Genomic DNA, 115,343 nt, shown 5'->3' on the forward strand with positions numbered 1-115,343 from the left:
TCGCCCAGACCTTGTTGTTCGCACTCGGCCAGGGCCTGCTCGTAGGTTTTGCCGCGCATCAAGGCTTCGCGCTGTGCCAGGCAGTTCGCCAGCAGCAGATTATGGTGCTCGGCCTGATTGTGGTCCGCCTGTTGGCACACAATAAAGTCCACAGGAGCGCCATCGCTGCCCTGGTGTAGCCACTGATAGAAGGTGTGTTGTGCGTCTGTTCCAGCCAGGCCCCAGACGGCTGCGCCGGTAGCGATTCCAACCGGCTCACCGCTGGTGGTGACGGACTTGCCCAACGACTCCATATCCAGTTGCTGAATGTAGGGCACCAGATTGCCCAGGCGGAAGTCGTAGGGGGAAATGTTCAGTGAGCCATAACCCAGCACACTGCGGTTGACCACGCCAGCCAGTGCCATTTGCACGGGCACGTTGGAGGCGATGGGGGCTTCCTGAAAATGCTGGTCCATGGCTGCAGCGCCTGACAACATCCCGGCCACCACATCACTGCTAACCGCTAAAGCCGTGGTTAAGCTGACTGCCGACCACAGGGAGAAGCGGCCACCTACCCAATCCCAGAATTGGAAGACATTTTTTTGTGGAATCCCCCAGTTGGAGGCCGTTTCAGGGCGGGCGGTGACCGCAACGATTTGTTCGTAGGGGTTGGCAACGCCAGCGGCCTGCAGCCATTCCAGGGCCCGCTGTCCGTTCTTGAGAGTCTCGGTCGTGGTGAAGGATTTGGAGGCGATCACGATCAGGGTGTCGTGAGGGTCCATACCCGACAGTGCATGCTCCAGCGCATGGCCGTCGATATTGGCTAGAAAGCGTACGTTGCGCCAGCTGTGGCGATAGCCAAAGGCCGCCAGGGACAGGCGCACGCCCCAGTCGCTGCCACCAATACCAATATGGATTATGTTGCGCCAGCGGCGCTCGGAGTCGGCTACGCGCACGAATTCGTTCATGCGCTCGCGTTCCTTGGCGACTTCCGCCATGGGGGCGGGGGCGCGCAGGGCGCTGTGCCAGGCCGCGCGTTGTTCGGTGCCGTTGACGATGCCGCCGTTTAGCAACTGTTTGCGTGCCGTGTTGAAATGGCGGGCTGCTAAAAGAGCGGCTCCGGCTGCCTGAAGTTCCGGCGAATGCCGCTGTCCACTCAAGTCCACTTGCAAGCCTGCGGCTTTCAGGCAATGCAGGTCCAACGCGTATCGATCAGACTGGTGTGCTGCCTCGCAAAACCCGGTCCATTCTGGCAGACCGGGTAAAGGGGCGGCAGAGGGAAGGATTTCAGCGTTCAGGGGCATGGGGTTTTGGCCTGCAGTAGACGAAACCGCCATTGTACGAGGCTTTATCGGGCTTGAGCGTCTGCCGGTAAGCGGGTTTGTCTTGGTGTTTACGAGTGCATCCGTACTAGCTGATCACCATCGTAGGGCAGCACCCATGCCTGCAAACCAGGATCGCCAGCCAGTACCCGCGCAATCTCTGGCGGTGACATCCAGGAGAAAGCCGTGGACAGAGCGTCGGCTATCGTGGCGTTCCCAGCCACGACAGAGACACTGCGATACAAAGGACGGGCCTGACCATTGGCGGGGTTGAACAGATGGGTGACGGAGCCATCCCGGCTAAGTGCTGTGCCTGCTCCTGACGAGGTGCTGACTGCCTGATTGTGTACATCCAGATTCAACAAACTGGCTGGTTCTGCTTGATCGCCTGCCAGACCGACGCGCCAGGGACGATTTCCCGGAGCCGTGCCCAGGCTGCGTATCTCGCCCATATCGACCAAAGCGTGCTCCAGGCCCGCCTGTTTCAGCTGTTCAGTGATGCGATCGGTGATGTAGCCCTGAGCAATCCCGTTCAGGGTCAGGGCCATGCCGGGGTGTTGTAGCAGGACTGTGTCACCTTGAATGTGGATGGCTTGATAGCCGACTTGCTGCAGCGTTTGGCTAATCTCGGCGGCATCAGGGATGGAAGCTTTAGCGCTGCGTTGGGCTGCCTGGCTATACAGCTCCCAGAGCACCTGCACGGTTGGATCAAAGGCCCCGTTCGTTAATTCACTCAGGCGTTGTGACTCCAGCAGCAGCCGCGTCAGATCGCCGGGGGCTTGCTTCAGATATCCATCGCGATTCAGGCGGCGCAAGGCGCTGTCTTGTTCATACAGACTGAATATTCGCTCCAGCCGTCGCACTTCGGACAGGGCCTGATCGATCAGGGTTTGTGCGAAAACCGGGTCGGGATGGTGAATATGCAGTTGTGCGTCCGCACCTAAAGCCACCCCTTGCCAGGAGCTGAGCGGGGTAGTGGCTGCTTGCATCGCTTTGACGGCCCAGGGCACGCAAGTCAGGGCGCTGGTCGCGGCCACGATACCGATAAAACGACGGCGGGAAACAGGAGTAGAAGTCATGGCAAATACCTGGGATCAGGAAGATAAGCGTTTCAAGGCAGCGTGACCGCACCAAAGATGTAGTTCTCCGGCATCTCGGCAAAGCGAACCACTTGGCCGCCATGCTGTTGCTGGAAGTCCTTGGCGGCCTGCTCCTGGCTAAAGGGCAGGGCATCGATGGTGCCCATGCCACCGGTGTAGCGGCTGTAGATCAGATACCAGGCATCTTGTGCCGGTATCCAGGCTTGGTCGGGGAACAGGCCGTCCTGATTGCGTTGGGCCATGTCTTGCACATAGGTGGCGGCAATGGCCTTGGATTCTTCAGGCAACATGGTGTAGGCAAAGACCTCGCGTATGGTAGTGAACCAGAGCGGCGCTTCGCGTTCGCGCAGAAGGATTTGTCCTTTGGGGCCTTGATGCTCGAACAGGTACATGCCGCAGTAGTGGCCTACAGCGGTTTGTGGGATCTGGACGACGGGAGGCGGCGGGGCTTGCACCTGTTCTGGTTGTCCGCAGGCAGCCAGTATCAGACCCAGGCACAGCAACAGAAGAGTGCGCAGTTTTTTCATAGTGCTTTTCTTTTGAATACCAGGCTTGCCAGACCAAAAGGCACGGCGATCCACAGCAGCAGAACGCTCATCAACACACTGGCGGGCAGACGAGCCTGTTCGCTTAAACCGGCCATACCAGCAAACATGGCGACATTCTCGTAGCCGGTCAGATTCAGCAGGCGGTACACGTCGGTGGGGTTGAACAGCAGGATGATGTTCAGCCAGGAAGCGGTGATCATGGCACCTTGGTCAGCGACCAGAATACCCAGCAGAGCCATGTCATAAATCACCACGAAAAACAGCCAGATACCGATGGCCAGTCCGGCCGCAGTGGCACGTTCTCTGACCAGGGTGCTGATGAAATAGCCCATGGACAGGAAGCTGGCGCCGAGCAGAACGCTGGCACCCATCATGGCCAGAAAGGGCGTCCAGACGCTGAAGTCCAGGCCGCCATGTGCCACTTGCAAGGTGACGCCTGCCAGGCCGTAGCCCACCACCGTGGACAGGCTCAGGATCAGGGCATGGCCCAGGAATTTACCGACCAGAACCTGCCAGCGATGGACGGGGTAGCTCAGCAGCAAGGACATGGTGCCGCGCTCGATCTCGCCCACAATGGCGTCGTAGGACAGCAGCATGGCGATCAGCGGGATCAGAAAAATAGACAGGCTGGACAGGCTGACAACCGTGACTGTCAACGGATCTACCTTGACGCTGCCCGTGGGGGCGCTGCCCAGAAAGCCCAGAGACAAAGCCAGTGCGGCCAGCAAGAGGGTGACCGCCAGTACCCAACGATTGCGCAATCCGTCGCGCACTTCCTTTTGGATGATGATCAGGACAGGGTTCATGGCTTAGTAATCCTCGCGCTTCAAAAAATGCGCATACAACTCGTCCAGACCGGGGGATTCCAGCTCCAGGTCGGTTAATCCTTGAATGGCATGCGCTTCGCGCAGAATCTGGATTTTTTCGGCTTCGGTGCAATGACGTTCCAGGCGATTTGCACCGATGGCATTCCAGTGCTGTGGAACAGAATCGGGGATCTGCTCCACGGTCAGGCGGATACGTACCGGCAAGCCAGCGTGTTGGCGCAATTCGGACAAGGTGCCATCAGCAATCTTGCGTCCTTGTTGCATCACGATGATGCGGTCTGCCAGACGTTCCATCTCCGCCAGAGCGTGGGTACTGAGCAGGATGGTGGCCCCGGCATCGCGCAGTTCTTGGACGATTTCGTAGAACAGCAGTCGGGAAGCGGGGTCCAGGCCAGTAGTCGGCTCGTCCAGCAAGAGCACGCGGGGTTGGCCCAGCAGGGTCTGGGCCAGGGCCAGACGTTGGCGCATGCCTTTGGAGTAAGTGCCGACACGCTTGTGGGCGGCTTGGGCAATACCTACGCGGGCCAGCAGGGCTTGATTGTCTTTAAGTGGCAGCCCTTTTAGTCGAGCATAAAAGGCCAGCGTTTCCGTGCCTGTCAGTGCCGGGTGGAGGGCGACCGTTTCGGGCAAATAGCCGATGTGGGCGCGCAGGCGGGCAGCCTGGGGCGAACCGGCGTCATGATCCAGTAAAGATACCTTGCCTTCATCGGCGCGGATCAGGCCCAGAATCAGCTTGATGACAGTACTTTTGCCTGCGCCATTGTGGCCAGCCAGTACCGTGCATTGACCAGGGTAAAGCTCGAAGTTCACCGCGTTGGCGGCACGCTGCTGGCCATACAGCTTGCTGACATTGGCCAGCGCGACAGGGGCCGTGCAGTTATTGGATGGAGTCATGATTGGCCTTGTAGCGCTCCCAGACGGGATTGTCGGGCGCACGCATCAGCGGTGCGCTATCGATGATGCCGCCGGGCAAAATGGCAGGGAATTGGGTTTGCGCCCAGCGCACAATGGAAACGGCGGGGCTGTTCAAGAGCACGCGGGCCGAAGGGGCTCGCCACACCAGCTGTTCAATCAGGCCATTGGGGCGATAAGCGGTGTCACCAATGCCGTCACCGTTCAGGTCAAAGGCGCTGTGATCGCTCCAGTAATTGCCCCGGTCCTTGCTGGACCACTCCAGGTAGCGGGTACCCACATACTTCACCTGATTCTGGTTCTGGATGAAGGCGTTTTCCGTGATCTCATTGCCCTCGGAACCGGCGGTGTAGTGCACCCCGATCTGTGTGTTCTGAATCAGGTTGCCGGAGATCTTGTTGAAGTTGGCGTTGTAGAGAAAGACGCCTTTTTCGGCACCGTCCACGATATTGTCAGTAATGGTCGATTGCTGAGCGGCATTGAGCATCAAGCCTTGATGCGTGCTGTTGATGCTGATGTTTTCACGTACTGTCAGGAACTGCGAAAACATCAGGGCATAGGCAATGTCATTGCCTATGGAAACATTGCTGCTGACCTCGCTGTTATTGGTGTACATGTAGTGCACCGCATAGCGCAGCTGGGTAAAGCGGTTGTGGCTGAAAACATTGTCGCGGCTGGTATTGGAAAAAATCCCGTCGCGACCCCAGGAAATATCGTTGTACAAGATGCGTGAGCCGGGGGAGTTCCACAGCGTGACGCCATTGCCGCGCTCATTCAGACGCAGCTCTTTATTGCCCACTATGGTGTTGTGTTGCACCAGCGCGTTATGGGGCCCCCAGACATATACCCCCACCAGATTGTCGAGGATGTCGTTGTTTTCAATCAGGGCGTTATGGGCGGGTTTATCCAGGAATATGCCTGCATCCATGTCGGGCAGGCTCAAGCCGGAATTACGCACGGTAATCTGACGTATCTGCACATCTTCCGCCTGCACCCACACCGTGCGACCTTCACGTTCGCCCATCAACACGGCTTGCCGGTCGTTGGGGCCTTGAAGTGTCAAGGGCTTGTTCACGATGATATTGCCCTGATACGTGCCGGGAGCCAGCATCAGGATGTCACCGGCTTGGGCGGCATCGATAGCGGCTTGCAGCGATGTATCGGCAGGCACTTCAATGGTGGCCGCTTGCGCAGCCAGACCACTGGCCGTAAGGGCCAGGACCGTAAGCGGCTTGAAGGCCAGCCTCAGCACCAGGGTTGGGCTGAGGCATCGTGCACGGATAGGGAGCAGGCAGAAAGGCTTCATGTCACCGTCAGGCTTTGGGTTTCACGTTCATCTGACCGGACATTTCCATGTGCAGTGCGTGGCAGAACCACTGGCAGTAGTACCAATGCACACCGGGGCGGGAGGCCGTGAAGGTGACCGAGCTGGTTTGCTGCGGTCCAATTTCCATGGCCACGCCGTAGCCGGACAAGGTAAAGCCGTGGGTCAAGTCCTCGATCATTTCCATATTGGTGACGACGACGGTGACCTCATCGCCCTGATTGACCTCGAAGCTGGGCACGGAGAACACGGGTGCCACGGCGGTCATGTAGACCCGCACCTTGTTGCCATCCCGAATGACTTTGGACGCACCCTCCAGGGTGACGCCGTCTTTTTCAGCCATTTTCCGTGCGCCGTCCCACCATGGGTCGTCACGAGTCCAGACGCGCTTGGGGCGCACTTTGTCAGCAGCAACCAGCAGCATGTCGTGTGGTTCGGCAAAGCTTGGGCCATCGTGAACCAGCTTCATGACGTCGCCCGAAATGTCGATCAGTTGATCGTTTTCTGGCTTGAGCGGGCCTACGTTCAGGAAGCGGTCTTTGGAGAACTTGTTCAGCGAGACCAGCCATTTACCATCGGCCTCTTTGGTCTCGCCCATGGTGGTGTGGTTGTGGCCGGGCTGGTAGTGCACGTCCAGTTTCTGGATGATGGGGTCTACGTCCTTGCCCTGGTAAGCCTCAATGGCTTTGGCCATATTCCACTTCACGATCTGGCTGTCGATAAACAGCGTGGTGTAGGCATTGCCGCGGCCGTCATAGGCCGTGTGCAGTGGGCCAAGACCCAGTTGAGGCTCTGCCACTACGCAGTCGCGCGGTTTGATCTTGTCTGCGAACAAGTCGTCCAGGCGGCGCACGTCAATCATGGTGACGGTGGGCGAGAGCTTGCCGTTAAACACCACGTGGATGCCATCGGGGCTGGCATTGCAACCGTGCGGGGAGTTGGGCACAGGAATGTAGCGGGTATAGCGCGAACCTTTGCGGCCATCCAGCACTTTGACGCCCTGCATCTCTTTGAAGTCGCCTTTCTTGACGCCGTCTTCAATGGCCTTCAGGTTGAACACCACCGCCCAGTCCTGCTCGTTGGCGCTCATCTCGCCGACGTCCAGCCCCTTTTCAGAGTTGTAGCAGGTGGAGAAGGCGTACTTGCCCTGGTAGTCGGCGTCGCAGTTGTCCAGGTTGCCATCCACGATCACCTGCCAGGCAATTTCCATGGTGTCGCCATCAATGGCGGTAAAGACAGAGAAGTAGTTCTCTTTGGGGTTGCCGAAGATGGTGCCGTTATTGGGCAGGGGAACGATGTGTTCGCCGTTGCAGAACACATAGCCGGTGCGGGGATAACGTTGGGGGCGCAGGCCGTGGATGCCGTCGGCATTGGGGATCTCGATGATCTTGTCGCATTTCATGACATCGCAGCGCACGCGAGCTACGCGGTTATTAGCCTTGTCATTGATGTAGATGAAGCGCCCGTCGTAAGTCCCGTCGGTAAAGGACATATGGGGGTGGTGAGCATCGCCGTTAGGCAGGATGCCGCCCAAGGAGTCAGCAAAGGCCAGGGTTTCAGGCGTCAGGTTGGCGCGCATGATCTGGCGGCTTTCGTTGGTAATGCCCCAGCCCGTCGCGCTGCAAATGTTGAAAATCGGGATGCGCATTAGCTCGCGCATGGAGGGTAGACCCATGATGCGGATCTCGCCGGACTGACCGCCGGAGTTGAAGGCGTAGTACTGGTCCAGTTCACCCGGCTCAATGTGGGCATTTTGCCCGTCCGGTGCTTTTTTCGTATCGGCCAGGGCATTGCCAATATGGGTGGCGCTGACGACTGCGGCACCTGACAAGGCGGCGGTGCCCAGAAAGGCGCGGCGACTCAAGCCGTGTTTATCCTGTGTGTTCTCGGACATGGTGTGATCTTCCTTTTGTGTGATGACGTGACCGACTTGGCGCTGGGGCGCGCCCAGCCGTCTCACGGCGTGGCTGGCGTGGAATCGGTACTGTCTACGCTGCGTGGACGCACGGTAGGGCGGGCAGCAGCATCGTCTTGCAGCGAGCTGGCAACGGCAACGGGGGCCGGTTTATCTCGCTTGCGCTTGGCGATCTTTTGAATCAGGTGCGGGCATTTTTTCTCGTGGTGATACAGCATCTGGCAGTTCAGGCACTGGATGCACTCGTTGGGGTTGATCGGGCCTTCTGGCTCGATGGCTTGGACGGGGCAGTCGGTTGCACAGCGCTGACAGGGGTTGCCACACATGGGGTAGCGACGCAGCCAGTCAAAGATGCGCAAGCGGGCGGGGATAGCCAGGGCAGCGCCCAGGGCACAGAGGTAGCGGCAGTAAAAGCGCTCGATGAACAGGCTGGCAATCAGCAGCAAGACGGCAAAGATGGTGAAGGGCCAGTCGCGGATGAATTTCAGGATAATGGCGGTCTTGAAGGGTTCGACTTCGGCCATCTTTTCCGCCACGGCCATGTCGTACAGGGCAAAGCCAAACAGCAGAATGAAGATCACGTATTTGATGGACACCAGGCGCTTATGGGCGCTGTAGGCTACCTTGATTTGCGGAATGCGCAGGAAGCGGGCCAGTTTGTTGGCCAGCTCTTGCAGCGCCCCAAAGGGACAGAGCCAGCCACAGAAGGCACCCCGGTTCCAGAAGATCAGGGAGATGGCGGTGGCGATCCACAGAATGAAGACCAGCGGATCCATCAGGAAGTACTCCCAGCGGAAATCGGTGCGCAGTGCGTGGGAGAAAGTCAGTACGTTCACCACGGACAACTGGGCCGAGGCGTACCAGCCAATCCAGACCAGGGAGAACAGCAGAAAGCCGATGCGAAAGCGCTGGTAGAACACTTCGTGCTTGGTTAGCGTGTCCTGAAAGAAGAAGACTCCACCCAAGGTCAGCAAGGACAGCAGCAGCACGGCAATCTGCACTTTCTTGCCCGCCCAGATTTGCTTGTACAAAGGCTCGCTGGCGGTTTCCAGGTCATCGTGCGCTGCGGTATCGGGGGCCGCTGCAACTGCTGCTGGAGGGGGCACTGTCAAATAGGCGTCAGGAAGCTGGTAATTCAGGTTCAGCGTGACAAAGGCTTTGTCCTTGACGCTTAGCACACGCTGGACCAGCAGTTGGAGCCGCCAGGGCTGGACCGGATCAAAGGTAGCAGTAGCCGGAATTTTGAACAGGGCGGCTTCTTTGAAGTCAGGGGCATTGGCAGCTTTCACGCCGGGCAGACGCTGGTGGTCGAGATCGGTGAAGTGAAAGCTGTCCAGATCCTGGACGATCTCGATACGGTCAAAAATCCCGCCGCGTACATAGCCTGACCCTTTGAAGGAGTACAACCCGTTCCCGACGACCAGCATGGCTTGCTGACCGGGTTTCAGCTCTTGCTGCAGGTACGTGTAGTCAGATTCGCCCAGCAAGCTTTTTCCAATGCTGGGCACGCTGACCAGGGCGGCGTACAGATCAATAAAAGTGTCTTGTGGGTCGCCTTCCTGCGGATGGGCGGCGGCTTCCGTGCGACCACTGTCGATGAAAGCCTGGTTGATGTCGGCCACACTGACGTGCAGGCGTTGGATAGCACCGCTTTGGAGCAACTCATCCCAACTGGCAATGGTTTGATTGCTGCTGTCTATGTTGCGTTTGACTGCCGCCGGTGCTGTGGCGGGGGCGGCAGGCTGGCCTATGCCTTCTTGCCGGGCCACCAGTTGCGAAGAGCGCATGATGCTGTCACCGACCACCATCAAGGTCACGGTGGCGCCACTGATAATGTCGACAGGTGGTGGTGCGCCGGGTTTGGGACGGTTCTTGATGTAGTTCTGACCCACATAGCCCTGAATGAAGGCCTCTACCCGTGATTCGGGGATGCCGATCAAGACAATGGGTTCATGATGTTCCAGCAGTTTGGCAGCGACAATGCTGCCATCCATGCTCATGGCGACCAGGGTGTCGATGGGGAAGCTGGAGTAACCACGGGTGTTGACGATGTCGGTGGTGACGTACACATATCCCAGTTGTTCTTGATCTTTAAAGACTTTGGCGACGGGTAGCGTGCCGGCTGGCTCGCTGGTGTGGGTGGCGGTGGGAAAGATCTCGTTAAGGGCAATGTCCGGCAAGAAATGGGCAATGCGTGAACTGGAGTGTGCCGGAGGACTGCTCAGACAGGCTGCCAGTACAAAAAGCAGGAGCCAGATAATACGGAACTGAACATGCCGGGCAACGCGATTGAGGGACGTCATTTCTTACCACCTGCAACAAGATTCTTGCGAGATGGTAGGGGTTACCCTTTGTTTACTCTTTGTGTCAGAGCAAGGACAGATTCTGACAAGAGTGGATGTGGGTCGGCGTCAGCCGGTCCTTGATCTGTGAGGAATGATGGCAGGCTTTGCTGGCCGGGCTTTAGATGAGGTTCAGCCTTGCTGACGCAAATAATTCAGGACCGCGTCGGCATCACCCTGAAAAATGATCCGTTCCGCTTTTTGTTCGCGTTGATAGGCGTACATGGGGTCGTAGTATTGCGTCAGCAAACCACCGATCCAGTCCCGGTGACCCTCCAGCGCGCCGCTGCGCTCCTGCTCCTGCAAGGCATCGTCCATGATGGCGGCCAGTTGCTGGTAGCGTTGATGGCCCAGGCGCTTGGTAATGCGGGCCAGGCTTTGACGCAGTTGTTCGGCAAAGAGTGCAAAGCCTGTTTGCGGCTCGTATTGGGCTGTGTATTCCGCGTGCAGGTTCTGGACGTAATCGCGCACGATGCGCGTAATGCGGTTTTCCAGGCTATCTTCCAGCCAGATGATGGACCACTGCTGCATCCCCCGGTACAGGCCCAGTGGCAGGCTGCAACGGCCTATGGTTTGGCTTTCATCTTCCAGGACGAAGCGCTGGTGCCCTTGGTCCGTTTTTTTGAGCATGGCGATCGATAGCCTGTGCTCGAAGTCGATCTGGCTGGGTTGGCTGGTGGCGTGTTTGCCAAAGCTGGAACCACGATGATGTGCGTAGCCTTCCAGGTCCAGACTGTTATCAAGCTGCTGCAGGACATCGGTTTTGCCCGTGCCTGTCATGCCGCCCAGAACCTGAAAATGGGCGTTGCCGACGGTTTGTTCCAGGTTATTCAGCAAAAAGCCACGCATAGCCTTGTAGCCGCCCACTACGCGGGGATAGGGAATGCCTGCCTCTTCGCGCAGCCAGGTTTGTGTGATCTGGCTGCGCAGGCCACCTCGAAAGCAATACAGGTAGCCGTCGGGATGGTCTTGCGTAAATTGTGCCCAGGCCTGCAGGCGAGCTTGCTTGAGCTGGCCACTGACCAGCTTGTTACCCAAGGCAATGGCGGCATCCTGGCCATGTTGCTTGTAGCAGATCCCCACCAGGTGACGCTCCTCGTCGTTCATCAGTGGCAGGTTCAATGCGCCGGGAAAGGCGCCTTTACTGAATTCGATGGGAGCGCGAGCGTCCATCAAAGGCACATCGTTCAGGAACAGCTCGCGGTAGTGGTGGGTATCAGGACGCATCAAGCGATTTCGACGGCGTGGGTTTTGGCGGGGATGAATTCCCCGATGGCTTCCAGGGTCAGGCCCAGTTCTTGTGCTGTTGCCAGAAACTCGGCAGTGGCAGCAGGCTCTACGGCGATCAGCAAACCGCCGCTGGTTTGTGGGTCGCACAGAATGTTGATCTGATCCTGGCTGATAGGAGCGATGCGATGGCCGTAGCTGTCGAAGTTGCGTTGCGTGCCGCCGGGCACACAGCCTTCTTGCAGGTAGTATTCAATGCCGGGCAACAGGGGCACACGATCCAGATTCAGACGGGCGGTCAGGCCGCTGCCATCTGCCATTTCGATCAGGTGGCCCAGCAGACCAAAGCCAGTCACATCGGTCATGGCTTTAACACCGGGCAGTTGTGCAAAGCGGTTGCCGGGCTTGTTGAGCGTGCACATCCAGTCGCGGGCCAGGTTTTGATCTTCAGGACGAAGCTTGGCTTTTTTCTCGGCCGTGGTCAGCACGCCAATACCCAAAGGCTTGGTCAGATAGAGCTGGCAGCCTTCGGTTGCGGTGTCGTTGCGTTTTAACTGGCCTTTATCAACTACGCCAGTTACAGCCAGACCAAAAATAGGCTCGGGGGCATCAATGGAGTGACCACCGGCCAGGGTGATGCCAGCGGCATCGCAAGCCGCACGCCCACCACGCACGACCTCGCGGGCGACTTCAGGGGACAGGACATTGATGGGCCAGCCCAAAATGGCGATGGCCATGATCGGTTTACCACCCATGGCGTAGATATCGCTGATGGCGTTGGTCGCAGCAATGCGCCCAAAGTCATACGGATCGTCCACGATGGGCATGAAAAAGTCGGTGGTCGAGACGACGCCTGTTTCCTCATTCAAACCGTACACAGCCGCATCATCACGTGATGTATTGCCTACCCACAGGTTCGGGTCCACATTCTGGGCTCCGCTTCCCGCCAGGATTATGTCCAATACTTTGGGGGAAATCTTGCAGCCGCAACCGGCTCCATGACTGTATTGGGTCAGACGAATGGGAGTATCCATGAGCGCGTACCAAGAAAGAGGTTGAAGATGAAATGATACTAAATTGCCCCTATGCCCTGCAGGCTTTTGCTACGGAAAGGGCAGAGGTCGAACGCGCTGGGCCAACTGGTCGGCGGCCACCCACTGTGCAAATTGCTCGCCCAGTCGCTGGCTTTGTTCGACGGAGTTTTGCCAGGCAATACGCCGGTCTGCGTCGGGTAAACGCTTGTAGTCGGAGCGATCGGGGATTTTGCGGTCTTTTAGACGCCGATAGAAACGTTCGGTCGGGCACAGCAAAATCAGATTGTCCAGGTTGTGACGGCGGCGAGCCTTTTGCCAACGGGGCAGGTATTTGTCGAACCAGCTGGCGCTGATCTTTTGAGTGAAATGCGGAAACAAGGTCAAGCCTGGGCTATCCAGATCCAGAGCGCAGAAGTTGTAGTCGACTAGGCCTCCATCCCGGTATAGACCGGCAGGCCAGTTATGGGCGGCATTCACACCGTCAATCACGAGTGGAATAGCGGTGCTGGCGGCCAGGGTCTCGAACAGATTGTGCTGATCCAGTGCGGCGTAGCGAGCCAGGTCTTGATGTCTGCCGTGAATGGGCAGGGGGCTACGAGTGTCGTGCACGATGACCCGCTCAAAGAACCAGTGGGGGATAGCAGGGTGCACATAATTGCCGACCATGCAGCTGAGCAGGGCTGCGCCAAGCTGTTTGGGGTTGCGGGAACCCGCCCAGCCCTTGCTGCGTGCCACGGTAATGGCGAAGCGATAGCGTGGATGGTTCAGGATCGCAGCCTGTGAGTCGGCGTCCCCCAGCAAGGTTTTCAGCATGGTCTGGGTCGACCGGGTAATGTCCGCTACCGTGGATTTGGGCAGAAAGGGGCTGTGTATATAAAGCTGCGCAAAGTCCGCAAAGGCTTTGTGCGGATCGCTCTGGGCCGCACAGGCAAAGCGCCAGGAAGCGATGGAACTGCCAAATAGCCATAGCGGCTCATCATGTGTGTTGAGCCAGTCGCCAAACAAATACTGATCCAGCCCGGTTAGCGCCAAAGCCTTGGGTCCACCCGCACTGCCAATCAGCGTGCTGATGTCCTTGGCATGCAAGCCATTGCTTTGAATATGACGATAAGCACGAGGCCCGGCGTAGATCGCGAGATCAGACTCGGTGGACGACAAGATCAGCTCCCGAATGTGGTGATTCTGTAGCCAGAAAGCTGGCTAACCAGGCTTTAGTCTAGCGCTGTTGGAGTGAGGTCGGGAGGGCTCTCTTGGATTGAGGTGGGATAAGATACCGCCCGTGCTGCTCCAGGCGGGGCAGCACGGGCGGGCATAGCGATCAAGCATCCGGACTCCTGCTGGAGTCCGAAGTAAAGCGTGGAGTATTAGAAGCTGGCAGTCAACGTTGCGTAGTATTGGCGACCAGGTTCGTTATAGGTGTTGGCACCTTGGCCGCTACCCGAGTCTTCACGGTACAAGCGTTTGTCGAACAGGTTGTTCACGCCCAGACGGATGTTCGTGGACTTGGTGACCTGGTAAGCGCCGCTCAGACCGAAGATGGCATATGAACCACGTTCACGCAGGCCATCGCCTTTCACTTCCGAGTTATTGGACAGGTTGTGCGAGCGTGGCTTTTGCTTGCCATACAGTGTGGCAGTAGCCAGCAAGGACAGCTTGTCGTTGACGCGCCAGTCCAGCGTGCTGTTCAGGGTGTAGCGGGGGATGACAGTCAAAGGCTGGTTCGTTTCCTTGGACTTGTTGGTGATCATGTAAGTCAGGTTGTTGCTCAGGCTCAGCGTGTCACCGTTCTCGCCCAGAATCGGGATAGTCAGGTTGCCTTCCAGACCACGGATCACTGCCTTGCCGGAGTTCACCCACTGGAATGGGCGGACCAGGGAGCCGCCAATGTACACCGCATCCGGAATGGTCTGGTCGCCCATATCGGCCACAATCTTGTTGCTGTAGTCGTTCTGGAAGTAAGTCAGACCTGCTGCCCAGCCCGCGTTGTCGTAAGCCAGACCAATTTCCTTGTTGATACTGCGTTCGGGCGACAGATTGTCGTTACCGAAGATGTAGCAAGGACCGCTTACGCGTTGACCAGTTACCGGGTCGTACGGGCAACCGTTGCCGCGTGTTTGATACAGGTAGTTGGGGTTGGATTGATACAGGTTAGGTGCTTTGAAAGCGCGGGCGATACCGCCTTTCAGGGTGATGCTGTCGGTGATGAAGTAGGAGGCGTTCAGGCTGGGGCTCCAGTTGTCACCGAACTTGCTGTGATGGTCGAACCGCACTCCTGGTGTCACGGTCAAGGCGTCGGTCAGCTCGATATTGCCTTCCACATAGGCGGCTGTTGTACGGGCCTTGCTTTTGGAATCCGTGTTTTTGTTGATGGTTTGGCCAGAGCGAGTGGCGTAGTCATCATCCAGGCTTTGATCGCGGTGCTCGAACCCGACCGTCATCAAGACGTGCTTGCTGGCGATCTGCAAAGGTGTGTTGTATTCGCCCGAGATATTGAGCGAACGCAGCTCGGAAACCGAGCCGGCACCGGGGTTGGAGATGCTGCCCTCAACGGCACCGGCCAGGCCCTCATTCAAACGTGAGTTGGTCGTGCCTTCATATGCAAAGGTCAGGCGGGAGCGGCGGCCCTGGCCGTAGTCACCATAGTGGCTGAGCGAGCCGGCGCGACGATACATGATGTTCGTTTCAGCCCCATCTTCGGCAAGTGATGCAATGGTTTGCGTGCTGCGGCTAAACAGACGCTCTCCCGAGTAGATATTGCCTTGGCGGCTGAATGAGCCTTCCAGCTCCATACGGTGGTCCCGGTTGATATCCAGGCGCAGCAAGCCGTTAACGTCTTTATTGCGTACCCCCTCGCGGCCCGCTGGTGGCACGGTGGTCTCGTTCACCTCCATGCCGGAAGCCTGGGCGTTCAACGCGGGTTTGTCGGCATCTGTCTTGGCGATATTGCCGTAGACGCGGAAAGACAGCTTGTCGGCAATGGGACCGGACAAGTTAAAGCCGGTACGACGTGTGGAGCCGTAGTCGCTGTCCTCAGGAATCAGACCGTAGGCGGTTACCGAGCCGGAGAAAGTATCGGTAGGCGCTTTTGTGATGATGTTCACGACACCACCGGCAGCACCAGAGCCATAGCGAGCAGCAGCCGGGCCACGCAGCACTTCAATGCGTTCGATGGCGTTGACGGGCACCCAGTTGCTGTCACCACGGGTATTACGTTCACCGTCGCGCCCCATGCGAATGGAGTCGCGCGAGCTGACAGGTTTGCCGTCAATCAGGATCAGGGTGTTTTCAGGGCCCATGCCGCGCAAGTCGATCTGGCGGCTATTGCCGTAGGAACCGGATGGGCTGTTACCGGTCAGGTTCACGCCGGGCATGGTGCGGATCAGTTCGGACAGGTCGTTGGCGGGAGGGCGTTTTTCAATATCCTTGGCAGTAATTGTGGACACGCCAGGAGCCTGTTTGACGGCTTCTTCTGCCGAAGGCAAGACACGAATTTCTTCCAGCGAGGTGACCCCACCACGGACGTTGGAAGTTTGTGCCTGTGCACTGAAACTGGCTGCCAAAGCCGTGGCGAGCAGGCCCAATGCAAAGATCGGGCGGCGAGCCGGAGGCGCCAATAAATTCATAATCACTTTCCTAGTAAATGATAAACAGAATGAGAATTGTTCGCGATCAGGATTGTGTTTAAAAATGTGACGGCTGTCGAGAAAGCTGACGGATTTGTGGTGTGTAAAACACGGTCAAAGTAAAGGGGAATTATTTTTCTGAATTGACACTTAGCTTCCTGCCAAGAAAACATGGGTGTTTTTTGGCATTTCCATGTCCTGGTCGGTGTGGTCCCCAGACAGCGCGTTTTGAGGCTGTTGCTTGATGAAAGATCACACGCATTTAAAGGAATTCTTGTGACAAGTACTCTAAACCTCTCCAAGCCCACTTTGATCGCCCGCGCCCAGGAGCAGATGCAGGCTCAGTTTCAGGTTCCGAAACGTAGTGTTAGAGAAAAGCTGGCTCTGACCTGTCGCATCCTGTTTGATGGTGGTCATGATTCGGGCTTGGCGGGGCAGATTACGGCGCGGGGCGAGCAGGAAGGTACGTATTTCACCCAGCAGTTAGGGCTAGGGTTTGATGAAATCAGCGTGTCCAATATCTTGCTGGTGGATGAAGATCTGACGGTTCTGGAAGGTCAGGGCATGCCCAACCCTGCCAACCGTTTTCATTCCTGGGTGTATCGTGCGCGTCCTGATGTCAATTGCATTATTCATACCCATCCTCTGCATGTCGCGTCCTTATCCATGCTGGGCGTGCCCCTGGAGGTGTCCCATATGGATAACTGCACGCTGTACGAGGATTGCGCTTTTCTGAAGGACTGGCCTGGTGTGCCTGTAGGCAATGAGGAAGGGCAGATTATTTCCCGGGCCCTGGGTGATAAGCGGGCGATCTTGCTGGCGCATCATGGCATGTTGATTGCGGCCAGCTCTGTTGAGGAGGCCTGTGTGCTTGCCCTGCAGTTCGAGCGTGCCGCGCGGATGCAGTTGCTGGCCATGTCAGCCGGAAAGATCAAACCCATATTGCCGGAGTTGGGGCGCGAGGCACACGACTGGATTTTGCGCCCTCGCCGGTCCGAGATCGGGTTTGAATATTACGTGCGCAAGGCGTTGAAGCATCATGTCGATGCGCTCGAGTAAAAAGATGGGGGCTGTTTGGGGGCGAGTCAGCTTGGAGCAGTGCTTTGGCCCAAAGGTCGGTGGCGGAAAGCAGCAGGAGTCGAACCTACCTGGGAACGTCTGACGCCCCCAACCGGGTTTGAAGCCCGGCCGTGCCACCGGGCACGGATGCTTTCCTTCAAGAGGCCCTATCATACGTTAGGGCCGATGACGCTTCAACGATCAGGGCCTTGCCTGCTCTGGTTCCCGCATGAAGCTCCGGGCTCAGTCCGCCGCTGCCCAGGCTTCACCTCGTAATACATGGCGATCACGCACACGTCGTGTATAGCCGACGCGATCAAAGAACTCCAGAATCTGAATGGCCCGTTTGCGGCCCAGTCCCGTTGCGTCCCGGAACTGCGCGGCGCTGACGCCTTGGCCGCTGTGCAGCTCCTTGACGATATTGGCTAGCACCGCGATCTGGCGGCGGTGATAGAACAGGTCATGCACGATCTGAAACAGCTCCCCCTGGCGTACCAGTCGGCGCAGTACGTTGCGGGTCTGGTCTTCCGGGGCTTCGGTTTCTTTGGCCAGATCGCGTGTCCACGGAGGGTCGAAGCGGCCTGCCTCGATCAGGGGCAGCAGGGCGGTGGCTAAAGCTTGGTCTTCGGCGCTCAGGGTGACGCGGTGGCCTGGCGTATGCAGCCAGGCTCCTTGTCGGGCCAGGCGCTGTTCTGCCAGCAGATATTCGGTCAGGAGCTGCCAGATTGCGTCGGGCATGGTGGGGACGGCCATACGTCGCAAGCGGCTGTTGGACAGGCCCGGCTCGTCCGGATTGCGCTCGTGGAACTGCAGCATCACGCTTTCTATGTGCTGACACAGCGCTTCCAGGCGTGCATCGCTCAACAAGATAGGCTGACTTTGTGGGCGAGATCCGGTGTGCCAGCGGGCATTGGCGGGGGCGCTCAAGCCTTGTTGAGATCCTCCCGACAGACGCAGCAGTGTTGCTTCGTCCAGACCGTAAGGCGCTTGGGCCAGCAGGCCCTCCAATGGTCCGCCACGCGTCCATTGCGCCAAGGCATGCAGCCAGGCCAGGCGCGTTGCGGAGCGTCGTTTGCGGTCCGGTGCATTCGGGTCCAGCACAATCCCGCCGCCGACTGTTTCGCTGGCCTGGGCATTGCGCAAAATAAAGCGCTCGCCCGTCATGGTGCAGATCGGGCGGTCAAAGACCAGCTGGACCTTGCCGGTCTGGCCGGGCTGCAAGGACTCGCCATCCAAAGGCACGGCATGGGCCGTCAGGTGAGCAGCCCCCATGTGGACATGCCAGGGCGACCAGGTACGTAGGGCGGGAATATCTTTGTCCAGCAGGCTCAGTTCCACATCGATACGTGTGGAGGGGATGAAGCAGCGGGCGTCGGCCAGCCAGTCGCCACGCTCGATATCCTGTACATCAATTCCGCCCAGGTTCAGGGCACAACGCTGGCCGGTACGAGCCTGGCGCGAGGCCTGATTCTGGGCGTGAATGCTGCGTACTCGTACGGGTGTACCGCGTGGCATCAGGCGCAAGTCTATAGCCGGGCCGTCCAGGTCCAGCACGCCATCGTGCACTGTGCCGGTCACGACGGTGCCGTGACCTTGCAAGGTGAAGACGCGGTCAATGGCCAGGCGGAAATAGCCTTGGCCATCCTGCTTGGTGGCTTGCATGGCCTGTGCATGCAGATGCTGGCGCAGTGCTTCCAGGCCGGGTTTGTCGGCGGACAGGGCATCAACAACGAAGATGGGGGCATTGTCCAGAAAGCTTCCTTGGACAAGTGCTTGCAGCTCGGCTTTGACGGATTCAATTCTGGCAGCATCAGCGCGATCCGCCTTGCTCAGGACGATGGCTCCCGCCTGCAAACCCAGCAATTGCAGTACGGCCAGATGCTCGCGGGTTTGCGGCATGACGCCGTCATCTGCGGCCACGATCAGCAGGCCAAAATCAATGCCGGTCGCACCCGCGACCATGGTGTGCACCAGACGTTCGTGACCGGGCACATCAATAAAGCCCAGGATCTGTCCGTCGGGCAAAGGCGTATAGGCATAGCCCAGCTGGATGGAGATGCCGCGCTTTTTTTCCTCTTCCAGACGATCGGTATCCACGCCGGTCAAGGCGCGGATCAAGGTGGTTTTGCCGTGATCGATATGTCCTGCGGTGCCAACAATCATGCTTGCTCGGGAATCAGTTGTGCGCTGAAGGCGGCCTCAAAGGGCTCTTCCAGGCAGCGCAAGTCCAGCCAAAAGGCATCTTGCGCAATGCGCCCGATGACGGGCTGGGGCAAAGTGCGCAGGCGTTTTTCCAGTTGAGTCAGATGGCGGCCCGGACGGCCTGTGCCTTGGTAGGCAAAGCGCAGTCCAAAGCTGGGCAGTACGTCTTCGGGCAACGCACCGCTGCCGATCTGGCTCAGCATGGCAGTGGGTTCGACTGCAAATTGTGTCCCCACCCATTGCTGCAAGACAGGGGCCAAACGTAGTGCTTGGGCACGCATTTCAGCTGAAGGTCGAGTCAGCAGACGCAAGGTGGTCAGGTGCTCGGGCAGGCGCTCTGGCGAACGGTACAAGGCCAGCACAGGTTCCAGTGCGGCCAAGGTGATTTTGCCCACGCGCAGAGCACGTTTGAGCGGGTTTTTCTTGATCTTGGCGATCAGGTCTGCACGGCCTACGATCAGACCGGCTTGGGGGCCACCCAGCAGCTTGTCGCCGCTGAAGGTCACGATATTGGCACCGGCTTCGATGGTCTCGCGCACGGTGGGCTCAGGCGGCAGGCCCCATTGGCTCAGGTCCACCAAGGTGCCGCTGCCCAGATCCACGCTGGTGGGCAGGCCGTGTTTTTTGGCTATCTGTGCAACTTCTTCGACCGAAACGCTTTTGGTGAAGCCTTTGACAGCGTAGTTGCTGCAATGCACCTTCATCAACATGGCGCTGCGCTCGTTGATGGCGTTTTCGTAGTCAGCCGCGTGGGTACGGTTGGTGGTGCCTACCTCATGCAGACGAGCACCGGCACGCTTCATGATGTCGGGAATACGAAAGGCCCCGCCAATTTCAACCAGCTCGCCGCGTGACACCACGGTCTCACGGCGGGGGCTCAGGGTGCTGAGCATCAGCAGCACGGCAGCCGCATTATTGTTCACGACTGTGGCGGCTTCAGCGCCGGTCAGTTCGCAGAGTAAGGGGTTGATCAAGTCATCGCGGTCGCCTCGGCCACCGGTTTCCAGATCAAATTCCAGATTGGCGGGCGAGCGCATGGCCTGGACAACAGCCTGTATGGCTTCATCCGGCAGCATCGCACGCCCAAGATTGGTGTGCAGTACGGTGCCGGTCAGGTTAAAGACCGGGCGTAGCTGCAAGCGGGATTCTTCCTGCAGTTGTGCTTGCAGTGCTTTGGCAAGCTGAGCGGGCTCCAGGTCCTGAGGGCTTAGTGCTCCCTTCAACACGGCCTCCCGCAGTGCCTGCAAATGGGCACGAGTGCGTTGACTCAGGCGTGTGTGACCGAACTGGCTTAGCAAGGGCTCGAACTCTGGCGAGCGCAGCAAGCGATCCAGGGAAGGGATGTGGGCGGGGGAGAGTTCAGGCGTAGGGCTCATCATTCAAAGGCAGGCGTTTGAGTCTATGGGCAGGGTCCGTCAGCTACGCCTTGTGCTCGGGGCAGCAAGGCGTAGGGGAATCTTAGCTTAAGACTGGTGCCAAAGAAGTGGATTGCCGCTGGCGCGGGAATAGCCTTCTTCACCCATCAGAACGTCCAAAGCCAGACTGGCCAGGTCGTCCGCTACCGGGTCAATGCCCAGCTGCTTTTCCTGATAGAAGATTTTGCGGTAGGTATGGCAGTTGTCGCAGGACTCGGCCTTGATGCCTTCCGGGCCATCTTCAATGGCGTGATACGCCACGCTTTTGGTGCTTTCGCAATGCGAGCAGGTGACACGCACCAGATGCCATTCCACGCTGCAGCGCGGGCAGCACATGTAGCGGCAGCCATCTTCACGACCACCCACACGCACCACGCTGGATACAGGCAGGCTGCCGCAGGACGGGCATACGCCAAAGGGGCTGGTTACAGACAGTTGGCCTTCGGTCAGCGAGCAGGCCAGATGCGTCCAGTAAACCTGCAAGGCGGCCATGACAAAAGGTGCCGCGGCACCGTCTTGCTCAGGCAATTGCTCGGCCAGAATCGCGTCAGCCAGATCTTCCAGTTTTTGTGGGTCAGACTCGGCTTTCTTTAGCAGGCTCTGACAGACTTCGTGGGCGGCTGCAGGCACGTTCGAAGCGTTGATCATGTGATTGAGCAGGCTGCTCAAAATGCTGAGCCACTGTGGATCGCGTTTCCAGCCCGATGCCAGCAAGGGTGGCATACCGTGTCTTTGTGCTGTTTCCAGCACCTCGGCGGGCAGTTCGGCCGGGGGCAGGGCATTGAGTTGTTTGTGCTGTCCATCAACCAGATGTGCCAGCAAGAGCAGGTAGGCACCAACGGGATTGCCGTCAGCCAATTGGCGCAGACGTGCTGCCCGGTCAGCAAAGACGCTGGCTCGCACAGGCAGGCGCAGTCGGGGGATGGAGGTGTGGTCCAGACTTTCGATTTCGCCGCGCGGAAGGATGCGTTGCAAGACAGACTCCTGAAAACAAGGCTGCCATGCCCGAAATGGTGCATGGCAGCCGGGTTGCTTATGTACCAGAGCCCCGCTTATTCGGCAGGACGGCTGGGACCTTTTTCCATTTCTTCACGGAACCAGGCGCGGTGGTGCTTCCAGGCCCAGGCACGGGTGACCGTTCCTTGAGTCATGGCCTTGACCGAACCCTTTACCCAGATACCGGCGTAGATGTGTACGATAATCGCACAAATCATCAGCAAGGCGCAGACCGCGTGCAGCACGGAGGCCAGACGGATAGCCCAGATGGGGAAGAAGGCGGAAAAGTATTCGCGCCACATCACCACACCGGTTGCCAGCAGGCCGATCATGAAGATCACCAAAGCAAAAAACAGGATTTTTTGCCCGGCGTTATAGCGGCCTACTTCGGGAATGCGCTCGTCCTTGGCATTGAGCACGTCCTTGAAGTGACGCAGCCAGGCCGCGTCACCCTTGGAGAACATATTGTGCCGTACCATGCGGGCCGCAAACAGGAAAAAGCACACAAACATCACCACACCAATGAACGGGTGCAGAATGCGTGTCCACGGACCGCCGCCAAACAGGTTGGTCAGCCAGAACATTGACGGATGAAACAGCGCCAGCCCGGACAAGGCCAGGAGCACAAAGCTCATGGCAATGATCCAGTGATTAATGCGCTGACTGGTGGTGTAGCGCTGAATCAAGCCCTTGCGGTTGTGATCAGTCATGGTGAGCCTCCTGGATCTTGCGTGCGTCCTCGTCGGCGCGGCGCTCGTCTTCCTCGTCGGTCTCGTTAGGACCGGTTCGGATGTAGTGGAAGAAACCAATCAGGGCGGTCAGTGCCATGGCAGCAACCCCCAGCGGCTTGGCCACTCCCTTCCAGAGCGAGACCATCGGACTGATTTGCGGGTCCTTGGGCAGATCGCTGTACAGCTCGGGCTTGTCGGCGTGATGCAGCACGTACATGACGTGGGTGCCACCCACTCCAGCCGGGTCGTACAAACCTGCGTTTTCAAAGCCGCGCGATTTCAGGTCTTCGATACGCTCTGCAGCGTGGTGCTGCATGTCTTCTTTGGTACCGAACACAATCGCGCCGGTAGGACAGGTCTTGGCACAGGCCGGTTCCTGTCCGACCGCCACACGGTCCGAACACAAGGTGCACTTGTAGGCTTTCTTGTCCTTTTCCGAAATGCGGGGCACATCGAAAGGACAGCCGGTAACGCAGTAGCCGCAGCCAATGCAGTTTTCCTCGTGAAAATCCACAATGCCGTTGGTGTACTGCACGATGGCGCCTGGCGAGGGACAGGCCTTCAGGCAGCCCGGATCCTCGCAGTGCATGCAGCCGTCTTTGCGAATCAGCCATTCCAGATCGCCAGCGGGGTTTTCATACTCCGCAAAACGCATGATGGTCCAGGACTTGTCGGTCAGGTCGGCCGGGTTGTCATACACCCCGACGTTGTGACCGATTTCGTCGCGCGTATCGTTCCATTCCATGCAGGCGACCTGACAGGCCTTACAGCCAATGCACTTACTGGTGTCGATCAGCTTGGCCACTTCCCCGCCCACGGGCTCGCGCACGCTGGGCGATGGGGTGGTGGTTGCGGAGCGCCGTTTGATATCAAGTGATTGCAAGGCCATGGCTTACTCCTTAACCTTTTCAAGTTGAACCAGGAAGGCCTTGGTCTCTGGCGTTTGCGAGTTGCCATCGCCTACCGGCGGGGTCAGCGCATTGATCAGGAAACCAGGTCGGGCCAGACCCACAAAACCCCAGTGCAGCGGGATACCCACTTGGTGGACAACTTTGCCATCCACGTTCAGGGCCTTGATGCGCTTGGTCACCACCGCCACGGCCTTGATATAGCCACGGTTGGAGGACACCTTGACGCGATCACCTTGCACAATGCCCACTTCCTTGGCCAGCTCCTCGCCAATTTCCACAAACTGTTCGGGCTGCACGATGGCGTTCAGCTTCACGTGCTTGGTCCAGTAGTGGAAGTGCTCGGTCAGGCGGTAGGTGGTGCCCACATAGGGGAACTTGTCTACCGTACCCATGGCTGCCAGGTCGTCCTTGAAGATACGGGCTGCCGGGTTGGTCATGGCACGTGGTTCGTCAGGACTGAGCGGGTTGTAGCTCAAGGGGCTTTCAAAGGGCTCGTAGTGCTCGGGGAAGGGGCCTTCTGCCATGCCTTTACGGGCAAAGAAGCGGGCGACACCTTCAGGGTTCATGATGAACGGGCCCATGCCATCAGCCGGATTTTCATCGGCCTTGTAGTCAGGGATATCCGCACCACCCCAGCGCTTGCCATCCCAGTGAACCAGGCTGCGACGTGGGTCAAAGGGTTTGCCGGTCAGGTCACAGGAAGCACGGTTGTAGAGCACGCGGCGGTTTGCTGGCCAGGCCCAGGCCCAGTTCAGCGTCTGGCCGATTCCGGTTGGATCGCTATTGTCGCGGCGAGCCATCAGGTTGCCTTGCTGCGTCCAGGCACCGGCATAGATCCAGCAACCGCTTAGCGTGGTGCCGTCGTCGCGCAATTCGGCAAAGCCATCCAGCTGCTCGCCTGCCTTACGCGTGATCTTCGTCGGATCCTTGGGATCATGCAGATCCACCAGTGCGCGGCCCGAGTATTCCTTGGCCAGTTCAGCGGCGGTTGGATCATCCGGGTTGGAGTAGGGCCAGGACAGGTTCAGGATCGGATCAGGGAAGGCACCGCCTTCTTTCTGGTACAGCGAGCGAATACGCGTGAACAGTGTACTCATGATCTCAATGTCGCTCTTGGCCTCGCCCGGAGGGTTGGCGGCCTTCCAGTGCCATTGCAACCAGCGGCCCGAGTTCACCAGTGCGCCTTCTTCCTCGGCGAAACAGGTGGTGGGCAGACGGAAGACTTCGGTCTGGATGGAAGCGGAATCGACATCATTGTGCTCGCCATAGTTCTTCCAGAACTCTGACGTTTCCGTAACCAGCGGGTCCATGATGACCATGTACTTGAGCTTGGAGAAACCACGCAGCAGCTTGGCCTTGTATGGTGCCGCCGCCAGGGGGTTGAAGCCCTGACAGATGTAGCCCGTCATCTTGCCTTCGTCCATCAGCTCGAACACTTGCAGCATGTCGTAGAGCTTGTCCAGCTTGGGCAGATAGTCGTAGGCCCAGTTGTTCTCGGCCTGGGCGGCATCACCAAACCAGGCTTTCATCAGGCTGACGTGGAACTTCTTGTAGTTGCGCCAGTAGCTTAGCTGGTTGGGGCGTAGCGGCTGTTGGGCACGTGCGCCGATGTAGCCGTCAAACTCTTTCTCGGCCTGGTTGGGCAAAGTCAGATAGCCGGGCAGCAGGTTGGACATCAAACCCAGGTCAGTCAGACCCTGAATGTTGGAGTGTCCGCGCAGCGCGTTCATGCCACCGCCGGCAATACCAATATTGCCCAGCAGCAGCTGGACCATGGCGCCGGTACGGATGATCTGCGAACCAATACTGTGTTGCGTCCAGCCCAGCGCATACAGGATGGTGCCCGCGCGACCCGGTTCAGCGGTCGAGGCCAGCATTTCACAGACTTTCAGGAACTTGTCCTTGGGCGTGCCACAGACGCGTTCCACCATCTCGGGCGTGTAGCGCTCGTAGTGCTTGCGCAGCAGTTGGTAGACCGAGCGTGGGTGTTGCAAGGTGGGGTCCGTCTTGACGTAGCCGTCCTCGCCCAGCTCGTAGTCCCAGGAGGACTTGTCGTAGCTGCGTTTTTCTTCGTTGTAGCCCGAATACAGCCCCTGCTCGAAGTCAAAGTCTTCGCGCACGATAAAGGGCATATCGGTGTAGTTGCGCACGTATTCGTGCTGGATCTTGTCGTTATCCAGCAGGTATTTGATGACGCCACCCAGGAAGGTGATGTCACTACCGGTACGTATAGGCGCGTAAAAGTCCGCTACGGATGCCGAACGCGTAAAGCGTGGATCCACAACGATCAGTTTTGCATTGTTGTGTGCTTTGGCCTCGGTCACCCATTTGAAACCACAGGGGTGCGCCTCGGCTGCGTTGCCGCCCATAATCAGCACAATATCCGCGTTCTTGATGTCGACCCAATGGTTCGTCATCGCTCCACGGCCAAACGTCGGGGCAAGACCTGCCACCGTCGGGCCGTGTCAGACACGTGCTTGGTTATCGAACGCCAGTACACCCATGCTGCGGATGACTTTATGGGTGACATAGCCCACTTCGTTACTACTTGCCGAAGCAGCCAGCATGCCGGTGGTCAGCCAACGGTTGACGGCGGTGCCGTCTTCAGCGGTGGTCTGGAAGTTGGCGTCGCGGTCTTCTTTCATCAGCTTGGCAATACGCGTGAAAGCGTCTTCCCAGGAGATGCGTTCCCACTTGTCTGAGCCAGCGGCACGGTATTCAGGGTATTTGAGTCGGTTGGGGCTCTTGATGAAATCCACCAAGCCTGCGCCCTTGGGACAGAGTGTGCCGCGGTTCACGGGGTGGTCGGCATCGCCTTCAATGTGAACCACGCTGGGTTCGGCATTCATGGCGCCGTCACCACGGGAGTACAGCAGCACCCCACAGGCTACGGAACAGTAAGGACAGGTATTGCGCGTCTCTGTCATGCGGGTCAGTTTGTACTGCCTGACTTCCGCCATGGCGGGGGTGGGCGCAGCGCCCAGCAAGACCATGCTGGAACTGGCCAGCGAGGCCCCCGTCACTTTGAAGAACTGACGCCGATTCATGTTCACCATGCGGCTCTCCAATAGGATTGTGTTTTCGTGTTTGAAATCGTCAGGGGAGGCGCCTTGTGAGCTCTGCCCCTGTTTTATAGTTGAACAGTATAAGCGTTGAACTTATGGGCTACTGCCAAGAGGGCGTGTCTAATTGATCAAGGACAATCTTGATTCTATTGAGGTTTTCACGCCGGAGCCGCAAGTGTAGTCGGTGATGCGGGTATTCACCTACTATTTGCAAGGGATTTTTTCAATTTAGCGGGCTTGTTTGAAGAATTCGATCTGAAAGCTGCCGGGCAGTTCGAACTCCACGTGATGCAGAACTTGGGGCTCAATCGCCACACATTGTCCGGCTGTCAGCACCACTTCAGTAAAAGGCTCCTGATCCAGAGCAAAGCGCAGCACGCCGGTTTGAACACGCAGCAGGCCCCAGGTGCCAACTTTGGTGTTGTGGGCACGGCGCAAGGCCTCGGGCAAATTGTCCGGCGTGAAAACAGGGGATTGGCTGTAGCGCTCCAGCCCTTCAGGCAGGGTGTCAGGCAGGCGCGTTTGATTGCTTTGCGCCTGATAGGTCTGCCAAAGTTTGGCGGCAATGCGGTCTGCCATAGCGTCTGCCTTTTGTTGCAGGGTGGGTTTGCCCAGCGTGGCCGTGGTTTGGTGGAAAATTTCCAGCCAACGCTCGAACAAGGGCCAGGATAACTCGGGCAGGGCGGCATGGCGTGCAATCGGGGCCCCTTTGAAGCGGCGTGTGCCCAGCAAAATGGCCGACCAGAAATCGCACAGCATATCCAGATGCTCGTCCCAGTCCTGCACATTGTGTTCAAAAATCGGGCCTAGCTGCGCATCTTGCCGAACCTGGGCGTAGAACTGGGTCACCAATTGGCGAATGTCGGCTTCGGTGTAAGTGGCCTGCGGCGGCAAGTGTGTCATGAGTATCAAGCAGAGAAGCTAAAAGTCGGCATTCTCGGTTTGCTTGAAAAGTACTCAAATGACAAAAGTCATGAGTGTGTCGATCGCTTAAAAAGAGCGTTGGGCTGGACTGGCCAAGCGGCGCAGGTGGGCCTGGTCATGTACCTGCCAATCGCTGCGCTTGCCACTGACGTAACCACGCGCCTGCCAGTCGGTGAACAATCGGCTCAAGGTCTCTGCCCGTATACCCAGATGGGCGGCCAGTTGCCGTTGGTTCAAGGGTAACTGGATTTTTTCCCCTTGGCGGGCTTGCAGATTGAGCAAGTAGTTCGCCAAACGCTCGGCGGCCGAGCTGGCTGAAATCCAGTCCACTTTATTGACTTGTGCATACAAGGCGCTGCTCAGGCCCGCCATCATGTTCATGGCCAGTTCGGGCCAGCGGCGGCAGGCTTCTTGCAGGCTGCTGCGCGAGAGTTTGTAGACGCGCACGGTTCCCTTGGCGCGAGCGCACATGGGGTAGCGACCATGCGGCATGAACATGGCGGCTTCCGCCACCAATTGGCCGGGCTCGAAAACATTGAAAACACGTTCGTCGCCATTTTGGCTGTAGCGCAGGATTTCTACCTGACCAGTGTCTACCAGCAAGCAATAGCGGGCCTCGTCGCCTTCATTGAACAGAATCTGCCCAGAACTGGCGTTTTGAGCCAAAGCGTCACGGCACAAATGCTGGATGACCTCGATGGGCAAACCTCGCAGGAGACGGTGGCGAGCCAGCAATTCAAACAAAGCTGGACACGAGCCGGGCATGTTGACTTTTGTCATTGGGGAGCTGGGATGAAGATGGGAGAATTCCCATTTGATAATAGTTCTCATTATACAAATCTTCATGCCATATATCTATCAAGGGTTCTGCCGCTGGGCTGCTCCCCAGGCAAAAAGTGTCCGTTCAGACAGAGGGCAGCAGGCTATAGCCAGCCATGCGCGTGGACTTCCCTTAAATCAGGCTACCCCCACGGCAATTGATGCTGGCTTATCAGGTAAGCGTGCTGCCATGCCCCGTCTGGATGAGCTTGATCTAAAAAACGGGGCACAGGTTCACGTTTTTGGTGGGGTTAAGGAGCGGGTTCGTGCTCGGTTTGCCTCTACGACGCTGGGTAACTCCAAAAGAGATGGCCGTGGGATGTTCGTTCGCAAGGTCTTGAGCCGTGTTTTGCCTGGCTTGCTCCTGGCCTCGCTGGTAGCAGGTGCCCAGGCCGCTCCCCGTTACGAGTCTCTGACTCTGGCCGGCCCAGGCGCGGTGGTGTCCTATCCCTTGATGCATATGGCGCGGACCCAGGCCTTGAGCCAATACACGGACAAGCTGGAGTTTCGTCTGTGGCAGAACCCGGATCAGTTGCGTGTTCTGCTGGCTAAAAAGGAAGTGGATTACAGTGCTGCACCCAGCAATTTGTCTGCCTTGATGTTCAACAAGGGGCAGGCCGTCAAACAGCTGAATATTTCGGTCTGGGGGATTCTGTGGCTGGTCAGCCGTGATCCCGCCGTCAAGAGCTTTAGCGATCTGGCCGGTAAGGAACTGCTGGTGCCATTTCAGCGCGATCTGCCTGCTGTCTTGCTGGATACCTTGCTGGCCAAGCAAGCCCAAGGGGGTAAGGAAACTGTACGCTTGCGTCGTACGCGCGATGCTCAGGACGCCATTGCCTTGATGCTGACCGGCCAGGGCGATCAAGCCTTGCTAGTTGAACCCACTGCTTCCTTGCTCTTGTGGCAGGCGGAGCAGAAGAAGGTGGAGCTGCATCGCGGTCAAAGTCTGGAGCAAGCCTGGGCGCAGGCTTTTCCTTTGCAACAGGCGCTGCCGCAAGCCGGCGTCATGGCTAACGTCACTGTGGCCCACGATACCGAGCTGAATCAGGCCGTGGAACGGGCTTATGCCGAGTCGGCCCGCTGGTGCAGCCAGCAGCCGCAAGAGTGCGCCCAAATGGTTCATGGCTATTTGCCTCAGTTCCCGGTTCCGGCAATTCAAACCGCGATTGAAAAGACTCGTCTGGATAGTCGTCCAGCCAGTGAAATCCGCCCTCAACTGGAAGCGCTGTATCAATTGCTGGCGGATCAGCATCCCCAAGCCTTGGGTGGTGGTCTGCCTGCTGCCGGGTTTTATGGACCATGAAAAGCAAGTCGAATTTAACGGCTCGTAGCTCTCGTGCATGGGGCGTAGCGGGTGTGCTGCTGATTCTGCTGTGCTGGCAGATCAGCGCCATGTTTCTGGGGCCCTTGCTGATGGCTTCGCCCATGGAAACTGCCCGCGCGATTCCGCGTTTGATGATGTCCGGCCATTTTCTGAATGACGCCGGAGCCAGTCTGCTGCGCGTGGCAATTGGCGTCAGCGTGGGTTGCTCCATTGGTTTCACGCTAGGCATTTTGGCGGCACACAGCCCGCGTCTGCGTGGCTTGCTGGAGCCTTTGCGTTGGCTATTGATGGCGATTCCGCCTGTGGTGGTCGTTGTGCTGGCCATGCTTTGGTTTGGCCTGGGTTCGAGCATGGTGATTTTCATGACGGTGCTGATGATGGTGCCGGGCATGTACGTGAACACCGTCAAAGGGATGTTGCAGGTGGACCGCGATCTGATCGAGATGAGCCACGTGTACCGCTTTGGCTGGTGGCGCCGTCTGCGTCACCTGTATCTGCCTTCTCTGACGGCTCCTTTGACTGCCGCTTTGCTGATCGCTTGCTGCGGTGGGGTTCGTCTGGTGGTGATGGCCGAAGTGCTGGGTGCAGAAAGTGGCGCAGGCTATGCCTTGGCCAACGCACGTAGCACCTTTGACAGCACCGAGCTGTACGCCTGGGTTGTGCTGATTCTGGGCTTGGTCGCCGCGATTGAATTTGTTCTGCTGCAACCCTTGCAGCGTCGTCTGGGACAGTGGCGGGAGGACAGTCATGCTTGAGCTCAGCCATGTCCAGGTCCTGTTCGGGCAAAAGCCGGTTTTGCAGGATTTAAGTTTCACCTTGCAGGCCGGGCAGCGCCTGGGCGTTCTGGGGCCTAGTGGCGAAGGGAAAAGTACCTTGCTGCGTTTGGTTGCGGGCCTGATCAAGCCTGATTCCGGCCAGGTCTGGAACGAATTTCGTCACCCCGTGCTGGTGTTTCAGCAGCCCCGTTTGCTGCCTTGGCGCAGCGTGCTGGACAACGTGCAGATTCCGCTGCGTGCGCAAGGCTTGTCGGCTGCGCAAGCTAAAGAACGTGCCATGTACTGGCTGGGACAGGTGGAGCTGGCCGATATTGCCCAGTCCTGGCCCGGTGAACTATCCGGTGGCATGGCACAGCGGGTGGCACTGGCCCGCGCCTTTGCCTTGCAACCGGATCTTTTGCTGCTGGATGAACCCTTCAGTGCTCTGGACCCGGCGCTGCGCCATAGCCTGGCTCAAGTCTGCCTGCGCTGCCTGGAAGAAACCGGAGCAGCGCTGCTGTACGTCAGTCATCAACCCCGTGAATTGATGCGGGTCGCTGATTCCTGCCTGCTGCTGCAAAAGGGGCAAGGCCAGTTGTTTGAACCGGTAGCCCCGGCGGATACCGCTGCCCGCGAGCGTCTGGCCGATTCCTTGTACGCCCAACTTTTGTCTCAGGAGGCTTTGACGCCATGACTGCCTATCCCGTGATCCTGCTGTTCCATCTGTTTGCCGCTCTGTTTTTCATCGGCACGGTGTTTTTTGAAGTCCTGATGCTGGAAGGCATACGCAAGCACGTGCCGCGAGAGGCCATGCGCACCTTGGAGATTGCCATTGGTGACCGCGCCCGCCGCATCATGCCCTGGGTTCTGCTGGTTCTGTACAGCGCCGGGATAGGTTTGGCCTGGCATCACCGCGCTGCGCTTGCCCATCCTTTCGATAACACTTTGGGCCTGTTTTTGACCATCAAGATTCTGTTGGCGCTTAGCGTCTTTGGTCATTTTCTGACGGCCATGACTTTGCGGCGCACCGGGCGCATGAAGTCCATCCATTTCAAGCGCATTCATCTAAGCGTGTTCTGTCACATGGTCGGGATCGTGATCCTGGCCAAGACCATGTTTTATCTGCACTGGTAATTTCACTTTCTATCGAGAATACGATGTCACACGTTCCTGTATTGCGTCGGCTGACGGTCAGCCTGGCGCTGGGAGGGCTGTGGTCGGGTGCCGCCTGGGCCGACCCGTCTACCTCCACCTTGTCTCCCATTGTCATCAAGGCGCCTGTCGGGCAAAGCGTGCTGCAGGCCGACCTGCGACAAGAAAAGGCCCGTCTGGATGCCGTGCCCGGCGGTACCAATTTGATTCAGCCGCAGGAAGAGCTGCGTCTGGTGACCTTGCGCGATGCCCTGGATTATCAACCCGGTCTGGTGGTGCAGGATTTCTTTGGCGGGATTGATCAGCCACGGCTCAATATTCGGGGTTCGGGCATTCAAAGCAATCCGGTTAATCGAGGTGTATTGCTGCTACAGGATGGCCTGCCTTTGAACGAGGCGGACGGCTCTTTTGTGATTGGTTTTCTGGAACCGCGCAACAGTTCCTTGATCAGCGTGCGGCGTGGTGCAAATGCCTTGTCCCCCAGTGCAACCACCTTGGGGGGCGAGCTGGACTTCCGTTCGATGAATGGCACGCAGGGCGATGCCATCAGCGTGGAAGGCGGCAGCTTCGGGCGTTTGGGCTTGTATGCGGCCAAGGGTTTTCAGACGGACGAGTTTGATGGGCGATTGGCCGTCAGCCACGACAAGGCCGATGGCTATCGCCATCACTCGGATTCCGAGCGCACGAATGTGCAGGGCAATATCGGTTTCAAGCGCGGGCAGTTCGAGAATCGCACCTACCTGTCTTATGTGGATTTGAAGTTTGATATTCCCAATGTGGTCCCACGCGAACGTCTCTACAGCGATCCGCGCAGTGTGATGGGGGACTATGGCACGCCGCAGGATATGGCGGCCAATGTCTATAAGCGTGATCCGAATCGCAAGGCCACTCAATTCCGTTTGGCTAACCGTAGTTATTGGGGTACCGAGGATTTCAACCAGACCGTGGGCCTGTACTGGCAGACGGTGGACGATACTTTTACGAATCCGCAGGTGTCTTCGCCCACCAAGGGGAATACCTATGGCGCACAGTGGCAGTTGGCTGGTCGTGAAGGCAGCCTGGATTATCGCCTTGCCCTGGACTGGGCGCGCAGTGATATGGATCGTGAACTGTATGCGGTGAACCCGGCCAATGGCAGCCGTGCCTTGTTCTTTGGGGACTATCGCTTGCGTGCTGAAAACCGCAATGCGCTTCTGGGCTTGAGCTGGAATGTCGCGCCGCAGTGGACAGTGGTGGGGGATGTGAAGTACAGCCAGGCTGTGCGCGATGCGCGCAATCGTCTGGGTGGTGAAACCATGAATCAGAAGTGGTCCTATGCCAGTCCGAAACTGGGTGTGGTGTGGTCGCCGTCCGAAGATTTGCGGGTGTTTGCCAATGTCAGCCGCAGTCATGAAGCGCCGACCTATTGGGAGATCATCAGTGCGGAGGTAACGCAGCCCATGAATGTGCGTTCGGCCGTCACGGGGCTGACGGAATTGAATGTGCAAAAGGCGACGACTTTTGAGCTGGGCGGTGCCGGGCGTTTGGGTAGTGGCGAGTCGGCTGTGGATTGGTCTTTGGCCGTGTATCGCAGCAATGTGAAAGATGAGTTGATGGCTGTCAGTGATGCAACCGGGGCTTCATCGGTGACATTTAACTATGCTGATCGGACGCGGCACCAGGGCATGGAGGCTGGTTTGAGCGGTTCCTTGCCGGCTCCGGCTGCAGGGCGCTGGGACTATCGTCTGTCCTATACCTACAGTGATTTCCGCTTCCGAGGGGGCGAGTATGAAGGCAATCGTATTGCCGGGGTGCCCAAGCATTTGCTGGGTGCAGAACTGATGTATCGACGTGGTGGCTGGCGGTTTGGGCCGAACGTGCGCTGGCTGGCTTCGGATACGCCGACCAACCATCAGAATGTGGAAGGCACGCATCAAAATGCCTATGCTATTTGGGGTTTCAAGGTCGCTTATCAGCATGACAAGCATTGGAGTGCTTATCTGATGGCGGATAACATTTTTGATAAGACTTACGCCAGCAGCTATGTGATTCGACGCTCGGCGTCGGAGGCGATGCCCACTTATCTGGCGGGCAATGGCAGGAGTTTTTTTGGTGGGGTGAAATATAACTTCTGATTGTTTTTGATGCCTCGGTTCTTGGGCTTGAGGTTTTTGCATCAGGATTAAGTAGGGATTGCCTCAGTGGAGACGCCCCTCTGGCCTGCGCCGGGGCCTTGGGGCTTGAGCACTTGCCGGTGCTACGCACCGGTTCCCTTGTCAAGAGATCAGGCAGGGCGCACCCAGAACTCACCCGGTACTTGGTCCCCCGGACCAAGTACAAGCGTCGGGTTCAAACAGCTGGGTGCTTGAACCCCTGCCTGATCTCTCGCCTGCGGCAAGCACTCTGAATCGCCCCAAGGCCCCGGCGCAGGCCAGAGGGGCTCACAGGGAATTCTTGCCTTAAGGCTTTCCGACTACAGGGGCGTGACTTGGGTTTTCATTGCACGGTGCCTTGGATAGGCCACGGGTTTATGACGCTGTGTCTGGGTGGATTAAGGCCCGCTTGTATCTGAATTGGTGTTGTTGTTGTTGTTGTTGTTGTTGTTGTTGTTGTTGTTGTTGTTGTTGTTGTTGTTGTTGTTGTTGTGTAGTGCTGTGGAAGAGTGCCTCTGACGTGTTCAGAGGCTTTTTTTTGGTCTGTTTGGATGTGTGTCTTGATCAGGATCAGCCGATAGGGCGGTCAGGGTGCACTTTCAGAATTATCTGACAGACCGGGGTGGAATGGGTCGGTAAGTTCAGGGTTCACCGTTCTCTTACATCCTTAGGTTTGTCAGCCATGATGAATACATACTTGTTGACCACTGAAGATATTGATCCTCGCACTTTGCCCGAGCAGGCCGTGCTGTATGCCCATCTGTTGACACGAGATGCCATGAATGATGAGTGCGTGCGCAAGTTGATGGCCGCACCGCGTTTTGTGCGTTCGGACAAGGGTATTCCGTATGTGGTGCTCAAGGATATGCGAACGCATCGCTGGACCCTGATTCGTGCCTGGCGCGAGTATCTGGAGATCAAGCGCGAGCGTTTGGCCAGTCGTTTGGGAATCAGTGTGGCGGAATACAACGTGATCGAGAAAGGTCTTGTTCCATTGAGCCTGACGATGTTGGCTCTGTTGGCGCAGGGAATGGGTCTGGACGAGACGCAGTTGCAGATGTCTCCGTATCAGCCCGTGCTGGAACCTTTGGCTTTGAGCTAGTGCCAAGGGATTAAAAAGAAAGCGACGACAGGAAAGGGCAGGTGCAGGCAGCAGCTTGTGCCAGGCTCAAAAGCAGTTCCGGCCCCATCACGTTTATCGCGCGATGGGGCCGGTTTTTTGGTGCAGGATTTGGCTGGTTTTACTCGGCCGAGTCTTCGGTTTGCAGTTTCACTACCTGCTTGGCTCGGGTGTCTACATGCAGGGAGAAGATGTCGGGGCGCGAGTAGTGGCCGTAAACATCAAAGTCCAGGTTGGCCTGTTTGAGCAGGTCCATATCCAGTTCGGCGTACAGCTCGGTTTCTTCGTCAAACACCGGGCCGGCCAGCACTTCGCCGGTGGGGCTGACGATCATGCTGCCGCCGTGCATCACGTAGCTGTCCGGAGCAAATTCGCCGGGCAGGGCAAATTCTTTCTGGAAGGACTCGGGGTAGTTGTTCAGGCGGATGGCCTGGCAGGCGGACAGCACAAACACACGGCCTTCGACGGCGATGTGAATCATGGACGAGGCCCAGGTAGGGCGGTCGTCTGCCGTGGGAGCGCAGTACAGTTCGGTGCCTTGGGCATACATGGTCTGACGCAGGGTGGGCATGTAGTTCTCCCAGCAGATCACGTTGCCGATTCGGCCCATGGGGGTGTCGACAGTACCCATGGTGGAACCATCGCCAAAGCCCCAGACCAGACGTTCCTGGCCGGTGGGCATCAGTTTGCGGTGGATGCCCACCACGCCTTTGCCCGGAGCCAGTGTCAGAGCGCTGCAGTACAGGGTGCGGCCCATTTTTTCGATTACGCCCATCACGGTGTAGACACCGGTTTGGGTAACGGCATCGGCCAGTGCTTCCAGTTCAGGGCCCCCCAGGGTGACAGCGCCTTCCACATACATCTGGTACAGGGCACGGCCTTCAGGACGGCGGTTGCCGATGACGCTGCCAAAGCTGATGCCTTTGGGATACCCGCCCAGAAAGGCTTCGGGAAAGACAGCCAGGGTGGCGCCATTGGCAGCCACACGCTGCAAGATGGCGGCGGCTTTTTCTACACTGCTGGCAGAGTCAAACGGGATGGATGCCGCTTGTATAACTGCAACTTTGCTCATAACTAGGTCTCCTTTAAAGGTCAGCCTGCGGACAAGTCCACGTTTTTGGTTTCAGGCAGGCGGGTATACAGGATCAGGAAGCACACCAGGGATACGGCAGCCAGGTACCAGGCCGGTACGTTGGGGTTGCCTGTGTACTGGATCAGGGCGGCAGCAATGAAGGGGCCAGGGCCAGCCAGCAGTGCCGACGAGACGTTGTGACCCAGTGCGGCGCCGGTCGAGCGAATCGAGGCGGGGAACACTTCCACCAGCAGCACCACGTTCATGACGGCAGAGATGGCTACCAGGAAAGCCATGATGATCAGGCCCAGCAGGATCAGCGCGGGTTTGCCGGAGTTCATCATGATGAAGATCGGGTAGGCCATGATGGTCAGACCCGCAGCGGCAAACAGCGCCAGTTTGCGACGACCGTAGTGGTCCGAGAAGCGGCCAACCAGCGGGTGCAAGATGCAATACACCACCAACGAGGCACTGCACAGCCACAGGGCCGAGGTTTTGCTCATTCCCAGGATGGAAACCAGGTGGTTATTGGCGTAGGTGATGAAGTAGTACAGCGACACCAGGAACAGGGCGGAGAACGCAAAGGACAGAACAAAGGCGTTGAACTTGTCCTTGGACGAGACGCGCTCCAGTGTGTTGTTGGCTTTCTTTTCCTGCAGCTCGTGGTAGACGGGGGTGTCGTTCAGTTTGCGACGGATAAAGACCGCAATGAAAGTCATCACAATCGACAGCACGAAGGGCACACGCCAGCCCCAGCTGTAGACCTGGGCTTCGGTCAGCGTGGCGTTGATGGCGGCAGCGGTGGCGGTACCCAACAGGAAGGCGATGCCGGCGGTGAAGGTCACCACGCTGGCGGCGGTGGCACGACGGTTGGAGGGGGCGCTTTCCACCAGGAAAATACCGGCAGCGGACCACTCGCCACCCACCATCATGCCTTGCAGGAAGCGCAGCACAACCAGCAAGATAGGAGCCGTAATGCCGATGGTGTCATAGCCAGGCAGCAGGCCAATCAGAGTGGTGAACACGCCCATGCCAAAGACGGTAATCATCAGCACGGTCTTGCGGCCAAAGCGGTCGCCTATGGGGCCCAGAATCAGGGCGCCAAAGGGGCGCGAGACAAAACCCACGGCAAATACGGCCAGGGACGAGAGCAGGGAAACGCCAGCGGCGTCGGATGGAAAATAGATGCTGCCGATAATGGCTGCAAAGTAGCCATAAATCGCGAAGTCAAACCATTCCATGAAGTTGCCAATACCAACGGCAACAACTTGTTTTTTACTTAAGCCCGGCTGGCCTGGGGGGGCCGATTTGGCATGTGCAGGGGCGACGGTAGCAGTGCCCATAAAGATCTCCTCGAGCAGGGCAGGTGAATACCCGACCCTTATTGTGGTTGTGGCTGATTTTTAGTCTAATCAAGCCAAATAATTATTCAAACTAATTAGAAAAATGGCTTCCATTAATATCGCTAATATCAGGCGGATGGATCTGAACCTGCTGCTGGTGTTCCAGTGCTTGATGAACGAGCGCAGCGTGACCAAGGCCGCCAATGCCCTATTTCTGACCCAGGGCGCGGTCAGCGCGTCCTTGCGCAAGTTGCGGGTGGTATTCAATGACGAGCTGTTTACCCGTGGTTCGCACGGAATGACGCCTACGCATCGGGCCTTGGAGATTGCCCCGCAGATATCCGAGGCCCTGAAAAGCATCTCGGCGCTGGTCACATCCGAGCAGGAGTTCGACCCAGCTCGCTCCAGCCGGGTTTTTCGCATCGCTTTGTCCGACGATCTGGAAAATATGCTGGCCAAACGCATGATTCGCATGGCTGACGAGCAGGGCTGGACGATCAGTTTTTCCTTCTACCAAACCAATAGCTATTTGTGGCCGCAAAGCATGGTGGAGCATGGGGCGGATCTGGCGATTTGCTCCAGCCCCAAATTTCTGAGCACCATGCACAAGTCGCAAGTGCTGTTTTCCGCTTCCTATATCTGCATTTACGATAAGCAGTCCATTGCGTTTTCAACCCCCATCAGCAAGCAGGAGTATCTGCATGCTCATCATGGGCGGGTGTCCTTTGACGGCTTGCGCGGCTTTGTCGATGAACTCTTTGATGCCGAGCGACTGCAGCGCAAGGTCAAGGCCTCGTTCACGCATTTTTCCGGGGCAATCAACGCCATTATTGGCAGCCCTTTGGTGCTGACCATGCCCGATTACGCCGCCCGTTCCTTTGTGGAATGCAATAGTCGATTAGCCGTCTCGCCGGTGCCGTTGCGGGTGCCATCTTTTGTGGTGTCCATGATTTGGGACATCAACAAGGAACATGATGAAGAAAGCCGCTGGTTGCGGCGTTTTGTGCTGGAGCTGACCGAGTCTGTCAGCCAGTGACGTGCTGCTGATACGATCCGGCGGCGTACTATTGCCCCTGTTCTGTTTTCTTTTCTACTACCCGCCATGCGAATTTTATTGATTGAAGACGAGCCCGATTTGGCCCTGTGGCTGACACGCAGCATGCAAAAGAAAGGGTTTGCAGTCGAGTGGTCCAACGACGGGATGGTGGCCTACCATCGTTTGCAGATCGAGGAATTTGATGCACTCGTCCTGGATCTGGGCTTGCCGGGCATGGACGGACGTGCCTTGCTGGCACGTCTGCGTTCGGAGGATAACCGGACTCCCGTGTTGATTTTGACGGCTCGCGACTCCTTGCAGGAGCGAGTGGAAGCCCTGGAGTGTGGGGCGGATGATTTTTTACCCAAACCTTTTCGTATTGAAGAGCTGGTGGCGCGCGTTAATGCCCTGATTCGTCGTAGCCGGGGCAAGGACAAACCGCGTATGGCGTGTGGCAGCCTGGTCTATGACTTGTCCACACAGCGCTTTACGCTGGATTCGGCGCTTCTGTCCGTGTCACCGCGTGAGGCCGAGGTACTGCGTATTCTGGTGCAGCGTAGCGGAGAACCTGTGAACAAGCAGTTCATCCTGGATCGGCTCAATGACAAGGATGAGGATGAAATCAATATCGAAGCTATCGAGGTATTGGTGCATCGCTTGCGCAAGAAACTGCAGTCCTCGGATGTCCATATCGTCACTTTGCGCGGCGTAGGTTATTGCCTGGAGCCTGTGGGCGATGATGAGCCTTAGCGTATTGCCTTATCGGGGGCAAATATGGCCTTAAGCAGTCTGCGTCGTACTTTGTTGTTCATGCTGATTCCTGCGGCTTTGCTGACCTCGGGCGTGTCCCTGTTTGTTTCCAGCATGACTCTGAAGGATCAGGTCAACGCCGCGTTTGACCGGGCTTTGGCCGGTGCCTTGAAGTCCATGTCGTCCAATGTCTTGACCATTAGTGGCGGGCTGGCGATGGAGCAGTCTTACTACATGATGGAGTTCATGGAGTACACCATCAGCAGTCAGGTGTATTTCAGGGTGGCTACTGAAGATGGTTTATCGGAAATTGGCTTTACCGGTATGCCGCTGCCCGTGCGGCGTCTGCTCAGTAATCAACCCGTTTTCTATGACGCTGAATATCTGGGAGAGCCCTTGCGCATCGCGGCGGTGGCGCTGGAGTCGGATGGGCGCCTGCAGACTTATCAAGACAGCCGAATTCTGATTCAGGCTGGTGAAAACCTGAGCGAGCGCCATGCTTTCATACGCAAAGTCATTATCCAGAATCTGATTCAGGACGTGGCGGTGCTCAGCCTTTTCATTATTCTGATTCTGGTTGGCACCTTGCTGGCGCTACGCCCTTTGCGCAAGTTGAGCGCCGAGGTACGGCATCGTTCCCCCGATAATCTGGAACCGATCAGCGAGGCCAGCCTGCCGCGAGAGGTCCGGCCTTTGGTACAGACCATCAATTTGCATATGGATCGTTATGCACGCAAATCACGCGAGCAACAGCAGTTTCTGGACGATGCCTCGCACCAGTTGAAAACCCCCTTGGCTGTTTTGCTGACCCAGGTGGATTTTGCCCTGTCTCTGGCCAAGACCGATGAAATGAAGGAGGTGCTGGAGGCAATTCAATTACGCTTGAACAACACGGCTCAGATGACGCATCAAATGGTGGCCTTGTCCAGGGTTCGCGATGCTGCTGACCAGCTACGCACCCGCGCGGCCTTGGGCACAGTCGACTTGTGCCAGCAAGCCGGGCTGGTGGTGGATGAGCTCTGGAGCCTGGCGAGGTCCAAGCGTCAGGACCTGGGCCTGGACGCGCCCTCCACCCCTGTTCGGGTAGCCGGGGAGGCTTGGCTCTTGCAACAGGCTTTAAGCAATATGGTCAGCAATGCCATCAAGTACTGCCCACGTGCTGCATGCATTACGGTAACGGTGCGCAAGGAAGGGCCGGTGTGCAGCATTCAGGTTGAAGACGATGGTCCGGGTATGAGTGCTGATGATATGGCCAAGGCGGGCCATCGTTTCAGGCGTGGCGAGGCGGGGAAGGCCTTGCAGGGCTCCGGTTTGGGGCTGGCGATCGTACAGGCTATTGCACAGATTCATGGCGCCCGCATGAGCTTGCGGACAGGCCCGCAGCAGCGTGGTTTGATTGTGCGTTTGGAGTTTGATTCGCTTGAACACTGATTGGATTGTTCAGGGTATACCCTTGAAAATCGTGTTTTTTGGCGAAATTGAAAGGTAGGCGAAAGCTTCGCTCCGGTAAGGTCGCACCCATTACAACGACTAAGATCCTCCTGGAGGCGAATCAATGACTATCCACATGAAACTACGGGTGCTACTGGCCAGCAGTATTCTGGGCTTGAGCAGCCTGAGTGGCGTACAGGCCCAGCAACCCTCCAAGCCTGAGTGTATTGCTCCAGCACAGCCAGGCGGCGGGTTTGACCTGACCTGTCGTGTAGCCGTGAACGGTTTTCTGGAAACCAAGCTGCTGGAAAATCCCATGCGCACCGTCTATATGCCCGGCGGTGTAGGGGCGGTGGCCTATAACCATATCGTGGCGCAGCGCCCGGGCGACGGCAATGCGATTGCTGCTTTCTCGGGTGGCTCCCTGCTGAATCTGGCACAGGGCAAGTTTGGCAAATATTCGGTAGAGGACGTGCGCTGGCTGGCGTCGATTGGCAGTGATTACGGCGTGGCTATTGTGCGTGCGGACTCACCCTATCAGGACCTGAAATCCCTGATGGAGGCCTTCAAGGCCGACCCGACCAAGATTGTTCTGGGAGCGGGTGGTTCCGTGGGTGGGCAGGACTGGATGAAGGCTGCGTTGACGGCCCGTGCCGCAGATGTGGATTTCCGCAAAATGCGCTTTGTTGCCTTTGAGGGCGGTGGCGAGGCGATGACGGCCCTGCGCGGTGGTCATATTCAGGCCTATATGGGTGATGCAGCCGAAGCTCACACCATGCTGGAGGGTGGAGCGCCTATTCGTGTTCTGGCTGTCTTTAACGATAAGCGACTGGACGGTGCGCTGGCCGAGATTCCCACGGCCAAAGAGCAGGGCTTTGATATCGAGTGGCCTATTATTCGCGGCTTTTATGTGGGCCCCAAAGTCTCTGACGAGCAATATCAGTGGTGGGTTCAGGCGTTCGAGCAACTGATGAAAACGCCCGAGTTTGCTCGCATGCAAACCCAGCAGGGCCTGTTCCCCTTCAATATGAGCGGCCAGGAACTGGATGCTTACGTAAAACAACAAGTACTTCAGTATCGAGAATTGGCTGACTCGTTTGGCCTGATCAAGAAGTAAGTTTTTACGGTACTCCCGGCCGGTTTGCGCCGGGAGTGCCGCCTGTCTGCCCCGTCGTCCATGGCGGGTGAATCCGGAGATTCCAATCATGACGCTGAATGATCGCGTACTAGGCGTGGGCGCGCTGGTGCTCGCTGCCTTGATCACCGCTTTTGGCTACGACCTAGAGCCCCCATTTTCCTATGAACCTGTTGGGCCCAAGGCCTTTCCCTTATTGCTGGCCTTGATCATTGCTTTATGCGGGCTGCGCCTGATTATCAAAGGTGGTGGGACTGTGCCTGCCAACCCCAGTGGAGCCAATGGCCGCATCTTGATGATGGTGGCCTACCTGGCGGCTTATGCCTGGCTGTTTCAGTGGCTGGGTTTCATCATTGCCACCACGCTGATGGCTACCTTGGTAGGCCGTTTGTTTGGCGGTAGCTGGAAGCAGGCCCTGATTGGCGGGCTGGCGATGGGAGTGGGGCTGTTTCTGCTATTTGATTTGGGCTTGGATGTGGTTCTGCCCTACGGCATCCTGGGAGAGTGGTTATGAGCTCGATTCTTGATTATTTGAGCGTAGGCTTTGGCGTTGCTTTTTCTGCCCAGAATCTGCTGGTCGCCGCGATTGGCGCTTTTATCGGCACCATTGTGGGCGTGTTGCCTGGGCTGGGGCCGATTAATGGTGTAGCCATGCTGGTGCCGATTGCCTTTGCCATGAAGCTGCCTCCGGAGTCTGCTCTGATCCTGCTGGCCGCTGTGTATGTGGGTGCGGAGTATGGTGGTCGTATTACCTCCATTCTGATCAATGTGCCCGGTGAAGCGGCAGCGGTCATGACGACGCTGGACGGTTATCCGCTGGCGCGCAAAGGTTTGGCCAGTGTGGCCTTGTCCCTGTCGGCTTTTTCCTCGTTCATCGGGTCCACCATTGCCATCTGCGGTATTGTGCTGCTGGCTCCCATGCTGGCGGGCTGGGCGGTTGCCTTTGGCCCGGCCGAGTATTTTGTGCTGATGGTGTTTGCCTTTTGTGCGCTGACCAGTTTGTTGGGGGATGAGCCAGTCAAAGGTATCCTGGCCGCTATGCTGGGCCTGTTCATTTCTACGGTGGGAGTGGACGCCAACTCGGGGGTATATCGGTACAGCTTTGATATTCCGAACCTGGCAGACGGCATTGATTTTGTTGTTGTCGTAATTGGTTTGTTTGCTGTGGCAGAGATGTTGCAGATGCTGGAAAACCTGTTGGGTGGCGTGTCGATCGAAGTACCTAAAAGCAAGCGCAAGCTCTTTAACCTGAAAGAGCTGGGCATGACCTGGTGGAGCACCGTGCGTGGTGGCGTGATGGGTTTTTTTATCGGTATCCTGCCCGGTGCCGGGGCCAGTGTGGCCTCTGCGGTGGCCTACGCCAATGAGAAAAAATATATCGAAGGCAAAGATCCCAATGCCATGTTTGGCCAGGGCGATATGCGTGGCCTGGCTGCGCCAGAGGCGGCCAATAACAGTGCTGCAACCGGCTCCTTTATTCCCATGCTGACACTGGGCGTGCCAGGTTCTGGAACAACGGCGGTCATGATGGGGGCCCTGACGCTGTACAACATCACGCCAGGGCCGGTGCTGTTTGAGTCTCAGCCACAGATTGTGTGGGGCTTGATTGCTTCCTTGATGGTCGCCAACGTCATGCTGTTCTTGATGAACGTGCCCATGGTGCGGGTCTTTGCCTCCATGCTGGCTATTCCTCCGCGCCTGTTGGTGCCTGGTATTTTGGCGATCAGCTATATCGGGGTCTATGCCATCAATGGCACGAGCTTTGATCTGCTGCTGGTCGTTGGTATCGGCCTTCTGGGCTACTTCCTGCGCAAGATGAACGTGCCCATGGCACCGATGGTGCTGGGAGTGGTTCTGGGCAATATGATGGAGCAGAATCTGCGTCGCGCGCTGTCCATCACGAACGGTGAAATCGGTATTCTGTTCGAGAGCAAAGTTTCAATTGCCTTGTGGATCGCGGCCGTTTTGGTTAGTGTAGGTCCGATCGTGCTGCGTCGTATTGCAGGACGCAAGCAACTGCACGACGAGACATAAATAGGGGGACCCCACCGCTTCGGTGGGGCTTTTATCGGGAGAAAGCGCCAGGCTGCGGCCTGGCCTTGTTGTTTTTGTTATGGCTATCTGGTTTCGAATTGCCCTGGGTTTTGGGGTGGCCCTGCTTGGTGCCCTGGTGGCCAGTTGGCTAAGTATGCCTTTGCCCTGGATGTTGGGTGCCCTGATCTTGACGGCAGCTACCAAAATGGCAGGCAGTCCGGGGGCCTGCATGCCGCTGGCGCGCAACGCAGGTCAATGGGTTATTGGAACATCCTTGGGGCTGTATTTCACTCCGGCCATGGTGCATCTGATTGGCAGTAATGCTCTGTTTATCGTGATGGGCATGGTGTTTGCGCTGGTCTTGTGCTGCATAGGTACATTCATGCTGACTCGTTATGCCGGTACGGATCTGCGTACTGCCTGGTTTGCCAGTGCAGTAGGAGGAGCCAGCGAGATGACGGGGCTGGCGGAGCGTTATGGCGCACGTCCGGATCTGGTCGCCTCTGCACATGGTTTGCGGGTGCTGATGGTCGTAGTGATTATTCCCTTCGCGTTCGAGGCTTTGGGCTTTTCGGGGGAGCAGGCGGGAGCTGTCGTACGGCCTGATTTTTTGAACCTTCCTGGTCTGGCTCTGCTGGTGCTGTTAAGCAGTGTGGCCGGCTTCCTCTTTCAAATCTTGCGTTTGCCCAACCCTTGGGTGCTAGGCCCTTTGTTGGTGGTGGCCATTCTTACGTATAACGACATTATTTTGTCGGGCCTGCCGATACAAATTTCCAACTTGGGGCAGCTGTGCATTGGCTGGGCTCTGGGCGACAAGTTCGAGCCGGACTTTTTCCGTCGTGCTCCCAGGTATCTGGGGGTCGCTGCCATCAGTAACCTGATCAATCTGTGCTTGGCGTTTGCCTTTGCCTATGGCCTGTATCGGCTTTCCGATATTGCCTATCCCACGTTGGTGCTTGGCGTTAGCCCAGGCGGCATTGCAGAGATGGCGATTACCGCCAAAGTGCTGCAATTGGGAGCGCCGATGGTGACTTCCTTTCAGGTGGCGCGCATGGTTTGCGTGTTGGTGTTGACCGGACCTTTATATACCCGTCTTGCCCGCTACTTAAAACTGAGTTGAGGGCTGTTCGTATCAGCCTGATGAAAAAAGCCCGGTGTCTGACCGGGCTTTTTTTTGCATCAAGAAAGGGTGGCTTGCGACAGAGGGTTAGCGGCTTGGCGTGACTTTGCCATGCTCGCCGATCTCGGTCAGGCGCTCGCCCATCAGGGTGGCTTTCAGCATTTTTCCGGCTTGTGCCAGCTTGCCTTCGCGCACGCTCCAGTACTCCGCACTATCAATATGCACGCACACCAGCGCCAGATCGGGGTCGGTAATACCCTCGGCAAACCAGGCTTCAGTCATGGTGTTCCAGAAGCGTTCTTTCTGGTTCATGGAGTCGACCACGCGGGCCATACCGGACACCGACACATAGGTGTCGCTTTTAGGATCGGCATAGCTGACGTTCACATGCGGATTGGCGCTCAGATTACTGACCGGGTCACTGCTGCGCGACATGAAGAACCATAGCTTGTCATGCTCATAGTCCTCTTGGGTCGAACCCATTTTTGCCTTCTGGGTTGTCATGGGCCAGGCATGGAGTTCGCCATTGGCCGCATGGGTGACGAACATCGCAAAGCGGATGTCCTTGATAATCTCTTGCAGATGTTCAAAGGAAGATTCAATTGTTTCGTTCATGGCATCTCCTTGAGAAGGTTGAAGAGTTAACACTGCTTACTTAATCACCCCGCAAGCAAAGCGTCCGCCACCGCCGCCCAGGGGCGCGGGGTGGTCGGAGTGGTTGTCACCGCCTTCGTGAATCATCAGGGAGCGGCCCTTGATCTGATCCAAGGACTTCAGGCGTGGGGCCAGAACGGGTGTGCTGGCGGTACCGTCAGCCTGTACATACAGGGCGGGCAGGTCGCCCAAGTGGCCGTTGCCCCATGGGAAGCCGTGCTTGCCGGTTTTTGCAGGATCCAGGTGGCCGCCCGCTGCTCCGGCAGGCGTTACCTTGCCGTCTTTTTCGCTGGGGGCGCAGCTGGCGTTCTCATGCACATGGAAGCCATGTACACCGGGTTTCAGGTTTTTCAGGTCTGGCGTGAAAACCAAACCATGCTCTGTCTGACGGACGCTAACCTGGCCGATCTGTTCCCCAGCACCGCTTTCGGTAGCCATATTCATGGGGATGATGACATCGGCCAGCGAGGGGGCGGATAAAGCAAGGGTGGCGCCTGCGGTGGCCAAGACCATTGCGCATCGCGCTTTGAAGGAAGAAAAACGCATAAGGCTGATTCCTTTGCTGAAATAAAACAGAAGGTTAGATCAGCCTAGCATTGCAGCCGCGCCATGCAGTTAAGAGACGTTTCTCTTTGTCAGTAAAGTCGGCCTGAGAAAGTGCCTGAAAGCGGTGGACCAAGCAAGGGTTTAGTCGGTCCGACAAGGGTAGTCCCGGCCTATCGTCTTTTCCAGAAAACGAGTTACTGCCTTGATGCGGGGCAAGTATTGCAAGTCCCGATGCACTGTCATCCAGATGGTGCGACGTACGGTAACTTGTTCATCCAGCAGCTTGATCATGCCCAGTCGTTCCGGTTTGGCAAAAGAGGGCAGCATGACGATACCTGCACCGGCTGCGGCGGCAAACATCTGGGCAATCATGCTGGAGGACTGAAAAGCCAGCTTGGGCCGGGAGATGATTTCATTAAGCCAGCGCACGGTATCCAGCTGGATCAGGTCGTCCACATAAGAGGCAAATTGGTGATCCAGCAGGTCGTCCAGATCACAGGGATGGCCGTGACGGGTCAGGTACTCGGGAGACGCGTACAGATGTAGCGGAAAGGAGCCCAGGGGCACCACATCAATGGACTTGCCTGCCATGGGAAAAAAGCTCAGGAATACATCCGCTTCGCGCCGGTTGACGTGCATTTGCTGGGTCGTCGTGACTAGCTCAATGGCGATTTTGGGGTGTAGCGATGAAAAGCCCTGAAACTCTGCCGCCAGATATAAGGAGGCAATGCCTTCCATGGAGCCGACCCGCACTGTGCCGGAGGGCTCTTTAGGGCGATCCCCCAATTGTTCTGCCAGAGCCACGGCACTGGCTTCCATGGACTCCACATACTCCAGCAAGCCTTGCCCGCCTGCGGTCAGATGCAGACCCTGGTTACTGCGCTCGAAGATGGGCGCGTTAATCGTTTCTTCCAGTCGGCTGATATGACGGCTCAGGGTGGACGGGTCTACCTTCAAACGTCTGGCGGCCGCACCCAGGGTGCCGCAGCGCGCCACTTCCAGGAAAATTTTCAGATCATGCCAATTGGGATCAATAGGAGACATGGCTACAACCCTGGACAAGAATATTTGCAAGGCGGGTACCAAATAATGGACGAAACCCGTGCGTATTTTTAAGTCTACTGCGAGCTATCACGGTATAGATCAAGCTTTCAGGGAGTTGCAAATTTGCAATGTACCTTGTGTTGCGGACGGCCTTGTTTGGAAAGAGAAATAGAGGCTGCCATGTACCCCCGAGGCAACGGAAGTACATGGCAGGTACTGCTAGCAGGGTGGGTCAGACGATGGCCTTATTCCTCCATCGTTTCCGAACTGGCTACCTGACCGTCCTGCACGGGCTCACTGCTACGTGATTGTTTACCGCTTGCGCTGTTTGGTCCTCGGAAAGTAGCGGGCGTGATGCGTCGACGATCAATGGACAGATCAAACACATCGAAGCGGTTGTAGTAGCCCACAATGTCGTGGAACTGCTTGGGTTCCACGCAGGCGTTCAAATCAAAAGTGGCATAGGCAATCCCTTCTTCATTTTGCAGAAAGTCGCCTACGGATGCGCCGGTGGGGTCCAGGAACTGGGTTGCCGCGCGCGGGGTGTTTTCCAGCACTTCGCGCGCCTGGGCATCCCCGCCTTCGGTCAGGGCATCAAGCATGGCCTGGTCCATGAAACCGGCATTCAGAATGCCGAAGACTTTGGACTCAAAAGAGTGGCCGCCTGCTCGTATTTTGTTGGCTGCCACATTGTCAAAGTTCTGGCCGGATTTGGGCATGCGGGTCGGCCAGATAGCCGGCCAGGCGGAGATGTGAATCTGCTCGCCCTGGGCCGCCAGTGAGTAGCGGGCCAGCGGGTTGGTGTTCTCCCCGCAGATCAGGGCACCGATGCGGCCAATGCGGGTTTGGCACACGCGCAGACCATGGCCATCGCCCGGAGCCCAGACCATTTTTTCGTAGAAGGTGGGCACCAGTTTACGGTGGTGATTCAGGATGGAACCATCATCGCCAATGATCACATTGGAATTCCAGATGCAGCCTACGCTGGCCTCGGTGCTTTCGCTAAAACCCAGGGACACAAAGATGCCATTGCGCTTGGCAGCGGCACGAATCTGGGCGATTTCCGGGCCATCAATATGGATGCTGTTGGCTGCCATTTTCTTGAACCAGTCGTGGTTGTAAATGGGCGCCCACAGCGCGGCCCAGACTGGAAAACCGGGGATGAAGGCTTCGGGAAAGGTGATCAGCTCGGCACCGTGGCGGGCGGCCTCGTCAATAATGGCAACGGCCTTGCGTACCGAGGCGGACGCGTCCATGTAAACAGAGGCAATATGTGCCGCGGCAACTTGAGTGATTGGAAGTGACATGGTGTGTTTCTCTCTACGTTTAGTGAACCGTGGCCTTGGCCACACCTAATCCGGTTTCCCGGCGAACCGACATCTCTACCCACCTGGATTCCGACAGGGCGCTGCGGGTGAACAGCGAGAACAGAATCACCAGTAAAAAGCCCAGTGGAATGGAGATAATTCCGGGATTGCGCAAGCTGATCAGGGGCTTGGACAGGCCCACCACGCTGCTTGCATCGGCAGGAATGGCATCTGCCGTGGCCTGGGCTGCGTTGCGTTCAGTGACCAGCTTGTCGCGCAGGGCAGGGTCGCTTGCCGTGTTCAGCTTTTGATTGACGGTGGTGACAGTGGCCAGTGCCGCTTCTTTTTGCAGCAGCGGGTAGCTCATGTTGGGCGATACCAGCACCAGCCCGATGGACAGGATCGTTCCGCCTACTACACCCGCCACCACACCGGCGGTATTGCAGCGTTTCCAGTACAAGGTGCAGACCAGCGCTGGCAGGTTGGCCGATGCGGCAACGGCATAGCCCAGGCCCACCAGATGCGCCACGTTCTGTCCCTTGGCCGCAATACCGGCAGCGATGGAAATCACCGCCATCAGCAAGGTGGCGATACGCGCTGCAATGACCTGTTCGCGCTCGGTGCCTGCACCGTTGCGAATTGCGCCGATATACACGTCATGGGCCAGCGAGGAAGCCGCGGCCAGTGTCAGGCCGGCCACCACCGCCACAATCGTGGCAAAGGACACGGCAGCCACCACGGCCAGCATGAAGTTGCCCATCATGCTCTCCGGCCCCCCACCCAACAGTTGCGCCAGCATGGGCGCGGCCAGATTGCCGCCCTTGTCCAGGCCCAGAATCGCGCTGGGGCTGACATTCAGTGCGGCAGAAAAGCCGATCACCACAATGAACAGATGGCACAGGCCGATGGCAAACATGGCGTACAGTGCCGATTTGCGGGCGGCTTGCGCATGTGGCACAGTGAAAAAGCGCATCAGGATATGTGGCATTGCGGCGGTTCCCAGCACCAGTGCCATACCCAGCGAAATCTGTTCGACCGGGTTTTTCAGATACAGGCCCGGTTCCAGAAAGCGCTGTCCGGCTTCGGCCACACCCAGCGAAGATTGCCCCAGGAAATTGATCACATGATTCTGGATGGCGGGGCTGGAAATGACCGAGCCAAAAAACGCTTCCACGTTAAAGCCGTAGGGCGCCCAGGACAGAATCACCAGCACGAAGCAGAAACTGATCAGCAGACCAGCCTTGAGCACTTGCACTGAGGTAGTGGCACGCATGCCACCAAATAACACGTAAATCAGCATCATCAGGCCGACGATGCCAACAGAAACCTCATAGGGAATCCCGATCAGCGCCCGGATAATCACGGCACCGCCCACAATCTGCGGGACCATGTAAAACAGCGCGACCAGAATGCTGGACCCGGCCACAACCAGCTTGGTGGCACGGAAGTTGTTTCGATAGGACAGCACATCGCCCAGCGTGTAGCGACCCAGATTCCGGCAAGGTTCGGCCACCAGAATCAGCACTGGAATGAAGGATACGAAAAAGCCCACCAGATAGCTGATACCGTCCAGACCATATATCGCGATCAGCCCGGAAACGCCCAAAAACGCGGCGGCTGAGAGGTAATCCCCGGCAATGGCCAGTCCATTAAAACGGGCGCTGATACCGCCGCCCGCCGTGTAGAAGTCGCTGGCAGTGGCGTTGCGGCGTGCCGCCAGAAAGGTGATGCCCAGCGTGAACAAGAACAAGAAGGCGAATACTGAAAACGTCAGCACCCTGTTGCCTTCATTAACCAAGGTGCTTTCCTGTGCGAGCGCAGCTTCGCTGACAGCCATCAAGGCTGTCGCAAATACTATTTTTTTCATGATGAGCCCCTTAAACGGTCGCGGAGCGCATTGAGAACTGCTGGGATTCTTCTTGTGTTAACTGCTGCACCATCTTGTCCAGGTGACGCAACTGGACGGCATAGCGCCAGGCCACGGCACCCCCCACCAGATACTGGGCGATCAGATACCAGAGCCCGAAATTGGTGGAGTTGCTCAGTTTCAGACGAAAAAGCTCGGGGCTAAGACTGGAAAGAATGGGAACCAGAAAAAAGAAGGCCATGCTGACAAACAACAACCGCAGCACCACGCCTCTTCGCTTGCGTACCAGATCCTGGAATTGAGGCTTTGCGTACAGCGCCTCATAAACCTGGGCAGAGATATCCGCCATGTTTGTCTCCTTTTTTGATTGGATTTGTATTTGCCATTCTTAAGAAGAAGGGCGCGATAGGAAAGCGCCAATGTTGCAAACCCTCTTGCAAATTTGCAGGATGAGGTGGGATGCCACACCGCAGGGACTTTTCTATATCTAAATGAGAATTATTGTTAATATGCTCGCTTCATTCGACATCCGTCTCTTGTATTTGCCATGTCCCGCCGCCCCACGTCCAAGAAAGGCTGGCTCGCTCATTACAGCGGGCTGATCGGCTCGTGGGCCAAGCGCAGCTCTTTGCCGCAGGACGCGGAAGATGCCGCGCAGGACTCCATTGAAGGCTTGCTGCGCGGCGAACATGCTGCGGCACTGAATCAAAAAGCCTATCTGTATCGCAGTGCGCAAAATCAGCTGATCAGTGAAATCCGCCGCCAGTCGCGTCATGACGTGGTGCCCTTGCATGATTTGCGCGAGGATGAGCACCCGGTTGATCCGGGCCCGGAAAGTGATCTGCGCATGGAGCAGCTCAGCCAGGCGTTGCGAGATGCCTTGCAGGAGCTGCCCTTGAAGTGCCAGCAAGTGTTTTTGTGGAACAAAATAGAGGGCTACACGCAAAAGGAAATTGCAGAGCAGCTGGGTCTAACGTCCAGCTCGGTGGAAAAATACATGAAGCGGGCATTGCGGCATCTTCAGAAAAAGTTACAAAACTATGCCCCTCATTGATTCCGGATTTCCTTATGCATAAACGTCTTATCAGTGAAGGGCACGGTTTTGTGCCCTGTGTCCCTGGCGACGCGAGCCATGCCTAAAAACGACAATCCCACCCCCTCTTATCTGCCCCAAGAGCAAGCGCTGGACTGGTTTTCCAGAGAGCAGCTCGGTGAGCTGACGCCGCAGGAGCAGCGTGAGCGGGATGCGTGGTTGGCGCAGGATCCGGCCAATGAGCGGGAGTACCGTTCCTTGCAGCAGGTCTGGCAGGTGGCGGACCATCTGCCCATGGACGAGATGCGGGAGATCATGAATCGTCCGGCGCAAGAGGTGCCTGACTTCGCGCGTCGACGCTGGGTGATGGGTACAGGGGTGACGCTTGCAACGGTGGCCGCCGGGGCCTGGTTCAGTCGTTCGATGTGGGCCGAAACGCCTGTGTTTACCCAGCGCCTGTTGACCGCACGCGGCGAGCGCAAGCGGCTGGAGTTGCCGGATGGTTCGCGTCTGGATTTGAATACGGACACGGAGGTGAACATCGCGTTTTACGCGTCGCGCCGAAACGTGGAGCTGCTGCGGGGCGAGGCCCTGTTTGCGGTGCAGTCCGACAAGAATCGCCCCTTTTCCGTAGACGCGGGTCAGGCGCAGGTGCTGGTTACTGGGACGCAGTTCAATGTGCGTCGAGAGGCGGAGAGTGTCGCCGTGGCTGTGCGCGAGGGCTCGGTGCAGCTTTCCACAGGCCCGTGGTGGCGCCGGGACCGGGCGATGTTATCGGCTGGGCAGGTATCCAGCGCGGTAAACAACAAGGTGATGCCTTTAGCTCAGGAGCGTGTGGAAGCGATTATGGCCTGGCAAGAGGGGCGCATCGTGTTCCGTGATGTGCCTTTGACGACGGTGGCACAGGAGCTGAGCCGCTATCTGGAACACCCCTTGCGGGTGACAGACTCACAGATCACCAAGTTGCGCATTTCGGGCACATTGAGTATTGAGGAACCAGCAGCGGCGCTGGATATCCTGCCGGACATCGCGCCAGTACGGGTGGTGCGACAAGCGGATGGCAGCGCTTTGTTGATGGCGCGTTAAGGTTACGGCTCGTTTTGCGTTTGGCAGCAAGCAATAAGCCACGAACCGTGAAGTGCGAATGGTGAACAGCGATTCGAAGACGAACGATGCTGTGCTGTCGAGTTCCGTTGCCAAGCAAGTCGTGCACCACTATTGATACATCTTGTATCAAAAAGAGCAGTGAGAATCATTCCGGAAAATTTTTCGCTACGGCGTCTTACTTATGGGGGCCTGCTTTCCAGATCGGAAACAGGCTAGCCCATAGCCTTGGCCAAGGGCGTCTGCGCACCATGCGCGTACTTATTTTTTGGAACTCTGTTCATGCTGGACACGCAAGCAATACCCGCCGCCGCGCGTCGGGGTACGACATCGATTGGTCTTAACGCCCTCGCACTTTCCCTTTTTCTGGCTATTGGTCTGTACGCACCCCATGCCTGGGCGCAGGAAACGCCGGTGGCGATCAGCATTGCCGCACAACCCTTGGAGGCCGCGCTGGAAAAGCTAGGTGCACAGGCCGGGTTGCAGATTTTCTATCTGCCTGACGCGGTTAAAGGGATTGCGGCTCCCCCTGTGTCCGGCAGTCTCACGGCAGATCAGGCCTTAAGTCGCTTGCTGGCAGGCACGGGTCTGGAATTTCGACGTAAGGGCAAGAATGTGTCCCTGACCCGCCCGGTGCAGGGCGAGACGACGCAGCTGGCTCCGGTTCGTGTGGTGGGGCGTGATCTGTCTACTGAAGGCTCGGGCTCCTATGCCGTTCAGGCGACCACGGCGGCAACAGGTTTGCGTCTGTCACCACGCGAGACCCCGCAGTCCGTCAGTGTGATTACACGCCAGCAGATGGAAGATATGAATTTGACCACGCTGGGCGAGAGCTTTAAGACCGTCACGGGGATTGCAACGTCCATGTCGGATATTGACCGCACCGATATTCATTCGCGTGGTTTCTATATCGACACTTACCAATACGATGGGGTGTCTATTGCCACACAGAATGATTTCTTCGGAACTTCCAACTTTGATCCCATTCTGTACGACCGCATCGAGGTAGTGCGTGGTGCTACCGGCTTGATGACGGGGGCGGGCAATCCTGGGGCTTCGGTGAATATCGTGCGCAAACGCGCGACCAGCGATGTGTTTACCGGCACCGCCTCTGTTGGCATAGGCTCTTGGGATCATCACCGGGGCACGATTGATCTATCTACGCCCTTGAACAAGGACGGTACCGTGCGCGCCCGCGTGGCAGGGATGATGGAGGAGCGCGACTCGTATATCGACCGTTACCACACGCGCAATCGTGCCTGGTTAGCGACTGCGGAAGCGGATCTGACGCCTGACACGACTGTGCGGGTTGGAGTAGAGCATCAGGCCAAACGTCCGACGGGCGTGACCTGGGGCGGTCTGCCTACGCTGGATAACAAGGGCGGGGATCTGGATTGGCGTCGCTCTTTCAGTGTCGGTGCAGATTGGACACGCTGGGATACGACCAGCAATACCTTCTACGCAGGCATAGACCATCGCTTTTCCAATGGCTGGTCCTTGAAAGCCAATGTCAGCCGTCTGGAGAGCGAGTACGACTCCAAGCTGGTGTATTTGATGGGCCACCCTGATCCTGTCACCGGCTTGGGCATGACGTCCTTGCTGAACAACTCGCATCAGGAGTTCGATCAGAACAGCGCCTCGCTGGAACTGAGCGGGCCATTTAATGCCTTCGGCCAGGAGCATGAGGCTTTTGTGGGAGTGATGGGCAGCAAGTCCAACTACCGTTATGGCAACCACGCTCTGCAAGGCAATACGCCAGTGGGTAATGTCTTTGAATGGGACGGCTCCTATCCCGAGCCGGTATGGGGGAGTTTTCAGCCGTTGGGCGAACAGGAAACGCGCCAGAATGCGGTCTATGGCGCTCTGCGCCTGTCCTTGAGCGATTCCCTGAAGCTGATTGTGGGTGGTCGACAAACCAATTGGAAGCGCGAGTCCGGCAATGACACCATGAACCATCATGTATTCACGCCGTACGCTGGCCTGCTGTACGACTTCAACGATAACTTCACGGCTTATCTCAGCTACACGGATATCTTTCAGCCCCAGACCTATCGTGATGCCAGTGGCGGCTTTCTGGACCCGGTGCAGGGCAAGAGTTATGAGCTGGGTCTGAAATCCGAGCACTTTGATGGCAAGCTCAACACTTCGCTGGCATTGTTTCGTATCGAGCAGGACAATGTGGCCGAAAAAGACGGTGACAGGACTGTACCTGGCTCCAGCGATTTTGCTTATCGGGGGGCCAAGGGCGTGACCAGCGAGGGTTTCGAGCTACAGGCATCGGGTGAAATTCAACCTGGCTGGCAGGTGTCCGCAGGCTTTGCACGTAATCTGGTGCGCAATGCTGAGGGTGGTCCTTTTAAAACTTCTGAACCGCAGAACCTGATGCACTTGCAAACTTCCTATATCGTGCCGGGTACCGAAGGGAAGTTGACGGTAGGCGGCGGTGTGCAATGGCGCAGTCATGTTTATGTGGATAGAACTGTGGCGCCAAATCTTAGCGCACGACGCGAGCAAGGTTCCATTTTGCTGGCCAACTTGATGGCGCATTACCGCTTCTCGCCTAGCTTGTCGGCCCAGTTGAACGTGAATAATCTGTTCGACAAAAAGTATGTAGACCTGACGGAAGACTCTCAGGGCTTTTACGGTGCACCGCAGAAGATCATGCTGACGATGAAGTACCAGTTCTAAAACAAAAGCCCTGGTCTGATGCCAGGGCTTGATATTGCGAAGCAGAGGTTTGTGGAATCAGTCCTCTGCTTCCACCTCTTCCACGGACAGCAGTTCCTGATGGTCGAAGTACAGATGGGAGCTGATTACGGGCGAGGACTCGTCGGCCTGTGCACTTAGTTCCAGACAATCGCCGGACAGATAAAGATCAGTCAGCAGAGCGGGTTTGCCATTCATCCAGATTTTCCCGCTGACATCCTGATACCGCTGCTTGAGCTGCAAGCGGTAGTCCGTCCCGTCCAGACCTTCCCATTCCCATTCGCCTGCCACCTGCGCGGGCACAATCCATTTGTAGATTTTGATGCCGCCTACATGCAGGATCTCGTCGGCTTCCCAGTCTCCCATATCAAAGGCGTGCGACACAATGCGCGCACCGGGTCGCAGCTCCTGCAACAAGCGTGGGCGCAGGATGGCATTGATGGTGTCCATCAAGTACAGCGTCACGATGGTGGCCTGGCTGAAGTCTGCGGTAAACAGATCCTCTTCCACAAAGTCCACCAGATACTCCACGCCGGCATGGCCGGCTTGCTCCATGGCATCGGCAACGCGCAGCGGGTCCAGTTCGACGCCTATGCTGGTGCAGTGGTATTTTTTGGCGGCCGCAATAACAATGCGCCCATCGCCACAGCCCAGGTCATACAAGACGTCCTTGCGCCCGGTTTGAGCCAGTTGCAGCATGGTGTCGATGACGCGGTCGTCGCTGGGGACGAAGGGTACGTCCAGAAAAATGTCAGGTTCCACGATGGAATGGTCGTCAAGGTCTTTAATCAGGTCTTTGAACAATAGCGGTCCTTATCAATGGTGTTGGGCGAAAATTCGTTTAAATTCGGCTATCTATAGTTTAAACCACAGCAAAATAAGCCAAAATTCGCTTTTTGTGTCGATATGGACGATCATCAGTCTATGTCAGACTTATATGGCTCGACCTCATCCACGCCCGCCAAGTTAAAAACCCGTCTCCAGCATATACGAATCTCGCCCAGAGAATCGTTACGTATTCGTTCCTTGGCCGATCACATGCAATATGCTGACCCGTTGGGACATGCACAGTCTCTGGGCATAGGCCCGGCTGTCTGGCCCTTGTTCGGCCTGGTGTGGCCGTCCAGCATCCAGCTGGCGCGCAAATTGAAAAATCGCCCCATTCGGGCGGATGAAAGCATTCTGGAACTGGGCTGCGGATTGGGCCTGACCAGTCTGGTGATGCATAAACGTGGCGCGCAAATCCACGCCAGCGATTGCCATCCCATGGTGCCGCATTTCCTGAAGCTGAATCAGGCTTTGAATGGCTTGTCCGATCTGCCGTATGTCCATGCACAGTGGGGGGAGCAATCCTGCCCTGATTTGCTGGCTTCTTTGGGGCTGAAACCCGCCCGGCAGCGTTATGACCTGATCGTGGGCAGTGACCTGTTGTATGAAGGGAATACGCCCGCCCAATTAGCCCAACTGGTAGACCAGCGTGCGAAGAAGCAGGCCGAAGTCTGGGTGGTAGACCCGGACCGGGGGCATCGCAACAAATTTACTCAGGAAATGTCGCGCTACGGTTTTGAGCTGGTACGACAGGTCTGCTTGCGCGATCGCCCCATTTTGATGCCCGAAGGCAAGGAGGTGTCTTACAAGGGGCGTTGTTTGCAGTATCAGCGCAGTTAGAAAAAACACATCATCTCAGGCTTTTTTACCTGAGGGGCTGGAGTCAGTCAGCGCTAGCAGAAGCCCCACACAAATCGGACAGGGGACCGATTTGTGTGGGGCTTTTTTATATTCAAACAGGTTTGCTTGGGGCCGGCTGCTTTCTCAGGGATTAGGCGGCGCAAAAGGCGAGGGCGCTGATGGCCGTGGTGGTCGTTGCGGATAAGCCGAGGTCCCGAAGTTCGAGCCCATGCGATTGCTGCTTGTTGCCGGATTGACCAAACCCATCGCATTCGGGCCTTTCTGGATGATGGCTTCAGACCCTATTCCTGGCGCCCCGGGTGTTGTGCCTGCTTTGGGCTGCATTTGCTGGCTCAAGCAATCGTAGGACAGGGCCACCTGTCCATCCACTACTACACTGACACAGCCGGGAGACACATCGGACGGGGGCCTTTTTGCGCCTTCAGTCTGCGCGTTTTCCTGGGCCATGCTGCCTGCCTGAACCAAAAACAATAAGAAGAAAAGGAGAGGGCGCATAGGGCGGTGCCAATAAAAAGAAGTCACACCATAACGGCGTTCGGGTTCCACACACCCTAGCGCAAGCCTTCACTTTTCTGGGTGAAGTTTTCATGACAAAGGCGGCGTATTTTGCCGCTGTCATGGGGGCAGGCACATCGCGCCGTTGGGGACGAGTCCGCCTGTTTGGCCCCCGCCGCCCAGAAAGAATTATGAAGTTTTTGTTACAAACGAAAGTTTTCGATTTCTGCTGCGTCTAGATGTCAACGAGTCGCGCGGCGTGTCGTCCCAGCAGGGACACACCGACACAGCGCTCATCAGATTGAGGATCGGAAGCATCGTGATGCCAGCAGAAATTTCAGGGCGCAACGTCCGTTTGTCCGGGTGGAGGGGCCACCCCTTTTGTGCTGCGCCAGTGATGGCGCTGGCTTTGTTGCTGCCTCAGAGTGCCTTTGCGCAGGCTCAGGGCAAGGTCAACATCAATGAATACATTGTGCGTGGCAATACCGTGCTGGATGCCCGCAGCATTGAAAAAGCGGTCTACCCCTTTTTAGGCCCCGAGCGCAGCCTTGAGGATATTGAAAAAGCGCGCGACGCCTTGCAGGAAGTCTATAACGCGCAGGGCTATCAGTCGGTTTACGTGGACCTGCCCGAGCAGGCCGTGGCTGATGGCGTGGTGTTTTTCCAGGTCACGGAAACCAAGGTAGGCCGTGTGCGCGTGGTCGGTGCTGAACACTATTCGCCGCTGGCCATCCGTGACGGCGTGCCGTCCTTGCAAGAAGGTCAGGTGCCGGATTTCAGCAAGGCGCAGGCGGAACTGGCGGGGCTTAATCGCGGCGCCAGTCGCCAGGTTATGCCCATGGTGAAAGAGGGGCGTGTGCCCGGCACCATGGACGTGGATCTGCGCGTTGACGACAAAAGCCCCTGGAGTGCCAGTGTGGGCTTGAACAATGATTACAGCGCCGACACCAGCAAGTTGCGCGGCATGGTCACTCTTGGCCACGACAATCTTTGGCAAAGCGGCCATACCTTCTCCCTGACCTACTTCACAGCTCCGCGTGATATGCAGGATGCCAAGGTCTGGTCGGCGGCCTACACCATGCCTTTGTCCCCGCGCTGGAGCCTGGCGTTCTCTGGCTACAAGTCTGACAGCGACGTCTCGACTGTTGGCGGTACCAATGTGCTGGGCAAGGGCCAGTCTTACGGCATTCATGCCACCTATACCTTCCCGCAGTCCGGCTCCTGGTATCACACCGCCTCGATCGGCATGGACTACAAGGATTTTGAAGAACAAACCCGCTTTGGGGAGACCAGCGACCGCGTGCCGCTGACCTATCTGCCCTTCACGCTGGCCTATAACGGCTACCGCTACACCGAAGATTCGCAATCCAGTGTCGGCCTGACCTTGACGGGCGCCAGCCGTAGCCTGTTTGGCCTGAACAGCGAATGGGAAGAGTTCGACTACAAGCGCTGGATGGCCAGCCCCAGTTTCATGGTGTTCAAGGGCGATCTGAACCACACCGAAACTTTTGCCAAAGACTGGCAGGCCTATGGCCGAGTGGGCTTTCAGATTGGTTCAGGCGCTCTGGTTTCCAACGAACAATTTTCGGCCGGTGGCGCGACCAGCGTGCGCGGTTATCTGGCCGCTGAGCGCAGTGCAGACGATGGCTGGATGGCCAGCGTCGAACTGCGCACCCCCTCGCTGGCCCGCTGGATTGGCCCCTCGGTTAACGAGTGGCGCTTCTACGCCTTCAGCGACGTTGCACGTTTGCGCTTGCGTGACCCCTTGCCTGAGCAGGAGTCCAGCTTTCATCTGGCCAGTGTGGGCATCGGTACGCGTCTGCAAATGTTTGACTGGCTGTCCCTGCATGCCGACTGGGCTTATCCCCTGACCCAAGGCGTCAACACCGAACGACACGATCCGCGTGTGCACTTCAGCCTGCGCGCCTCCTTCTGACCCCCTTAGCCAGAACAATCTGCCTGATTTTGTTCCCGGAGTAATTCGATCATGAAACGCCTTCTTCTTTTGATGCTCGCCATGATGGTGGGCTGGCTACCCGCCGTGGCGCAGGCCTGGTGGCAGCCTGATTGGCAGTACCGCAAGCAAATCTCTGTTGATACTACGCCTGAAGGCGCGGCCATCAGCGAAAACGTAGGCCGCACCCCCTTGCTGGTGCGTCTGCATACTGGCAATTTTTCCTTTGATGGCACCAATGAAAATGGCTCGGACCTGCGCTTTGTGTCCGGTGATGATCAGACCGTGCTGAACCACCAGATCGAGAGCTTTGACCCCTTGATGGGCATGGCGCTGATCTGGGTGGATATTCCTGAGGTGATGGCCAGCCAGAAGCAGGATATCTGGATGTACTACGGCAACGAGAAAGCCCCGGTGGCTTCCAACGGCCAGATTACCTTCGATCCCAACTACACCCTGGTCTACCACTTTGATGGCGCCGCTGGTGCACCTTCGCGTGACAGTACGGCGTACACCAACCACGCTCAAACAGCCCCAGCGGGCGTGATTGACGGCGTGTCCGGACGTGCCGCCCAGTTTGTGGGTACAGCGCCCTTGATGCTGCCTGCCAGTCCTTCCCTGGCCGTGCCAGCAGCCGGTGCTTTTTCTTTCAGCGCCTGGGTGCGTGCAGATCAGCCCCAAGGCCAGCAATTGGTCTATGCCCGTCGTGATGGTGCCAACAGCTTTCTGATCGGTCTGGACCAGGGCGTGCCCTTTGTTGAGATCAATGGCCAACGCAGTCCTGCCGGTGCCCCCTTGTCGCCCAGCACCTGGCAGCACCTGGCCGTGACAGCCGATGGCAGCCAAGTGATTCTGTACGTCCAGGGCCGTGCCACGGCTTCCCTGAATGCCAGCCTGCCACCACTGAACACGGTTGCCGCTTTGGGTGGTGATGTCCCCGGAACCTTGCTGGCCGCGCCTGCTCCTGTGGCGGCTGAAGTAGTTGGCGCTGACGGTGCCACGCCCGGTGCAACTGCCTCTGCCGGTGCCGAGGCCACAGCGCCTGTCACCGCTCCAGTAGCTAACTATGCGCCCTTTGTTGGTGCGATTGACGAGCTGCGCTTGTCCAAGGTTGCCCGACCTGCTGCCCTGATTTACGCCGATGCACTGGCACAAGGAGCCGAGTCTCGCCTGATTGCGTACGGTGCGGATGAAGAGCAGTCCGGCTTCGGTTTCGGTGCTCTGGGCTTTCTGCTGAAAGCCGTCCCGATGGACGCCTGGATTGTGATCGCCGTGCTGGTATTCATGATGTTCCAGTCCTGGGTCATCATGTACCGCAAGAGCCGTCAGGTGGGCCGTGTGCAAGAAGCCAACCGTCAGTTCCGTGCTGCATTTGGTGAGTCCGGCGGCAAGCTGGATGCGGTACAGACCGACGCCAAGGCTGAACAGAACTTTGCTCATTCCTCTTTGTGGCGCCTGTACCGCATGGGGGTGAAAGAGCTCCACAACCGTCAGGCCCAAGGCATGAAGGCCTTGTCTCCCAACACCATCGAAGCCATCCGCGCTTCCATGGACGGTGTTCGTACACAAGAAAATCAGGCACTGGGTGCACGTCTGGGCATTTTGTCCAACGCGATTGCCGGTGGCCCTTATATCGGTCTGCTTGGCACGGTGCTGGGGATCATGGTGGTGTTCCTGGGAACTGCGATGGCAGGTGATGTGAACATCAATGCAATTGCTCCCGGTATGGCTGCTGCCTTGCTGGCGACTGCAATGGGTCTGTTCGTCGCGATTCCGGCCCTGTTTGGCTACAACCGCCTGATTGGCCGCAATAAAGACGTCAGCGCGGATATGCGTGTGTTTGTGGACGAGTTTGTGACTCGCCTGGCTGAAATCCATGGCCAGAACAGCGCGCCCGGCAAAACCAAACACGACAAGCACGAGGCGGCATTGGCTCAAGGCGCTGACCTTGATCTGGCCCACGCCCAGGCTGCTGGCTCGGCATAAGGAACGGACATGGCAGCCCTACGAGACGACGACGATGACGGCGCAGCTGTTGACGGCATCAACATTACTCCGCTGGTCGATGTGCTGATGGTGGTGCTGGTCATGTTCATCCTGACCGCCACCGCACAAATTTCCGGCATTCAGGTGAATTTGCCCAAGGCCAGTTCCACCGTGTCCCTGGTTCAACCCAAAACCAAAGCCATCTCCGTGAACGAAGCGGGCCAGGTGTTTCTGGATGCCTATCCGGTGACCCTGCCCGAGCTGGAAGACCGCTTGCGTACCGAGAAGGCCCTGAACCCGGATTTCCCGGTCATTGTGCGCGGCGACAGCATTGTGCAGTACCAGAAAGTGGTGGAAGTGCTGGATGTATTGCGGCGCTTGGAACTGTCCCAGGTCGGTCTGGTGACCGGCAAACCTCAGTAAGTTAATTGGTGTTCTAACGATGTTGCCAAACTCATCCAAACCGCAAGCCAACCAACGCGCACGCTGGCGTCGGCTGGCCATCAGGGTGCTGGTTGTGGTGCTGGTGGCGCTGCTGGGCTGGTGGGTCTGGAAATGGGCCAACGACATGGCAGGGATCAAGCGCCAGGTGCCCAAAGAGCCCATGTTGATTCCTTTGCCGCCACCGCCTCCTCCGCCGCCCGAACCCGAGCCGCCACCGGAGCCTGAAGAGCCCAAAGAAGAGGAAGTGGTCGAGCCGGAGCCTGAACCCGAGCCTACGCCGGTTGAAGAGCCCCAACCGCAGGATGAAGCGCCACCTACGCCATCGGACGATTTGTCAGACCCGATGCAGATGGACAGCGACGCCCAGGCCGGTACTGACAGTTTCAACATCAGTGCCGGACAGGGACGAGGCATGGGCGGCAGTGGCGGTGGCCGTGCAGGCAATGCCACCTATAGCCAGTACCTGGCCTATGCGCTGCAAAAAATCCTGCGTGAGGACAGCCGCACCCGCAACTTGGTCTACCGCGTTCAGGTGCAGTTGTGGTTGACCGAAGACGGGTCCATTACCCGTGTCGCCCTGGCGCAGTCCTCGGGCGATACCGAGATTGATGAGGCCTTGGTAGCTGCCTTGCGTGAAGTCGGGCGCTTGAGCGAGCGGCCACCGGCGTCGGTAAGCATGCCTATCCGAGCCCAGGTAACGGGTCGTAGGCCCAGTTGATTGTCTGCCTTTTTTGACCGAATGATTTGGAGTGCGCTTTTCATGAAAACCCATCCTAGTCGGCTGGCTTGCGCGGTGGCGCTGGCCTTGACCTGCACCGCTGGCCCTGTGCTGGCTCAGGCGCCATCCCAGAACGCCACCGTTAACCTGATTCGTCTGCTGGTGCAGCAAGGCGTCTTGCCCCAGGCTCAGGCCGATGCCCTGGTGGCTCAGGCCGAGGCGGAAGCGGCCCAGGCTCGTAAAGCCGATATTGGTGCAGCAGGTGCCGCCCAGGCCCGGCCAGGTGATGTGCGTGTCACGTACATCCCGGAGACGGTGCGTGAGCAGATCCGCGAAGAAGTGAAGAATGAAGTGATGTCGCAAGCCAAGGCCGAGAACTGGGCCCAGCCCAACACCTTCCCGGACTGGGTGTCGCGCATCACGGTTGAAGGCGATGTACGCGTGCGTAACGAGTCGCGCCTGATGGATGGCGCGAACAGTAACGAGTTGATCAACTTTGCGAAGTGGAACGACAACGGCCCCATTCCTACCGTGGTCGAAAACAAGCCCTATGGTTTGAAGATTCCTTATCTGAACAGTCGCCAGGATCGCCGCAACCTGTGGCGTATCCGTGCTCGTCTGGGTGTGAAAGCGACGCTGTCCGAGCGTTGGGGGGCTGGTATCCGCCTGGCCACGGGCAGCGATGACAATCCGGTGTCCACTTCCGATACGCTGGGCAACGGCATGGGCAAGAAGCACCTGTGGCTGGATCAGGCCTACTTGTCTTACCGTCCTACCGATTGGGCCACCATTGTGGCGGGTCGCGCCTCCAGTCCCTTTGATTCCACGGATCTGCTGTGGTCGTCTGACTTGAATGTCGATGGGATTTCTGCTGCCTTCAAGCACGCGATGTCGGATCGTCCAGTGACCGTCTTTGGCAATCTGGGTGCCTATGCGCTGGAATACGCCAACACGCCATGGGATCGCAACAGTCTGTCCGAAGGCTCCAGCGAAAACAAATGGCTGCTGGGTGCGCAGATCGGTGCTGAATGGAAGATCAACCAGCGCAACAATCTGCGCGGCAGCGTAGCGTACTACCACTTTGACAATATCGCCGGCCAGCGCTCCAGCGCGTGTACTTTGTACTCGTCCAGCGATGTGTGTGACACAGACTGGTCGCGTCCGGCCTTCATGCAAAAGGGCAATACCGTCTTCCTCTTGCGTGACATCCGTCAGTGGTCGGCAGACCCCAAGAACTGGAACGAATGGCAATACGTGGGCCTGGCCTCCAAGTTCAACTTGCTGGACGTGAACATGCGCTGGGATACCGAAGTCATGAATGGCTTGAACCTGCGTTTGGCCGGTAATTACGTGCGCAACCTGGCTTACGACAGCAACAAGATGGCGGATCGTGCCGGTGGTCTGCACAACATCGCCTCCAACGGCACATATGACGCCTCCGGCAACCCGACCGGCATCGAAAGCGGTGGCAATGCCTGGATGGTTCAAGCGACCTTGGGCAGTAGCCTGGGCTTGAAGGACAAGGGCGATTGGCTGGCTTTTGCGGGCTACAAGTACATCGAACCGGATGCCATGCCTGATGGCTATAACGACTCTTCCTTCCACTTGGGTGGCACCAATGCACGTGGCTACTTCCTGGGTGCAGGTTATGCCTTCGAGAAGAACGTAACCGGCCATCTGCGCTGGAGCAGCTCCAAGGAAGTCTATGGCGCACCGCTGTCTATCGACATCATCCAGCTTGAACTTAACGCCAGGTTCTAAGCCATGAAGATATTGAACTCATCCTGGAAGCCGTGTGTGCAGCCAAGTGGGCGCAAGCCTTTTCTCATGACGCTGGGCGCGCTGCTGCTGGCGGGCCTGGGCCAATGGGCTGGCCCAGCCATGGCACAAAAATCGGATATGGAGGAGCGGCTGCGCACGCAGTTGCGCTCCAGCACGCAGCAATTGCAGCAGTTGCAAAGCCAGCAAGCGCAGTTGACGGCCGCTAAGACGGCTGCAGAAACCGAACGTGATGCGGCCCGCAAGGAGGTCGAGCAACTGAAGGCCCGTTTGGACAAGGCCAGCAAGCAGGCGCAAAGCTTGCAAGACGAGCAGGAGGGCATCAAGACCTCTGCGCGTCAGCAAGTGGCGGCAGCGCAATCGCAATTAGGCCGTGCGCGTAACGAGTTTGAAACCTTGCAGGTGCAAGCTCGTGCCACTGAAACGCAGCGTGCCAGCCTGGCGTCCAGTCTGGCCCAGCGCGAAGAGGAACTGGGACTGTGCACGGCAAAAAACAAGGAATTGTATGCAGCCGGGAAAGAAATCCTGGCGGCGTATGAGCAGTTCAGCACGGGCGACTTGCTCAAGATCCGACAACCGCTGGCCGGCTCTGCACGCGTGAAGTTCGACGAGCACGCGCAGGCGCTGGGCGACAAGCTTTATGACGGCTTGTACACGCCCGGTGCCACGTCGTCGGAACAGCCGCCTGTCGCGCCCTGAGCCTTATTGATTGATACCCACAAGGAATATGTATGACTGACTCCCAAACCATCCAATCCGTCTCCTTGAAGCAATTGCAGGAGTTGTTGCAACAGATGGGCTATCGCGTGACCGAGTCCGAGCAGGCTGGGAATCGCCAGCTCTTGTCGGCTTCGCAAGGCATTGGTTTTGCGCTGCGCCTGGGTAATCCTGCGCATGAGGCGGACCAGGCACTGGATTACACCTTGAGCTGCGCTTTGCGCGTTCAAGGCGAGATGCCTGCCGGTATCGAATCGGCCTGGAATATTGGCAAGCGTTTTGCTCGCCTAGCGGTACAAGGCGAGTTTCTGGTGCTGGAAATGGACGTTATCGTGGCCGGTGGCGTTGCACCAAGCTACCTGCAAGCTACCGCTGAATTGTGGGACCGCTTGTTGCAGGAATTCCTGCTGTTTTTGCGTCAGCATGCGGCGGCGAATAATGAAGCCCAGAGTGCCGACAAGGGTGAAGCGGTTGCTGTTCAGCCAGAAGTAGCCCAAGAGACTACTGCGCCTGTCGACGCTGAACAAACTGAAGCGGCACAAGCTTGAACCAGGTGAGCACGATGACACACCCCAAATTTCTGCTGCAAAGTGTGCTGGCTCTGAGCCTGTCGGCCCTGTTGGTGGGTTGTGGGAAAAATGGCGATGCTCAAGCCCAGCAGCCGCAAGCTGCCGGGCAACAAAGCAGCGCTCCGGCATCGACGGCAAAAAGCAGTGCTGCGACGCCTGCGGTCGCCACGCTGGGACAGGTGGTGGTCAGCCAGGACGAGTTACAGCAGTTCCTGCAGGTTTTGCCCGCAGCACAGCGTGAAGCCATGCGTAATGATCGCGTGGTGCTGGAACAGTGGCTGCGCAGCCGCCTGGCCGAGAAAGCCGTGGTAGAGCAGGCCAAGGCTCAGGAATGGGACAAGAAGCCCGAGATACGCAGTGCCATTGAAGAAGCGCAGAATCAGGTGATCCTGCGCAGCTATCTGCAATCCGTGTCTGAACCTGCAGCGGATTACCCGTCCGAGCAGGATCTGCAAACGGCTTATCAGGCCAATCAGGATCAGTTCCAGTTGCCGGCCATGTATCGCTTGAGCCAGATCTTTTTAAGCGTGCCGGACAAGGACGAACAGGCTTTGGCGCAAGCGAAGAAACGGGCCGATGCCTGGGTCAAGCAAATGCGCGAAGGCAAGGCGGATTTTGCGGCGCTGGCCAAAGAGCATTCGGACGAGAAAATCAGTGCCGAGCGGGGTGGCGACAATGGCTTTTTACCGATTAGCCAGTTGGTGCCAGCCATGCGTGCCACGGTTGCCAAGCTGGAACCGGGCCAGCTGAGTGATCCGATTGTGCAGGCCGATGGTGTGCATATTCTGCAGTTGACTGATCTGCGCCCGGCTAGCGTGCGTTCGTTGGAGGAAGTGAAGCCGGCGCTACGTGATGCCTTGCGTCGTCAGCGACAGCAGGAAGCAACGCAGGCCTATGTGGCCGGCATGCTGGATGCCGATACGGTAAGCGTGGATGGCAAGGTGTTGAGTCAGTTGTTGCAGCAGACCCCATAGTCTTGAACCCTGGGGGTGATGCTGGCTGTTTGTACCGGGCAAAATGTTGCAGGCAGCAGGCAGCAGGCAGCAGGCAGCAGGCAGCAGGCAGCAGGCAGCAGGCAGCAGGCCCAGGGGCAGGGCGGGTGAAGGAGAATGGCATGCGATTGTGGCGGATCAGCAGTACGCATTGGGAAAAGCAGCATGAAGCCACGCCGTGGTTCAGTGCCAAAACTTCTTCCATCGCCATCTACCATGCTTCCCCTCTGGCGGCGGTGTGCGCCTATTTACTGCGTCACTGCCTGCCTCATCCAGACCTGATCCCCAGCCACCAGACCCTGCACTCAGTCGGTGTCAGCCAGAATTTGATACGCCGTGCGCAGGTCTCGCGCCACTGGCATTTCAACCTGAAAGAAACGCGCGACCTGACCTTGCGCTGGCGCTTGCTGGCCGACCGGCCTGTGCTGTGTGTGCCCGCCTTGAACGGGGCGAATCAATATTTGATTGATACCCGCTCGCCGCTGTTTTCCCTGATTCATCTTTATCGCCAGGATGCTCAGGCGCTGGAGCGCAGCCTGGAACAGATGCGTGAACACCTGCAGGGCGCTACGCCCTGGCTGGTGCTGCGCTAAGGTGGCTTGGCACGTAAAGCGGGCGGGAACTGTCACTATGTTGTCATTGGGGACTTCTACAATCGCCTCGCCTCACCCCTTTTCGTTTCACTGTCCGACGCCGCGGCTAGACCTATTAACGTGCGCATGACCATGACTCAGGTGGCGATCAGTGTGGCGGTGTTACTCGGCGCTTTCTTGTTATTTGCCTGTGCAAGTCTCGCAGTTGCCCGGTCTGATGCTGACACCCTGCTAAATTCTTCCGAACGTTTGTCTTTCGACATTCAGGCTCAGCCTTTGGCTCAGGCCTTGAAAGCGTATGGTCAACGTTCTGATCTCTCTGTGCTGCTGGACGGTGCCGATCCGCAGCGACCCATGCCAGCCGTGCGCGGCGAAATGACGCGCAAGCAAGCCTTGTCCTCCTTGCTGCATGGTTCGGGCTTGCAAGCCTATTACGTGGATAACCGCTCGATTGTGATCCGCTTGCCCGATAGCAGGCCGGGCAAAGTGGCCACCGGCCAGCGCCCCTTGAATCTGAATCACATCTCGGGCGTGCGTGATGGTGCCCATGATTACAGTGCCTATGTCACCCGAGTACAGCAGACTGTGCGTAATGCCTTGTGCCGATCGCCCCAGACCCGCCCTGGCGCGTACCGGCTGGCCATGCAGCTGTGGCTGAACCCACAGGGGCAGGTGGAACGCGTGCACCTGTTGGGCTCGACCGGGCAGGCCAGCCGCGATCAGGCGATCAGTCAGGTGCTGGACTCACTGGCAATGGGCGTGGCCCCGGATGCCAGTCTGCCGCAACCCTTGGTCCTGTTGCTGGCCCCCGTTTCGGGACATGTGCGTGACGACTGCCCTGTGCAGGCCGGGAAGTAGATCATGTCCGAAGCTCTGCGTAGTCGTTTGCGCCAAAGTCTGATCGCCCGTTACACGCATTTGCGCCAGCGGCTGGAGCGCACGATAGGTTCGCGTGAAGATGCGGCGGATGCCTTGCAGGAAACCTGGATACGGATAGGGGGAGTAGGCAACGGGGTATCGGTGAACAATGACGAAGCCTACTTGCTGCGCATGGCCACCCATATCGCCATTGATTCCTACAAACAGCGCAACAGCTTGCTGACTGCCATGGATCTGGACGCCTTGAGCCATATTGCCGATGACACCTACGATACCCAGCGTTGTGCCTGGGCGCGCATCACGACGGCGCAATTGCTGGCTGTGCTGCAGGACATGCCGATTCGTCAGCGCACGATTTTGATGGCTTCGCGGGTAGATGGTCTGACCTATGCCCAGATCGCCAAACAGTACAATATTTCGGTTTCCCTGGTGAACAAGGAAATGATGCGCGCGCTGGACTATTTGCGACTGCGTTGCGCGGAACAATTCAATGATGCTGTGGGTGTCAGCGTCTCCGACAGCCTTACCGACGCTTAAGTTTTGCCCCATGAGTCCTTCTTCCTCCTTCCCGTCTGACGCCGTGCGTACCCAAGCCAATCAATGGTGGGTGCGGCTGCATTCGGGCAGTGCCCGGCAGTCCGATGCGCAGAGCTTTCAGCAATGGCTGGAGCAAAGTCCCGAACATCGCGTGGCCTGGCAGGAGCTGACGGTAACGATGGACACGGTAACGCCGGGTTTGCAGGCCGCCAGAGACTTGTTGCCGGAATGGAAAGCTCCCGCTGCCTCACCCGTATTTACGGCCCGGCGCGCCTTCATGGGGGGAGCTTTTGCAGCCTGGGCCCTGGCGGTGGTGGGAGTAGTACATCCGCCCTGGGGCTTGTGGCCATCGTTCACGGAATTGACATCGGATTTTCGAACAGGGGTGGGCGAACAGCGCGAGATTCAACTCGGGCAGGCCGTTGCCATTCAGATGAACACGCAAACTTGCATCAACCGTCGTGATACGGCCCAAGGGGCAGGCATTGAGCTTGTTGAAGGCGAAGTCGAAATCCGTGTGCTGGATGGAGCGACCAGCCACCTCCACGTCCAGGCTGGGCCAGGACGTATGCAAGCACAACAGGCGCAGTTCAATGTGCGCTACACCGGCAAGAGCGTGACGGTGACGTGCCTGCAAGGGCAGGTGGTGGTGCAAGCCAATCAAACCGTCACGTTGCAGGCAGGCCAGCAAACGGTTTACGACTATGAACGCATCCATGCGGTGCAGCGTCCCAATCTGGATCAGGTCAGTTCCTGGCGGCGTGGCTATCTGGCTTTTGAAGGCCAGCCCCTGGCCGATGTGGTTGAAGAATTGAACCGCTATCGGCCCGGCAAGATCGTGGTTTATAGCGACAACTTGAAGAGCCGCCCGGTGTATTTGAGCCTATCCATCAGCGATATGGATTTGGCCTTGGACATGCTGCGTGCCATGTCCGGCATACGGGTGCAGGAGTTGGCGGGCGGCATCGCTCTGGTAAGGCAGGCGTAATTACATAAAGTAACAAAATAGGCATGATTGATTTCTCGCCAGAACCAGTCTTGTAGATATGGATACGAAATCCCTCCAGTCTTAAGCCGGGAAACTCAAGCAATGTCGCCACGCCTACGCAGTTTGTCTTCCAAGTCATCTGATCCTAGAAACCCTGTCGATAGAGCTTCTCGCGACAAGTCCCGAAACCGCCTGACGCCGGTGGCCCGAGCCATAGCGACTTTGCTGGTCACAGGTGGTTTAAGTGCGCAGGCTTATGCGCAAACCCAGCCCGTATCAGGCGCATGGTTCGCGTCGCGGGGGGCGGTAGAGCGCAATGTCTCCGGCGCACAAGGTGGGATGGTTGATCCCGGCAATGGCCTTTTGAATTCGGCAGCACGCCAACATGCCGAAGCACGTCAGCAATTGGCCCGTTCGGTCGAGAACCTGGGTCGTACCGCCAGTGCTATTGCTGCTCAGCAAGCTGCACAAAAAGCCGCGCGCGAGGCTGCTGCCAAAGAAGCCGGTGTGCCGGACGGTTATGCGCAAGGCGGGGTGTGGGATCGTGATGCTGCAGGCAATCTGCACGTCTGGACCGGCGCAGAGCGTCCGGTGCACACACAAGACAATGGTCAGCACACCGTTGCCATCAAGCAGACTGAAAGCAAAGCCGTACTGAACTGGGAAAGCTTTAACGTTGGCCGCAACACCACGGTGCAGTTCCAGCAGAAAGCATCCGATGCGGTGTTGAACCGTGTTGTAGGCGCAGATACCGCCCCGAGCCAGATTCAAGGCGCCATCAAGGGCGATGGCACCGTGATGGTGGTGAACCAGAACGGGGTGGTGTTCAGCGGCACGTCTCAAGTGAACGTGCGCAATCTGGTGACAGCCGCCGCCAAGATCACGGACCAGCAATTCAAGGAAGGTTTGTATGGCAAGGACGCCAACACGGCGTCCTTCACTAATGCGCAAGGCAAGATCGAGATACACGCCGGTGCACGTATCGGCACACACGCATCCGAGACCGTAAACCAGGGCGGGGGCTATGTGCTCTTGCTGGGGCAGGAGGTGCACAATGCAGGCAGTATCTCGACCCCGGGCGGGCAGGCTGCCTTGGCCGCAGGCGAGAACTTCATCATTCGCAAGGGGATGGGGACAGAGGAAAACGTCAATTCCACCACCCGTGGCAACACGGTGGTAGCTCAGGCAGGTGCCTCCGACAAAACGGGCCTGGTTCGCAATACGGGCGTGATTCAAGCCGCAACGGGCGACATCACCTTGGCCGGGCGCACGATCAGCCAGGACGGCGTGCTGGTGGCCAGTACCTCGGTTCACAACCGAGGCACGATTCATCTGCAGAACAACAAGACGGATGGCCTGTCCAGCGTGACCTTGGGCAAGGATAGCGTCACAGCCATTGTGCTGGATGAAAGCGCTGCTACCGCCCTGGATGTACAACGCGAAGCCCTGATCAAGGAATCGGACAAGGAAGGCGACGGCCTGCGTCATCGCCGTGATCAGTCGCTGGTACAGATTGCCAGCGGTGGCGATGTGGTTTTCGACGCCGACAGCCTGACGCTGGCGACGGGTGGTCAGGTCTTTGTGGACGCGGCCAGGAACAGCGAGGTACGTCAGGACGCCGTGATTGATGTGTCCGGCCATGTGGGTGTTCGCGTGGCGATGGAAGCCAACAACCTGATGATCAACATTCAGGGTAATGAGCAGCGCGATGCTCCGGTCAACCGCGAGGGCGACAATCTGCGCAGCAGCGATGTCTGGCTGGATCGCCGCAACCTGGTGTTTGTTCCTGCTGGCACCAATGGCTATGAAAAGGACCGTTGGTACACCGCGGGCGGGCTGCTGGAAGTGGGTGGTTATCTGGGCGTCGCCAGCCATAGTATTGGCGAGTGGGCCGCCCAGGGCGGCACCGTGCAGTTCAGCGGTGCCAGCGTGGTGACGCGTCCCGGCTCCTTGATCAACTTGTCGGGCGGCACGCTGGATGTACAAAGCGGTTATCTGCGCCAAAGCTGGCTGCGGGGTGTGGATGGCCGTCTATACACGGTCGATAGTGCACCGGGCGATTTGCTCTACACCGGCTTGTACAAAGGTTACGAGCAGACCAGCGCGCGCTGGGGTCAAACCCGCAGCTTCTATAACCCGATTCTGGCTCCTACCCAGCGTTACGAAGAAGGCTATACGGTAGGACGTGATGCGGGCCGCCTGGTTATTTCGACCAAGGCGGCGGACCTGCAAGGGCATATCGAATCCGAGGTTTACCAGGGCCCGCGCCAGATTCAGGCACCGGCTCCCAAGCTGGATGGCTATCAGCAGTCACAAACGGCTGTAGCGCGTCGGGCCGAGCTGATTCTGGGTGGTTGGACACCGGTTTATGACAAGGACACGCAGAATCTACGTTATAGCCCCAGTGCAGTGGTTGAGCAGATTGTGATTGGCAAGGCTCAGGCGCAAGAGGGGGGTGAGCTGTCCGACGCGACGTCCGGCTCTTCTCGCATCAGCCTGGATTCCGATTGGTTGACGCAAATGGGTCTGGGGGCTCTACGTGCCTATGCCAGCCAAAGTGTGGAAGTCAATGACGCGCTGGAGCTTGCGCTGGGGGGCGAGATCGCGCTGCATGCCAATCAAGTCGATGTGAAGGCTGACCTGACGGCGCGCGGTGGCCGTATTGTGCTGGGTGATCTGGTGGATAAATGGACCAGCGCCAGTTTGGGCTGGCAATCCAGCAAGATTGCCGATGTGGCAGCCGGCGCTATCGCTGCCACACGAATTGACTCAGGTGTCACCCTGGATACCAGAGGCTTCTGGAGCAATCAGGAGCTGGATAGCCGCGCGATGCGCTATCTGCCGTGGCGTAATGGTGGTGAAATCATTTTGCGCAGCAGCGGTGATGTGACTGTGGCCGAACACGCGCTGCTGGACGTCTCCTCGGCGGCGGCCTATATGGCCGATGGCTCGGTGCTAGGTGGCAAGGGCGGCAATATCACCTTGGCAGCTGATGCGTATATGTCCGCCGTATCCGGCATAGGTGGACGACTGGTCTTCGAGGGTGAAATCCGTGGTCATGGTGTGGCTGGAGGCGGCACCTTGCGCTTGCAGACCGGGGAGACTGTCGTGTTGGGTGGCACGGTGCAGGGCAGTGATGGTGTCCTGCAAGCGGGCCAAAGCTCTTTGGCCGATTTGCTGACGACCGAGGCCTTTACCATTGCTGCCGGTGCGATTTTGCCGGTGGATTTCCACTACACGCGTACCCATGCCGCTGCTGGCGAGGTGATTGGTGGGGCGCCCAAGGTTGAGCAGGCCAATCAGTCCAGCTGGATTCATTTGACGACCCCCTGGACCTTGCCCAAGCCAAGCAACGAGAACTCCAGTTATTCGGTTTGGCTGTCCAATGGCCAGCAGTTGCGGGTAGACGGTTATAGCTGGAGCGTGGCGCCAACCTTGCCAGCGGGAACGGTGATCATGGAGATCATGAATCCCGCCAGCTTCCCGACCAACTATGTGGTGCCGGCAGATATCCTGCCTGATGGCATCGCCATTGCGCCATCACCCGGCGTTTACAAAGCTGGCACGGTCGCTCATGCCGATTTGAGCTATAGCGCAGGCACCTTGCTGCGTGCCGGAACGCGCTTGACGCAGGATGTGGCCGTGGGGTCCATGCTGCATTTGGACAGCAGCCTGTTCCAGAAAGGGTTTGCGAATTACGACGTGATAGGCGGCTACGGCGTGGCCGTGGCAGAAGGGGCCAATCTGGCGCTGAACATGCCCGTCATGCAGCTGGATCTGCCCGCTGCACGTCAACTGGCCAACGGTGGGGATCTGAATCAGCTTGCCTCCCTGTGGTTGCCACCCGAGTTCAGCGAATCGCCCGAAAAAGGCTCGATCAGCCAGCGCGGCGGTGCCGATCTGAGCTTGACGGCAGGTTTTGAGTACAAGCAGCAAGATGTGGACCCCAGTGGCCCCACCTTGTCCGTGGGCAAGGCGGCGCATATTAGCGTAGATGATGGTCGCAATATTGTCTTGCAAGGCAGCGGTCAGATTACGGTGGATGGCTCTTTGCGAGCCTCGGGCGGCAAGATCGGTATCTATGGTCTGAGTGCTGGTAGCGAGGACGTGCGCCACCTCAAAGGACACGACGGTTCGATCTGGTTGGGCAGCAATGCCATGCTGGATGTGTCGGGCAAAGCCATGACGGCGGTCGATGCCCAGGGTCAACGCTATGGCAAAGTGCTCAATGGTGGCCGTATCGAAATTGGCAGCAAGTACCAGCAGGCTGCAACGCAGGTCAAGGCTATCGACAGCTTTGTCATTGTGCGCGAAGGCGCGCGCCTGCTGGCATCCGGAGCCGCAGCGACTTTGGACATGCCTGGTCAGGGCGCGCAAACTATTGCTTCCAATGGCGGTGTGATTCATCTGGCCAGCTTCAACGGGCTCTATCTGGATGGCGATATGCAGGCCTGGGCCGGTGGTGTCAATGCGGCGGGCGGAACTTTGTCGGTCGCCCTGGAGTCGCCGAACTATGAAATGTCAGGTGGGCCGGGTGATCGCGTGCTGGCACACCGTGAAATGACCTTGGTGCAAGAGCAGCAACTGGAGAATCTGCCGCTTGATCTGCAAGCTGGTCGTGCTGATGCGGGTCTGGTCTACGGCCATGCTCGTGTGGGTGTGGACCGCATTCAGGCGGGGGGCTTTGATAATCTGGCCCTGCTGTCCAACGGCATTTTGTCGATTGAAAACGGTGTGGATTTGCAGATGGGCCAAAGCCTGCATCTGGCCACCCCCAAGATTGCCTTGGCCCCTGGCTCTATGCCCGGTGCTACGGTCAAGCTGGCCGCGCCTCATGTCCGTTTGGCAGGGGCAACGCATCCCACCCGCGACAAGTATGTGACGCCGCTGATTCAGGCTCTGAACAGTAATGAAGGCCGATTGCCCGAGCTGCTGCCAGACTCCTATCTGCGTATCGATGCCAATGTGCTGGACATTGCCAACCAGATCGCCTTCGGTGCGTTGGGCCGGTCCTTGCAAAGTGGCAAGGCCGAGGTATCGCGTGCCGGCTTTGATACGGTGGACCTGCGCGCGCAGAACGATCTTCGTTTCTTGAAGCATACGGTCGGTGATCGTACACAGCTGCTGACCGAAGGGGATCTGGTGCTGGCGGCTGGCCGCATCTATCCGGGAACTGGCGTGACGGCGGAGGTGATTTCGGGCCGTTATATCCAGCGCGATCAGTGGAATAACCCGCTGACACAGTATGACCCGCAGCGCAGCTTGCGTATCGAGCGCATTGGCAGTGGCCCTGTCGCCCAGCCTTATTCTGCCTTGGGTGTCTTGCGCCTGATGTCGGGCAATATTGATCAGGGCGGTGTGTTGCTGGCTCCCTTGGGGCAGTTGGAGTTGGGGGTGGGTGTAGGTGGTGCCTCGCAAGCCCCAACCTCCATGGTGATGCGCCCTGGCAGTATTACCTCGGTCAGTGCCGCGGGTTTGATCATGCCCTACGGCGGGACGGTGGATGGGCTGACCTATAACTATGCAGGTAGCGATGCGCCTTATGTGGGCCTGGGCGGTCTGCTGGGTAATCTCAGCCTGAAAGCCACCAGCGTGGACGTGCAAGAAGGTGCCTTGCTGGATCTGTCGGGTGGTGGGGAACTGACAGGAGCAGGTTTCCTGCCTGGGCGGGGTGGTTCTACGGATGCCCGCCTGCACCCCCTGATTCAGAGCACCAATAACGGCTTCATGCTGCCCGAGCTTGCTGGCAACCCGGTCTATGCCGTCGTGCCAGGTGTACAGCAAGTGGTGGCGCCATTGGCGGCCGACAATGGTGCAGGCGATCCTATGGTGGGACGCCAGATTCATATCGGAGAGGGCGTACCGGGCCTGGCCGCAGGGACGTATACCTTGCTGCCCTCTACCTACGCCTTGTTGCCTGGTGCTTACCGCGTTGAAATCAGTGGTTCGGGTAGTGCCAGTGCGGCTATGGGTGGCACCATTGCCATGCGTAATGGTTCCTACAATGTGGCCGCCCGTTTGGGGATCGCCAATACCCATGTCATGGATGCCATGCCCTCGCGCGTGGTGCTGACCTCGGCAGACACCCTGCGCCAGTATTCCCAGTACAACGAAACGTCTTACTCGCAGTTTGGGCTGGACTGGGCCACGCGTGATAGTGTCCCGCGCCCTCAACTGGAGCGGGATGCCCGCCAACTGCAGCTGGAGGCGAACCGTTTGCAGGTGGCGTCCGGTGTTGCCAAGTTTGAACCGGCCCCGAATGGCCGTGGGGGCAATGTGGTGCTGACTGGTCAGCGCATTGAAGTGCTGGCTGATGGGGCAGCGCCGACCGCAGGCTTTGATGGTATGTCGGTAGAGTCCGGTGTGCTCAATCGCCTGGGGGCGGCAGGCATCAGTATCGGGGGGTCACCTACCTCCACGTTTGCCTTGCAAGGTTATGGTTCGACCCGTGATGCCTGGCGTGTCAGTCTGGGCAACACGCGCACAGATGAAATCTATATTCGCGGCGGCGCCGTGCTGGAAGCAGCGCAGGTATTTCTGGTGGTGGGTAATCGTGAAAAGGGCCTGACGGTTGAGCAGGGCGCCACGATCAACACCTTGGGCAAAGGCACCGCGCCCTGGGACTCCAGCGAGGGCTATGTGCTGCAGCCCGGCCAGAAAGGGGTTCTGGCCTTGAGCAATGGCTGGCTGGATGTCACTTCACCCAGCAACGACGATAGTTGGGGCACGGTAGGGGCGGGCTTTCTGCATATTGGGACTTGTGCCGTCGGTAGCAGCTGTTCGGGTGAAACCCGTTTGTATTCTGAAGGCACGATTACTGCTGCCACCAATAAAACCTTTGAGCTGGATGAGTCGGTGCGCTATGGCACACGCAATCTGGTGCTGGCTATGGGTGGCATCAATGTGGGCGGAGCGCAGGCCCTGTCCGACGCGTCTGCTGCGGGTATCTTGCCCTCCGGTCTGACGCTGAATCAACGTGTGCTGGAGCGCTTGCTGCGCGGCGATACCCAGATGGGGGCGCCTGCATTGGAGAACCTGGTGTTGACGGCGCGTGACTCCGTCAACTTCTATGGTGATGTCAATTTGAGCACGCTGGACCCGGTGACAGGCAAGTCGGCACTGGAGCGCCTGGTGTTAAGCGCAGCTGCCATTTATGGCTATGGCGACGCACATAGTGAAGCACGTATCGAAACCGGAATTCTGGTCTGGAACGGAGCCACGACACCGGCGGGCAGCATCGTGGAAGGCGGCGCGGGCACGGGGAATGGCCATCTGGTATTTGATGCTCAGCAGATTGAGTTTGGTTACGGCCCGAAAAGCCAGCCCGATACCGTGGGCATGCACGACCGTCTGGCCTTGGGCTTTAGCAGCGTGAACCTGAATGCCTCCGAGCGCATCACAGCCAATAACAAGGGCAGCTTGTCCGTGTACCACAGTCGTGGTGCCTGGGATGCAGCCAGCAATGGCTGGACCTATCAGGGCGGCAATCTGAACATCAGCACCCCCTTGTTTACCGGACAGGCCGGTTCGGTCAACAACATCCGTGCAGGTGGCAACATTGCGGTGACTCGTCCGCAGGGGAGCAGCACGGTGCAGCCTGATCTGGCCACAGCAGTGCACGCCTTGGGAGCCGAGTTGAGCCTGGATGCTGCCAGGTCCCTGGTCTGGGACAGTGCGGCCTTGCTGCCTAGCGGCAAGCTGAAGCTGTCTGCTCAGGACGATGTGGTTCTGCAAGAGGGTGCGCAACTGGATCTGGCAGGGCGTCCGATCGGCTTTTTTGATGTGAACAAGTACAGCTGGGGTGGCGAGGTTGTGCTGGAGAGTCGCGGCGGCAATGTGACCCAAGCGGCGGAATCCCTGATTGATGTATCGGCCCAGCACAATCGTGCAGGCAAACTGACGGCCCTGGCCTTGAACGGTTTGGTGGACTTGCGTGGCCGTATGTCGGGAGCTGGAACAGGGCATTACGATGCGGGCGGTACCTTGGTGCCTTTTGCCTCCGGCTTTATTGAGCTGCGTGGACAGCAGATTGCGGACTTTGCGGGACTTAACGCCCGTCTGAATGAAGGATCGGTGTGGGGTGGTCGCAGCTTCCAACTGCGCCAGGGGGATCTGCTCATTGGCAACGAGCTTAAAGCGCGTGAAATCAATGTCTCCGTGGACAATGGCAGCCTGACGGTCAACGGCACCATTGATGCCAGCGGTGAGCAGGCGGGCAGCATTCGCCTGGCTGCCAAGCGAGGGGTGACCCTGACTGGCAGCGCCGTGCTGGATGCCAGTGCCAGTGTGCTGCGTCGGGACAGTTACGGCCAAGTGATTGAAGCACCTAACCGGGCCATCATTGAAATTGATTCGGGCCAGGGTCGTCTGGTTCTGGCCGATGGCATGCGCATGAATCTGAGTGTGGCTGGTTCCCATGCGAATTACGGCACTGTCGCTCTGAACGCACCGCGCCTGGGTGGCGCGACGGGCAACGATGTCGATATTGATGCACGCGGTGCACTCAACATTACCGGGGCCAGGTCGATTGCCGTCAATGCTTTCCAGCAATACGACGATGCGCAGCTCGGCCTCGATGAAACGGTAGATGGTCGCAGCTACCAGCGTATCGATCAGGACTACTTGCGTCAGAAGCATCTGGATAGTGAAACCTTCATCAACAAGGCTCTGGCGAATCAGGCCTTGATGCAAGGCAAGCTGGCCGGGCTGCGTGCTTATGGTGATCAATTCCACCTGCGCCCTGGTGTGGAGATTGTCAGCAATGCCGTCACGAATCCAGATGGTGATCTGCATGTGGATGGGGATATTGATCTGTCGGGCTACCGCTATGCCAGCGTCAATCCTCATGCTCAGAAAAGCTCGGTATATGGCTCGGGCGAGGCCGGGGCCCTGGTATTGCGCGCCGCTGGAAATCTGACGATTTTTGGCAGTTTGACGGATGGCTTCAATACCTCCGTGCTGGGTGTCACGGCTGATGATGGTGGCTGGGTTCTGCCCGCAGGTCGTATGCCTTTTGGCGGTGATCTCATCATCCCCCATGGCGGCATGGCCACGCTGGACGTGGGGACCCAGTTCGCGGCCGGTCGTACCGTTAACTATGACCTGCCCGTGGAGGGCATGAGCTTGCCACGCGGCACCGTAATCCCCAGCCTGATGAGTCTGGCGCAAGGCCTGTCCTTGCAGGCAGGAACGGTGCTGTCAGCGGCCGTGCTGGATGCGTCCGGGCAAGTGGTTTATGCCGCTGGCACGGTCTTGAAAGAGGCAGTGACACTACAAGCCAATATGCAGTTGGCCGCGGGCTTCCGTTTGCCGGAGGATGCGCAAATGGCGGCTACTCTGTGGCCTAAAGGCGTGCCCTTGCCGGTGCTTATGAAATTGAACCAGCAGGTTGCCTTGAAGAAAGGGGCGCTGGTGCCTTCCGAGACGGACGTGGTATTGCCGGGCGGGGCCGTGATGGTCGATCTTCGTCCTCGAGATGGGGATGACGCGCAAGGTCGCATGCTGGCTCTGGCCCCCATGTTGGCCGCTGGCTCGCAGTCCTGGGATTTGCGTCTGGTTGCCGGGGCGGATACCTCGGCAGCGGATAATCGCTTGACGTTGATTGATACCGAGCGTCGCTTGATGCTGGCGGATACGCACTTTGGCCTTGGCGTGAAATCAACCGAAATTCCAGGAACGGGTAAACCAGCGGTGTATGGCTGGGGAGAGGTCAGCCGCTTTGAAGAGCTGGTTGAATTGCTGGCGGGGGGCTATTGGTTGAGCTTTGTGCCTGTCTCTGGTGAGCAGGTGACACAGGCTCAGATCGAAGAGCTGCAAGCGTACGGCATTATCGGTGCCGATGTCACTGAATTGAATATTTTTGGCATGGGCGATATGGCCGCCGAGCTCTCGCCCGCTACACCGCCCGAGATGCAAGACGTGAAACAGCCCGCCCGTGAGCAACTGTTCAGTGTCCTGCGTACGGGCGTGGGTGACCTGGATCTGGTGTCTGGTGGCGACATCGAGATGAATTCGCTGTATGGGGTCTACACCGCGGGCACGCCGTCGGCATCGATGGGGGCGGCCTATAACCAGGCGCGTGGCAAGTTGTTCGATGGCACGATCTTGCGTGCGGAAGGCAAGCGTTTCGAGTCGCTGGTCGACGGTGGTGCGGACAGCCTGTATCAGGCCTGGTATCCCGAAAAGGGCGGCAATGTGTTGCTGCGTGCTCAAGGCAGTGTGAAGGGGGATCTGGTCGGCAATAACGACGGCAAGAATGATCTGAGCTACACCTTCTACAACACGCGTCAGCAGATTGCTTCTACGGCAGTGGGTAACTGGTTGTGGCGCCAGGGAACGGGTAGTGCAGTGTCAGCCTCGGAAGGGACTCCCAGTGCCTGGTGGGTCAACTTCGGGACATATGTGGCGGGTACCGCAAATGGCGGGTATAGCGAGTACGACACCTGGTTGTTTGCCAACGATCCTTTCCTGGCCGGCTTTACCGGTGTGGGTACTTTGGGTGGTGGCAACTTGACCGTGGAGGCCGGGGCGGATGCCGGCATGTTGAACCAGCGCGGTATTCGCAGCAGCTGGAATCAGCAGACGCATACGCCGCGCAGCCAGGGCTTGCATCTGGTGGTGGGCAGCACAGGCCGAATCACCCCGGGGGGCGAACTGGTACAGACAGGTGGCGGGGACCTGGTCCTGCGCCTGGGCGGCACACTGAACCCGAACCCCGATGTGCGCTTGAACGAGCATGACCTGAACAGCACTTTGGTGAATTTGCGAGGAGCCATTGCTCTGGATGCCGGCGCGGTTGGTGGGGTAAAGCTGGGCTTTGGTGGAACAGATCAAATGGATACGCGTCCTGGCAATATTTATGCCAGCGGCGGAGGGGCCGCAACCGGTGGTCCGATTCTGGTCTTGGGTGATTCCGCAGTACGCATGCAAACGCGGGGCGATCTGGTGCTGGGCAGTACGGTAGACCCAGGGCGTACCTTGTCCTTAAGCTCAACGCCTTTCTCCGTAGATGGCCAGCACTATGACGGCAATGGCTGGTCCTGGTTCTCCTTGTGGACACCGGCGACGGCGATTGATTTGTTGAGTGTGGGGGGCAACCTGACGCCCACCACGTCCTGGGATGAGCGCAATGCGTATGAGGATACGCGTTGGGGCGACCCAGGCCGCAACCAGTCTCATAACGCAGATGGTCATTTTTATCCTTCTATCCTGCGTGCGTCGGCCGCCAACGGCAATATTCAGTATGGAGCCAGTGCCAGCGATGCCACTGTATCGAGCAATTCGATATTGCGTTATGGCTTTGGTACGGTACTGGCCCCTTCGCCAATGGGCGAGCAGTTTGTCAACGCAACAGGGCGTGGTGAACTGCAGTTCCTGGCGGGGGGCTCCATTCAGGCAGCCGGCTATGTTTTCTCGGCCTCGGCGGCAGACGCAGCGGCCATGTCCAGCCCTTTCCGTCCTGCCTTTGTAGGCTTGCTATCGCAGACAGGGGGCGGCGAGTACGGCTATAACCCTCGCATTATTCATAACGTGGATGGCGAGGCCGTCAAGCTCAACGACTGGTTCACCGTCAGCAGCAAGGCGGTCACTTCGCTGTACGGAGGCCGTCAAAATACAGGTTCCTTGTTTGTGTTTGGTACGCCGGTCAATATCGGTACTGCCGCAGCTCAACGTCAGCCTGCTCGTTACTACGCTGTCAACGGCGACATTGTTGGCTTGCGCGTCGGTCAGGAAGTGTTGTTGGGGTACCCTCCAGGCTCGCAGGGCTCACGTATGGAAGGCTCGATTCCTGTGGCGATTCGGGCCGGGCGTGACATTACCGACTCGGGCACACGCCTGGGGCAGAAAGATGCGGTGGCAGGGGCCAAGAGTGCCACTGCGACGACACGCGGTAATTTGATTACCCATGCCTGGGCAGACGATATTTCCATTGTTGAAGCGGGTCGGGACGTGCGTAACAGCAGCTTCTACATCTTGGGGCCAGGTTTGCTGGACGTGTCGGCCGGGCGTCATGTGTATCTGGCTGACAAGGGCGAGATCAAGAGTCTGGGGCCCTTGAGCAGTGCCTTGTCCGATAGTCGTGGTGGTGGCGCCAGTATTTCGGTCTCGGCCGGAATGGGCGAAGGAGCACATTGGAACGACTTTGCGGCGCGCTATCTGAACCCCGAGAATCAGGCTGATCTGGAGCTGCCGTTTGCAGATCAACAGGGCAAGGCGCTGTACATCTACAGCGGTGGCCTGACGCTGGGGCAATGGCTGCAACGCGAGTTTGGCTACACAGGTGATGAATCCGGCGCACAAGCCTTCTTGCAGGAGAAGCAGGGAGAGCTGGACCAGGTACGCGATCAGGCCAGGGCTGAAGGCCGCAATGCCTCCAGTCGTCCCTTGGCGCGCGAGTACAAGCTGGAGAGCCAGCTACATCTGGTCAACTGGTTGAGCCCCCGCTTTGGCGACAAGAACGGCCTGGGCCTGCATTTTGATGCGGCCAGCATGGACGCCCGCAGCTTCTTCGAGGCCTTGCCGCCCGAGCAGCAACGCAGTTATCTGCGCAATGTGTACTACGCAGAGCTGAAGGCATCGGGCCGTGAGTACAACGATAGTGACAGCAAGCGCGCAGGCAGCTATTTGCGGGGTCGTGAAGCGATTGCCACCTTGTTCCCCGAACAGGATGCTCAAGGCAAGGCCTTGAGCTACACGGGTGATTTGACGATGTACAGCAGTGCGCTGTATTACGACGCGGATTACGTGAACAACACGGCGGGCAAGAGCCGGCCTAATCCCAAGCTGGATTACATCACCAAGGCCGAGTGGGAGGCCTTGGGCAGTCCGGGTTACAACGTGTCGTTCTACGACGTGCTGGATGCAGGTATTCACACCAACTTTGGTGGGGACATCAGCATTCTGACTCCCGGCGGGCGCGCCCTGGTGGGGATTGATGGTGGTTTTAACCCTGGTCCGGGATCGGGTGTGATCACGCAAGGGGAAGGGGACATCAACTTCTTCTCGCAAAGCGACATTCTGATGGGGCAGAGCCGGGTCTTTACGACCTTTGGCGGCAATATTCTGGCCTGGTCGGCAGCAGGGGACATTAACGCGGGTCGGGGTAGCAAGACCACGGTGGTCTACACACCGCAACGTCGTGTTTACGATCTGTTTGGCAATGTGGCCTTGTCGCCATCAACGCCTAATACCGGTGCGGGTATCGCTACCTTGAACCCGGTTCCCGAGGTCCCGCCAGGTTATATCGATCTGATTGCGCCATTGGGAACGGTGGACGCGGGCGAGGCAGGGATTCGCGTGTCGGGCGACATCAATATTGCCGCCTTGCGTGTGGTCAATGCAGACAATATTCAGGTACAGGGCGAGTCCAAGGGAATTCCGGTGGTGGCGACTGTCAACACAGGCGCCTTGAGTAACGCCAGCGCGACAGCATCGTCGGCCGCATCGGCGGCGCAGGATACGGTCAACCGCGCTCGTGCACAGGCTCGTCAGAATCTGCCTTCGGTCATTACTGTGCAGATTCTGGGATTTGGGGATGCAGGGCAGCCAGGGGGCGGGGCCACATCATCAGGAGCAGGCCCAGCGACTTCCAGGATAGATGCCTCTGCGTATCGCCAAGACAGTACGGTGCAGGTCCTGGGACTGGGCGCCAATCCGCAATCCGCTCTGGATCGGTTGACGCCCGAGGAGCGGCGGCGGATGACACTGTAGCTTGAGCCTGGGAGATCTGATCATGCTGTCCACTTGCCTGCCCTTGCCTACACGCAAGCGTAATGAAGAGTGTGTGACGCCGCAGTATTCACTGTGCTTGTATCTGAAGGTGCACTACGAAGAGCTGCTGCGTCAATTGACCATCCGCCTGCGCTGCCGCGACCGCGCAGCGGATGCCTTGCACGACACCTGGCTGCGTCTGCATGGCAGCCGGGAGATCGGGCCCGTTGCCAACCCGCGCTTGTATTTGCTGCGTATGGCCAGCAACCTGGCGATTGATGAATGGCGTGCCGAATCTGGCAGAGGGACGCTGGTACCCCTGGAGGAACTGGAAGAGCATCAGCAGATTTCCCCCATGCCGGGGCCAGAGTCCAGCCTGATCGGCCGATCTTTGCTGTCCGTCCTGATCTACGCCATCGAGCTGCTGCCCCGCCAACGCCGCGCCATCTTTCTGGCGGCCCGGCTGGAAGAACAGAGCCTGAGTGTGGTGGCCGAACGCTTTGGCGTCACCACCAGCAAAGCACGCAACGAACTGCGCCGGGCTGAGGCGCATTGCGAACAGGCGTTGCTGGGAAATTGGACGGAGCTGCGACAGGGGCGCAAGGCCTGTGTAACACCACCACCGACCATGACGGCCGGGTTTGGTTGGATGGCGGAGCCGGTGGGATTTTGAGGCTTTTATCGCTAATATCGATAATTTAATTTTATCGATATTGTCGATATTTGTTGCTTATCGAGATAATCGATATACTCAAATTATCGACATTAGCGATAAATAGATATGTACATACTTTCTACTAGTGATCAGCTTGGTTATCAGCTTGTTGCTCGACGCAAGGCTTTAGGTCTGACGCAGCAGGAAGTCGCATCTCGTTTGGGGATCAGCCAAAATCGTTTGTCCGAACTGGAAAGTCAGCCGAGCCAGTTAACCGTTGAGCGATTGTTAGCCTTGACTGGTATTTTGGGGCTGGAGCTAGCCGTACAACAGCGCTCTCAAGCCCCTTTAAGTACAAGTGAATGGTAGCCATGGCGCACCGTTCACAGCAACGCCTATTGGGTTTATGGGCGAATGGCCTTCGGGTAGGGACTTGGCAAGTAGCCGCCAATGGCGAGGATAGACTGACTTACGACCCTGTTTGGCTCGTATCATCACAAGGGCGTCCCTTATCGCTTTCTTTGCCGTTCACTATTGATAACGCGCCTTTGCGTGGTCCTCAAGTACGAAATTATTTTGACAACCTGCTACCAGACAGTGATGTAATCCGCCGTCGCCTGCAGACACGATTCAGAACATCCAGCACAGATGCTTTTGATTTGCTAACGGCTATCGGGCGTGATTGTGTTGGAGCTATTCAGCTGCTTCCCGAAGGTGAGGAGCCCGATGATGTCTTTGATATTCAGGCTTGTCCTTTAAACGAGGCTGAAATCGCTAACGCTTTGAGGGCGGCTACTGCTGCACCGTTGGTCTTGGGGCAACAGCAAGCGTCTGATGAAGACTTCAGAATATCCTTGGCAGGAGCCCAGGAAAAAACAGCCTTTTTATGGCATCACGGACAATGGTGTCGACCTGTTGGATCTACTCCGACAACGCATATCTTCAAACTACCATTGGGCTTGGTGGGGGGCCGCCAAGCGGATATGCGCAGTTCTGTAGAAAATGAATGGCTGTGTGCACAGATTTTGCGCGCCTTTGATTTACCTGTCGCTAACTGCGAGATGGCCAGTTTTGAAGAGCAAAAGGTATTGATCGTTGAGCGTTTTGACCGGAAGTTGGCTGTACAGTCTTATTGGCTGAGGCTGCCACAGGAGGACTTTTGTCAGGCAACAGGCAAGTCTCCTGATGCTAAATACGAGGCCGATGGCGGGCCGGGCGTTGTTGATATCGCGCGTATTTTGCAGCTGTCTGAAGCGAGGGAGCAGGACTTGCGTACTTTGCTGACAGCACAATTAGTGTTTTGGATGTTGGCAGCGACTGATGGGCATGCGAAGAATTTTTCGATTTTTCTATTGCCTGGTGGCCGTTACCGCTTGACGCCTCTGTACGATGTTTTGTCGGCTTGGCCAGTCACGGGTACTGGACCGAACAAGTTGGATGTGAATCGTCTCAAGCTGGCCATGGCCGTTCGCGGGAAAAACACCCACTACCGATTGCGTGATATTCAGCGCCGGCATTTCAACCACATGGCCCGACTGTGCGGGTGGGGAGAGAACATGGAGGACCTGATCATGGATTGCTTAGGACGAGTCCCGCACGTGTTGGAGGTGGTCGCCCAGCAACTGCCCGCTGAGTTTCCTATGGAAGTGTTTGAGGCAATTGAATTGGGAATGCGTGAGTCCGCCAAGCGCTTGGAGGCGATGCCAGCGACACTGCTGTAGGCAAAGCATGCTGTCTGATGATCGATAGACGAGGTGTCCGAGGCAGGTAGGGGCAGATTTCCACACTGAAATGAAAATGCTTTCACGTCGTGTGTATGGGCTAGAGTCTGCGCATCTGGCAAGTAGAAAAACAAAAAGCCCAGTCAGATGACTGGGCTTTTTGCTTGAATTCTTGGTGGCCTGGGGCGGAATCGAACCACCGACACAAGGATTTTCAATCCTCTGCTCTACCGACTGAGCTACCAGGCCAACGTGTACTGCTCGGTAAAAATAGAACTATACCACGTTTTTTAATTTGTGCGCATAGTACAACAAAAAATTTATGCATCTTTTCGACTTCAAATTTGCCGTACCCCTAGGGGGAGGCCCTTTTCAGCGAAAAGAGGGCTGCATAAAGGAGTGCAATTGTAATCACAAAAGGGCAATTCAAGTAACATTTTTGGCAAAATTGCGGCTTGCGGCGTAAAATCACTTAAATTTCATGCGTTTTGCCTTTGCAAAATTGCCAGTCTTGGTCTTTTCAGGGCTATAGCCTGTACTGCTCATGTCTGTAGATGTTCTAACCTTCGGTCTGAATCATGTGTCCGCGCCCGTTGCCGTGCGCGAGCGCGTTGCGTTTCCGATCGATGTGTTAAAGCCTGCGCTTGATACCTTGCGTGCCACGTTCGGCACCGGTGTCCGTGAAGCAGCCATTCTGTCTACCTGTAATCGTACCGAGATCTACTGTGCGGCCGAGCCCCATGTGGCTGAGCGTCTGCCCGAATGGATGGCAGACTTCAACAGTCTGCGCTCTGCCGAGCTGACCCCCCATCTGTACCGCTACAACCAGAACGAGGCCGTGCGCCATGCGTTCCGTGTTGCCAGCGGTCTGGACTCCATGGTCTTGGGCGAGCCCCAGATTCTGGGTCAGATGAAAGATGCCGTGCGTGCCGCCAACGAGGCCGGCTCGCTGGGCACCTTGTTGCATCAATTGTTCCAGCGCACCTTCTCGGTGGCCAAGGAAGTCCGTACGCAAACCGCTATTGGCGCCCATTCGGTGTCCATGGCTGCCGCGGCTGTCCGTTTGGCCGAGCGTGTGTTTGGTGACCTGAGCCAGGCCAAAGTGCTGTTTATTGGTGCTGGGGAAATGATCGAGCTGTGTGCCACGCACTTTGCGGCAGTGAACCCCTGTAGCATCGTGGTCGCCAACCGTACTCAGGAACGGGCTGAAAGCCTGGCCTCGCGCTTCATGGCCAGCACCATGAAGCTGGCTGATGTGCCTGATCGTCTGGCAGATTTTGACGTGGTGGTGTCCTGTACGGCCAGTACCTTGCCCATTCTGGGTCTGGGTATGGTGGAACGAGCTGTGCGTTTGCGTCGTCACCGCCCTGTGGTCATGGTTGATCTGGCCGTGCCACGCGATATTGAAACCGAAGTAGGTCGCCTGGACGACGTGTACCTGTATACCGTCGATGATCTGGGCCGCTTTGTACAACGGGGTGCCGATGCCCGTCAGGCCGCTGTGGTGCAGGCTGAAGCCATTATTGACACCCAGGTGCAGCATTACATGCACTGGCTGAGTACCCGTGCGATTGTGCCGGCCATTCTGGATGTGCAGCAGTCGGTCGAAAAAGTACGTCAACACGAGCTGGAGCGCGCGCGCCGCATGTTGGCCCGTGGCGATGATCCAGCAGAAGTCATCGAAATGCTGGCGCATGGCCTGACTCAAAAGTACATGCACGGCCCGATGGCTGAATTGACGCGCAGTGAGGGTTCCGAGCGCGAGCAATTGTTGAATCTGCTGCCTCGTCTGTTGCCCTCGACCACCCGTCGACGTTAGCGTTTGGGCTGTTGTCTGTTCACCGACTCTCCTGCGGTGCAGCCCGATAGCTTTGAACTGCGCCCAGACCCTCTGATTTTCCCTTTAGGCTGTTCCCTATGAAAGACTCTATGCGCAGTCGGCTTGAGCAATTGGCTCGCCGTCTGCATGAAGTTGATGCCATGCTTGCCGAGCCTGAAATTGCCAGCAATATGGACGAGTTTCGCAAACTGTCGCGCGAGCGCTCCGAGCTGGACCCTGTTGTAGCAGCCTTCAAAAGCTATGAGGCTGCCGAAGGGGATCTGCAAGCGGCCCAGGACATGATGTCCGACCCTGAATTGAAGGAAATGGGCGAAGAAGAATACAAGTTGGGCAAGGAACGTATCGCTCAACTGGAGGATGAACTGCAAATCCTGCTCCTGCCGCGCGACCCGGACGACACCCGTAACGTGTTCATTGAAATCCGCGCCGGTGCCGGTGGGGACGAAAGCGCTTTGTTTGCCGGGGATTTGCTGCGCATGTACATGCGCTATGCTGAAAACTGCGGCTGGCGTACGGAGATCATGTCTGCCAGCGATTCGGAAGTGGGTGGTTACAAGGAAGTGATCGTTCGAATTGAAGGCCAGGATGTGTACGGGCGTCTGAAGTTCGAGTCCGGTGCGCACCGTGTGCAGCGTGTGCCTGAGACTGAAGCCCAGGGTCGCATCCATACCTCTACGTGTACCGTGGCCGTGTTGCCCGAAGCCGAAGGCCTGGCTGAAATCACCATCAATCCTGCTGATTTGCGTGTGGACACCTTCCGCGCCAGTGGTGCCGGGGGTCAGCACGTGAACAAGACGGACTCTGCCGTTCGTCTGACTCACTTGCCTACAGGTTTGGTGGTGGAGTGTCAGGACGACCGTTCCCAGCACCGTAACCGCGAAAAGGCCTTGCAGGTGCTGGCCGCTCGTCTGAAAGACAAGCAGCAGCGTGAGCAATCTGACAAAGAAGCCGCCGAGCGTAGAAGCCTGGTCGGTACGGGAGACCGCTCCGAGCGCATCCGTACCTACAACTTCCCGCAAGGCCGCATGACGGATCACCGTATCAATCTGACCTTGTACAAGCTGGGCTACATCATGGACGGCGATCTGGACGAGTTGATCAAGGCCTTGCTGTCCGAGCATCAGGCCGGTTTGCTGGCTGATCTGGCGCAGGCGTGAGCATGAACCTATCCGGTGAGCAGGCCGTGTCCTCAATGGCCACGCCTGCCGACTATCCCCGTACCTTGCGAGCCTTGCAGCCGTTAAGTCCCTTGCCGCGCCTGGAGCGCGACATGCTGTGGATGCAGGTGCTGGGCGTCGGTCGTTCCTGGCTGATTGCGCACGACACGGACGAGTTGCCGCTGGACAAGATCCAAGCCTATCAAGCTCTGGAAGCCCGCCGTGTGGCGGGCGAGCCCATGGCGTATATCGTCGGTGTGCGGGAATTCATGGGCCATGAGTTTCTGGTGTCGCCCTCGGTGCTGATTCCTCGCCCGGATACCGAAACCCTGGTTGAGCGTGCCTTGGAGCGTGTGCAGAACATCCAATCTCCCCGCATTCTGGATATGGGCTGTGGCAGCGGCGCCATTGCGGTTTCTCTGGCGCTGGCACGTCCTGATGCCCATGTGGTCGCCAGTGACATCAGCACACTGGTATTGGCGCAGGCGGGCTTAAATGCTCAGCGTTTGTGTGGGAAAGTCGAGTTTTGCCTGGGGAGTTGGTACGATGCCGTGGCAGGCCAGGAACCTTTTGACCTGATCGTGTCCAACCCTCCATACATTGCAGTGGATGATGAACATCTGGCGCAGGGCGATGTGCGGTTCGAGCCGCGTCAGGCACTGACAGATGGCTCTGACGGCTTGACGGATTTGCGTACAATAGTTCAGGGAGCCGGGCCGTATCTGCGTCCTGGTGCTAGTCTTCTCATGGAGCACGGCTGGGATCAGGCCGACCATGTGCAAAATATGCTGCGGCAGGCAGGGTTCAAACAGGTCATCAGTTATGAAGATCTGGCAGGAATCCGGCGGGTCACAGGTGGACAGTGTTAATTCTTTTCTTAAGAGAACATCATGAGTGAAGTTCAAGATTTCATCCGCGAAACCGTAACGGAAAACCCCGTTGTGCTGTTTATGAAGGGCACAGCTCAAGCTCCTCAGTGTGGTTTCTCCGCACGCACCGTGCAGATTCTGCGCGCTGTTGGCCTGAGCCAGGTGGTTGTGGTCAACGTGCTGGACGACGCCGAAGTGCGTCAGGGCATCAAGGACTTCTCCAACTGGCCCACCATCCCCCAGCTGTACATCAAGGGCGAATTCGTCGGCGGTTCGGACATCGTGTCTGAAATGTACGAAAACGGCGAACTGGAAACCATGCTGCGCGAGGCTGGGGCTCTGGAGTGAGCACCAAGCGACGCCTGGTCATAGGTATGACCGGGGCCACCGGGGCGGTCTACACCGTGCGCCTGCTGCAAGTGCTGCAGTCCTGTCCGGATGTGGAAACCCATTTGGTGATCTCGCCCTCCGGGGTGCTGAACATCAAATATGAGCTGGATATCGGCAGGCACGAGATTCAGGCTCTGGCCGATCAGGTGCACAGCTTCCGCGATGTGGGTGCAACCTTGGCCAGTGGCAGTTTTCCTACGGCGGGCATGGTGATTGTGCCGTGCTCGATGCGTACGCTGGCCGCCGTGGCGCATGGTTTGTCTGACAACCTGATTACCCGGGCTGCCGACGTTACCTTGAAAGAGCGTCGTCGTTTGGTGATGATGGTGCGCGAAACGCCATTCAATCTGGCGCATTTGCGTAATATGACGGCCGTAACGGAAATGGGCGGGATCATCTTCCCGCCTATGCCCGCTTTTTACCTGCGACCCAAAAGCATCGATGATATTGTCGATCACACGGTGATGCGGGTGTTGGAATTGTTCGATATTCAGGTGCCCGGTGAACGCTGGGATGGTTCGCAAAAACCGAGCTAAGGCCTGATAGTCGTTCAGCGGGCGCAAAAAAAGCCCCGATATAAACCTCCACAATCTGGATATCATTCCAGACACTAGCGGTTTATATCGGGGCTTTTTATTGTCTGTCGCTTGTGTATTGGCAGGCGGCAAGCGCTACGCTAAGCCGCGTGTCATGTTTATTGGCCGGAACGACGCTTGCTCATGAACACAATCTGCTGTTCACCAGAAGCGGCAGGCTGAGCGGGGGTGAAGGCGTCCTGACGCACGCCCGGAGTAGCTTCGTCGTTATCTTCCTCAAAGCCTGCGGCCAGCAAGCTCTCGGGCAGGTGATCGTCAAAATAATCCTGATCAAAGCCTTTATCGCCTTCCGGATCGGCCTGGCCTGTCACCTTCAAGTCTGCAAAGTTATGCAGCTTGGGGTCCATCAAGTGCGAAGGCACCACGCGAGTCAGGGCGCCAAACACGTTCCAGGAACGGTGCGGGAATTTCTTGTCCCATTCCGCAATCATGCGGTTGATCTCCTGGCGCTTCAGGTTTTCCTGCGAACCGCACAAATTACAGGGGATGATGGGGAATTCTTTGAGCTTGGCGTAGGCGATCAGGTCCTTCTCGGGCACATAGGCCAGAGGGCGGATCACGATGTGCTCGCCATTGTCCGACATCAGCTTGGGCGGCATGCCCTTCATGCGGCCACCGTAAAACAGGTTCAGGAAGAAGGTAGCCAGAATGTCATCACGATGATGGCCCAGGGCGATTTTGGTGGCGCCCAGCTCCTTGGCGACACGGTACAAGATGCCGCGACGCAAACGCGAGCACAGCGAGCACATGGTCTTGCCTTCGGCAATCACGCGCGTCACCACCGAGTACGTGTCCTGAGTTTCGATGTGATAGGGCACGCCCAGCTTTTCCAGATACTCGGGCAGGATGTGGTCAGGGAAACCGGGCTGTTTCTGGTCCAGATTCACGGCCACGATGTCGAACTTGATCGGAGCGCGCTTTTGCAAGGTCATCAGCACGTCCAGCAGGCCGTAGGAATCCTTGCCGCCAGACAGGCAGACCATGATTTTGTCGCCTTCCTCGATCATGTTGAAGTCACCGATGGCGCGGCCCACTTCACGCATGATGCGTTTGCTCAGCTTGTTGTCATTGACGCGCTGCTTGCGTTCAGCCTTGCTGGCAAACACGGGAGTATCGGTTTCGGAAGGAGGGAGGGTGCTGGTGTCTTGGGACATAAGGAAAAGCGGAAAGAAGTGTCATCGTGGCCCCGGCCAGAGGCGGGGCAGGGGGCTTTAGCGGCTGCGTTCAATCTCGATGCCGACGGCATCACAGTCGGCAAAGGCCTCGGGTTTGCTGGCGCGGATTTTAACGCGTTCCACGGTCGGGAAATCATTCTGGATGCGATCAGCCAGGCGCTCTACCAGTGTTTCCAGCAGATTCGTGTGTTCCGTGGTGCTGACGTCGATCAGTGCCTCGCGCAGCTGACGGTAGTCCAACACGGTCCCGATGTCCTCGTCCTGAACGTCCTGCGTAATGGTGGTGTCGAATTCGGCATCAATATGCAGGGGCTGGCGGTGAACCAGTTCGTGGTCCAACATGCCGATAGAGGCTTGCACCACCAGATTGTTGATGAGTATACGGCGTGTGGTCATGGCAAAAACAAAGTAGCAGGCCCGCCATGGTTGGCGGGCCTGGAAAGAAGATCAGGACTGGCGGCTCAGGACGCATTCGTCCAGAGCAGGGCGCGCCAGTTGTAGCGTGAAGCAGTGTAGTTCATCGCGGCGGAAGGCGTGAACTTGTACGGTCTGGCCGGGTTCATAGGCTGCCAGCAGGCGCTCCAGGCTGGCGGTGTCACTGACACGCAAGCCGTCAATAGCGACCAGGGTATCACCGGCAGACAGCCCGGCTTGATGCGCTGCACCATCAGTGAAGACGGTAGCCAGCTGGCATTGGCCTGCGCTTTGGCGCAAGCGAGCGTTCAGGCTGGGCAGCTTGGAGGAGGCTTGCCATTCCAGCTTCAAGCCTTGTTCGGCCAGCCAGGGTTTCAAGGGCAGGTCCTCGCAGCCTTCCACATAGCGGGCAATGAAGTCTGTGGCGTCATAGCCAGTTGCCTCCAGAATCAGCGCTGGCATGGCGTCCTCAGGGATGCCGTGTGGCTTGCCTTGATAGAACTCGCGCCCATAGCGTTCCCACATCAAGAGCATGACATCGTCCAGACCCTTGGCCTGCTGGGTATGGCTGCGAATGCACAGGTCCAGACCCAGTGCAATCAGGGCGCCCTTGCTGTAGTAGCTGACGAGTGCATTGGGCGAGTTCTCGTCCTGCTTGTAGTAACGAGTCCAGGCGTCAAAAGAGCTTTGTGCGGCGGACTGCTTGAAGCGGCCAGGGCCTCGTTCAACCGCATTGATGTTCTTGGCCAGCAGCTTGAGGTAATCGGCCTCGCTCAGCACGCCAGAGCGTAGCAGCATCAAATCGTCGTAGTACGAGGTGAAGCCTTCAAATACCCATAGCAAGCGGGTGTGGTTTTCACGGCTCAGGTCATAGGGTGCGAAGACGGCGGGCTTGATGCGTTTGACGTTCCAGGTATGGAAGTACTCATGGCTGATCAGGCCCAAAAAGGTCTGGTAGCCCGCGCTTTTCACCGATTTGTCCTGGCCCTGGGTAGGCAGGTCTCGACGCGAAGCCATCAGGGCGGTCGAGGCGCGATGCTCCAGTCCGCCGTAACCGTCATCAGTCACCATGGTCATGAACACGTAGCGCGAGCTGCAATCCAGGAAGGGCGCGCGACGGGTTTCAGGTTCGAAAAAGGCGATTTGCTCGGCACAGATTTTCTCTATGTCACGGGCAATGCGGGGCAGGTCCAGGTTCGGGATGACGCCAGTAAAGACCAGTTCGTGTTCAGCGCCGTGGGCAAAGAAGCTGATGACCTGGGGAGTGCCCATTTCAATGGGGTGGTCGATCAACTCGTCGTAATTGCTGGCGCGGTACAGGCCAAAACCATAGCGCTCTGCCGCGCCTGGCATGCCGGTGGCCTCGGGCAGGCTGGTGTAAACCTGCCAGTCTTCCATGTCCTCGTTGGACACCAGTTCCAGCAGGCACGGCTGTTCAGTCTGGCCCTCAACGGCCAGCAGGGCGCTGGTGCCATTAAAGAAAGCATGGGTCTGATCAATATGCGCGCCTCGTACGGACAGGTCCCAGGCATAGACCTGGTACTGAATGCTCAAGGGGCCCTCGCAGGGTTCGCACTGCCAGCGATGGTTGTCCAGCTTGCGGATGGAAACCGGCTTTTCGCCGGAGAAGGCGGCTATGCTTTCGATCTGACGCGAGAAGTCGCGGATCAGGTAGCTGCCAGGGATCCAGGCCGGAAGGCTCAAGATCTGGCCATCTGTTTGGGGGGAAGTGATCTGTATCTGGACAGTCAGGCGGTGGCCGGCGAGATCTGTCGGCTCGGCACGGTAAAGTACGGGTGTAGGTTCCATTCCCCTATTCTATTTAATTTTTCTGGGAGTCAGCATGAACGAACCCTTAGTCAAAGCAGAGGTGCATGGTCGTGTTGCTTTATTGACATTAAATCGGCCCAAGGCTTTGAATGCGCTCAATAACGAGCTGATCGCCGAGTTGTATGCCCTGTTAAAGAAATACGATGCCGACAACGAAATCGGTTGTATCGTGCTGACCGGTAATGAAAAAGCCTTTGCCGCCGGTGCCGATATCGGCGCCATGAAAGACTGGAATTACCACGATGTCAGCTCCCAGGACTATCTGGGTGGCCAGTGGGAAGAACTGCGCCGTTTCCGCAAGCCCATCATTGCCGCCGTCGCTGGCTACGCCCTGGGTGGTGGCTGCGAACTGGCCATGTTGTGTGACTTCATCATTGCCGCTGACTCCGCTCGTTTTGGTCAGCCAGAAATCAAGCTGGGCGTGATTCCCGGTTTTGGTGGTACGCAGCGTCTGCCCCGTGCCGTGGGCAAGGCCAAGGCCATGGATCTGATTCTGACTTCGCGCATGATGAATGCCGAAGAGGCCGAGCGCTCCGGTCTGGTGTCGCGCGTGGTGCCTGCCGACAAGCTGATTGAAGAGGCATTGGACGCCGCCACGGTTATTTCCAGCATGTCCCTGCCGTCTGTCCTGATGGCCAAGGAGTGCGTGAACCGTGCTTTTGAATCGTCGCTGGAAGAAGGTCTGCTGTTCGAGCGCCGCAACTTCCATGGCTTGTTTGCCACAGAGGATCAGAAGGAAGGCATGCGTGCTTTTGTCGAGAAGCGCAAGCCCGAGTTCAAGCACCGCTAAGTTTCTCAATCGCTGATAAAACAAGGGGTGTGTTGTAAAATTGCTGCACTGCAATGTTACAAAATAAGCTTACCCCTTGATGCCATTGAGATTGCGTAAATCAGCCTTGCATTAAGTATCAAACAAGCAAGGCTGAATTTGCTTACAACAAAAAAAAGACGCTATACTTTATGGGTTTGACGACACCGGCTTTTGAAAGGGGCCGATAATATTGCGCGGATGGATTGGCCAAGGCCTTTGCAGTACATCCACCCACACAACGTTATCTGATTGTTTCCTACTATGAATCAGCCGATTTATCAGCAGACAGGCACCACAGCCACGGTGCAGGCAGCAGGGGACAAGCCACCATTTCCGGAACCCGTAGTACTTACGCCCGAGCAACGTAGCCGCATGGCTCGCCGGGCAGGGCAAGGAATTGTGCGCACACTTGTTGCCCAGGCTTTTATGGGTCTGGTGGCAATTGGCCTGTCGGCATGGATTTCCGGCGCATATGCAGCAGCCTCAGCACTGATTGGTGCGGCTGCTTATTTTGTGCCTAACGCATTGTTCGCATTGCGTCTTTTGCTGGGTTTGATGGGCGGCGGCAACGCCGGAGCGCTTTCCTTCTTCTGGGGGGAGGCATTCAAACTCGGTTTTGCGGTATTGACACTGGCAACGGCTGCCATGGCAAACACGGGCTGGTTAGTTTGGCCTGCCTTGCTCTTTGGCCTGCTGTGTGTCTTGAAGGGATATGTGCTGCTGCTGTTTTTCCGCAAGCTGCCATAACGAATTTTTGTTTCACGGGCTCGTCCCATAACGTATACATCACAGGGTAAATACAGATGGCTGCTGCTAGTGATATTTCGCCTCAGTCAGGGTACATCCAGCATCACTTGGTTCACTTGAACAACTTGGGTGAAAAACAGGATGTTCTGGCCAACTTCGGTGTCATTAACTACGACTCCATGTTCTGGTCCCTGCTGATGGGTCTGGTTGTGGTTTTCTTTCTGTGGCGCGCCGCTTCGGCCGCAACAGCCGGCGTACCAGGCCGCTTGCAGTCTTTTGTAGAAATGCTGGTCGATTGGGTTGAAGACCAGGCCAAATCCATTGTTCCTAACGCTGAGTCCCGGAAATTTGTCTCGCCCCTGGCGCTGACCGTGTTCCTGTGGATCATCATGATGAACGTGCTGGACTTGCTGCCCGTTGATGGTCTGGGCTGGATCTTCATCCAGACCGGTCTGGCCGCCGAACATGGCGACCCTCTGTACTACCACCGTATTTTGCCAACCGCTGACTTGAACGTGCCTATGGGCATGTCCATGGGCGTGCTGCTGCTGATGTTCTACTACGGCATCAAGATCAAGCACCCCGGCGGCTTCGTCAAAGAGCTGTTTACTGCACCGTTCACTGCCACAGGCCTGATGGCTGTTGTGCTGGCACCTTTCAACTTCTTGCTGAACTGCATCGAATACGCGGCCAAGTCCGTGTCCTTGGGCATGCGGTTGTTCGGCAATATGTTTGCCGGTGAACTGGTTTTCATGTTGATCGCTCTGCTGGGTGGCGCATGGACAGGGTTTAATGGCGCCAGCCTGGGACTGGGTATCGGTCACATTCTGGCCGGTTCTGTGTGGGCAATCTTCCACATTCTGATTGTGTTGCTCCAGGCGTTCATCTTCATGATGCTCACCCTTGTCTATATTGGACAAGCACACGAAGGCCATTAATCCGATTCCGACTGGACAATGGTGTCTGGTTGGGGGGAGCAGGCCTGGCCTGCTAACGCTTTGATTTTTTTGAATTACACCTGATTTTTAACCAAGGAGTTGTCATGACCAACGTAGCTCTCGTTGCTCTTGCTTGCGGTATCATCATCGGTCTGGGCGCTTTTGGCGCTTGCATTGGTATCGCCCTGATGGGTGGTAAATATCTGGAAGCATCGGCTCGTCAGCCTGAACTGATGAACGCTCTGCAAACCAAGATGTTCCTGTTGGCCGGTCTGATCGATGCTGCTTTCCTGATCGGTGTCGGTATCGCCATGTTGTTTGCATTCGCCAACCCATTCGTTGGGTAATAAGGCGAGTCCGTTGCCGCTTTTGGCAGACGGGCAGGCAGTCGTCGTTAGCGGTGTGTTGCTCGGTTTGATCATGCACCGCTTGTCGACTTGAACATACATGTGTCAGGACGCATACCGCTTCCTACACACGTGGTATTGAAGGGATACGACCGTGAATTTAAACGCGACTCTCTTTTTTCAGATGATCGTGTTTTTCGTTTTGGCCTGGTTTACGATGAAATTCGTATGGCCGCCACTGACGAAAGCAATCGATGATCGTCGTCAGAAAATCGCTGATGGTTTGGCTGCTGCCGATAAAGGCAAGGCCGATCTGGCACAGGCCCAAGCGCGTATCAGCCTGATGGATGCTTCGGCCAAGTCCGAAAACCATCAACGCATTGTCGACGCTGAAAAACAAGCGACTGCTCTTTTGGAGCAAGCTCGTCGTGAAGCCGAAGCCGAAAAAGCCCGCATTATTGCGCAGGCCCAGCAAGACGCTAACCAGGAAGTGCAACGCGTACGTGAAGGTCTGCGTAGCGAAGTGGCTGCCTTGGCCGTCAAGGGTGCCGAGCAAATCTTGCGACGCGAAGTTGACGCTAATGCGCACGCCCAGCTGCTCGAGCAGCTCAAGGCAGAACTTTAACATCAAGGCAGGCCATGGCTGAACTATCGACTATTGCCAGACCTTACGCCGAAGCCCTGTTCGCCGCCGTGCGCGACGACAGCCAGGGTCTCGAATCGTGGTCGGCCCTGTTGTCCGAAATGGCTCAGGTGGCCGGTCTCCACGATGTGCGCGAGGCACTGAACGATCCGCGCCTGAATAACGGGCAGCGACTCGAACTCTTTACGGGCCTGGTTAAGTCACAGGTCACCGAAAAGGCTCGCAACTTTCTTCAATTGTTGGTGGATAACCAGCGCATCTTGCTGTTGCCACAAATTGCAGAACAGTTTGATCTATTGAAACACCAACTCGAAGGCACGGCGCAGGCACAGATTATTAGTGCTTTCCCGATGGCTGAGGCTCAGGTTGCTGAGCTGACCGCTGGGCTGGAGAAAAAGTTTGGCCTGAAGCTAAAACCGACTGTGACCGTCGACGCTGACCTTATCGGCGGTATTCGGGTGATTGTTGGTGACCAGGTGCTCGACACTTCCGTGCAGGCCCGGCTGGCCAGCATGCGCGATACGCTGACCGCATAGCGCGAGTCAGTAAACAGGATTTCAGGAGTCTGAACATGCAACTTAATCCGTCCGAGATCAGCGAACTGCTCAAGAGCCGCATCGAAGGCCTGGGTGCGTCGACTGACGTTCGTACACAAGGCACGGTCGTATCCGTGACCGACGGTATTACGCGCATCCACGGTTTGTCCGATGTGATGCAGGGCGAAATGCTCGAATTTCCGAACAACACGTTCGGTCTGGCCCTTAACCTCGAGCGCGACTCTGTCGGCGCCGTGATTCTGGGTGAATATACCGGTGTTTCCGAAGGCGACGCAGTTAAAACAACTGGCCGCATTCTGGAAGTACCCGTTGGCCCCGAACTGCTGGGTCGTGTGGTTGATACTCTGGGTATGCCTATCGACGGCAAGGGCCCGATCAACGCCAAGATGACTGACGTCATCGAGAAAGTGGCTCCTGGCGTTATCGCCCGTGAGTCCGTCTCCCAGCCCATGCAGACCGGCACGAAAGCCGTGGACTCCATGGTGCCAATCGGGCGTGGTCAGCGCGAACTGATCATTGGTGACCGTCAGACCGGCAAGACTGCCGTGGCTGTGGACACCATCATTGCTCAAAAGGGCAATGGCGTTAAATGTATCTACGTTGCCGTGGGCCAAAAAGCTTCCACGATCAACAACGTGGTGCGCAAGCTCGAAGAGCACGGTGCTCTGGAGTACACAATTGTTGTGGCCGCCTCGGCTTCCGAGTCCGCTGCCATGCAATACCTGGCTCCTTACTCCGGTTGCACCATGGGTGAATACTTCCGTGATCGTGGCGAAGACGCCCTGATCATTTATGACGACTTGACCAAGCAAGCTTGGGCCTACCGTCAAGTATCCCTGTTGCTGCGTCGCCCACCAGGCCGTGAAGCCTACCCCGGTGACGTGTTCTACCTGCACTCCCGTCTGCTCGAGCGCGCTGCTCGTGTGAACGCCGAGTACGTAGAAAAATTCACTAACGGTGAAGTGAAGGGCAAGACCGGTTCGTTGACCGCACTGCCTATCATTGAAACGCAAGCCGGTGACGTTTCCGCTTTCGTTCCAACCAACGTGATTTCGATTACTGACGGTCAGATCTTCCTGGAGTCCGACCTGTTCAACGCTGGTGTTCGTCCCGCTATTAACGCCGGTATTTCGGTGTCCCGCGTGGGTGGCGCTGCTCAAACCAAGGTCATCAAGAAACTGTCCGGCGGTATTCGTACCGACTTGGCTCAGTACCGTGAATTGGCTGCGTTTGCTCAGTTCGCTTCCGACCTGGATGACGCAACCCGTCGCCAGCTGGAACGTGGTAAGCGCGTGGTCGAACTGCTCAAGCAGCCCCAGTACCAGCCTCTGGCTGTGTGGGAACTGGCCGTGAGCCTGTACGCTGTGAACAACGGTTACTTCGACGATCTGGAAGTCGCTCAGGTTCTGCCTTTCGAGAAAGGCTTGAAAGATCACCTGCGCAGCAAGTTCGCTGCCCTGGTTGAGCGTATCGAAAGCAAGAAGGAACTGGTTAAAGAAGACGAGGCTGAGTTGGTTACAGCCATCCAGGACTTCAAAAAGCACGGCGCTTTCTAATCATTGTTGGCAGGCGCCGGAAACCCCGGCGTCATGATTAGCGGGAGTCGACAGCCTAGTCTGGCTCCCGATAATGCCCTTACAGGAAAGTGTGATGGCCGGAATCAAGGAAATTCGTACTAAGATCAAGAGCGTGCAAAACACGTCCAAGATCACCAAAGCCATGGAGATGGTGGCGGCATCCAAGATGCGCAAGGCGCAAGAGCGGATGCGTGCTGGCCGTCCCTATGCAGACAAGGTGCGCGAGATTGCTTCGCATCTGATGCAGGCGCACCCCGACTACACTCACCCCTACATGGTTGAGCCTGCCGAAGTCAAATCGGTAGGTATCGTGGTTGTCAGCACGGACAAAGGTCTGTGTGGCGGCCTGAACACCAATATTCTGCGTCTGGTACTTGCGCGTGTTCGCGAGTTTGAAGACAAGGGTATTAAGGTTCAGACAACGGCTCTGGGTGGTAAAGCTGCTGGAACATTGGCGCGTGTTGGTGCCAATCTGGTTTCTCAGGAAGTGGGCTTGGGCGACGCGCCTAACCTGGAACGTCTGATTGGCGCTATCAAGGTGCAGATCGACGACTTCGTGGAAGGCCGCATTGATGCTGTTTATCTGGCGACCAGCCGCTTTGTCAATACGATGAAGCAGGACCCAACATTTATTCGCTTGCTGCCTCTGCCTTCCGGTCTGAAAGATCCTTTCCAGGCTGGTGATCAGGTAGTCGCTCAAGAAAGCGCTAACTCTTCCGAATACGGTTGGGATTACATCTACGAACCCGATGCCAAGTCGGTTATTGACGACTTGCTGCTGCGTTACGTAGAGGGTCTGGTGTATCAGGCCGTTGCCGAGAACATGGCCTCTGAGCAGTCTGCCCGTATGGTGGCCATGAAAGCCGCTTCGGACAACGCCAAGACCGTTATCGGTGATCTTCAGCTGGTCTATAACAAGACCCGCCAGGCAGCGATTACGAAAGAAATCTCTGAAATCGTGGGGGGTGCCGCTGCTGTGTAATCACGGCAAGGCACACCATCAAAGTTATATTGCAAGGACTCAACATGAGCAACGGTACCATCGTTCAGTGCATCGGCGCCGTGGTGGATATTCAGTTCCCCCGCGACAGCATCCCTAAAGTCTACGAAGCATTGACGCTCGTTGACGAAAGTTCGGCTTTCGCAGAAAAAGGCCTGACTTTTGAAGTACAGCAACAATTGGGTGACGGTGTAGTTCGCACCATCGCCATGGGTTCCAGCGACGGCCTGCGCCGCGGTATGGAAGTGGCCGGTTCGGGCGCTCCCATCTCCGTACCCGTGGGTGTTGGCACCCTGGGTCGCATTATGGACGTTCTGGGTCGCCCCATTGACGAAGTCGGTCCTATCCAGTCCGACGAGCGTCGCGCCATTCACCAGGCTGCTCCTACTTTCGACGAACTGTCGCCTTCCGTAGAGCTGCTGGAAACCGGTATTAAAGTGATTGACCTGGTTTGCCCGTTCGCCAAGGGTGGTAAGGTTGGTCTGTTCGGTGGTGCCGGTGTGGGCAAGACCGTGAACATGCTGGAGCTGATCAACAACATCGCCAAGGCACACAGCGGTCTGTCCGTATTTGCCGGTGTGGGTGAGCGTACCCGTGAAGGTAACGACTTCTACCACGAAATGGCTGATGCTGGCGTTATCCAGATGGACAACCTGAGCGAGTCCAAAGTGGCCATGGTGTTCGGTCAGATGAACGAACCTCCAGGCAACCGTCTGCGTGTGGCACTGTCCGGCCTGACCATGGCCGAGAAGTTCCGTGACGAAGGCCGTGACATCCTGTTCTTTGTGGACAACATCTACCGCTACACGCTGGCCGGTACCGAAGTGTCCGCTCTGCTGGGTCGTATGCCTTCCGCAGTGGGTTACCAGCCTACGCTTGCCGAGGAAATGGGTAAGCTGCAAGAGCGCATTACCTCCACCAAGACCGGTTCGATTACGTCCATCCAGGCCGTTTACGTTCCAGCCGATGACTTGACTGACCCATCGCCTGCTACGACCTTCTTGCACTTGGACTCCACTGTTGTGTTGTCGCGTGACATTGCTGCTCTGGGTATTTACCCCGCTGTGGACCCTCTGGACTCCACCAGCCGTCAGCTGGATCCACAAATTGTGGGCGAAGAGCACTACGCAGTGGCTCGCGGCGTTCAGCAAACGCTGCAGCGCTACAAGGAATTGCGTGACATTATCGCGATTCTGGGTATGGACGAGCTGTCTCCAGAAGACAAGCAGGCTGTTGCCCGCGCCCGTAAGATCCAGCGCTTCCTGTCTCAGCCTTTCCACGTGGCAGAAGTGTTTACCGGCTCGCCTGGTAAGTACGTTCCACTGGCTGAAACCCTGCGCGGCTTCAAGATGATCGTCGACGGCGAGTGTGATGCTCTGCCAGAACAGGCGTTCTACATGGTCGGTTCGATCGACGAGGCTTTCGAGAAAGCCAAGACTATTCAGTAATAAGGATTACTCATGGCTAAGCTTCATGTTGACGTGGTTAGTGCTGAAGAATCGATCTTTGCTGGTGAAGCAAAGTTCGTGGCACTGCCCGGCGAGGCTGGGGAGCTGGGTATTTTGCCCGGTCACACTCCACTGATCTCGCGGATTCGTCCCGGCACGCTGAAGATCGTTATGGACGATGGCAGCGAAGAGCATATCTTTGTCGCTGGCGGCATACTCGAGGTTCAGCCTGGGAAAGTCACTGTATTGTCGGATACCGCGATTCGCGCACAAGATCTGGATGAAGCAAAGGCGCTGGAAGCCCGCAAGCATGCGGAAGAAGCCCTGCGTAACACCAAGGACAAGGCCGATATCGCTGTTGTGGAAGCCGAGCTGGCCATGCTGGCCGCTCAAGCTGCCGCAGCACGTCGCTTGAGCAACGCACGCAAGCACTAAGCTCAGGTCGGTAGCATCCGTGAAAAAGCCACCCTTAGGGGTGGCTTTTTTGCGTTTGCGACTTGCCAGGAGCTATAGAGAGAGGCCGATCCTGCGGACAGGAATCTATGACTCTTTAAGGGATAAAAGGCTTTTTACTATGCCTTTGCGCCAATCTCTTTCTATGTTTTCTTGACCCAGTAGAGTATCAAGTCTGTCTTGTTGTAGACCTGATTGGGCGGGTCGCTTAGCTGGAGTCGGGTATTGGCTGGTAGGGATAGGGGTTAGAGCGGGTGCTTTGGGTAGCAGTCCAAGTTTGACAGCCTGAGCAAAGATTTCCTGAGCAAATCCATACCAGCTGATACTGGGTTGTCCGGCAAAATGGTAAATGCCTGAAGGGGCTTGCAGCTTGTCAGTGCTTTGCTTTGATTCGTGCAGTTTTTTTGTCAGCTGCAACAGCACTTGAGCGATATGTGCTGCGTAGCTGGGGCCACCAATCTGATCATCCACAATGCTCAGCTCAGTGCGTTCCCGGCCCAGACGAAGCATGGTCTTCAGAAAGTTGTTTTCAAACTGACTGAATACCCAACTGGTACGCAAAATGATGGCGCCGGGCAGAGCTGCCAGGACGGCTTGTTCACCTGCCAGTTTGCTCTGTCCATAAACACTGACAGGATGCGTAGGGGCATCCTCGGCATAGGGCTGCTCTGCCAGACCGTCAAAAACGTAGTCGGTAGAGACATGTACCAGCCCTATGCCACGTTCGGCGCAGGCAGCGGCCAGAAGACCTGGAGCCATACCGTTAATCAGATGCGCTGCATCCGGCTCGGATTCAGCCTTGTCGACTGCGGTGTAGGCGGCTGCATTGATTACGACATCGGGACGGTGCTGTTCCAATGCCAAAGCAATGGGCTTGGTTTGAGTAATGTCCAGATCTGCATGTCCAAGCATGAGAAGCCCGGCATCTGGATCGGTGTTCGCACTCACGCAAGCCAGGGATTGACCCAGTTGACCGTGAGCCCCGGTAATCAGGATGACAGGAGCTGTCATGGATTTAGGCCTTGCCTTGAGCGACGAGCTGGCTCAGTACGGGATAGTGTTTGTCCTTCTTGGACAATTGCGGGTTCTGGACTGGCCAGTCTATCGCTACTTCAGGGCAGTCCCAAGCTAATCCACCCTCATCCTGCGGGAAGTAAAAGTCGGTGCATTTGTAGCTGAAGTCGGCAAAGTCCGACAGCACGCAAAAACCGTGGGCATAGCCTGGGGGTATCCATAGCTGCTTATGGTTCGATTCGCTCAACTCAACGCCGACATACTGGCCAAAAGTGCATGAGTCTGGCTGTATATCTACGGCTACATCGTATACTGCTCCCCGACTAACGCTAACCAGTTTGCCCTGAGGCCGGGTTTTCTGAAAATGCAGTCCCCGTAACACCCCCTTTTCAGACCGTGAAAAGTTGTCTTGTACAAAGGGAAGCTTGATTCCCGCTTGCTCTTGATAGCGTTGCTGATGGTAGGTCTCTTTGAAGAATCCGCGTTCGTCACCAAAAACAGTAGGTTCGATAATCAGAACGCCCGCCAGGCGAGTGGGGTAAATGGTCATGTCGATGTGGGGTGAGGTGCTTGAATTGCTGCGTCAATTCAGAGTCGGGCAAAGGTGCGCAGAGCCAGTGCTTCTAAGGTCCGCATGGGATTGTAAATCGCTGGTAGCGAGTATGCGCCGCTGATGGAAATTGTATCTATTTAGGTTTTTTTTAGCTATCGTGGATAGCTTGGTAAAACACTGGACGACAACAGGATGGTTGTTTTTATTCGCTCGTACTTGCGCCACGTGGATGGCAAACTTGCCAAGTACTTGAAGGTGCTGGATGAGGCCCAAATTCCTTATCACTTTGTAGGGTGGGAGCGTGGTACGGTGCCGGCACAAAAAAGCAGCCACGATACCTATTATTCGCGCCCGGCCGCTTTAGGTGCCGGGTGGCGCAGTCTGATTGGTATCTTTTTCTGGAATCTGTTTGTATTGCGTTGGTTGCTCAAGAACAACCGTCAAGTAGATCTGGTCCATGCGATTGACCTGGATACGGCTATGGCTGTAAAGGTATATGCTGCTTTATGTCGCAAGCCATGGATTTTCGATGTCTACGACAAGTACAGCTCGCTGCGTTATTTTCCGGGGGCGTCGGGCAGGTGGGTCGACAAGTTGGAGAACTACTTGTTGAAGACTGCAGATGCGGGGATTTTGGCTGATCCTTGCCGTTTTGAACAACACGGGCTTAGCCCCAGTTCGCTGCCTTCCGTCATGGTGTTGGAGAACGTGCCTCAAAAATCAGAGGTGCAGCAGTACGTGCCTGTGTCGGACCAACAGCCTGTCAGAGTTGCTTATTTTGGAGTGCTAGAGGCCAAAAATCGGGGCCTGGAGGATTTACTGGCCGCCTGTGAGCAACTTCCGGCCTGTGAGTTGCATGTGGCTGGCTATGGCCCTTTGGCTGACTTGTTTACGCAGTCGGCCCAACAACACCCCCATATTCATTACTACGGAGCTCAAAGCTCGGTGCAAGGGCTACAGATAATGCAGTCCTGCCAGATTGTGGTGGGTATGTATTACAAACGCGTGCCCAATCATTTATTTGCAGCACCCAATAAGTACTATGAGCATCTGATGCTGGGTCGGGCCATGCTCACCACAGCGGGAATTCCAACGGCAGACAAAGTTTGTGCTCATCAGACGGGCTGGGCCATTGAGGAAGGTCAACAGGCGATTGCAGAGTGGTTGCAGGGCTTGGATATGCAGCAGATTCAGACTGCGGCTGCTCGTGCCCGTCACGTATGGCAGGAGCAGTACGCAGATTATTTTGACCAGCATTATGCTGGTCAGTATTTGCAAACGGTCCGAGCCTTACGACGGGTTTAATTGCGACAGGTTTAAGCTGCTTTTCCCGTGTCCGGTTCATCTTGCAGCAGCTTGTGCAAGTATTGTCCATACTCAGTTTTTGCCAGGGCTTGGGCCTGCTGTTGCAGGTCTGAGCGACTCAGCCACCCTTGCCTGAAACCGATCTCCTCCAGGCAAGCGATTTTCAAGCCTTGGCGATGTTCGATAGTACGAACAAAACTTCCTGCTTCTTGCAGGCTTTCGTGCGTGCCTGTGTCCAGCCAGGCAAAGCCTCGGCCTAACAAGCTGACATGCAAGCTGTTCTGCTGCAGGTAGGCATTGTTGACGTCCGTAATTTCCAGTTCGCCCCGTGTAGAAGGGCGTACTTGCCGTGCAATATCAACAACCGAATTATCGTAAAAGTACAAGCCCGTTACTGCGAAGTTCGACTTGGGCTGCTGGGGTTTCTCTTCAATAGAAATCGCTTTGCCTTGCGAGTCAAACTCCACTACCCCAAAACGCTCGGGATCACTGACTTGGTAGCCAAAAATAGTGGCACCCTGCTCACGCTGGGCCGCCTCTTTCAGCATCTGGCTGAAACCATAGCCATAAAAAATATTGTCCCCCAGGATCAGACTGACGCGGTCGGACCCAATAAAGTCGGCACCAATCAGAAAGGCCTGCGCCAGGCCGTCGGGTGAGGGTTGCTCGGCGTAGCGAAGCTGGATACCGAATTTGCTGCCGTCACCCAGCAAGGTACGGAAGCTGGGCAGGTCGGTAGGAGTCGAGATAATCAGGATTTCCCGTATGCCCGCCAACATCAGCACGGACAAGGGGTAGTAGACCATGGGTTTGTCGTAGATCGGCAGTAGCTGTTTGGAAACACCCAGGGTAATAGGGTGCAAGCGAGTTCCAGACCCACCGGCGAGGATAATGCCTTTCATGATTCTGTCTGACCTAAGCGATGGAGCTGATAACGGCCGTTCAGGATGCGCTCCCACCAGCCTGAATTTTCCAAATACCATTGGACGGTTTTGCGTAAACCTGTCTCAAAGGTTTCCTGCGGTTTCCAGCCCAGTTCCCGCTCGATTTTACCCGCGTCGATAGCGTAGCGTTGATCATGTCCGGGTCGGTCCTGGACGAATGTGATCAAGTCGGCGTAGTGTTGCAGGCCCGTGGGCTTTTCCGGGGCCAACTCTTCAAGCAAGGCGCAGATTTGCTGCACAACGTGAATGTTTTGCTGCTCGTTATGACCACCAATATTGTAGGTTTCTCCTACCTGGCCTTTTTCCAGTACCGTTAGTAGAGCGCGGACATGGTCTTCCACGTACAGCCAATCCCGGATCTGTGTACCTTCTCCATAGACGGGTAGAGCCTGTGCTTTAAGCGCGTTCAGGATCACGTGTGGAATCAGTTTTTCGGGGAAGTGATACGGCCCGTAGTTGTTGGAGCAGTTACTGATCAGGGTAGGTAGGCCATAACTACGTTGCCAGGCTCGGACTAGATGGTCCGAGCTGGCCTTGCTGGCGGAGTAAGGTGAGCTGGGAGCGTAGGGCGTCGTTTCTACAAACAGATCATCGGTATCGTGCAGGTCGCCATAGACTTCATCGGTGGAGATATGGTGGAAGCGGAAACGCGATTTTTTGGGTTCTGGCAGCTCACTCCAATAGTGGCGGGCGCACTCCAAAAGGGTGCTGGTGCCAACGATGTTGGTTTGTATAAATGCGGCGGGGCCATCTAGCGAGCGATCAACATGGGACTCAGCGGCCAGATGCATGATGGCGTCAGGCTGGAATTTTTGCAGCAAGGCGTGGATAGCCGTGGCATCTTGAATGTCATGCTGAGCGAACTGATACCGAGGATGGCTCTGAACCGATGTCAGGGACTCCAGATTGCCTGCGTACGTCAGCTTATCAACATTAAGGACGTGGTGCTCTGTGGCCTGGATCAGGTGACGGACCAATGCTGAGCCAATAAAGCCGGCGCCACCGGTAACGAGAATATGCATGACGATAAAGTAGCGTTCCGTAAGGCTTAGCGATAACGTTTAGCCAGAATTAAAAGGGCAAGGCAGTCTACGATAACCCGGCTGGTCCAGGCAATTGCGGCGCCCAGCAAGCCAAAGTGGGAAATCAAGATATAGAGCAGAGCTATATATGGCAGGATCTCGGCCAAATGCACATAGGCGGTAATGCGAGCGTGTCCCTTGGCTTGGATAACGGTGTAAGGGATCTGGGCGATGGCATTGAAAAAGAAACCCACCAGCAAAATCTGCAGCAGGGGTACCGATTGTTCAACGTAGGCTTGACCCAGCCAAAGCAGAATAATCCACTTTGCTCCAACAATACCAACCAGGCTGATCAGTCCACAGACTCCCAGCAGCAAGAGGTACGTCAGGCGAGTTTCTTGGCGAGAATCCTCTTGTGCGCTGATCAAAGGGAAGATTACGCGGACCACAGCACCTGGAATATGCAATAAACGTGTAATGGCTTCTGCGGGCGCTGTATAAAAGCTGACGGTAGTCGCGCCGTTCAGGTTGGACAGCAGGAAGCGATCAAAATACACCATTAAAGGGCTGATCAGGTTGCTGACTGTCAGCCAGCCGCCAAAGCGTAGCAAACCATGGGCTTGCTGCTTGTCCCAGTGCCATAGGCCTTTGCGAACAGAAGTGGGCAGTGCCCAGAAGTAGGCCAATACGCAGGTTATCAGACGTCCGATGAACAAGCCTAATACGGCAAAGCTCAGGCTGGCCTGATACAGGATGGCCAGCAAAGGCAGTATCGCAAGTAACAGACCGCTGATGGTGCGCTGAATATTGACCTGTTTGAAGTTGGATAAGCCCTCTAGATATGATAGCCAGACTGTTTGCAAAAGCAGGAATGGCAAGCTGAGTGCCATCAGTCGAAAGGCAAACAGGCTGTCGGTGCGCAGATCCGGGCTAATGTTGAGCCATTGCACCAGCAAGGGGCTACATAGGAAAACCAGGGCGGCAGCGACACCACTGATGAGCAGGATCAGCAAGGTGGCGGTGCCTAGAATGGACTGGATTTGCTGAGTTTGCTTGTCTGCCATGGCTATGGCTCGGATCAAGGCGCGGCTGATCCCCAAGTCAAACATGCTGGCATAGCCAATCAAGGCAAAGAGCAGTGTGTAAATGCCAAAAGGTTCCAGGCCCAAAATGCGCGCCATCATGCCCATAGAGGGCAAGAAGGCGAACATGAGCACCATATAGGAGCTCAGATTCCAGAATGAATTACCTAAAAGTTTTTTGGCAGACATGGCCTAAGGCTCAGACCGCAGTTTGGCTTGATTGGGGTAAATCTGGCTCCAGAACAAGGCGATGCTGATCAGCAGGAACAATAGCGTATTGTTGCGTTCCATCATGTTCTGGGTCAGGTTTGCCAGTGTGTATATGGCAATCACGATACTGCCACAGACCGCATAAGCGCGAATATGCGGCTCAGCAGCATGCACGCGTCGAATGAAACCATAAAAACAGTACAGCAGAAGTGATACCTGCAGTAGCAGTCCTGCCAGCCCTAAATCTACCCAGGTTTCAATGTAGTTGTTATGCGAGTTTGCCAGGTTCAAAACCACGGCATCGGCTTGCCTGGTTTTGACCAGCTCGATGAGTGCCTGTTCGTGTTGTTGATAGGACCAGCCCGATAGGGGGCGTTCTTGGATCAGTCTCCAGTTGGCTTGCCAGATCGCAAACCTGGCGCCAATGGAGGTGTTGGAGTTGCCAGCCTCAAATTGCTCGATATCGTGCTGTGCCAGAGCAATACGTGATTGGATCGTATCGGTTTGCCAGAGAATACTGGCGCTTAGCGCGGCTGCCAGCGAAAGAGTCACCATGCCGCGTCGGAAATGCTGCTTGGGCAAGTAGGCGTAGGCAAGGATCAAGAATACGACAGGCAGAGCAATCCAGCCGCCACGGCTACCGGCCAATAATGACAGCAAGAAGCCTGCCAGGCAGCCCAGGAAGGAAACAAGAACAAGAGAGAGGGAACGCTGTGCTTGGCTAAGCTGGCTTAATACTGCGACCAGGCAAAAACAGGCCAGGCTAAGGGCGATATTGCCGAACTGGATGGCCCCTGTATAACCATAGATACGACCATCGTGCAGTGGGCCGCCATACTGTGCGGGAATGATCCATAGGGCAGACAAACCTGCCAGTGCAAAGCATACCCAGATTACGCTGCTCTGCAGACGAAGAGAGCTGAGCATGTAAAAAATGGGGACCAGTAAGAGATAGCGGCTAAGCAGATCCAGCTGATTGCTGGGATTATGGTGCAGAAACCAAATTAGCAGCCCATTGGCAAAGATCAGCGACAGTATCGTGTACAAGCCACGACTGATGTTCTGGCTTTGCAAAGACTGGCTGGAGCGCAAAGAGTTCAGATACCAGCACAGGGCCGTGGTCAGCAACAGAATCACTCCTGCGGAATAAACATTGCGGGTAGAGAGCAGGCTGATGAAAAACAGGCTTATGCCCAGATGAGCCGTCGCATTAAATGAAAAAAGGGACTTGGATACGGGCTCGGACATAAAAGGGGAAAAGCCAAAAATTTGCGGAAGCAATCGCGGATCAACAGGCGTCGCCAGCAAGGCGACTTTATATATTCTGCACGTTAAGTAAATCTACTAGCGTCTGGTTAGACCCAGACGGGAGCGACGTATAATTGGCGCGTAAGTGGTCTATTTTAGGTGATTAGTGCTTCGATGAATCAAATTAAAATCAGGCGGTTTAAGCGTTTGCACGAGATACTCCTATTATCCGGGCCAAGCTCGTGGTTGATTGGGTTTGTCGTCGTCGTGCTGGCCCCCGTTTTGTTGTTGTGGGGATGGGGAACCTTGTGGAGCCTGGATAACGGGCAGCGTACCGCACTCATTCTGGTTATCGTGGCATTCGTAGCTTGCAAGCTGCTGATTGATAAAAGCCAGCAAGGCTATCCTGGAGCGCGTAGTGCCTGGCTGATTATTCCTACGGTAGGTGTGACCTATGCCCTGATTTACACCACCAGCTTTGTATTTCGTTACGACGTTTCGCGAGCCTTGTTGCTAAGCAGCAGTTTTCTGGCATTGGCATGGTTCTTGTTGGAGAGTCTGTTTACCAGTCGCTATCGGGTACTGAAATTGGCGGTTGTTCCTGGGGGAGAGGCCGAAACCTTGTTGGACTTGCCGGGCCTGGATGGTCGCTTGCTGAAGGACTATGATCTTGCCGGGTATCGCTATGATGGGGTGGTGGCGGACTTTTCCTGTATTCAGCCTGATGCGGAACGTTTTTTGACACGCTGTGCGCTGGAGCGAGTGGCGGTCTATAACTCCAGGCAGGTTTTTGAATCGCTGACTGGGCGCGTCAAGATCGATCGCATGTCGGAAAATACGATTGGTTCTTTGCTGCCGTCACGAGGTTACGAGATTGTGAAGCTGATTTTTGACTATGCCATGGTCATTCTCAGTTCTGTCGTGGTGGTGCCGGTTTGCTTGTTGGCAATGCTGGCCATTCGTCTTGAAAGCCCTGGCAAGGTCATTTACTCCCAGCAGCGGATAGGCTTGGGAAATCGTGAGTTCACTATCTACAAGCTGCGCAGCATGCGTTTTGACCAGAATTGCGTGGTCGAGCAGTTCGCTGGGGAGGATGATCCGCGCATTACTCGTGTAGGCAAAATCATTCGCAAATTACGTATTGATGAGTTGCCGCAGTTCTATAACGTGCTGCGAGGCGAGATGAGCCTGATTGGCCCGCGTCCAGAGCAACCCTCTTTTGTGCGGGAGTTCGACCAGAAGATCCCGTTCTATAGCTACCGTCACGTCGTGAAACCTGGTATTACCGGTTGGGCACAAGTTCGTCAGGGTTATGTGGCCAACGAGGACGAGACACGCGTCAAGATCGAGCACGATTTTTACTACATCAAACACTGCTCGGTGATGCTGGATATTTACATCGTGTTTTTGACGGTGAAGACTATGCTTACTGGCTTTGGGGCGCGCTAGGCTTGTGTTCACGCAGTAGGCATTTGACCAGGTGACGTGCGGGGCGTGTCAGCCTGTCCAGGACATCGTAAATCGCAAAAATGAATTTGCCGGCTGTGCCGTAACGCTTCTTCAAATAGACTTTCATGCCCGCGCTATAACACTGGCTGCGGAAAGACTTGTTCGTGAAGGTGCCACCAGCTTCATGGAAATATTGCGCGGCGGGAATATGGTAGGACAGGATTCCCATCTCACGAGCGCGGAACTGTAGATCAGTCTCTTCAAAGTACAGGAAGAACTGCTCGTCAAAACCACCCAAGGCTTCGTATTGGTCCCGGCTGATAAATAGCAAGCTACCTGAGACATGGTCAACCTGTGTGGGGACGGTCAGCGGGTGTTTGCTGCGTAGCAGACGTCCTAGCCCCACAGCTTTCAACAACAGGGTGAAGCAGTTTGGGAAATGCTCAAAGGCAAAATCCGGTTGTCCTTTTATGCCCAAAGCGGAACCGCCCAGAATCGGGGTGGGAGAGTCCGGGTAGGAGCTCAGGAACTGCTCAAAAATACTCAAAACATCTGTCTGCAGCTTGGCATCCGGATTGATGAGAAGGATATTTGGAGCCTGCGTATGTGCCACTCCGATATTGCACGCTTTCCCGAAACCATGATTGGCATCCGCCCGGATGATTTGGGTGTCAGGGTGCTGTTGGGCAATCAGACTGCAGCTTTGATCTGTAGAGTCATTGTCGACAACGGTGATGCTGTAGGCGTGTTTTGTGCTGAATTGCTTGATACTGTTGATGGTATCAACAATTTTTTTGCCACCGTTGTAGTTAACCAGAATGAAGTCGACCCAAGGTGCAGACTGAACGACGTGATCCATGGTTAGCTAAGCCCGCTTCAGAATTGCTTTCACGATGTAGTGAAATATTAGGTAGCTAGATTGTACAACGGACAGTTTCAGATGATGTCGGTAGATCTGCCATGTCCACTGTAAGGACTTGATTTTGTTGCCAGACAAGCTGGTCGCACTGACTCGATAGGCAGCGAGTACTTCCTGAAGCCCATAGGCACGTCCAGCCTTGCGCACCACCTCTAGCCACATCAAGTAGTCTTCATGACGAACTTGTTTCTGATAGACCTTCCCTATAGCTCGGCAGTCATACATGCCCGTTAGATTGCCTATGGCATTGCCTTTGAGCAGTTCTGGATAGTCCACCCAATGCGGTGGGGTAGTGATGCCCTGCCATTTGGGGCTTTTCTGAAAGCGGTAGTAGGCCGTCATTGAGACCAACACCTGGTTCTCTTGCATGGCCTTTAACTGCTGACTCAGCTTCTGAGGCAGCCAGAGATCATCGGAGTCCAGAAAGGCAATGTACTGGCCTTGTGCAGCGGCAATTCCAGCATTGCGTGCCGCCGCGACTCCTTGGTTACTGGGCTGACGGAGTAGCTTGATTCTAGAGTCTGCCTGAGCAAACTTGGTAACCAACTCCACGGTGTTGTCGCTTGAGCCGTCATCAATAACAAGCAGCTCCCAGCAAGGGTAGTCTTGTGTACAAACAGAGGTAAGGGATTCTGGTAGGGTGCCAGCCGCATTAAAGGCAGGCATGATAATGCTGACTAATATTGGATTTGGGGCGCTCATAAGAGGGGGGCGCTAATAATGCACAAAAAATGTTTATGAAGCGATTCTTTTGGGATTGGTCGAGAGTGATGTCTGTCTTGAAGATGTGATGATTGACTATTTATATAGGGTGTTTAAACCACTATCAATTTGTCAATTCGATTATGGTTGCTGCATGTATGGATAATACCGAGCATATCCGTTTCGGTGATTAGATCTTATCATCAGGGGAGGTGGCCACACAGGGCCTGTTCATTGGGTTTTGGTTGGAGGAGTGGCCAGTAGGTATTGGGCATAACGGCCAGCCCCATCTAAGGTCCTGGACAGGGAGTGGCCATAGCACATACCTATGCAGAATGGATACGTCTTGTCGTCGGTAGTCGCAGGGCGGGCATATTAAGCGTGTAAAGTGGTGTCAGCAAGGACGCTGCAACTAACGAGCGCTTTCTTATTTTGAGGTTCAAGGGAGTTTCATGAAGGTTCTGACAGTTTTTGGGACACGGCCAGAAGCAATTAAAATGGCGCCATTAGTTCAAGAGTTGGCTGCGAGGGAAGGGGTTGAGGCCAAGGTGTGTGTTACTGCACAACACAGGCAGATGCTGGACCAGGTTCTGGAGCTATTTGATTTAAAACCGGATTTTGATCTTGACATCATGAGGCAGGGCCAGGATCTTACTGACGTTACTGGGGCCATTTTAGTGGGGCTTAAAGGCGTGTTCGCACAGTTCAAGCCTGATGTACTGTTAGTGCACGGTGATACAGCCACGACCTTTGCTGCTGCCCTGGCAGCTTATTACCATCAAATACCTGTTGGTCATGTGGAGGCAGGGCTGCGGACGGGTGATGTTTATTCGCCTTGGCCAGAAGAGGGCAATCGTCGTTTGACTGGCGTGTTGACCTGTATGCATTTTGCTCCTACAGAGCAGTCGCAGCAGAATTTGTTACGAGAGGGAGTGTCTCCGGACAGCATCGTTGTTACGGGGAACACAGTAATTGACGCTCTGTTGTCTGTTGTCGAAAAAATTCGCTCCGATGACACTTTAGTGCAGGAGATGTCTCTACGTTTTTCCTTCCTGAGTGATGCCCGTCGTATGGTGCTGATTACTGGGCATCGACGAGAAAGTTTTGGTGGAGGCTTTGAACGGATTTGCCAAAGTATACGAGCCAGTGCAGAGGCATTTCCAGACGTGGATTTTGTTTATCCCGTGCATTTGAATCCCAATGTGCAAGAACCAGTTTCTCGCTTATTAAGTAACATTTCCAATATTTATCTATTAAGTCCTCAGGATTACTTGCCATTTGTTTATTTGATGAGTCGCTCTCATATCATCCTGACGGATTCTGGTGGTATTCAAGAGGAGGCTCCATCTTTAGGTAAGCCGGTGCTTGTGATGCGTGAGACGACCGAAAGACCCGAGGCGGTCAAGGCGGGTACGGTAAAGCTCGTAGGTACTTCTCCCGAGCTGATTTGCAGTGAGCTGGCGAGATTGCTCAATGATTCAGAGGCCTATAAAGCCATGAGTTATGCACATAATCCTTATGGCGATGGGGCTGCCTGTAGGCGAATTGTCGATTATTTGTGTAAGCGTCTTTAGTGGTCGTGTAACGCTTTAATAGGCAATGAGTTAGAGAATATGCTTAATAAAATCAAGCCATTTTTGGGCGCAATTTATAGAAAACTACCTTGGAAGTTGCAGCAGAGATTACTTCCATTAAAGCGATTGATACTTAAGCAGGGGCCGCGTCGAGTTAACGAAAGTTTCATTACTAAATCCAGCGATATAACTTGGTCGCAGTTTGAGGAAAGTGTTCTCGCCTTTCGTCATGAGTATCAAGGGGTATTTATTCAGTCAATCGTGATCGACTGGAATGTGCCTTTATATCAGCGTCCACAGCATATGGCCAAGGCATTAGGGCGCCTGGGCTATTTAGTGATTTATGAGACCAATTGTTGGACCTGTGATGATGTGGCTGGCGCCCGATACCTTGGTGACAATGTATGGCTGGTGAATGCTGTCGAGTCTCATAGTCTGAAGGGGGTATTGCGGTCGTTTTACAGCACAGCGCATAACGAGTATGGCCCTCATATGCTGGAGGGCAACGCCATGGTGTATGAGTACATCGATCATATTGATCCGGCAATTTCAGGGGACAATGTCCAGGCGCTAAGCCGCTTCAAGGATATGGCCTTTGGGGGTGACGCCGACTATATCGTTGCGTCTTCCAAGGCCTTGCGCGAAGAGGCCATTGAGGAGGTGGGTGCTGAGAAGGTGGTCTTCATTCCTAATGGCGTTGACTGTGCGCATTATCGGCGGGACTGGAGCCATGTCACCTTGCCTGAGCAATACGAGCAGTTTCTGGGTAAGTATCAGCGTATCGTCGGTTACTTTGGGGCCTTGGCGCCTTGGTTGTGGTACGACGTGCTCAATGAGCTGGCAGAGCGATTGCCGGATCATGGTTTTGTGTATTTGGGGCCGGATTATTACGGTGGCATTGAGAAGTTGTCCAAGCGAGATAATGTGTTGTGGTTGGGGGCGATTGATTATGCGGTGCTGCCAGCCTATGCCCAACGTTTTGATATTGCCATTATTCCGTTCGAGCCCGGTGAGATAGCTCGTACGACGTCGCCGTTGAAGTTGTTCGAGTATTTTGCGTTGGAAGTGCCGGTGGTCGTGACTTCGGCGATGGACGAATGTACTTGTTACCCCGAGGTGTTTTCTGCGGCTTCTTCAGAGGAGTATCTGGAGCAGATCGAGCG

At 56.8% G+C, this 115,343-nt stretch carries 94 protein-coding genes and 2 tRNA genes (2 of these 96 only partly in view); 53 read left to right on the forward strand and 43 right to left on the reverse strand.

Going from position 1 to position 115,343, the window contains the following annotated elements:
- The 12 genes from pgi to M2Q46_RS14025 all read right to left on the reverse strand — a co-directional run.
- Positions 1 to 1,283: the 5' portion of a glucose-6-phosphate isomerase gene (pgi, locus tag M2Q46_RS13970; RefSeq protein ID WP_302357485.1), read on the reverse strand. The gene continues 289 nt to the left of window position 1, outside the view; 1,283 of the gene's 1,572 nt are visible here — the first part of the coding sequence; the start codon lies at positions 1,281 to 1,283; its stop codon lies beyond the left edge, outside the window.
- Between the two features lie 89 nt (positions 1,284 to 1,372).
- Entirely contained in the window at positions 1,373 to 2,380 is a 1,008-nt protein-coding gene (locus M2Q46_RS13975; protein ID WP_060185427.1) for an FAD:protein FMN transferase, read from the reverse strand.
- Between the two features lie 32 nt (positions 2,381 to 2,412).
- A complete protein-coding gene (locus M2Q46_RS13980) occupies positions 2,413 to 2,928 on the reverse strand; it encodes a nitrous oxide reductase accessory protein NosL (protein ID WP_302357486.1) in 516 nt (171 codons plus the stop codon).
- Complete coding sequence (locus M2Q46_RS13985) at positions 2,925 to 3,755, reverse strand: ABC transporter permease (RefSeq protein ID WP_009463485.1); 831 nt, start codon at positions 3,753 to 3,755, stop codon at positions 2,925 to 2,927. The genes M2Q46_RS13980 and M2Q46_RS13985 overlap by 4 nt, the downstream gene beginning before the upstream one ends.
- 3 nt (positions 3,756 to 3,758) lie before the next feature.
- The gene (locus M2Q46_RS13990; RefSeq protein ID WP_302357487.1) at positions 3,759 to 4,670 is read right to left on the reverse strand and encodes an ABC transporter ATP-binding protein; all 912 of its coding nucleotides are present in this window, start codon (positions 4,668 to 4,670) and stop codon (positions 3,759 to 3,761) included.
- Entirely contained in the window at positions 4,654 to 5,994 is a 1,341-nt protein-coding gene (locus M2Q46_RS13995; protein WP_302357488.1) for a nitrous oxide reductase family maturation protein NosD, read from the reverse strand. The genes M2Q46_RS13990 and M2Q46_RS13995 overlap by 17 nt, the downstream gene beginning before the upstream one ends.
- A 7-nt stretch (positions 5,995 to 6,001) precedes the next feature.
- Positions 6,002 to 7,906 carry a TAT-dependent nitrous-oxide reductase gene (nosZ, locus tag M2Q46_RS14000; RefSeq protein WP_021447219.1) on the reverse strand — a complete coding sequence of 635 codons (1,905 nt, stop codon included), beginning with the start codon at positions 7,904 to 7,906 and terminating at the stop codon, positions 6,002 to 6,004.
- Between the two features lie 62 nt (positions 7,907 to 7,968).
- Positions 7,969 to 10,230: a NosR/NirI family protein gene (locus M2Q46_RS14005; RefSeq protein ID WP_302357489.1), complete on the reverse strand. Its 2,262-nt coding sequence runs from the start codon at positions 10,228 to 10,230 to the stop codon at positions 7,969 to 7,971.
- 171 nt (positions 10,231 to 10,401) lie between these two features.
- Positions 10,402 to 11,496, reverse strand: coding sequence for a tRNA 2-selenouridine(34) synthase MnmH (gene mnmH, locus M2Q46_RS14010; protein WP_060185423.1), 1,095 nt, complete (start codon positions 11,494 to 11,496; stop codon positions 10,402 to 10,404).
- A complete protein-coding gene (gene selD / locus M2Q46_RS14015) occupies positions 11,496 to 12,530 on the reverse strand; it encodes a selenide, water dikinase SelD (RefSeq protein WP_060185422.1) in 1,035 nt (344 codons plus the stop codon). The genes mnmH and selD overlap by 1 nt, the downstream gene beginning before the upstream one ends.
- A gap of 69 nt (positions 12,531 to 12,599) precedes the next feature.
- Positions 12,600 to 13,688, reverse strand: a complete 1,089-nt coding sequence (locus tag M2Q46_RS14020) for a hypothetical protein (RefSeq protein ID WP_009463475.1) — start codon at positions 13,686 to 13,688, stop codon at positions 12,600 to 12,602.
- Between the two features lie 206 nt (positions 13,689 to 13,894).
- A complete protein-coding gene (locus M2Q46_RS14025) occupies positions 13,895 to 16,153 on the reverse strand; it encodes a FepA family TonB-dependent siderophore receptor (protein WP_302357490.1) in 2,259 nt (752 codons plus the stop codon).
- Positions 16,154 to 16,429: 276 nt separating this feature from the next.
- Between M2Q46_RS14025 and M2Q46_RS14030 the strand changes: the two genes are divergently transcribed.
- Positions 16,430 to 17,212: an aldolase gene (locus M2Q46_RS14030; protein WP_083054837.1), complete on the forward strand. Its 783-nt coding sequence runs from the start codon at positions 16,430 to 16,432 to the stop codon at positions 17,210 to 17,212.
- A 60-nt stretch (positions 17,213 to 17,272) separates the two neighbouring features.
- Here M2Q46_RS14030 and M2Q46_RS14035 read toward each other — a convergent pair.
- From M2Q46_RS14035 to M2Q46_RS14075, 9 genes are all read right to left on the reverse strand, one after another.
- Positions 17,273 to 17,368: transfer RNA gene (locus M2Q46_RS14035), tRNA-Sec, on the reverse strand.
- An 87-nt stretch (positions 17,369 to 17,455) separates the two neighbouring features.
- A complete protein-coding gene (gene selB, locus M2Q46_RS14040; protein ID WP_302357492.1) occupies positions 17,456 to 19,375 on the reverse strand; it encodes a selenocysteine-specific translation elongation factor in 1,920 nt (639 codons plus the stop codon).
- Positions 19,372 to 20,790, reverse strand: coding sequence for an L-seryl-tRNA(Sec) selenium transferase (gene selA / locus M2Q46_RS14045; RefSeq protein ID WP_302357648.1), 1,419 nt, complete (start codon positions 20,788 to 20,790; stop codon positions 19,372 to 19,374). The genes selB and selA overlap by 4 nt, the downstream gene beginning before the upstream one ends.
- Positions 20,791 to 20,877: 87 nt before the next feature.
- Positions 20,878 to 21,804 (reverse strand): formate dehydrogenase accessory protein FdhE, encoded by a 927-nt coding sequence (gene fdhE, locus M2Q46_RS14050; RefSeq protein ID WP_302357494.1) that lies wholly within the window; start codon positions 21,802 to 21,804, stop codon positions 20,878 to 20,880.
- 77 nt (positions 21,805 to 21,881) lie between these two features.
- Entirely contained in the window at positions 21,882 to 22,535 is a 654-nt protein-coding gene (locus M2Q46_RS14055; RefSeq protein ID WP_302357495.1) for a formate dehydrogenase subunit gamma, read from the reverse strand.
- The gene (gene fdxH / locus M2Q46_RS14060) at positions 22,528 to 23,445 is read right to left on the reverse strand and encodes a formate dehydrogenase subunit beta (protein ID WP_021447214.1); all 918 of its coding nucleotides are present in this window, start codon (positions 23,443 to 23,445) and stop codon (positions 22,528 to 22,530) included. Before fdxH ends, M2Q46_RS14055 begins: the two co-directional genes overlap by 8 nt.
- Before the next feature lie 3 nt (positions 23,446 to 23,448).
- Positions 23,449 to 26,523, reverse strand: coding sequence for a formate dehydrogenase-N subunit alpha (gene fdnG, locus M2Q46_RS14065; RefSeq protein WP_302357496.1), 3,075 nt, complete (start codon positions 26,521 to 26,523; stop codon positions 23,449 to 23,451).
- Between the two features lie 237 nt (positions 26,524 to 26,760).
- Complete coding sequence (locus M2Q46_RS14070) at positions 26,761 to 27,435, reverse strand: DUF1971 domain-containing protein (protein WP_239054811.1); 675 nt, start codon at positions 27,433 to 27,435, stop codon at positions 26,761 to 26,763.
- A gap of 87 nt (positions 27,436 to 27,522) precedes the next feature.
- Positions 27,523 to 28,236, reverse strand: a complete 714-nt coding sequence (locus M2Q46_RS14075; RefSeq protein ID WP_302357498.1) for a Crp/Fnr family transcriptional regulator — start codon at positions 28,234 to 28,236, stop codon at positions 27,523 to 27,525.
- Positions 28,237 to 28,465: 229 nt separating this feature from the next.
- On the opposite strand from M2Q46_RS14075, the gene M2Q46_RS14080 reads away from it, so the two are divergent.
- From M2Q46_RS14080 to M2Q46_RS14105, 6 genes are all read left to right on the forward strand, one after another.
- Positions 28,466 to 29,578, forward strand: coding sequence for an ABC transporter substrate-binding protein (locus M2Q46_RS14080; protein WP_302357499.1), 1,113 nt, complete (start codon positions 28,466 to 28,468; stop codon positions 29,576 to 29,578).
- On the forward strand, positions 29,575 to 30,354 hold the full coding sequence (locus M2Q46_RS14085; RefSeq protein ID WP_302357500.1) for an ABC transporter permease: 780 nt from the start codon (positions 29,575 to 29,577) through the stop codon (positions 30,352 to 30,354). The genes M2Q46_RS14080 and M2Q46_RS14085 overlap by 4 nt, the downstream gene beginning before the upstream one ends.
- Positions 30,347 to 31,048 carry an ABC transporter ATP-binding protein gene (locus M2Q46_RS14090; RefSeq protein ID WP_302357501.1) on the forward strand — a complete coding sequence of 234 codons (702 nt, stop codon included), beginning with the start codon at positions 30,347 to 30,349 and terminating at the stop codon, positions 31,046 to 31,048. Before M2Q46_RS14085 ends, M2Q46_RS14090 begins: the two co-directional genes overlap by 8 nt.
- Entirely contained in the window at positions 31,045 to 31,488 is a 444-nt protein-coding gene (locus M2Q46_RS14095) for a CopD family copper resistance protein (protein WP_035270184.1), read from the forward strand. The genes M2Q46_RS14090 and M2Q46_RS14095 overlap by 4 nt, the downstream gene beginning before the upstream one ends.
- A gap of 23 nt (positions 31,489 to 31,511) precedes the next feature.
- Entirely contained in the window at positions 31,512 to 33,620 is a 2,109-nt protein-coding gene (locus M2Q46_RS14100; protein ID WP_302357502.1) for a TonB-dependent receptor, read from the forward strand.
- Positions 33,621 to 34,320: 700 nt separating this feature from the next.
- Complete coding sequence (locus M2Q46_RS14105) at positions 34,321 to 34,740, forward strand: helix-turn-helix transcriptional regulator (RefSeq protein WP_035270189.1); 420 nt, start codon at positions 34,321 to 34,323, stop codon at positions 34,738 to 34,740.
- A gap of 139 nt (positions 34,741 to 34,879) precedes the next feature.
- Here M2Q46_RS14105 and M2Q46_RS14110 read toward each other — a convergent pair whose 3' ends face one another.
- Positions 34,880 to 35,830 (reverse strand): carbon-nitrogen hydrolase family protein, encoded by a 951-nt coding sequence (locus tag M2Q46_RS14110; protein ID WP_302357503.1) that lies wholly within the window; start codon positions 35,828 to 35,830, stop codon positions 34,880 to 34,882.
- Positions 35,831 to 35,850: 20 nt separating this feature from the next.
- Complete coding sequence (locus M2Q46_RS14115; RefSeq protein WP_035270190.1) at positions 35,851 to 37,173, reverse strand: MFS transporter; 1,323 nt, start codon at positions 37,171 to 37,173, stop codon at positions 35,851 to 35,853.
- Positions 37,174 to 37,276: 103 nt separating this feature from the next.
- On the opposite strand from M2Q46_RS14115, the gene M2Q46_RS14120 reads away from it, so the two are divergent.
- The 7 genes from M2Q46_RS14120 to M2Q46_RS14150 all read left to right on the forward strand — a co-directional run bounded on the left by M2Q46_RS14120 (position 37,277) and on the right by M2Q46_RS14150 (position 44,679).
- Entirely contained in the window at positions 37,277 to 38,209 is a 933-nt protein-coding gene (locus M2Q46_RS14120) for a LysR family transcriptional regulator (RefSeq protein WP_009463447.1), read from the forward strand.
- Between the two features lie 66 nt (positions 38,210 to 38,275).
- The gene (locus M2Q46_RS14125; protein WP_035270192.1) at positions 38,276 to 38,959 is read left to right on the forward strand and encodes a response regulator; all 684 of its coding nucleotides are present in this window, start codon (positions 38,276 to 38,278) and stop codon (positions 38,957 to 38,959) included.
- Between the two features lie 24 nt (positions 38,960 to 38,983).
- Positions 38,984 to 40,390 carry a sensor histidine kinase gene (locus M2Q46_RS14130; protein WP_035270193.1) on the forward strand — a complete coding sequence of 469 codons (1,407 nt, stop codon included), beginning with the start codon at positions 38,984 to 38,986 and terminating at the stop codon, positions 40,388 to 40,390.
- A gap of 124 nt (positions 40,391 to 40,514) precedes the next feature.
- Entirely contained in the window at positions 40,515 to 41,507 is a 993-nt protein-coding gene (locus M2Q46_RS14135) for a tripartite tricarboxylate transporter substrate binding protein (protein ID WP_035270195.1), read from the forward strand.
- A 94-nt stretch (positions 41,508 to 41,601) separates the two neighbouring features.
- Positions 41,602 to 42,039: a tripartite tricarboxylate transporter TctB family protein gene (locus M2Q46_RS14140; protein WP_035270589.1), complete on the forward strand. Its 438-nt coding sequence runs from the start codon at positions 41,602 to 41,604 to the stop codon at positions 42,037 to 42,039.
- Positions 42,036 to 43,559 carry a tripartite tricarboxylate transporter permease gene (locus tag M2Q46_RS14145; protein WP_115634487.1) on the forward strand — a complete coding sequence of 508 codons (1,524 nt, stop codon included), beginning with the start codon at positions 42,036 to 42,038 and terminating at the stop codon, positions 43,557 to 43,559. The genes M2Q46_RS14140 and M2Q46_RS14145 overlap by 4 nt, the downstream gene beginning before the upstream one ends.
- Positions 43,560 to 43,638: 79 nt before the next feature.
- Positions 43,639 to 44,679 carry an AbrB family transcriptional regulator gene (locus tag M2Q46_RS14150; protein WP_302357506.1) on the forward strand — a complete coding sequence of 347 codons (1,041 nt, stop codon included), beginning with the start codon at positions 43,639 to 43,641 and terminating at the stop codon, positions 44,677 to 44,679.
- An 87-nt stretch (positions 44,680 to 44,766) separates the two neighbouring features.
- Here the strand turns inward: M2Q46_RS14150 and M2Q46_RS14155 are convergent, their stop codons facing one another.
- The 6 genes from M2Q46_RS14155 to M2Q46_RS14180 all read right to left on the reverse strand — a co-directional run bounded on the left by M2Q46_RS14155 (position 44,767) and on the right by M2Q46_RS14180 (position 50,446).
- Positions 44,767 to 45,294, reverse strand: coding sequence for a pyridoxamine 5'-phosphate oxidase family protein (locus M2Q46_RS14155; protein WP_302357507.1), 528 nt, complete (start codon positions 45,292 to 45,294; stop codon positions 44,767 to 44,769).
- A gap of 36 nt (positions 45,295 to 45,330) precedes the next feature.
- Positions 45,331 to 45,879 (reverse strand): superoxide dismutase family protein, encoded by a 549-nt coding sequence (sodC, locus tag M2Q46_RS14160; RefSeq protein ID WP_009463437.1) that lies wholly within the window; start codon positions 45,877 to 45,879, stop codon positions 45,331 to 45,333.
- A gap of 141 nt (positions 45,880 to 46,020) precedes the next feature.
- The gene (locus tag M2Q46_RS14165; protein ID WP_035270199.1) at positions 46,021 to 46,923 is read right to left on the reverse strand and encodes a LysR family transcriptional regulator; all 903 of its coding nucleotides are present in this window, start codon (positions 46,921 to 46,923) and stop codon (positions 46,021 to 46,023) included.
- A 245-nt stretch (positions 46,924 to 47,168) separates the two neighbouring features.
- Positions 47,169 to 48,230 (reverse strand): carbon-nitrogen hydrolase family protein, encoded by a 1,062-nt coding sequence (locus tag M2Q46_RS14170; protein ID WP_137430594.1) that lies wholly within the window; start codon positions 48,228 to 48,230, stop codon positions 47,169 to 47,171.
- 19 nt (positions 48,231 to 48,249) lie between these two features.
- Positions 48,250 to 50,097 carry a cation acetate symporter gene (locus M2Q46_RS14175; RefSeq protein WP_060185400.1) on the reverse strand — a complete coding sequence of 616 codons (1,848 nt, stop codon included), beginning with the start codon at positions 50,095 to 50,097 and terminating at the stop codon, positions 48,250 to 48,252.
- Between the two features lie 10 nt (positions 50,098 to 50,107).
- A complete protein-coding gene (locus M2Q46_RS14180; protein WP_060185399.1) occupies positions 50,108 to 50,446 on the reverse strand; it encodes a DUF485 domain-containing protein in 339 nt (112 codons plus the stop codon).
- 198 nt (positions 50,447 to 50,644) lie between these two features.
- Between M2Q46_RS14180 and M2Q46_RS14185 the strand changes: the two genes are divergently transcribed.
- The 3 genes from M2Q46_RS14185 (at position 50,645) to M2Q46_RS14195 (ending at position 54,922) form a co-directional block, all read left to right on the forward strand.
- A complete protein-coding gene (locus M2Q46_RS14185; RefSeq protein ID WP_203145397.1) occupies positions 50,645 to 51,151 on the forward strand; it encodes an RNA polymerase sigma factor in 507 nt (168 codons plus the stop codon).
- A 78-nt stretch (positions 51,152 to 51,229) separates the two neighbouring features.
- Positions 51,230 to 52,216, forward strand: a complete 987-nt coding sequence (locus tag M2Q46_RS14190) for a FecR domain-containing protein (RefSeq protein ID WP_203145398.1) — start codon at positions 51,230 to 51,232, stop codon at positions 52,214 to 52,216.
- A 300-nt stretch (positions 52,217 to 52,516) separates the two neighbouring features.
- Positions 52,517 to 54,922, forward strand: a complete 2,406-nt coding sequence (locus M2Q46_RS14195) for a TonB-dependent siderophore receptor (RefSeq protein ID WP_302357508.1) — start codon at positions 52,517 to 52,519, stop codon at positions 54,920 to 54,922.
- A gap of 57 nt (positions 54,923 to 54,979) precedes the next feature.
- Here the strand turns inward: M2Q46_RS14195 and M2Q46_RS14200 are convergent, their stop codons facing one another.
- Positions 54,980 to 55,744 carry a class I SAM-dependent methyltransferase gene (locus tag M2Q46_RS14200; RefSeq protein WP_060185395.1) on the reverse strand — a complete coding sequence of 255 codons (765 nt, stop codon included), beginning with the start codon at positions 55,742 to 55,744 and terminating at the stop codon, positions 54,980 to 54,982.
- 120 nt (positions 55,745 to 55,864) lie between these two features.
- Between M2Q46_RS14200 and M2Q46_RS14205 the strand changes: the two genes are divergently transcribed.
- Complete coding sequence (locus M2Q46_RS14205; protein ID WP_051316297.1) at positions 55,865 to 56,608, forward strand: methyltransferase; 744 nt, start codon at positions 55,865 to 55,867, stop codon at positions 56,606 to 56,608.
- Between the two features lie 144 nt (positions 56,609 to 56,752).
- Here the strand turns inward: M2Q46_RS14205 and M2Q46_RS14210 are convergent, their stop codons facing one another.
- A complete protein-coding gene (locus M2Q46_RS14210) occupies positions 56,753 to 57,076 on the reverse strand; it encodes a hypothetical protein (protein ID WP_302357510.1) in 324 nt (107 codons plus the stop codon).
- 457 nt (positions 57,077 to 57,533) lie between these two features.
- Between M2Q46_RS14210 and M2Q46_RS14215 the strand changes: the two genes are divergently transcribed.
- The 16 genes from M2Q46_RS14215 to M2Q46_RS14290 all read left to right on the forward strand — a co-directional run bounded on the left by M2Q46_RS14215 (position 57,534) and on the right by M2Q46_RS14290 (position 85,366).
- Positions 57,534 to 59,060: a ShlB/FhaC/HecB family hemolysin secretion/activation protein gene (locus tag M2Q46_RS14215; RefSeq protein ID WP_302357511.1), complete on the forward strand. Its 1,527-nt coding sequence runs from the start codon at positions 57,534 to 57,536 to the stop codon at positions 59,058 to 59,060.
- A gap of 51 nt (positions 59,061 to 59,111) precedes the next feature.
- On the forward strand, positions 59,112 to 61,064 hold the full coding sequence (locus M2Q46_RS14220; RefSeq protein WP_302357512.1) for a DUF2341 domain-containing protein: 1,953 nt from the start codon (positions 59,112 to 59,114) through the stop codon (positions 61,062 to 61,064).
- A 9-nt stretch (positions 61,065 to 61,073) separates the two neighbouring features.
- Positions 61,074 to 61,487: a biopolymer transporter ExbD gene (locus M2Q46_RS14225; RefSeq protein WP_009461843.1), complete on the forward strand. Its 414-nt coding sequence runs from the start codon at positions 61,074 to 61,076 to the stop codon at positions 61,485 to 61,487.
- 19 nt (positions 61,488 to 61,506) lie between these two features.
- On the forward strand, positions 61,507 to 62,226 hold the full coding sequence (locus M2Q46_RS14230) for a TonB family protein (protein ID WP_035270206.1): 720 nt from the start codon (positions 61,507 to 61,509) through the stop codon (positions 62,224 to 62,226).
- Positions 62,227 to 62,268: 42 nt separating this feature from the next.
- Positions 62,269 to 63,987: a putative porin gene (locus M2Q46_RS14235; RefSeq protein WP_302357513.1), complete on the forward strand. Its 1,719-nt coding sequence runs from the start codon at positions 62,269 to 62,271 to the stop codon at positions 63,985 to 63,987.
- A 66-nt stretch (positions 63,988 to 64,053) separates the two neighbouring features.
- Complete coding sequence (locus M2Q46_RS14240) at positions 64,054 to 64,704, forward strand: hypothetical protein (RefSeq protein ID WP_021447203.1); 651 nt, start codon at positions 64,054 to 64,056, stop codon at positions 64,702 to 64,704.
- Positions 64,705 to 64,736: 32 nt separating this feature from the next.
- On the forward strand, positions 64,737 to 65,270 hold the full coding sequence (locus M2Q46_RS14245; RefSeq protein WP_115634478.1) for a YbjN domain-containing protein: 534 nt from the start codon (positions 64,737 to 64,739) through the stop codon (positions 65,268 to 65,270).
- Between the two features lie 14 nt (positions 65,271 to 65,284).
- Positions 65,285 to 66,265 (forward strand): peptidylprolyl isomerase, encoded by a 981-nt coding sequence (locus M2Q46_RS14250; protein WP_137430600.1) that lies wholly within the window; start codon positions 65,285 to 65,287, stop codon positions 66,263 to 66,265.
- A 140-nt stretch (positions 66,266 to 66,405) separates the two neighbouring features.
- Positions 66,406 to 66,876, forward strand: coding sequence for a hypothetical protein (locus M2Q46_RS14255; RefSeq protein WP_302357514.1), 471 nt, complete (start codon positions 66,406 to 66,408; stop codon positions 66,874 to 66,876).
- Between the two features lie 249 nt (positions 66,877 to 67,125).
- A complete protein-coding gene (locus M2Q46_RS14260; protein ID WP_160289042.1) occupies positions 67,126 to 67,734 on the forward strand; it encodes an STN domain-containing protein in 609 nt (202 codons plus the stop codon).
- Between the two features lie 3 nt (positions 67,735 to 67,737).
- Entirely contained in the window at positions 67,738 to 68,292 is a 555-nt protein-coding gene (locus tag M2Q46_RS14265) for an RNA polymerase sigma factor (RefSeq protein WP_302357515.1), read from the forward strand.
- 10 nt (positions 68,293 to 68,302) lie between these two features.
- Positions 68,303 to 69,280, forward strand: a complete 978-nt coding sequence (locus tag M2Q46_RS14270; RefSeq protein ID WP_302357516.1) for a FecR domain-containing protein — start codon at positions 68,303 to 68,305, stop codon at positions 69,278 to 69,280.
- A 102-nt stretch (positions 69,281 to 69,382) separates the two neighbouring features.
- Positions 69,383 to 82,990, forward strand: coding sequence for a filamentous haemagglutinin family protein (locus M2Q46_RS14275; protein ID WP_302357517.1), 13,608 nt, complete (start codon positions 69,383 to 69,385; stop codon positions 82,988 to 82,990).
- A gap of 22 nt (positions 82,991 to 83,012) precedes the next feature.
- Positions 83,013 to 83,663 (forward strand): RNA polymerase sigma factor, encoded by a 651-nt coding sequence (locus M2Q46_RS14280; RefSeq protein WP_143241239.1) that lies wholly within the window; start codon positions 83,013 to 83,015, stop codon positions 83,661 to 83,663.
- 108 nt (positions 83,664 to 83,771) lie between these two features.
- Complete coding sequence (locus tag M2Q46_RS14285; protein WP_080655514.1) at positions 83,772 to 84,014, forward strand: helix-turn-helix domain-containing protein; 243 nt, start codon at positions 83,772 to 83,774, stop codon at positions 84,012 to 84,014.
- A 2-nt stretch (positions 84,015 to 84,016) separates the two neighbouring features.
- The gene (locus tag M2Q46_RS14290; RefSeq protein WP_239054787.1) at positions 84,017 to 85,366 is read left to right on the forward strand and encodes a type II toxin-antitoxin system HipA family toxin; all 1,350 of its coding nucleotides are present in this window, start codon (positions 84,017 to 84,019) and stop codon (positions 85,364 to 85,366) included.
- A 173-nt stretch (positions 85,367 to 85,539) separates the two neighbouring features.
- On the opposite strand, the gene M2Q46_RS14295 is transcribed toward M2Q46_RS14290, so the two are convergent.
- Positions 85,540 to 85,615: transfer RNA gene (locus M2Q46_RS14295), tRNA-Phe, on the reverse strand.
- Positions 85,616 to 85,910: 295 nt separating this feature from the next.
- On the opposite strand from M2Q46_RS14295, the gene hemA reads away from it, so the two are divergent.
- The 5 genes from hemA (at position 85,911) to M2Q46_RS14320 (ending at position 90,158) form a co-directional block, all read left to right on the forward strand.
- Positions 85,911 to 87,185 (forward strand): glutamyl-tRNA reductase, encoded by a 1,275-nt coding sequence (hemA, locus tag M2Q46_RS14300; RefSeq protein WP_302357518.1) that lies wholly within the window; start codon positions 85,911 to 85,913, stop codon positions 87,183 to 87,185.
- Positions 87,186 to 87,283: 98 nt separating this feature from the next.
- On the forward strand, positions 87,284 to 88,363 hold the full coding sequence (gene prfA / locus M2Q46_RS14305) for a peptide chain release factor 1 (protein ID WP_302357519.1): 1,080 nt from the start codon (positions 87,284 to 87,286) through the stop codon (positions 88,361 to 88,363).
- A 2-nt stretch (positions 88,364 to 88,365) separates the two neighbouring features.
- Complete coding sequence (gene prmC, locus M2Q46_RS14310) at positions 88,366 to 89,232, forward strand: peptide chain release factor N(5)-glutamine methyltransferase (protein WP_009464102.1); 867 nt, start codon at positions 88,366 to 88,368, stop codon at positions 89,230 to 89,232.
- Positions 89,233 to 89,253: 21 nt separating this feature from the next.
- Complete coding sequence (gene grxD / locus M2Q46_RS14315) at positions 89,254 to 89,580, forward strand: Grx4 family monothiol glutaredoxin (protein ID WP_003804985.1); 327 nt, start codon at positions 89,254 to 89,256, stop codon at positions 89,578 to 89,580.
- Positions 89,577 to 90,158 carry a UbiX family flavin prenyltransferase gene (locus M2Q46_RS14320; RefSeq protein WP_080748002.1) on the forward strand — a complete coding sequence of 194 codons (582 nt, stop codon included), beginning with the start codon at positions 89,577 to 89,579 and terminating at the stop codon, positions 90,156 to 90,158. Before grxD ends, M2Q46_RS14320 begins: the two co-directional genes overlap by 4 nt.
- A gap of 158 nt (positions 90,159 to 90,316) precedes the next feature.
- On the opposite strand, the gene ttcA is transcribed toward M2Q46_RS14320, so the two are convergent.
- The 3 genes from ttcA to M2Q46_RS14335 are packed head-to-tail and all read right to left on the reverse strand — an operon-like array spanning position 90,317 to position 93,616.
- Positions 90,317 to 91,372: a tRNA 2-thiocytidine(32) synthetase TtcA gene (gene ttcA / locus M2Q46_RS14325; protein ID WP_302357520.1), complete on the reverse strand. Its 1,056-nt coding sequence runs from the start codon at positions 91,370 to 91,372 to the stop codon at positions 90,317 to 90,319.
- 57 nt (positions 91,373 to 91,429) lie between these two features.
- Positions 91,430 to 91,789, reverse strand: a complete 360-nt coding sequence (folB, locus tag M2Q46_RS14330) for a dihydroneopterin aldolase (protein WP_302357521.1) — start codon at positions 91,787 to 91,789, stop codon at positions 91,430 to 91,432.
- Between the two features lie 51 nt (positions 91,790 to 91,840).
- Positions 91,841 to 93,616, reverse strand: a complete 1,776-nt coding sequence (locus M2Q46_RS14335) for a M61 family metallopeptidase (RefSeq protein ID WP_302357522.1) — start codon at positions 93,614 to 93,616, stop codon at positions 91,841 to 91,843.
- Between the two features lie 34 nt (positions 93,617 to 93,650).
- Between M2Q46_RS14335 and M2Q46_RS14340 the strand changes: the two genes are divergently transcribed.
- The 10 genes from M2Q46_RS14340 to M2Q46_RS14385 all read left to right on the forward strand — a co-directional run bounded on the left by M2Q46_RS14340 (position 93,651) and on the right by M2Q46_RS14385 (position 102,140).
- On the forward strand, positions 93,651 to 94,427 hold the full coding sequence (locus M2Q46_RS14340; protein WP_009464111.1) for an enoyl-CoA hydratase: 777 nt from the start codon (positions 93,651 to 93,653) through the stop codon (positions 94,425 to 94,427).
- A 282-nt stretch (positions 94,428 to 94,709) separates the two neighbouring features.
- The gene (locus M2Q46_RS14345) at positions 94,710 to 95,195 is read left to right on the forward strand and encodes an ATP synthase subunit I (protein WP_226349147.1); all 486 of its coding nucleotides are present in this window, start codon (positions 94,710 to 94,712) and stop codon (positions 95,193 to 95,195) included.
- Between the two features lie 56 nt (positions 95,196 to 95,251).
- Positions 95,252 to 96,133 carry a F0F1 ATP synthase subunit A gene (gene atpB / locus M2Q46_RS14350; protein WP_035270224.1) on the forward strand — a complete coding sequence of 294 codons (882 nt, stop codon included), beginning with the start codon at positions 95,252 to 95,254 and terminating at the stop codon, positions 96,131 to 96,133.
- A gap of 104 nt (positions 96,134 to 96,237) precedes the next feature.
- Positions 96,238 to 96,480, forward strand: a complete 243-nt coding sequence (atpE, locus tag M2Q46_RS14355) for a F0F1 ATP synthase subunit C (protein WP_009464117.1) — start codon at positions 96,238 to 96,240, stop codon at positions 96,478 to 96,480.
- 154 nt (positions 96,481 to 96,634) lie between these two features.
- On the forward strand, positions 96,635 to 97,105 hold the full coding sequence (locus M2Q46_RS14360; RefSeq protein ID WP_009464119.1) for a F0F1 ATP synthase subunit B: 471 nt from the start codon (positions 96,635 to 96,637) through the stop codon (positions 97,103 to 97,105).
- A 14-nt stretch (positions 97,106 to 97,119) separates the two neighbouring features.
- Entirely contained in the window at positions 97,120 to 97,659 is a 540-nt protein-coding gene (locus M2Q46_RS14365) for a F0F1 ATP synthase subunit delta (protein WP_003805005.1), read from the forward strand.
- Between the two features lie 35 nt (positions 97,660 to 97,694).
- Entirely contained in the window at positions 97,695 to 99,236 is a 1,542-nt protein-coding gene (gene atpA, locus M2Q46_RS14370) for a F0F1 ATP synthase subunit alpha (RefSeq protein ID WP_003805007.1), read from the forward strand.
- A gap of 94 nt (positions 99,237 to 99,330) precedes the next feature.
- The gene (atpG, locus tag M2Q46_RS14375; RefSeq protein WP_035270228.1) at positions 99,331 to 100,239 is read left to right on the forward strand and encodes a F0F1 ATP synthase subunit gamma; all 909 of its coding nucleotides are present in this window, start codon (positions 99,331 to 99,333) and stop codon (positions 100,237 to 100,239) included.
- A 44-nt stretch (positions 100,240 to 100,283) separates the two neighbouring features.
- Complete coding sequence (atpD, locus tag M2Q46_RS14380) at positions 100,284 to 101,705, forward strand: F0F1 ATP synthase subunit beta (RefSeq protein ID WP_035270229.1); 1,422 nt, start codon at positions 100,284 to 100,286, stop codon at positions 101,703 to 101,705.
- A 12-nt stretch (positions 101,706 to 101,717) separates the two neighbouring features.
- Complete coding sequence (locus tag M2Q46_RS14385; protein ID WP_009464130.1) at positions 101,718 to 102,140, forward strand: F0F1 ATP synthase subunit epsilon; 423 nt, start codon at positions 101,718 to 101,720, stop codon at positions 102,138 to 102,140.
- Positions 102,141 to 102,245: 105 nt separating this feature from the next.
- Here M2Q46_RS14385 and rfbD read toward each other — a convergent pair whose 3' ends face one another.
- Positions 102,246 to 103,169 carry a dTDP-4-dehydrorhamnose reductase gene (gene rfbD, locus M2Q46_RS14390; RefSeq protein ID WP_302357523.1) on the reverse strand — a complete coding sequence of 308 codons (924 nt, stop codon included), beginning with the start codon at positions 103,167 to 103,169 and terminating at the stop codon, positions 102,246 to 102,248.
- Positions 103,170 to 103,173: 4 nt separating this feature from the next.
- Positions 103,174 to 103,722 (reverse strand): dTDP-4-dehydrorhamnose 3,5-epimerase, encoded by a 549-nt coding sequence (rfbC, locus tag M2Q46_RS14395; RefSeq protein WP_302357524.1) that lies wholly within the window; start codon positions 103,720 to 103,722, stop codon positions 103,174 to 103,176.
- Between the two features lie 195 nt (positions 103,723 to 103,917).
- On the opposite strand from rfbC, the gene M2Q46_RS14400 reads away from it, so the two are divergent.
- Complete coding sequence (locus M2Q46_RS14400) at positions 103,918 to 105,030, forward strand: hypothetical protein (RefSeq protein ID WP_302357525.1); 1,113 nt, start codon at positions 103,918 to 103,920, stop codon at positions 105,028 to 105,030.
- Between the two features lie 11 nt (positions 105,031 to 105,041).
- On the opposite strand, the gene rfbA is transcribed toward M2Q46_RS14400, so the two are convergent.
- From rfbA to M2Q46_RS14420, 4 genes are read right to left on the reverse strand one after another with little or no spacing between them, the layout of a single operon-like run.
- Positions 105,042 to 105,932, reverse strand: a complete 891-nt coding sequence (rfbA, locus tag M2Q46_RS14405; RefSeq protein ID WP_302357526.1) for a glucose-1-phosphate thymidylyltransferase RfbA — start codon at positions 105,930 to 105,932, stop codon at positions 105,042 to 105,044.
- The gene (gene rfbB / locus M2Q46_RS14410) at positions 105,929 to 106,996 is read right to left on the reverse strand and encodes a dTDP-glucose 4,6-dehydratase (protein ID WP_302357527.1); all 1,068 of its coding nucleotides are present in this window, start codon (positions 106,994 to 106,996) and stop codon (positions 105,929 to 105,931) included. Before rfbB ends, rfbA begins: the two co-directional genes overlap by 4 nt.
- A gap of 26 nt (positions 106,997 to 107,022) precedes the next feature.
- A complete protein-coding gene (locus tag M2Q46_RS14415) occupies positions 107,023 to 108,267 on the reverse strand; it encodes a flippase (protein ID WP_302357528.1) in 1,245 nt (414 codons plus the stop codon).
- Between the two features lie 3 nt (positions 108,268 to 108,270).
- Positions 108,271 to 109,536 carry an O-antigen ligase gene (locus M2Q46_RS14420; protein ID WP_302357529.1) on the reverse strand — a complete coding sequence of 422 codons (1,266 nt, stop codon included), beginning with the start codon at positions 109,534 to 109,536 and terminating at the stop codon, positions 108,271 to 108,273.
- A gap of 246 nt (positions 109,537 to 109,782) precedes the next feature.
- Here M2Q46_RS14420 and M2Q46_RS14425 point away from each other — a divergent pair, with 246 nt between their 5' ends.
- Positions 109,783 to 110,985, forward strand: coding sequence for an exopolysaccharide biosynthesis polyprenyl glycosylphosphotransferase (locus M2Q46_RS14425; RefSeq protein WP_302357530.1), 1,203 nt, complete (start codon positions 109,783 to 109,785; stop codon positions 110,983 to 110,985).
- Here the strand turns inward: M2Q46_RS14425 and M2Q46_RS14430 are convergent.
- Positions 110,963 to 111,844 carry a glycosyltransferase family 2 protein gene (locus tag M2Q46_RS14430; protein WP_302357531.1) on the reverse strand — a complete coding sequence of 294 codons (882 nt, stop codon included), beginning with the start codon at positions 111,842 to 111,844 and terminating at the stop codon, positions 110,963 to 110,965. The genes M2Q46_RS14425 and M2Q46_RS14430 overlap by 23 nt on opposite strands.
- Before the next feature lie 6 nt (positions 111,845 to 111,850).
- Positions 111,851 to 112,570: a glycosyltransferase family 2 protein gene (locus M2Q46_RS14435; protein WP_302357532.1), complete on the reverse strand. Its 720-nt coding sequence runs from the start codon at positions 112,568 to 112,570 to the stop codon at positions 111,851 to 111,853.
- Positions 112,571 to 113,058: 488 nt separating this feature from the next.
- Here M2Q46_RS14435 and wecB point away from each other — a divergent pair, with 488 nt between their 5' ends.
- Positions 113,059 to 114,180, forward strand: coding sequence for a non-hydrolyzing UDP-N-acetylglucosamine 2-epimerase (gene wecB / locus M2Q46_RS14440; protein WP_302357533.1), 1,122 nt, complete (start codon positions 113,059 to 113,061; stop codon positions 114,178 to 114,180).
- Positions 114,181 to 114,441: 261 nt separating this feature from the next.
- On the forward strand, positions 114,442 to 115,343 hold the 5' portion of the coding sequence (locus M2Q46_RS14445; RefSeq protein ID WP_302357534.1) for a glycosyltransferase. It continues 115 nt past the right edge of the window; the window shows 902 of its 1,017 coding nt (coding positions 1–902); its start codon is at positions 114,442 to 114,444; its stop codon lies beyond the right edge, outside the window.

This window comes from Alcaligenes sp. YSL9 (genome assembly GCF_030515105.1).
GTDB lineage: Bacteria > Pseudomonadota > Gammaproteobacteria > Burkholderiales > Burkholderiaceae_B > Alcaligenes > Alcaligenes phenolicus.

Bases quoted from the DNA above. Each gene is read 5' to 3' on its own strand.
- M2Q46_RS14205 (WP_051316297.1), top strand. From the start codon at position 55,865: ATGTCAGACTTATATGGCTCGACCTCATCCACGCCCGCCAAGTTAAAA.
- sodC (WP_009463437.1), bottom strand. From the start codon at position 45,879: ATGCGTTTTTCTTCCTTCAAAGCGCGATGCGCAATGGTCTTGGCCACC.
- M2Q46_RS14090 (WP_302357501.1), top strand. From the start codon at position 30,347: ATGCTTGAGCTCAGCCATGTCCAGGTCCTGTTCGGGCAAAAGCCGGTT.
- M2Q46_RS14075 (WP_302357498.1), bottom strand. From the start codon at position 28,236: ATGACAAAAGTCAACATGCCCGGCTCGTGTCCAGCTTTGTTTGAATTG.
- M2Q46_RS14230 (WP_035270206.1), top strand. From the start codon at position 61,507: ATGTTGCCAAACTCATCCAAACCGCAAGCCAACCAACGCGCACGCTGG.
- M2Q46_RS14110 (WP_302357503.1), bottom strand. From the start codon at position 35,830: ATGAGCAAAGTTGCAGTTATACAAGCGGCATCCATCCCGTTTGACTCT.
- M2Q46_RS14280 (WP_143241239.1), top strand. From the start codon at position 83,013: ATGCTGTCCACTTGCCTGCCCTTGCCTACACGCAAGCGTAATGAAGAG.
- M2Q46_RS14210 (WP_302357510.1), bottom strand. From the start codon at position 57,076: ATGGCCCAGGAAAACGCGCAGACTGAAGGCGCAAAAAGGCCCCCGTCC.
- ttcA (WP_302357520.1), bottom strand. From the start codon at position 91,372: ATGTCCCAAGACACCAGCACCCTCCCTCCTTCCGAAACCGATACTCCC.
- M2Q46_RS14385 (WP_009464130.1), top strand. From the start codon at position 101,718: ATGGCTAAGCTTCATGTTGACGTGGTTAGTGCTGAAGAATCGATCTTT.
- M2Q46_RS14180 (WP_060185399.1), bottom strand. From the start codon at position 50,446: ATGGCGGATATCTCTGCCCAGGTTTATGAGGCGCTGTACGCAAAGCCT.
- atpD (WP_035270229.1), top strand. From the start codon at position 100,284: ATGAGCAACGGTACCATCGTTCAGTGCATCGGCGCCGTGGTGGATATT.
- M2Q46_RS14130 (WP_035270193.1), top strand. From the start codon at position 38,984: ATGGCCTTAAGCAGTCTGCGTCGTACTTTGTTGTTCATGCTGATTCCT.
- atpA (WP_003805007.1), top strand. From the start codon at position 97,695: ATGCAACTTAATCCGTCCGAGATCAGCGAACTGCTCAAGAGCCGCATC.
- M2Q46_RS14415 (WP_302357528.1), bottom strand. From the start codon at position 108,267: ATGTCTGCCAAAAAACTTTTAGGTAATTCATTCTGGAATCTGAGCTCC.
- M2Q46_RS14025 (WP_302357490.1), bottom strand. From the start codon at position 16,153: ATGAATTTATTGGCGCCTCCGGCTCGCCGCCCGATCTTTGCATTGGGC.
- M2Q46_RS13985 (WP_009463485.1), bottom strand. From the start codon at position 3,755: ATGAACCCTGTCCTGATCATCATCCAAAAGGAAGTGCGCGACGGATTG.
- M2Q46_RS14150 (WP_302357506.1), top strand. From the start codon at position 43,639: ATGGCTATCTGGTTTCGAATTGCCCTGGGTTTTGGGGTGGCCCTGCTT.
- M2Q46_RS14345 (WP_226349147.1), top strand. From the start codon at position 94,710: ATGAATCAGCCGATTTATCAGCAGACAGGCACCACAGCCACGGTGCAG.
- M2Q46_RS14195 (WP_302357508.1), top strand. From the start codon at position 52,517: ATGCTGGACACGCAAGCAATACCCGCCGCCGCGCGTCGGGGTACGACA.
- wecB (WP_302357533.1), top strand. From the start codon at position 113,059: ATGAAGGTTCTGACAGTTTTTGGGACACGGCCAGAAGCAATTAAAATG.
- rfbA (WP_302357526.1), bottom strand. From the start codon at position 105,932: ATGAAAGGCATTATCCTCGCCGGTGGGTCTGGAACTCGCTTGCACCCT.
- M2Q46_RS14185 (WP_203145397.1), top strand. From the start codon at position 50,645: ATGTCCCGCCGCCCCACGTCCAAGAAAGGCTGGCTCGCTCATTACAGC.
- M2Q46_RS14245 (WP_115634478.1), top strand. From the start codon at position 64,737: ATGACTGACTCCCAAACCATCCAATCCGTCTCCTTGAAGCAATTGCAG.
- rfbC (WP_302357524.1), bottom strand. From the start codon at position 103,722: ATGACCATTTACCCCACTCGCCTGGCGGGCGTTCTGATTATCGAACCT.
- M2Q46_RS14400 (WP_302357525.1), top strand. From the start codon at position 103,918: ATGGTTGTTTTTATTCGCTCGTACTTGCGCCACGTGGATGGCAAACTT.
- M2Q46_RS14120 (WP_009463447.1), top strand. From the start codon at position 37,277: ATGGCTTCCATTAATATCGCTAATATCAGGCGGATGGATCTGAACCTG.
- M2Q46_RS14240 (WP_021447203.1), top strand. From the start codon at position 64,054: ATGACGCTGGGCGCGCTGCTGCTGGCGGGCCTGGGCCAATGGGCTGGC.
- M2Q46_RS14105 (WP_035270189.1), top strand. From the start codon at position 34,321: ATGATGAATACATACTTGTTGACCACTGAAGATATTGATCCTCGCACT.
- M2Q46_RS14420 (WP_302357529.1), bottom strand. From the start codon at position 109,536: ATGTCCGAGCCCGTATCCAAGTCCCTTTTTTCATTTAATGCGACGGCT.
- M2Q46_RS14365 (WP_003805005.1), top strand. From the start codon at position 97,120: ATGGCTGAACTATCGACTATTGCCAGACCTTACGCCGAAGCCCTGTTC.
- M2Q46_RS14235 (WP_302357513.1), top strand. From the start codon at position 62,269: ATGAAAACCCATCCTAGTCGGCTGGCTTGCGCGGTGGCGCTGGCCTTG.
- M2Q46_RS14070 (WP_239054811.1), bottom strand. From the start codon at position 27,435: ATGACACACTTGCCGCCGCAGGCCACTTACACCGAAGCCGACATTCGC.
- M2Q46_RS14340 (WP_009464111.1), top strand. From the start codon at position 93,651: ATGAACGAACCCTTAGTCAAAGCAGAGGTGCATGGTCGTGTTGCTTTA.
- M2Q46_RS13975 (WP_060185427.1), bottom strand. From the start codon at position 2,380: ATGACTTCTACTCCTGTTTCCCGCCGTCGTTTTATCGGTATCGTGGCC.
- M2Q46_RS14165 (WP_035270199.1), bottom strand. From the start codon at position 46,923: ATGTCTCCTATTGATCCCAATTGGCATGATCTGAAAATTTTCCTGGAA.
- hemA (WP_302357518.1), top strand. From the start codon at position 85,911: ATGTCTGTAGATGTTCTAACCTTCGGTCTGAATCATGTGTCCGCGCCC.
- M2Q46_RS14335 (WP_302357522.1), bottom strand. From the start codon at position 93,616: ATGGAACCTACACCCGTACTTTACCGTGCCGAGCCGACAGATCTCGCC.
- fdxH (WP_021447214.1), bottom strand. From the start codon at position 23,445: ATGGCCTTGCAATCACTTGATATCAAACGGCGCTCCGCAACCACCACC.
- M2Q46_RS14285 (WP_080655514.1), top strand. From the start codon at position 83,772: ATGTACATACTTTCTACTAGTGATCAGCTTGGTTATCAGCTTGTTGCT.
- prmC (WP_009464102.1), top strand. From the start codon at position 88,366: ATGAACCTATCCGGTGAGCAGGCCGTGTCCTCAATGGCCACGCCTGCC.
- M2Q46_RS14100 (WP_302357502.1), top strand. From the start codon at position 31,512: ATGTCACACGTTCCTGTATTGCGTCGGCTGACGGTCAGCCTGGCGCTG.
- M2Q46_RS13980 (WP_302357486.1), bottom strand. From the start codon at position 2,928: ATGAAAAAACTGCGCACTCTTCTGTTGCTGTGCCTGGGTCTGATACTG.
- M2Q46_RS14430 (WP_302357531.1), bottom strand. From the start codon at position 111,844: ATGGATCACGTCGTTCAGTCTGCACCTTGGGTCGACTTCATTCTGGTT.
- prfA (WP_302357519.1), top strand. From the start codon at position 87,284: ATGAAAGACTCTATGCGCAGTCGGCTTGAGCAATTGGCTCGCCGTCTG.
- rfbB (WP_302357527.1), bottom strand. From the start codon at position 106,996: ATGCATATTCTCGTTACCGGTGGCGCCGGCTTTATTGGCTCAGCATTG.
- atpB (WP_035270224.1), top strand. From the start codon at position 95,252: ATGGCTGCTGCTAGTGATATTTCGCCTCAGTCAGGGTACATCCAGCAT.
- M2Q46_RS14190 (WP_203145398.1), top strand. From the start codon at position 51,230: ATGCCTAAAAACGACAATCCCACCCCCTCTTATCTGCCCCAAGAGCAA.
- M2Q46_RS14255 (WP_302357514.1), top strand. From the start codon at position 66,406: ATGCGATTGTGGCGGATCAGCAGTACGCATTGGGAAAAGCAGCATGAA.
- M2Q46_RS14145 (WP_115634487.1), top strand. From the start codon at position 42,036: ATGAGCTCGATTCTTGATTATTTGAGCGTAGGCTTTGGCGTTGCTTTT.
- M2Q46_RS14225 (WP_009461843.1), top strand. From the start codon at position 61,074: ATGGCAGCCCTACGAGACGACGACGATGACGGCGCAGCTGTTGACGGC.
- atpG (WP_035270228.1), top strand. From the start codon at position 99,331: ATGGCCGGAATCAAGGAAATTCGTACTAAGATCAAGAGCGTGCAAAAC.
- M2Q46_RS14175 (WP_060185400.1), bottom strand. From the start codon at position 50,097: ATGAAAAAAATAGTATTTGCGACAGCCTTGATGGCTGTCAGCGAAGCT.
- atpE (WP_009464117.1), top strand. From the start codon at position 96,238: ATGACCAACGTAGCTCTCGTTGCTCTTGCTTGCGGTATCATCATCGGT.
- M2Q46_RS14170 (WP_137430594.1), bottom strand. From the start codon at position 48,230: ATGTCACTTCCAATCACTCAAGTTGCCGCGGCACATATTGCCTCTGTT.
- selA (WP_302357648.1), bottom strand. From the start codon at position 20,790: ATGAGCCCTACGCCTGAACTCTCCCCCGCCCACATCCCTTCCCTGGAT.
- grxD (WP_003804985.1), top strand. From the start codon at position 89,254: ATGAGTGAAGTTCAAGATTTCATCCGCGAAACCGTAACGGAAAACCCC.
- M2Q46_RS14155 (WP_302357507.1), bottom strand. From the start codon at position 45,294: ATGAACGAAACAATTGAATCTTCCTTTGAACATCTGCAAGAGATTATC.
- M2Q46_RS14125 (WP_035270192.1), top strand. From the start codon at position 38,276: ATGCGAATTTTATTGATTGAAGACGAGCCCGATTTGGCCCTGTGGCTG.
- nosZ (WP_021447219.1), bottom strand. From the start codon at position 7,906: ATGTCCGAGAACACACAGGATAAACACGGCTTGAGTCGCCGCGCCTTT.
- M2Q46_RS13995 (WP_302357488.1), bottom strand. From the start codon at position 5,994: ATGAAGCCTTTCTGCCTGCTCCCTATCCGTGCACGATGCCTCAGCCCA.
- M2Q46_RS14055 (WP_302357495.1), bottom strand. From the start codon at position 22,535: ATGACTGATCACAACCGCAAGGGCTTGATTCAGCGCTACACCACCAGT.
- mnmH (WP_060185423.1), bottom strand. From the start codon at position 11,496: ATGCGTCCTGATACCCACCACTACCGCGAGCTGTTCCTGAACGATGTG.
- M2Q46_RS14085 (WP_302357500.1), top strand. From the start codon at position 29,575: ATGAAAAGCAAGTCGAATTTAACGGCTCGTAGCTCTCGTGCATGGGGC.
- M2Q46_RS14080 (WP_302357499.1), top strand. From the start codon at position 28,466: ATGCCCCGTCTGGATGAGCTTGATCTAAAAAACGGGGCACAGGTTCAC.
- folB (WP_302357521.1), bottom strand. From the start codon at position 91,789: ATGACCACACGCCGTATACTCATCAACAATCTGGTGGTGCAAGCCTCT.
- M2Q46_RS14435 (WP_302357532.1), bottom strand. From the start codon at position 112,570: ATGCCTGCCTTTAATGCGGCTGGCACCCTACCAGAATCCCTTACCTCT.
- M2Q46_RS13990 (WP_302357487.1), bottom strand. From the start codon at position 4,670: ATGACTCCATCCAATAACTGCACGGCCCCTGTCGCGCTGGCCAATGTC.
- rfbD (WP_302357523.1), bottom strand. From the start codon at position 103,169: ATGACAGCTCCTGTCATCCTGATTACCGGGGCTCACGGTCAACTGGGT.
- M2Q46_RS14095 (WP_035270184.1), top strand. From the start codon at position 31,045: ATGACTGCCTATCCCGTGATCCTGCTGTTCCATCTGTTTGCCGCTCTG.
- selB (WP_302357492.1), bottom strand. From the start codon at position 19,375: ATGATTGTTGGCACCGCAGGACATATCGATCACGGCAAAACCACCTTG.
- M2Q46_RS14220 (WP_302357512.1), top strand. From the start codon at position 59,112: ATGAAACGCCTTCTTCTTTTGATGCTCGCCATGATGGTGGGCTGGCTA.
- M2Q46_RS14115 (WP_035270190.1), bottom strand. From the start codon at position 37,173: ATGGGCACTGCTACCGTCGCCCCTGCACATGCCAAATCGGCCCCCCCA.
- M2Q46_RS14005 (WP_302357489.1), bottom strand. From the start codon at position 10,230: ATGACGTCCCTCAATCGCGTTGCCCGGCATGTTCAGTTCCGTATTATC.
- M2Q46_RS14275 (WP_302357517.1), top strand. From the start codon at position 69,383: ATGTCGCCACGCCTACGCAGTTTGTCTTCCAAGTCATCTGATCCTAGA.
- M2Q46_RS14135 (WP_035270195.1), top strand. From the start codon at position 40,515: ATGACTATCCACATGAAACTACGGGTGCTACTGGCCAGCAGTATTCTG.
- M2Q46_RS14265 (WP_302357515.1), top strand. From the start codon at position 67,738: ATGTCCGAAGCTCTGCGTAGTCGTTTGCGCCAAAGTCTGATCGCCCGT.
- M2Q46_RS14290 (WP_239054787.1), top strand. From the start codon at position 84,017: ATGGCGCACCGTTCACAGCAACGCCTATTGGGTTTATGGGCGAATGGC.
- selD (WP_060185422.1), bottom strand. From the start codon at position 12,530: ATGGATACTCCCATTCGTCTGACCCAATACAGTCATGGAGCCGGTTGC.
- M2Q46_RS14270 (WP_302357516.1), top strand. From the start codon at position 68,303: ATGAGTCCTTCTTCCTCCTTCCCGTCTGACGCCGTGCGTACCCAAGCC.
- M2Q46_RS14250 (WP_137430600.1), top strand. From the start codon at position 65,285: ATGACACACCCCAAATTTCTGCTGCAAAGTGTGCTGGCTCTGAGCCTG.